The sequence below is a fragment of the Hydrogenophaga pseudoflava NBRC 102511 genome, assembly GCF_001592285.1.
GTDB classification, from domain to species: domain Bacteria; phylum Pseudomonadota; class Gammaproteobacteria; order Burkholderiales; family Burkholderiaceae_C; genus Hydrogenophaga; species Hydrogenophaga pseudoflava.
Genome location: NZ_BCWQ01000001.1, coordinates 218,083 through 328,963, shown reverse-complemented (window position 1 = coordinate 328,963; position 110,881 = coordinate 218,083). Strand labels below are relative to the sequence as shown.

The window sequence follows — 110,881 nt, the reverse complement described above, 5'->3', positions numbered from 1 at the left end:
TGGCGGGTGCGCACGGCGGCGGGTTCCGAACACGCGGCACCGGTGCTCATCAACGCCGCAGGGGCCTGGTGCGATGCGGTGGCGCAGCTGGCGGGCGTGGCGCCCATCGGCCTGGTGCCCAAACGCCGCACCGCCTTCACCTTCCTGCCACCGGCCGGTACCGACACGGCGCGCTGGCCGCTGCTGCTGGCCGCCGACGAAAGTTTCTACATGAAACCCGACGCGGGCGCCCTGCTCGCCTCACCGGTGAACGAAGACCCGACCCACCCGCAGGACGTGCAGCCCGAAGAGCTGGACATCGCGCTGGGCCTGCACGCGCTGGAGACCTGGACCACGCTCACCCCGCGCCCCACCCACACCTGGGCCGGGCTGCGCTCCTTCGTGGCCGACGGCGAGCTGGTGGGCGGGTTTGATGCGGCGGCCGAAGGCTTCTTCTGGTGCGCCGCGCAGGGTGGCTACGGCATCCAGACCAGTGCCGCCATGGGCGAGGCCTGCGCGGCACTGGTGCGCGGGCTGCCGCTGCCGGCGCACATCAGCGCCTGCGGGCTGACGGCGGCCATGCTGTCGCCCGCGCGGGCGACGCTGAAGGGCTGAGAATCAGGTGCTGAACCACCAGAGGACCAGCAGGGCCAGCCCCATGAGCTGGTGCAGACGGACCGCCCAGCGCACCGGGCTCGCCGCGACAGCCGCGCTCCGCGTGAGTGAACGCGCCCACAGGCCGATCAGGCCCGACACGGCGTACACCACCGACCAGGCGAACCAGTAGACCCCCAGGCCCATGCAGCCGAAGCTCTCGCAGTGCATGCGCAGGCCGTAGACCACGCCGACCACCAGCGCGACGAACAAGGCCCCGTACACCGCCGCTGCGGCGAGCGCCAGCGTTCCCGATGGCTTGGCTTCCGCCGCGACCGCGGCACCGGCGGGCGGCCGGGGCACGCCCATCGCGTACAGCTTCTCCTCCACCGCCACCAGCCCCATCTGCTGCGCGGCCTGCAGCGGCGTGGCGGCGTCGAACTCGGACGGCAGGGCCGGGTTGGCCCCATGGTCCAGCAGGTACAGGGCCACCGCCTCCTGCCCCGCCAGAATCGCGGCCACCAGCGGCGTGGACAGGAACTCCGGGTGGGCGTAGTTCACGTCGACGCCCGACTTCACATGGTGTTCCACCAGCGCCAGATCGCCCGCGCAACCGGCGTTGAACATCTCTTTCCAGTCACCTCCAGACATACGTCCCCTCTTGTTCGACGGTGGTCGCCCGCAACTTGCGACCGACGCGCAGTCTGACAGAGAGCCGACCACCCTGGGGTTTCTGCAGAAACCGAAGGGGCAATGCAGGGCGCCTGCGGCACACTGGCGTGCGCCATGGCCGCCACCCACACCGCCACCGCTCCCGACCTCATCGTCGCCCGTCCCGAAGGCCTGTACTGCCCGGCCGGCGACTTCTTCATCGACCCCTGGCGGCCGGTGGAACGGGCCGTGATCACGCACGGCCATTCGGACCACGCGCGCTGGGGCCATGCGCACTACCTGGCGCACACGCACAGCGCCGGCACGCTGCGCCAGCGGCTGGGGGCCGACATCCACCTGCAGACGCTGGAGTACGACGAGGTGATCGAACACAACGGCGTGCGCCTGTCGCTGCACCCGGCCGGCCATGTGCTGGGCTCGGCCCAGGTGCGGCTGGAGCATGGCGGGCGCGTGTGGGTCGCCTCGGGCGACTACAAGACCGAGGCCGACGGCACCTGCGCGCCTTTCGAGCCCGTGCGCTGCGACACCTTCATCACCGAATCGACTTTTGGCCTGCCCATCTACCGCTGGCCCACGCAGGCGGTGCTGTTCGACGAGATCAACGCCTGGTGGCGGCGCAACGCCGACGAGGGCCGCGCCTCGGTGCTGCTCTGTTACGCCTTCGGCAAGGCGCAGCGGCTGCTGCACGGAGTGGACGCCAGCATCGGCCCCATCGTCGTGCACGGCGCGGTGGAGCCATTGAACGCGGTGTACCGCGCGGCCGGCGTCGAACTGCCGCCCACGCACCGTGTGACCGAACTCGACAAGACCGCGCTGCAGCGCGCGCTGGTGGTCGCGCCGCCCTCGGCCCAGGGCACGCCGTGGATGAAGCGCTTCGGCGCCGACGCGGTGGACGCTTTTGCCAGCGGCTGGATGCTGGTGCGCGGCACGCGGCGGCGGCGTGGCGTGGACCGCGGCTTCGTCATGTCCGACCACGCCGACTGGCCGGGCCTGATGAGCGCCATCAAAGCCACCGGTGCCGAGCACATCCGCGTGACGCACGGCAGCGTGCCGGTGCTGGTGCGCTGGCTGACCGAGCAGGGGCTGGACGCGCAGGCCTTCGAGACCGAGTACGGCGACGAGGACGCGGCGGACAAGGCTGCGCCGGAGGCGCCCACGGAGCCAGCGGCATGAAGCGCTTCGCCACCCTCTACCGCGAGCTGGACGCCAGCACCGCCACGCGCGAGAAGCAGGCGGCCCTGCAGCGCTACTTCAGCGAAGCGCCAGCGGCAGACGCGGCCTGGGCGGTGTACTTCCTGGCCGGCGGCAAGCCGCGCCAGACCGTGCCCACGCGCGCGCTGCGCGAGCTGGCGCAGGCGGCTGCAGGCCTGCCCGAATGGCTGTTCGAAGAGAGCTACCAGACCGTGGGCGACCTGGCCGAAACCGTGTCGCTGCTGCTGCCGCCGGCCACAGCGCCGTTGGACCGTGGTCTGGCCGAATGGCTGACCCGGCACCTGCTGCCGCTGCGCGGACTGCCGCCCGAGGTGCTGGCCGAACGCTTGCGCGAACAGTGGAACGCCCTGCCCGACGACCAGCGCTTCGTCTACTTCAAGCTCATCACCGGCGGCTTCCGCGTTGGCGTGTCCAAGCTCCAGGTCACGCAGGCGCTGGCGGCCGTTGCGGGGGTCGACCCCAAACGGGTGGCCCAGCGGCTGATGGGCTACACGCACATCGGCGCCCAGCCGACAGCCGCCGACTACGCGGCGCTGGTGGCGCCCGAGAACGCGACCGAGCAGAACCAGCAGACCAGCGGCCAGCCTTACCCCTTCTTCCTGGCCCATCCGTTCAACGAGCCGCTGGATCGCTTCGACGAGCTGCTCGGCCCGCCGGCCGACTGGCAGGTGGAATGGAAGTGGGACGGCATCCGCGCGCAGCTGGTGCAGCGCGCCGGCCAGGTCTGGCTGTGGTCGCGCGGCGAGGAGCTGGTGACCGAGCGCTTCCCCGAACTCGCCGCGCTGGGCGACGCCCTGCCCGAAGGCACGGTGCTGGACGGCGAGATCGTGGTGTGGCGGAATGGCCAACCGCAGCCCTTCGCCGACCTGCAGAAGCGCATCGGCCGCAAGACCCTGGGCCCCAAGATCCTGCGCGAACTGCCGATGGCGCTGCTGGCCTACGACCTGCTCGAACACGGCGGCCAGGACCTGCGCGAACAGCCGCTCCACGCGCGCCGCGCGGCGCTGGACGCATTGGTGGAGAACCTGAATCACCCGCTGCTGATCGCCAGCCCGGTGCTCAACGGCGACACCTGGGCACAACTCGCCACGCTGCGCGAACAGGCGCGCGAACGCGGCACCGAAGGCTTCATGCTCAAGCAGCGCACCAGCGCCTACGGCGTGGGCCGCACCAAGGCCGCGGGCACCTGGTGGAAGTGGAAGATCGACCCCATGAGCGTGGACGCGGTGCTGATCTACGCCCAGCGCGGCCACGGCCGCCGCGCCAGCGTGTACAGCGACTACACCTTCGCGGTCTGGAACGCGCCAACGGGCACCGAAGGCCGGCAACTCGTGCCGTTCGCCAAGGCGTACTCCGGCCTGTCGGACGCCGAGATGGCACGGGTGGACGCCATCATCCGCGCCACCACCATCGAGAGCTTCGGCCCGGTACGCAGCGTGCGGCCGACGCTGGTGTTCGAGCTGGGCTTCGAGGGCATCGGCCGCAGCCCGCGCCACAAGAGCGGCATCGCGGTACGCTTCCCGCGCATGCTGCGCTGGCGCGAGGACAAACCCGTCGACGAGGCCGACACGCTGCAGACGCTGGCGGCGTTGCTGCCTGGGGGCGCTGCGTGAAGAAGCCCGACGCCGCCGACTGGATGGCCGCGCGCGGCTGGTCACCGTTCCCGTTTCAGCGCGAGGTGTGGGACGCGATGGCCCGCGGCGAGAGCGGCCTGCTGCACGCCACCACCGGCGCCGGCAAGACCTACGCCGTGTGGCTGGGCGCGCTGCAGGCCTTGGCCGATGCCGAGGCGAAGCGCACACCACCGTTGACCGTGGTCTGGCTCACGCCCATGCGCGCGCTGGCCGCCGACACCTTGCGCGCACTGAAAGAACCCCTGCCCGAGCTGGCCCCCGCCTGGACCGCCGGCGCCCGCAGCGGCGACACCAGCAGCAGCGAGCGCGCAAAACAGGCCGAGCGCCTGCCCACCGTGCTGGTGACCACGCCCGAGAGCCTGAGCCTGCTGATCGCACGCGCCGACGCGCCCGAGACCCTGGGACACACCGCGCTGGTGGTGGTGGACGAGTGGCACGAGCTGATGGGCAACAAGCGCGGCGTGCAGGCGCAACTGGCCATCGCGCGGCTGAGGCAATGGAACCCCGCCCTGCGCATCTGGGGCATGTCGGCCACGCTGGGCAACCTCGATGAAGCGATGCACACCCTGCTCGGCCCGCAGGCCGCAGATGCCGGCCGCATGGTGCGCGGCCAGACGCCCAAGCAACTGACGGTGGACACCCTGCTGCCGCCGCGCGTGGACCGCTTTCCCTGGGGCGGCCACCTGGGCCTGGCCATGCTGCCGTCGGTGGTGAACGAGATCGAGGGCAGCGGCAGCACCCTGGTGTTCACCAACACCCGCTCGCAGGCCGAGATCTGGTACCAGGCGCTGCTGGACGCCAAGCCCGAGTGGGCCGGCCTGATCGCGCTGCACCACGGCTCGCTGGACCGCGCGGTGCGCGAGTGGGTGGAGGCCGGGCTGAAGGCCGGCGAGCTGCGCGCCGTGGTCTGCACCAGCAGCCTGGACCTGGGCGTGGACTTTCTGCCGGTGGAGCGGGTGCTGCAGATCGGTTCGCCCAAGGGCATTGCGCGCCTGCTGCAGCGCGCGGGCCGCTCGGGCCATGCGCCGGGCCGGCCCTCGCGCGTGAGCATCGTTCCCACGCACAGCCTGGAACTGGTCGAAGGCGCGGCCGCGCGCGCCGCTGTCAACGCCAGGCAGATCGAAGCGCGCGAGACGCCGCGCCAGCCACTGGACGTGCTGGTGCAGCACCTGGTCACGGTCGCGCTCGGCGGTGGCTTCACGCCCGACGAACTGCTGGCCGAAATCCGCAGCACCGCCGCCTACGCCGACCTGCCCGACGAGCACTGGCGCTGGTGCCTGGACTTCGTGGCGCAGGGCGGCGCGTCGCTCGCCGCCTACCCCGACTACCGCCGCGCCGTGCCCGATCAACACGGCGTCTGGCGCGTGCCCGACGCGCGTCTGGCGCGGCGCCACCGCATGAACATCGGCACCATCGTCAGCGACGCGAGCATGGCGGTGCAGTACCTCGGCGGCAGCAAGATCGGGAACGTGGAAGAGAGCTTTGCCGCGCGCCTGAAACCGGGCGACTGCTTTCTGTTCGCGGGCCGGCTGCTGGAGCTGGTGCGCGTCCACGACATGACGGCCTGGGTCAAACGCGTGAAACCTGGCGACATGGGCCGCCGCCCCGCCGTGCCGCGCTGGAACGGCGGCAAGATGCCGCTCTCGACCACGCTGGCCGACGCGGTGGTGGCGCAGCTGGCGCGGGTGCAGGCCGGCGACTTCGACGACCCCGAACTGCAGGCCGCCCGGCCGCTGCTGGAACTGCAGGCGCAATGGTCCGCCCTGCCCTCGCCCTACACACTGCTGGCCGAGGTGATGCACTCGCGCGAGGGCACGCACCTCTTCCTCTACCCCTTCGCCGGACGGCACGCGCACCTGGGCCTGGCCAACCTGATCGCCTGGCGCGTGGCGCAGCACGCGCCCAACACCTTCTCCATCGCCGTCAACGACTACGGCTTCGAGCTGTTGAGCGCCACCGCCATCGACTGGCCATCGCTGCTGCCCGACCTGTTGAAAGAACAGACCGACGACGGCGCCTTGCTGAACGAGATCCTGCAGAGCCTGAACGCCAGCGAACTCGCGCAGCGGCGCTTTCGCGAGATTGCGCGCGTCTCGGGCCTGATCTTCCAGGGCCACCCGGGCGAGAAGCGCAGCAGCCGGCAGCTGCAGGCGTCCAGCAGCCTGTTCTGGGAGGTGTTCCGCAAGTACGACCCCGGCAACCGCCTGCTGCAGCAGGCCGAAGCCGAGCTGCTGGCGCAGGAGCTGGAGATCGGCCGCCTGCGCGAAGCGCTGCGCCGCATGGCCCGGCAGGCGCTGGTGCTGAAGAACCTGGAGCGGCCCACACCCTTTGCCTTCCCGCTGATGGTCGAGCGCCTGCGCGAGAAGCTGAGCAACGAAAGCGTGGCCGACCGCATCGCGCGCATGCTGGCGCCGCTGGAGAAGGCGGCTGGAGGAGCCGCCGCGAGCGACGCCGATACGGTGCGCGAATCGCTGGCCTTCGGGCGAGAGGGCGCCCCCGAGAAGAAGACCGCAGACGCCCAGCGCGAACGCCGGCCGCACCGGCCCCGGCGCCCGCGCTGAGCGGCGGCGCAAAAGCCCGGGAACTTGATCGCCCGCCGCCCCTCACATCGCCCATGCCCCACACCACCCCCCACCTGATCGAGGCCGACGGCCTCTCCATGCACTACGCCCTCGGCCCACGGCAGGTGACCGTGCTGCGCGACGTGCAGCTGCGCATCGCGGCAGGCACCCGCGTGGCCATCGCCGGGCCTTCCGGCTCGGGCAAGACCTCGCTGCTTTTGCTGCTCAGTGGCCTGGAGCGCCCGGCAGCCGGCCGCATCCGCATCGCCGGCACCGACCTGGCCAGCCTGGACAGCGACGGCCTGGCCGACCTGCGGCGCGAGCGCATCGGCATCGTGTTCCAGAGCTTCCACCTGCTGCCCAGCCTGAGCGCGCTGGACAACGCCGCCCTGCCGCTGCAGATGGCGGGGGCCAGCGGCGCGCGCGAGACCGCGGCCGACATGCTGCGCCGCGTCGGCCTGGGCGACCGCCTGCACCACCGGCCTTCGCAACTCTCCGGCGGCGAGCAACAACGCGTGGCCATTGCCCGGGCGCTGGTGCACCGCCCGCAGCTGCTGCTGGCCGACGAACCCACCGGCAACCTCGACGACCAGACCGCTGAGTCGGTGCGCGAGTTGCTGTTCAGCCTCAACCGCGAGCTGGGCACGACGCTCGTGCTGGTGACGCACGACCTGGACTTCGCCGCCCGCTGCGACCGCGTGCTGCGCCTGCACGACGGGCAGTTGCATGAAACGCCTGTGACCCGCCAGCCGGAGAGTGCCCATGCCCTTCCTGCTTGACCTGGCCTGGCGCGACCTGCGCGCCAGCGGCCGGCGGCTGTGGATCTTCGTCGCCTGCCTGGTGCTGGGCGTGTCGCTGGTGGCCGCGGGCGGTGGCCTCTACCGCCAGGTGGCCGACGCGCTGCGGCACGACGCGCGCCTGCTGTTTGGCGGCGACGTGGAGGTGGAATCGCCCACGCCGCTGCCGGCCGACGCACTGGCCTGGATGCAGGCGCGCGGCACCGTTTCGCGCGTGATCGAGCTGCGCACCATGCTGCGCACCGAGGCCGGCCGCGCCCAGCTCATCGAACTGCTCAGCGCCGACACCGCCTACCCGCTCTATGGCACGGTGGCGCTGCAGCCGGCCGGCGCGCTGGCCGACACCCTGGCGCAACGCGACGGCCGCTGGGGCGCGGCCATCGACGCCTCGCTTGCCACGCGCCTGGGCCTCAAGACCGGCGACCGCATTGACATCGGCGATCTGCCGCTCACCGTGCGCGCGCTGGTGGTGCGCCAGCCCGACCGCAGCCTGCGCGCCGACTGGGGCGCCGCCCCGGTGCTGGTGGCCGAGGGCGCGCTGATGGCCACCGGCCTGGTGCAACCGCTCAGCCGCGTCGAATACCGCTACCGCGTGCGCACGCCCGACGCCGCCCCCACCTGGCGCGACGCCTTCCTCGCCGCCTTCCCGGCGCTGGACGCCGAGGTGCGCAGCTTCGATGAGCGCAGCGACCGCATGGCCGAGGTGCTGGGCCAGATCGGCTCGGGCCTGCTGCTGATCGGCTTCTCGGCCCTGTTCATCGGCGGTCTGGGCGTGTTCAACAGCGTGCAGGCCTACCTGCAGGGCAAGCTCACCGGCCTGGCCACGCTGCGCGCGTTGGGCCTGCGCGACCGGCGGCTGGCGGCCTTCGTGCTGCTGCAGATCGGGCTGCTCGCGCTGCTGGCCAGCGCGGTGGGCGTGGCGCTGGGCCTGGGGCTGGCGCTGGCCGGCGCGCAGCTGGCAGCGGACAAGCTGCCGGTGAGCTTTTTGCTGGCCGGCCTGTGGCAGCCGGCGCTGATGGCCCTGCTGTTCGGCGTGCTGACGGCGCTGGCGTTTTCGCTACCGGCGCTGGGGCGGGCGCTGTCGGTGTCGCCGGCCGTGCTGTTCCGTGGCACCGAGGGCGCCACGCTGACCGTGCCGCGCTGGGCGCGCCGGGCCACCGCGGGCGCTGCCGTGCTGACGCTGGCGCTGCTGGTCGCCACCCTGCCCGACCCGCGCTTCGGCCTGGCCTTCGTGGCCGCCACCGCCGCCGTGCTGGGGGTGCTCGACATGGCCACGCGCGGCCTGCGGCGCCTCGCCGCGCGCCTGCAACACCACCGCGCATTGCCCCTGCCGCTGCAACTGGCCCTGGCCGGCCTGCAGCAGCCGCAGTCGCCGCTGCGCACCGCCCTGCTCTCGCTGGGTTCGGCGCTCACCCTGCTGGTGGCCTGCACCCTGGTGGTCGTCACCCTGCTGCGCACCGTGAACGACACCGTGCCCGCACAGGCGCCGGCCCTGGTGTTCTACGACGTGCAGACCGACCAGATCCCGCTGCTGCGCGAGACGCTGCAGGCCTCGCCCGGCCTGCAGGACATGAAGACCGCGCCGCTGGTGCTGGGCCGCCTGGTGGCCGTCAACGGCGCGGCGCTGCGCGAGAGCGGCGACACCGAACGCGACCGCGAATCGCGCGACGAACACAAGCTCAGCGACCGCAGCGGCAACTTCGACGACGTGGTGATCGACCGCGGCGCCTGGTGGCCGGCCAACCACCGCGGCGAGCCGCTGGTGGCGATGGAAGACCGCGAGGCCGACGAGCTGGGCCTGCAGGTCGGCGACCGCCTGCGCTTCGAGATCCTGGGCCAGCCGGTGGAGGCGCAGCTGGCCGCCATCTACAGCCAGCGCCGCATGCAGTCGCGCCTGTGGCTCGAAGCCATCTTCAGCGACGGCGTGCTCGACCCCTTCATCACCCGCCACGTGGGCGCGGCCTGGATGCCGGCCGAGCAGACCCTGGACGCGCAGGACCGCCTGGCCGCTGCCGCGCCCAACATCGCCACCGCGCGCACCGAGTCCATGCTGCGCGAAACCCGCGCGCTGATGGGCCGCGCCAGCGGCGGCCTGAGCGTGGTGGCCGGCGTGTGCCTGGCGGCCAGCCTGCTGGTGCTGGCCAGCGTGGTCGCCACCAGCCGCAGCCGCCAGCTGTACGACGCCACGGTGATGCACGCGCTGGGCGCGCGCCACTCGCTGCTGCGCGGCGTGCTGGTGTGGGAATACGTGCTGCTGGCCAGCGTCACCGCCGGCTTCGCCCTGCTGGCCGGCAGCGCCCTGGCCACCGGCCTGCTGCTGTGGCGGCTGGACATGAGCCCGGCCGGCCTGTACTGGAGCGGCGGCGTGACCGCGCTGGCCGTCAGCGGCCTGAGCATGGCCCTGGGCGCGCGCTACCTGCTGTCGCAGATGCGCCTGAGCCCGGCCATGCTGCTGCGCAGCGGCGGCTGAGGCGGCAGCAAGGAGGCGAGAGAGCCCGCACAATGCGGGTCCACCCGCCCCTGCACAGGCCCCGTCGCAAAGGACCGTTCTCACCATGAGCCTCATCGTCCACCACCTGAACAACTCACGCTCGCAGCGCCTGCTGTGGATGCTCGAAGAGCTGGAGCTGCCCTACGAGATCCGCTTCTACGAACGCGACAAGGCGACCATGCTGGCGCCGCCCGAGCTGAAAAAGGTGCACCCGCTGGGCAAGTCGCCGGTGCTCGAAGACGGCAAGCTCAAGCTGGTGGAGACCGGCGCCATCTGCGAATACCTGGTGGACAAGACCGGCAAGCTGGGCCCGGCCAACCAGGGCGAAGGCCTGCTGCAGTACCGCCAGTTCATGCACTACGCCGAAGGCTCGCTCATGCCCAATCTGCTGCTGATGCTGGCCATGAGCAAGGTGCCGCTGATCGGCGGCATCGCGGTCAAGAAGGTGCAGCCCATGGTGGACGTGCACCTGGACTATGTGGAGCAGGTGCTGGCCTCGCGCCCCTGGTTCGCCGGCAAAGCCATGACCGCCGCCGACATCATGATGAGCTTCCCGCTCGAAGCCGCCGTCTCGCGCGCCGGCCTCGGCCCCTCGCGCCCCGCCACCATGGCCTGGCTGAAAAAGATCCACGCGCGCCCGGCTTACAAGACCGCGCTGGAAAAAGGTGGCACGTACGACTACGCATGAGCCCGCACGCCACCGTCCACTGGGCCGGTGAGGTGCTGCACCTGCTGCCCGCGCACGCCATCTGGTGGCCGGCGGGGCAGACCCTGTTCATTGCCGACCTGCACCTGGGCAAGGCCGCCAGCTACCGCGCGCTGGGCCAGCCCGTGCCCGGCGGCACCACGCGCGACAACCTGGCGCGGCTGGACGCACTGATTGAGCAACACCGACCGCAGCGCCTGGTGTGCCTGGGCGACTTCCTGCACGCCGCGTCGGGCCGCACGCCGGCGGTGCTGCAAGCGCTGGGCGACTGGCGCGCGCGGCACAGCGGCGTGGCGATGACCCTGGTGCGCGGCAACCACGACGACCGCGCCGGCGACCCGCCGCCCGAGGCCGGCATCGAGGTGGTGGACGAGCCCTGGCTGCTCGGCCCCTTCGCCTGCTGCCACCACCCGCGACCGGACGGCGACCGCCACCCGACCCACTTCATCCTGGCCGGCCACCTGCACCCGGTGATCCACCTGAGCGGCCGCGCGCGCGACGCACTGCGCCTGCCCTGCTTCGTGAGCGAACCGGGTCAGGCGGTGCTGCCGGCGTTTGGTGCGTTCACTGGTGGGCATGCGCTGCCCGCGGCGCCAGATCGGCGCTTTTATGCGGTGGGTGGTGATCGGGTCTGGGAAGTGCCGGGGTGTTGATGACTCGGTCGTCTGGCGAGACACACAGCCCGTTCGGGCGTTTGTGCGCTTCTTCCGTGATCGGCTACAGGTGCTGGACGACCTGGGAGCAATGCACGACCGTTGAAGGCTGGGTGCAGTCCTTGGACTTGAGGAACTCAGGTCTGCGAGCCGTCACAAGCAGTCATTCACTGAGCAGAGGCTCGAATAGCCGATCGACCACCTGAGCCTGCCGCTCAAAATGCGCTCGGACCGTATAGCCCAGCGCTGGTATCGACGGCGCGACCTCTCATTAGGCGAAGTTGCTGCTGATCACACCACGCAGCCAGACATTGCCCGCGTCCTCGTGAAATCGCTTGTGCCAGTGCATGCGGATCACGCTGGCGGGCAAGTCGAACGGAAGCTTCAGCAGCTTGAATTGGCCATGACGTGCAAAAGCGTCTGCCAGTTGCCCAGGGATCACCGCGAGGTGGTCGCCCGCGTCCAGCAGCGGTGGCAGCATCAGGTACGAAGGCATCTCCAGCACCCGCTCACGTGTCAGTCCTTGCTGTGCCAGGGTCTCGTCAATCCGGTCCTGAATGCCCGAGGCCAGCCGCACTACCGCCTGCGGGCAGCGCGCGAAGGCCTGGACGCTCAACCGTTTGCCGGCCAGCGGGTGGCCGATACGGACCATGGCCACATACTTGCGTTCGAACAGGCGGCGTTGGTACAGCGTGTCCGGCAGATCGGGGTAAGCACCCAGCGCCACGTCGATCTCTGCACTCTCCAGCGCGCTGGCAATTAACGGCTGCGTCACCACCCGCATGCGCAGGCGAACCGAAGGCGCTTGCTGCGCGACGGCACTGACAATGCGCGGCCAGAGCACATAGCTGCCCACGTCCGACAGGCCCAGGGTGAAGGTCCGCTCGGAATCAGCCGCCACAAAGCCGCTGGCCGACAGCACCTCGTCGCGCAGCCTGTCGAGGATGGCCGCCACTGGTTCGGCCAGTTGGCTGGCGCGTGGCGTGGGCAACATGCCGCGTCCGGTGCGCACGAACATCTGGTCACCCAGCGTGTCGCGCAGCCGACCCAGCGCGGTGCTCACCGCCGACTGGCTCATGTCCAGCTCGCGCGCAGCCAGCGTCACGCTGCGGTGGCGCAGCAGCGCGTCTAGAACGGGCAGCAGATTGAGATCGACCGACTTGATATCCATGAGGCCGAATTTGATTATTGGTGTTATCCGCTTTTCAGAACATGGGGGTCGCCCTAGTCTTGCACCCAGACCGCCACATCGAGCGGACCCACTGGAGACTGAAATGCCCATGAACCGCCGCCGCCTCGTCCACACGCTGGCTGCCACCACCCTGTCTTTTTCGGCTGTCCTGCCATGGTCGGCTCACGCACAGGCATGGCCCGACAAACCGGTGAGGATAGTCGTGAGCGCGGCGCCCGGCAGCGCGCCGGACATCATTGCCCGCCTGATTGGCGAACAGCTCGGCGCGATGTGGGGCAAGGGTGTGGTCGTCGACAACCGCCCAGGCGCTGGCGGCAACATTGGCGCCCAGACCGCAGCCCGCTCTGCGCCCGACGGCTACACGCTGTGGTTCGCGCATGCCACGCCCGTGGTGATGAACCAGTTCCTGTTCAAGGCACCGGGCTTCGACGCGGACAAGGACTTTGACCCGGTGGTGCGCGTGGGCGTGAACCCGATGATGGTGGCCGTGAATCCTGCCGTGCCGGTCAAGGATCTCAAGGAGTTGGTGACTTACGCAAAAGCCCGTCCCGGCAAGGTGTCGTTCGCCACCTCTGGGGCCAAGAACATTCCCCATCTGGTGGGCGAGACCCTCAATCAGGTGGCGCAAATCGACATGCTGAACATCCCCTACAAGGGTAGCCAGCAGGCCGCGACAGACACCATCGCTGGCCGCACCGAGGTCTACATCGACGCCGTGCCGCCGATGGCGCCATTGATCGGAGCAGCCGATGCACGCCTGCGACCGATCGCAGTCACCACAGCACGGCGCATTCCCGGGCATGAAGAGGTGCCCACGGCCAAGGAGCAGGGGGTCGATCTGGTCATGCAGGGCTGGATGGCGTTCATGGCGCCCGCCGGCATGCCGGCCGCCATCGTCGAGCGTGTGGCCAAGGACACCAACACGGTGCTTGCCCGACCCGAGATCGTGGCGAAGCTTCGCACCCTGGGCACCTTCGAGCTGGGTGGCACGACAGCCGCTCTGGACGGCTTTATCAAGGAAGAACGTGCCAAGTGGGCCAAGGTCGTGCAAGCGGCCAAGATCGAGCGCGAATGACCATGGCCCCGACACGGATCGACACCCACCACCACGTCGTCCCGCCGTTCTACGCTGCCTGGCTGCAGCGCCACGGTATTCAGGCCGCAGGTGGCCGTCTGCTGCCCGAATGGAGCGCCGAAGGCGCGCTGGAACTGATGGCTGCGGCTTCGATTGCCACCGGCATCCTGTCCATCTCCACCCCGGGGGTGCACCTGGGCGACGACGGCGAGGCGCGCGAGAAGGCGCGCGAGGTCAACGAATTCATGTCATCGGTGGTGCGCGGCCACCCGCCGGGTCGCTTCGGCCTCTTCGCTGTGCTGCCGCTGCCCGACGTGGCCGGTGCCATTGCCGAGGCGCGTCACGCTCTGGACGTGCTGGGCGCCGATGGCGTGATGCTGCTGGCCAGCGTGCGCGGCACCTACCTGGGTGACCCGGTGTGGGAACCGTTGATGGATGAGTTGGGCCGACGCGGCACGGTGGTGTTCGTGCATCCCTCTGAACTGCAGGCGCCCGAGGTGCCCGGCATCCCGCCCTTCGCTGCCGATTTCCTGCTCGACACCACGCGCGCCGCCATTCATCTGGCTCAGTCGGGCGTGCTGGAGCGCTACCCGAACATGAAGATCGTGCTCTCACATGCGGGCGGCTTTTTGCCGTATGCGGCGGAGCGCGTGGCGAGGATCTGTTCACCCGACGGATCGAACGAGGCCGGTATCGCGCGGCTGCGCCGCTTTTGGTTCGACACCGCACTCTCCAGCAGCCCATATGCGCTGCCGTCGCTGCTGGCCTTCGCCGACCCCGGCCAGATCACTTTTGGCAGCGACTGGCCTTTTGCGCCCAAAGAGCGCAGCCTGCACTTCGCGGCGTTGCTGGACGGCTACCCCGTGACGGATGCCCAGCGCCACGCCATCCACCGCGGCAATGCCGAGCGATTGTTTCCTCGGCTGCGGCGCAGCGAGTGAAATGAGATTCAAGGCTGCAAAGTACCTCAGGAATAGCTGCGGTACGTTTTGAAGCAGTCTCGATCAACTGTTGATATGAAGAGTGAATGGCAGCGAACCATCGTTGAGAAGTCAGTGGGGTTTGGATGCGAACTACCGCACCCGCTGCAAAGCGCCACCTGTTCGGACCTGCACAGCAGCCTGCAGGCCATTCGGCCCCACCGTTTCATGCACGAATAAACCAAGCTCGACAGGCCGCGCCTCGCGCAGTGGCCATGTGGTTGCCCACCAGGCGACTGATCCCCCGCGACACAGCACCAACCACCGCGCGCCCCACAATGGCCCCTCTGTTTGCCGGAGCCCCGCCATGAACCTGCACACCCCCAACCCCTACGCCAGCACCCGCCTGCCGCTGTTCGCGCGCAACGTCGTCAGCACCTCGCACCCGCTGGCCGCGCAGGCCGGGCTGCGCATGCTGCTGGCCGGCGGCAACGCGGTGGACGCGGCCATTGCCGCGGCGGCGGCGCTGACCATCACCGAGCCGGTGAGCAACGGCCTGGGCTCGGACGCCTTCTGCATCCTCTGGGACGGGCAGCAGCTGCACGGCCTGAACGCCAGCGGCACCGCGCCCCAGGCCTGGACGCCCGGCTACTTCCACGGCAAGTACGGCGCCGATGCGCTGACGCCGCCCAAGCGCGGGCTGGATTCGGTGACCGTGCCTGGCGCAGTGGCGGGCTGGGTGGCGCTGAGCGAGCGCTTCGGCAAGCTGCCCTTTGCCGACCTGATGGCACCCGCCATCGAGCTGGCCGAGCGCGGTTATGCGGTGCCGGTGGTGGTGCAGCAGAAGTGGGCCGCGGCCACGCCCGAGCTGCAGTCGCTGCCGGGCTTCGCGCAGGCCTTCCTGCCCTGGGGCCGCGCGCCGCGGGTGGGCGAGCTGTTCCGTTTTCCGGCCGCGGCCCAGGGCCTGCGCGCGATTGCCGAATCCAAAGGCGAGGCGTTCTACCGCGGCCCCGTCGCGCAGGCGCTGGCGCGCTTTGCCGCCCAACACGGCGGCGCGCTGACCGAGGCCGACCTGGCGGCCTACCGGCCCGAGTGGGTGACGCCCATCGCGCAGGACTACCGCGGGTACACGCTGCACGAGATTCCGCCCAACGGCCAGGGCATTGCGGCGCTGATTGCGCTGGGCATCCTCTCGAACTTCGACGTGGCGGCCCTGAAGGTGGACAGCGTGGCCGCGCAGCACCTGCAGATCGAGGCGATGAAGCTGGCCTTTGCCGACGTCTACCGCTACGTGGCCGAGCCGGGCGCGATGGACCTGAGCCCCGCGCAGATGCTGGACCCCACCTACCTGAAACAGCGCGCCGCGCTGATCGACATGCACCGGGCGCAGGACTTCGGCGCCGGCAACCCGGCCAGGGGCGGCACGGTGTACCTGACCGCGGCGGACGAGCGCGGGATGATGGTCAGCTTCATCCAGAGCAACTACATGGGCTTCGGCTCCGGCGCGGTGGAGCCGACCTTCGGCATCAGCCTGCAGAACCGCGGCCACGGCTTCAACCTGAACACCGGCCCGGGCCGCAACACGGCCAACCTGGTGGCGCCGGGCAAGCGGCCCTTCCACACCATCATCCCGGCCTTCCTCACCAAAGACGGCCAGCCGGTGATGAGCTACGGCGTGATGGGCGCCAACATGCAGCCGCAGGGCCACATGCAGACCCTGGTGCGCCTGCTGGACCACGGCCAGGGCCTGCAGGCCGCGTGCGACGCGCCGCGCTGGCGCTTCGACGCGGGGCTGCACATCAACGTCGAATCGGCCATGGACCGGGCCACCGTGCAGGGCCTGCACGACCTGGGTCACCAGACCCGGCTGATCGACGACCCCTACCAGGACTTCGGCGCGGGCCAGTTCATCTGGCGAATGGGCGACCCGGGCAGCGAAGGCTACGTGGCCGCCAGCGACCCGCGGCGCGACGGTGCGGCCGTGGGGTTCTGAGGCGACAGACGGCTTCGGCGCTTCTCTACAATCGCGCCCTTTTGCCCGAGGGAGCGCGCACCGTGAACATCGTCGTCCTGGAAGAACTCAAGGCCTATATCGAACCCCTGACGCCCGACGAACACGACGCGCTGGAGCGCAGCCTGCTGGCCGAGGGCTGCCGCGATGCGCTGGTGCTGTGGGGCGACATCCTCGTGGATGGCCACAACCGCTACGGCATCTGCACCAAGCACGGCCTGCCGTTCCAGACCGTGCAGAACCCGCGCTTCCAGTCGATGGAAGACGTGCACCTGTGGATGATCGACCAGCACCTGGGGCGGCGCAGCCTGTCGGACTTCCAGCGCGGTGTGCTGGCGCTGCGCAAGCGCGAGATCGTGGCCGAGCGGCGCTCGCGCGCCAAGGCCGAGGCGGACCAGAACGCCGGGCCGGTGCCCGAAGCGCCCACGGGCGACGCCCCCTGGGAAGGCGAGGCGCCCGCCGCCGCGATGGCCGCGGTTCTCGAACCCAAGCCCCTGCAGAGCCGCGAGGACATCGCGCGCGCCGCGCGCCTGAGCGCCTCGCAGGTCGGCATGATCGAAAAGATCCAGAAGCAGGCCGCGCCCGAGGTGGTGGCCGCCGTGCGGGCCGGTGACATTTCGCTCAACGCCGCCGCCGTGGTCGCCACCCTGCCGGAGGAAGAACAGCGCGCCGCCGCGGCCGCCGGCAAGGACGAGCTGAAGCAGGCCGCCAAGCGCGTGCGCGAGTCGCGCCGCAAGCCGCGCGATGAGAGCGCCGAAGCCTCCAGCGACGCGGCCCCCGAAGCGGCCCCCGCCAGCGACGAGGTGAGCGCCCTGCGCCAGCGCGTCGCGCAACTCGAAGCCGAGAACGCCGAACTGCGCCAGCAGGTGCAGATGCTCAGCGCGCAGCTGGTCTGAGGCGGCCGTCGCGCGGGCCGCGTGCGGGACAATCGCCGCACCGCCCGCACGACCGCGCCATGAACACGCTGCCCACGCCCGCCACCCGCCCGCCCCACTGCTCGCACGGCCACGCCTTCGACAGCGGCAACCCCGCCGCCGAGCGCGGCACGCGCCTGGTGATGTGGCTCACGCTGGGCACCATGGTGGTGGAGATCACCGCCGGCTGGTGGTTCAACTCCATGGCGCTGCTGGCCGACGGCTGGCACATGAGTTCGCACGCGGTGGCCATCGGCCTCTCGGCCCTGGCCTACGCCATGGCGCGGCGCCTGGCGGCCGACCCGCGCTTTGCCTTTGGCACCTGGAAGATCGAGGTGCTGGCCGGGTTTTCGAGCGCGCTCTTCCTGCTGGGTGTGGCGGCGCTGATGGTGGTGGGCTCGGTCGAGCGCCTGCTGGACCCGCAGCCGATCCGCTACGCCGAGGCGATGGCGGTGGGCGTGCTGGGGCTGGTGGTGAACCTGGCCAGCGCCTTCATCCTCGGCGATGCGCACCACGGCCATGACCATGGCCACGACCACTCGCACGGACACCACGAGGACCACGACGGCCCCGGCCACCACGAAGACCTGAACCTGCGCGCCGCCTACCTGCACGTGATCGCGGACGCGGCCACCTCGGTGCTGGCCATCCTGGCGCTGGCCGGGGGCTGGTGGCTGGGCTGGAGCTGGCTGGACCCGGTGATGGGCGTGGTGGGCGCGGTGCTGGTGGCGCTGTGGGCCAGGGGTCTGATCGCCGAGACCGGCAAGGTGCTGCTGGACCGCGAGATGGACCACCCGGTGGTGGGCGAGATCCGCGAGGTGATCACCGAACACGCGGCCGCCCACGGCCTGCGCCTGACCGACCTGCACGTCTGGCGCGTGGGCCGCGGCGCCTGGGCCTGCGCCCTGACCCTGGTCACGCACGACCCGGCGCTGACCGCCGATGCCGTGCGCCAGTGGCTGTCGGTGCACGAAGAAATCGTGCACGTCACCGTCGAACTGCAAAGGGCCTGAGGCCCCGGCCCTCAGGCCGTCGGCTGAAGGAACACGCGCGCCTTGCGCGGCGAGACCACCAGGGTCTCGCCTTCCTGGAAGCCCAGCTCGCGGAACTGCTGCGCCGGAATCTGCGCCTCGATCAGCGGGTCGTGGCCGTCGCGCGGCGCGGCGTCCACCGGCATGAGTTCGAGCCGCGCGATGGGGCCGACCACGATGGCGCGGTCGAGCCGGGCCACGATGCCATGCGGGCGCCCCGCGGCATCGACCTCGCCACCGGCCTGGTAGCGGTGCACGTCCAGGTCGTGCGGGCGCACGTAGGCGAAGGCCTGGGCGTTCTGGGCGCCGGCGTGTTCGGGCGTCTGGATGGCCACGCCGTCCAGGTGCAGCAGGCCCTCGTGCGCGCGGCCATGGAACAGGTTCACGTCGCCCAGGAAGCCGTAGACAAACGGGCTGGCCGGGTGGTCCCACACGTCCTGCGGCGAACCGACCTGCTCGACCACGCCCTGGTTCATCAGCACCACGCGGTCGGCCACTTCCAGCGCCTCTTCCTGGTCGTGCGTGACGAAGATGCTGGTGACGTGCAGCTCGTCGTGCAGGCGGCGCAGCCACCTTCTCAACTCTTTGCGCACCTTGGCGTCCAGCGCGCCGAAGGGCTCGTCCAGCAGCAGCACCTTGGGCTCGACCGCGAGCGCGCGGGCGAGCGCGATGCGCTGGCGTTGGCCGCCCGAGAGCTGCGAGGGGTAGCGGTCGGCGATCCAGTCGAGCTGCACCAGCTTGAGCAGGTCGGTCACCTTCTGCTTGATCTGCGCCTCGCTGGGGCGCTCACCGCGCGGCTTGACGCGCAGGCCGAAGGCCACGTTCTCGAACACCGTCATGTGGCGGAACAGCGCGTAGTGCTGGAACACGAAGCCCACGTTGCGCTCGCGCACGTGCACGTCGGTGGTGTCCTCGCCGCTGAAGTGGATGCTGCCGGTATCCGGCGTCTCCAGGCCGGCGATGATGCGCAGCAGCGTGGTCTTGCCGCAGCCCGAGGGGCCCAGCAGGGCCAGCAGCTCGCCGGAGTCGATGTCGAGGTTGACGTTCTTCAGCGCATGGAAGTTGCCGAAGTGCTTGTTGACGTCGCGGATCTGGATGCTCATGGTTTCGTCCTCGTTCGGTTCAGGCGGCGGCCACGGGGGCCGGCGCGGGCCGTGCGTTAGGGTTCTCGGGCGGCAGTTCGGCAGAGGCCTTCAGCTCGCGTTCGTGGCGCCACTCGACCACGCTCTTGATCACCAGCGTGACCAGGGCCAGCAGCGCCAGCAGCGAGGCCACGGCAAACGCCGCGACGGACTGGTACTCGTTGTAGAGCACCTCGATGTGCAGCGGCATGGTGTTGGTCTGGCCGCGGATGTGGCCGGAGACCACCGACACCGCGCCGAACTCGCCCATGGCGCGCGCGTTGCACAGGATCACGCCGTAGATCAGGCCCCACTTGATGTTGGGCAGGGTCACGTACCAGAAGGTCTGCCAGCCGGTGGCGCCCAGCACGATGGCGGCCTGCTCCTCATCGTTGCCCTGGGCCTGCATCAGCGGGATCAGCTCGCGCGCGATGAAGGGGAAGGTGACGAAGATGGTGGCCAGGATGATGCCGGGCACGGCGAACACGATCTTGATGTCGTGCTCCATCAGCCAGGGGCCGAGCCAGCCCTGCGCGCCGAACACCAGCACGTAGATCAGGCCGGCCACCACGGGCGAGACCGAGAACGGCAGGTCGATCAGCGTGGTGAGGAAGGACTTGCCACGGAACTCGTACTTGGCAATCGCCCAGGCGGCCGCGATGCCGAACGCCAGGTTCAGTGGCACGGCCACGGCGGCGGTCAGCAGCGTGAGGCGGATGGCCGCCCAGGCGTCGGGTTCCTTGAGCGCTTCCCAGTAGGCGTCCCAGCCCTTGCGCAAAGCTTCGGTGAACACCGCCGCCAGCGGCAGCACGAGAAAGAGGAACATGAAGACCAGCGCGATGCCGGTGAGCAGGTAGCGAACCCATGGCGCTTCGGTGGTGCCGCGCTGGGCGCTGCGGATGTTGTTCTGGCCACTCATTGCGAATTCCCCGCGGAGCGCTTGCGCTGCCAGCCCTGCAGGCCGTTGATGACCAGCAGCAGGATGAAGGAGATCACCAGCATCACCGTGGCCACCGCGGTGGCACCGGCGTAGTCGTACTGCTCCAGCTTGCCGATGATGATCAGCGGCGTGATCTCGGAGACCATGGGCATGTTGCCGGCAATGAAGATGACCGAGCCGTACTCACCCACGGCGCGCGCGAAGGCCATGGCAAAGCCGGTCAGCAGCGCGGGCGCGATGCTGGGGAAGATCACGCGGCTGAAGGTCTGCCAGCGCGTGGCGCCCAGGCAGGTGGCTGCTTCTTCCAGTTCCTTCTCGGCGTCTTCCAGCACCGGCTGCACCGTGCGCACCACGAAGGGCAGGCCGATGAAGATCAGCGCGATCACCACGCCGTTGGGGTTGAAGGCGAGCTGGATGCCATGCGGCTCGAAGTACTGGCCGATCCAGCCGTTGCCGGCCAGCAGCGCAGTCAGCGAAATGCCGGCCACGGCGGTGGGCAGCGCGAACGGCAGGTCCACCAGCGCATCCACGATCTTCTTGCCCGGGAACGGGTAGCGCACCAGCACCCAGGCCACCAGCAAGCCGAACACCACGTTCACACAGGCCGCGATGAACGAGGCACCGAAAGTCAGGCGGTAGGACGCCAGCACGCGCGGCGAGGTGACCGCCTCCCAGAACTGCGGCCAGGTCAGGGTGAAGGTCTTGAACACCAGCGCCGAGAGCGGGATCAGCACGATCAGGCTCAGGTACAGCACCGTGATGCCCAGCGTGAGGTTGAAGCCCGGCAGCACGCGCGCGCCGCTGCGGCGCGCACCGCCCCCGGCCGCCGGCGCGGTGCCCGGCAGCGAAACAGCGTGTCCGGACATGGCTTACTTGCCCGCGGTGTACAGCTTGTCGAACTGGCCGCCGTCGTTGAAGTGCACTTTCTGCGCCTCACCCAGCGAGCCGAAGTACTGCTCGACGGTGAAGAACTTGATCGGCTTGAACGCGGCGGCGTATTTCTTCAGCACCGCCTCGTTGCGCGGGCGGATGTTGTGCTTGGCGGCGATCTCCTGGCCTTCGGGCGAGTACAGGAAGTCGAGGTAGGCCTTGGCGTCGGCGGCGGTGCCCTTCTTGGCGACCGTGCGTTCGACGATGGCCACCGGGTTCTCGGCCACGATGGACGCGCTGGGGTGGATCGCATCGACCTTGCCCTTGCCGAACTCGTTGTCCACCGACACCACCTCGGATTCAAACGTCACCAGCACGTCGCCGATGTTGCGCTGCAGGAAGATGCCCGTCGCGTCGCGGCCGCCACGCGCCAGCACCGGCACGTTCTTGTAGAGCTTGCTCACGAACTCGGCGGCCTGCGCGTCGGTGCCGCCCTTGGCACGCACCTGGCCCCAGGCGGCCAGGTAGGCCATGCGGCCATTGCCACCGGTCTTGGGATTGACCACCACCACCTGCACGCCAGGCTTGATCAGGTCGTCCCAGTCCTTGATGCCCTTGGGGTTGCCCTGGCGCACCAGGAACAGCATGGTCGAGGTGGTGGGCGCTGCGCCGTTGGGGAATTTCTGGCGCCAGTCCTTGGCGACCACGCCCTTCTCGGCCAGGAAATCGACGTCGGTGGTGGTGTTGAAGGTCACCACGTCGGCCTCCAGACCGTCGGCCACGGCACGGGCCTGGGCGCTGGACCCGGCGTGCGACTGGTCGACCTTGATGTCCTTGCCGGTGGCCTTTTTGTAGTTCGCCACGAAGGCGGTGTTCAGGTCCTTGTAGAACTCGCGCGCCACGTCGTAGGACACGTTGAGCAGCGTGGTCTGGGCGGAAGCGGCGGAGGCGGCGGCGAAAGCGATGGCGCCGAGGGCGAGCTTGAAGGTGTTTTTCATGGGAATCGGGCTCCGATAGAAGGAATGCATGGCATTCTGAAACCATGTCGTTCTAAATCAAACGACTTTGTTTTTGTTTTCTTATTCGAATTGGAAATAAAGATCAGGCTGCCAGCGGGAGCGGTTGCGACGGCGTGATCTCCGCGCCCAGCGCTTGCAGCAGCGCCAGGCCCAGCGGCCACTCCCCATGCCCGGACTCCACATTGATGTGGCCTGCGTCGTTCAGACGCATGAACTCGCTGCCCCAGGCACGGGCATAGGCGCCTGCCAGCCGGACCGGGCAGTACGGGTCGTTGCTGCTGGCCACGACGATGCTGGGGAACGGCAGCCGCTGGTAGGGCACGGGCGCGAAATCGGCCAGCACGCCGCGCCGCTCGGGGTCGGCCGGCGCCACCAGCAGGGCCGCGCGGATGCGCGCCTTGGCGGCGTCGGGCAGGTGGGTGGTGGCGATGCAGCCCAGGCTGTGCGCGGCGATGACCACCTCGCCCGGCGCCTGCTCGATGGTGCGCGCGATCTGCTGCACCCAGGGCCGTTTGAGCGGGCTGAGCCAGTCGTCCTGCTCGACGCGCAGCACCTGGGGCAGGCGTGCGGCCCACAGGCTCTGCCAGTGGCCGGGGCCGGAGTTGCGCCAGCCAGGGACGATGACGACGGTGGGAGAAGACATGCAGTGATTCTGGTCAGCGCGCCTCAAAACCCAAACGACTGAGTCGTAGTTTGTTTATTAGCTTTTCGTCTAAAGCCGTCGCTCACACCCCCTCGTCGCACGCTCGGGCGCGTAGCGGTCGGCTTGGATGTCAGGCGTCACGCCGTGCGTGAACACCTCGTCGGTGATCGGCAGGAACTGCGCGTTCCAGTCTTCCCAGGCCTGGCGCAGGCGGGCGAACACGGCGGGGTGTTGGTCCTTGAGGTTGGCGCGCTCCAGCGTGTCGTTTTCAACGTCGAACAGGAATTCGTTGTCGTTGATGCGCAGGTACTTGAAGCGGCCCTCGCGCGCGGCGCGCTGGCGTTGTGCCTTGTAACGCCAGAACAGGCGGCGTTCGTGCACCGGCGCCTGGCCTTGCAGCACCGGCAGGATGTTCTCGCCGTCGCTGGGGTGGTCGGGGTGCGGCGCCGTGCCCGCGGCCGAGAGCAGCGTGGGCAGCCAGTCCATGGTGATGGTGACCTGCTCGCTCACCTGCGGTTTCAGGCGCGCGGGCCAGGAGAGCAGCGTCGGCACGCGGATGCCGCCTTCGAGCAGCTCGGTCTTCTGCCCGGTGAAGGGCCAGGTCTTGGAGAAGCGCTCGCCGCCGTTGTCGCTGGTGAAGATGACGATGGTGTTCTCGAAGATGCCTTTGGCCTTGAGCGCCTGCACCACCTGCCCCACTGCGGCGTCGAGCGAGCGCACCATCTTCGCGTAGGTGTGCAGATTGCCGCCGTCGTAGTGGAAGAGGTCGGTCAGGTCGCGCGAGACATGTTCGTCTTCCGGACCGACCCAGGGCCAGTGCGGCGCGGTGAAGTGCAGCGAGAGGAAGAACGGCTTGTCCTCACTCTGCTGGCCGATCCAGGACGAGGCCTCGTCGGCCAGCAGCTGCGTGTAGTAACCCACGCGTTCGACCGGCACCTCGCCTTCGTAGAGGTCGCGCGGCACCGCCGCGCCGACCCCGGGCTTGTGGGTGAAGTAGTCGATGGCGCCGCCGTAGTTGCCGAAGAAGCGCTTGTAGCCGCTCTTGAGCGGGCCGTAGTGCGGCAGGTTGCCCAGGTGCCACTTGCCGATCAATGCCGTCTCGTAGCCCGCGTCCCGCAGCAGAGAAGGCAGCGTGGGGTGGTCGGTCGGCAGGCCGTGCAGGTGGGCGGTGCGCACCAGCGGCTCTTCCAGCCCGCCACGCAGGCGGTACTGGTAGCGCCCGGTGATCAGGCCGAAGCGCGTGGCCGAGCACACCGCCGAGTTGGCGTAGGCCTGGGTGAAGCGCACACCGCCGGCCGCCAGCGCGTCCAGGTGGGGCGTCTGGTAATGGGTCTGCCCGTAGACACTCAGGTCCGCCCAGCCGAGGTCGTCGGCAAGGATGAAGACGATGTTGGGCTGCTTGGGGCGTTCGCTCATGCCGTCCCCTTCGCTTTCCCTGCGGCATCGGTCTCGCGCCAGGCCTTCTCCAGCTTCAGATCCTTGACGGCCTGCTGCACGAACTGCGGCTGGAACCAGGCCTTCACATCGAAGCCCTCGCCGCGGATCAGGCCCAGGCGCAGGCCGTCGTTCAGCACGGTCTGGTAGTTGGCGATGAAGCCCTCGTCGAGCAGCGGCGAATAGCGCACCCCCAGCTGGTCGCCCGCCAGTTCCTCCCGGAACGACAGCTCGGGGTTGCCGCTGTTGCTGGCGTAGAGCCTGATCAGCGCATCGCGGTTGGCTTCCTGCGAGGCCCAGGCGGCCGCCCGCACCAGTTGCTTCACCACGCGCTGCGCCGCGGGGGCATTGCCCGCCAGGAAGTCTTCGGTGGCCAGCAGGCCGGAACTGATGGTGAAGGACGCCCCCTTGCCACGGGTGAGCGGCAGGATGTTCACGCCCTTCTCGCGCAGGATGAACAGGTCCGGGCCGCCGAAGGTGGCGTCGATCTGTCCGGCCACCACCGCGGCCTTGGAGCTGGGCCAGTCCATGTTGATGAGCCTGACGTCCTTCTCGCTCAGGCCAGCGGCGGTCAGCAGGTTGTCGAACGGGCGCTGGTAGGCCGTGCCCTTGAGCACGCTGACCTTCTTGCCTTTGAGGTCCGCCACCGACTGGATGGTCGAGCCCGGTGCGGTCGCCAGGTAGCTGTCGGTGCCGCGGCCGGTGGCGGCGATGAAGCGCGTGGGCAGGCCACGGGCCTTGTGGATGACCGAGGCCAGGTCGCCCAGCGAGACGATGTCCAGCTGTTTGGCCGCCAGCGCCTCGGCCACCGCCGGGCCGGCGCCGCGGAAGAAGTGCCACTGCACCTCGATGCCGTCTTTGGCGAACGCTTCTTCCAGCCAGCGGTTGGCCTGCACGATGGCCAGCGAGCCGCCCCCCGGCGAGGGCTTGCCGGCGGTGCCGAGGTCGGGCGAACCGATGCGCACCACTTTGGCAGCCGCGGACTGTGCACGCGCGAGCCAAGGCGCGGCCAGGCCGGCGGCGGCGAGACCGGCCACGAAGTGCCGGCGTTGGAGGGAGGCGGTTGGGGTCTTGTTCATGATGGTCCTTGGGGAAACGGAAAAGGGTCAGACAGCGAACTGCCAGGTGCTGGTTTCGGGGTGTTCGGTTCTCAAAGGGGGTTCGGCCAGGTCGGCGGCGCTGTGCTCGCCGAACTCGCGCAGCACGCTGTCCTTGACGGTGGTGAAGGCGTAGGACGCGCGGTCGCGCGGATGGGCCAGCGGCACCGGCACGGTGCGCCGGATGCGGCCCGGGCGCGGCTCCATCACCACCACCTTGTCGCCCAGGTAGACCGCCTCCTCCACGTCGTGCGTCACCAGGATCATGGTGATGCCCTCGGTCTGCCAGATGCGGTGCAGTTCCTGCTGCAGGTGGGCGCGGGTCATGGCGTCGAGCGCGCCGAAAGGTTCGTCCAGCAGCAGGATGTCGGGCCGGTTCACCAGCGCGCGGGCAATCGCCACACGCTGCGACATGCCGCCCGAGAGCTGGTGCGGGTAAGCCTTCTCGAAGCCGGTGAGCCCCACCAGTTCGATGTGCTCGCGGATGGCGGCGCGCCGCTGGCCTTCGGTCAGTTCCGAGTTGAGCAGGCCCAGCGCGATGTTCTTTTCCACCGTCAGCCAGGGGAACAGGCGGTGCTCCTGGAACACGATGCCGCGGTTGAGGTTCGTGCCTTTGATGCGCGCACCGTCCAGCAGGATCTCGCCCTGGTAACCCTCTTCCAGGCCGATGACCAGGCGCAGCAGCGTGGACTTGCCGCAGCCGCTGGTGCCCACGATGCTGACGAATTCGCCCGGTTCGATGGTGAGGTGAATGTCCTGCAGCACGGGCAGGGGCTGGCCCTTGACCTCGTACTGCTTGTTCAGGCCCCGGATGTCCAGGGTGCCGGCGTGTGCCATGGTGTGTCTCTCCAGAAAAATCAGTAACGGGCGACCGTGCGGTCGCGCCAGGCCAGCAGACGGCGTTCCAGCGCGGACGTGAGTGCATTGAGGGCGTAGCCCACCAGGCCGATCACGGCCACGCCGAACAGCACCAGGTCCATCTGGAAGTGCTCGCGCCCATCGATCAGGGTGTTGCCGATGCCTGCGCCCGAGGCCATCAGGTACTCGCTGCCCAGCGTGGCCAGCCAGCTGTAGATCAGCGCCAGCTGCACTCCGGTGAACACCGAGGGCGCGGCCGAGGGTGCGATCACGTGGGTGAGCTGCTGCCAGAGGCCGAAGCCGTAGACGCGCCCCACCTCGATGAACTCGCGCGGCACGCTGCGCAGGCCCTCGAAGGTGTTGAGCACCATCGGAAAAAAGGCCGCCATGGCGATGAAGGCCACCTTGGCGCCATCGCCCAGGCCGAACCACATCGACAGCATCGGAATCCAGGCGAACAGCGAGATCTGCTTGAGCGTGTGGAAGGACGGCCCCACCAGGCGCTCGGCCCAGCGCGACCAGCCCAGCAGCACGCCCACCGCCAGCCCGGCGCTGGCGCCCAGCAGGAAGCCCCAGGCGTTGCGCCACAGGCTGGCCGAGAGCGCGGTCCACAGCTCGCCGCTGGTGATCTGCTGCACGGCCCGGTCCCACACCGCGGCGGGCGAGACCAGCAGCGGCGAGGTGGACCAGCCCGAGGCCACGGCCCACCACCAGAACAGCAGGATCAGCGCGGGCAACACCCAACCGCGCAAGGCGGGCGGCACGGCGGTCAAAGAACGTGTTCGTGACATGTTGTTCTCCTTGCTCACAAGCCTGGCTTGCGCCAGCGCAGCAGCCAGGCCTCGGCCAGCGACAGCAGCTTGTCGATGGCCAGGCCCACGATGCCCACCGCCAGCACCGAGGCCAGCACCACGTCCAGCTGGAACAGCTGGCGCCCGTAGACGATGAGGAAGCCGATGCCTTCGGACGAGGCCAGCAGCTCCACCACCACCAGCGCCAGCCAGGCGTGGGTCAGGCCGTAGCGCACACCGTTCCAGATGGGCGCGGTGGCGGCCGGGAACACCACCTTGCGCAGCATCTGCCAACGCGTGAAGCCATAGACCTTGGCCACCTCGATGAAGCGGTTGGGCACACCCTGGATGCCCTGGCAGGTGTTGAGCGTGACCGGCACCAGGGTGGCCTTGGCGATGAGCAGGAACTTGAGCGCCTCGTCGATGCCCACCAGCAGCATCAGCAGCGGCAGCCAGCCGATCACCGGCACCTGGGCGAAGGCCTTGAACAGCGGGTACAGGTAGTCGCGCGCCGTGGGCGACAGCCCCATGACCGAGCCCAGCGCCAGCCCGCCCAGCAGACCGATGCCGAAGCCGGTGAAGACGCGCACCAGGCTGATCTGCAGGTTGCTCCAGATCTCGCCGCTGGCCAGCATGTCGGCGAAGGTGCGGAACACCTGGGCCGGTGGCGGCAGCACCTGCTCGGGTGCCCAGCCCAGCACCGACGACAGGTGCCACAGCAGCAGCACGGCCAGCGGGAAGGGCCAGGCCCAGAGCCATTGCAGCGAAGGTCGCCAGTGCCGCACCACGGCGGTCGGCACGGTGGCCGCAGGCGCAGCCGGTGACAGCGGCACGGTCACACCAAGCGATGAAGACATGTCGGTCTCTCCAACCACTCGGTGTTCAGTTGGCCAACTGGCCGTCGGGTCCATAGACCGGCCAGTAGGTTTCGAGCTTGAGTTCCTTGAGCGCCACGTTCAGGTAGCGCCGGTCGAACCAGCTGTCGATCTCGGGCACCGAGCGCGTCAGCTTGAGCGCGTGGGCGTCCTTGGCGGCCTCCTTGTAGCGCGAGACGAGGAAGGGGTCGAGCAGCGGCGAGAGGCGCACGCGCAGTGGCTGGCCGATGAAGTCTTCGCGCCAGATCTTCTCGGGGTACTCGGTCTTGCCCCAGCGCTCGAACAGGTCGGCGCGGTTCGCTTCGTTGGAATAGCGGTGTGCCACCTTGACCAGCGTGGTCACGACGCGCTGCACCGCCTGCGGGTGCTTCGCGGCGAAGTCCTCGGTCACCAGCAGGTGGGTCTGGCGGGTGAACTTGTAGTTGTCGGCCGCGGCGGACCAGACGATCTTGGCCTGACCCTTGTCGCGCAGGTCGAAGGCGCCGACGTAGTCGAAGACGGCGTCCACGTCCTTGTTCAGCAGCGCGGTGCGGCCACCGGCCAGGTCCAGGTTGATGAGCTTGAGGTCGCTTTCCTTCAGGCCGTGGGCCGCCAGCGCGGCGGACGCGGCCAGGTGCAGGTTGGTGCCCTTGAAGAGCGCCACGCGCTTGCCCTTGAGGTCTTCGAGCCGGGTGATGCCCGAATCGGGCTGCGCCGCCAGGTAGAGCCCGGTGCGCACGCCGCTGCCGGCGATCAGCCTGGTCTTGACGCCGTTGGCACGCGCCACGATGGCCGGCAGGTCGCCCTGCCAGGCGAAGTCCAGTTGTTTGTTGACCAGGGCCTCGTTGACGGCCGGGCCGGCGCCCTTGAAGAACACCCACTTGATCTCGACGCCGTCCTTGCGGAACTCGTCTTCAAACGCGCCGTCGGTGTAGGCCAGCGCGGTGGTGGTGCCGCCGTGGCGGATCGGGTTGCTGCCCACGCCGCCGGTGGCCACGCCGATGCGGATGACTTTCAGCGGTTCGGGGGCGGTCTGGGCCTGCGCGAGGCCGGTGGTGGACAGGGTGAAGGCCAGCGCGAGCAGGCCCAGTCGTTGACGTGGATTCATGGTTCCTCCGGTTGAATCGATGGCTGTGGACCGGACGGAATCTACGGACGGCGCCTTGCTCGGGGAACGAATGAAAACGGATATCCAAACGCAGCGCTGTTGTGGTCATGAGCTCATGCCGCGCAGTGCATGAGAACCCCCTGTTGGCCGCGTTTGCATATGCAAAACGCTTCGTTCACGGGGCGTGCGCGCGCACCCAGACTGGAAAAAGGACGGCGCCCTTCGTGCCCTCCACAGCAACCATCCAGTCAAGGAGTTCCCCATGTCCCAGCTCAACGACCTGCCCGGCACCTACTCGCGCTTCAAGGTCGAGCCCTACACCCCGAACATCGGCGCCGTGATCCACGGCCTGGACCTGCGCCAGCCGCTGGACGAAGCCACCCAGGCCGAACTGCGCGACGCACTCGCGCGCCACGAAGTCATCTTCTTCCGCGACCAGACCCTCACACCCGAACAGCACGTCGCGTTCACGCGCACCTTCGGTGGCGTCGCCGAGGTCAAGGCCTTCTTCCCGCGGCTGGAGAGCCACCCTGAAATCGAGATCGTCGAGAGCACGTCCGACAAGCCCAAGGCCGCCAGCAACTGGCACGCCGACATCACCTGGCGCGAACAGCCGCCGCTGGGCACCAGCCTGTACGCGCAGGTGATTCCCGCCACCGGTGGCGACACGCTGTGGGCCAGCCTGACGGCGGCCTACGACAGCCTGCCGCCCGCCTTCCAGGCCTACCTGGAAACGCTGACCGCCGTGCACACCTGGGAGATCAGCGGCTGGACCGAGTACCTGCTGCGCAAGGACGCCAGCGGCGAAGAGCTCAAGGCCGCCCGCGCCAAGTACCCGCCGGTGGAGCACCCGGTGGTGCGCGTGCACCCGGTCACCGGCAAGAAGATCCTGTACGTCAACAGCACCTTCACCAGCCACATCAAGGGCCTGTCGCGCTCGGACAGCGACGCCCTGCTGACGCAGCTGTTCGAACTCGCCCGCGTGCCCGAATTCCAGGCCCGGCTGCGCTGGGCGCAAGGCACCCTGGCGGTGTGGGACAACCGCTCGACCCAGCACTACGCAGTCGGCGATTTCTTCCCGCAGCACCGCAAGCTGCACCGGATCACCATCACGGCCGACCAGACCTTCTGATCAAACCCCCCAGGAGGACACCCACATGACCCAAGAGCAACGGCCACCCCAACGCAAGCTGCGCCTCGGCGCCTTCATCATGGCCACCGGCCACCACGTCGCCGCCTGGCGCCACCCCGGCGCACAGGCCGATGCGGGCGTCAACATCGACCACTACATCGAACTGGCGCAGACGGCCGAGCGCGGCCTGTTCGACCAGGTCTTCGTGGCTGACAGCCCCGGCATCTGGCACCAGGGCGACCGCGAGTCGTTCAGCCGCCAGGGCCGGCTCTCGCACTTCGAGCCGGTCACGCTGTGGGCCGCGCTGTCGGCGGTGACGAAACACATCGGCTTCGTCGCCACCGCGTCCACCACCTACGAAGACCCCTACCTGCTGGCGCGCAAGTTCGCCTCGCTGGACCACATCAGCAAGGGCCGCGCGGCCTGGAACGTGGTGACCACCAGCGCCGAGAACGTGCACGGCAACTTCGGCCTGGACGCGCACCCGGACCCGGCCCTGCGCTACGAGCGCGCCCACGAGTTCGTCGATGTGGTCAAGGGCCTGTGGGACAGCTTCGAGGACGACGCCTTCCTGCGCGACAAGGCCTCGGGCGTGTACTTCGACCCCGACAAGCTGCACGCGCTCAACCACATCGGCAAGCACCTCAAGGTGAAAGGGCCGCTGAACATCGAGCGCCCGCCGCAAGGCCACCCGGTGATCGTGCAGGCCGGCTCGTCCGAGGACGGCAAGGAGCTGGCCGCCGCCACCGCCGAAGCCATCTTCACCGCCTGGACCAGCCTGGCCGAAGCGCAGGCCTTCTACAAAGACGTGAAGGGGCGCCTGGCCAAATATGGTCGCCGGCCCGACCAGCTGCTGGTGCTGCCGGGCATCTCGCCGGTGATCGGCCGCACCGAGGCAGAAGCGCAGGCCAAGTGGGCCGAGCTGCAGGCGCTGATCCACCCCTCGGTGGGCCTGGCCACGCTGGCGCCGTTCTGGCCCGGCGAAGACCTGAGCAAGTGGGACCTGGACGCGCGCCCGCCCTACATCCCCGAGCCGCCCAAAGGCATCCACAGCCGCGCCCATGTGGTGCTCGAACTCGCGCGGCGCGAGCGCTACACCGTGCGCCAGCTCTACGAGTACCTGGCCGGCGCGCGCGGCCACTGGGTGGTGGTTGGCACGCCGGTGCAGATCGCCGACCGCATCCAGGAGTGGTTCGAGAACGGCGCCGCCGACGGTTTCAACATCATGCCGCCGGTGCTGCCGCAAAGCCTGAACGAGTTCGTCGACCTGGTGGTGCCGGAGCTGCAGAAACGCGGCCTGTTCCGCACCGCCTACGAAGGCGCGACGCTGCGCGAGAACCTGGGGCTGGAACGACCCGTGCGCCGCTGGGCCGCGCCGCAGGCCAAAGCGGCCTGATCAGGAAAAGTTCGTGGGGTTGAAGCGGGGTGCTGCCAGGGGGCAGGCCCCGCTTTTTTTCGGAAGCTCAGGCGCTGTCCTGCGCCGCCATCACCGCCTCGCGCGTGAGCGTGGGCACGAAGGTTTCGATGAAGCCGTAGGCGAAGCCGGGCAGCCAGTGGTTGCGGCGCAGGCCCAGGCGGGTCAGGTTGATCTGGAACAGGTGCCCGGCGTCGATGGCGTGCAGGTGTGTGTCGCGCTCTTCGTCGAAGGCGATGGAGGCCACGATGCCGACGCCCATCTCCAGCTCGACGTAGGTCTTGATCACGTCCGCGTCCATGGCGGTGAGCACCACGTCGGGCCGCAGGCCCGCGGCCGCAAACGCGTCGTCGATGTGCGAACGGCCGGTGTAGCCGACCTCATAGGTGATGATGGGAAACGCCACCAGGTCCAGCAGCGTCACCGGTCGTTCCAGCGCGAGCAGTGGGTGCCCGGGCGGCACCACGATGCTGTGGCTCCAGCGGTAGCAGGGCAGCGTCACCAGCTGCCCGTAGCCGGCCAGCGCCTCGGTGGCCACGCCGATGTCCGCGTCGCCCGCCAGCAGCATCTCGGCCACCTGCCGGGGCGAGCCCTGGTGCAGGTGCAGCGTGACGCGCGGGTAGCGCTGGCGGAAGTCGCGCACCACATGCGGCAGCGCGTAACGCGCCTGCGAGTGCGTGGCCGCAATCGACAGGCGCCCCTCGTCACGGCCCTGCAGTTCCTGGCCGGCGCGGCGCAGGCTCTCGGCGTCCAGCAGCACGCGCTGGATGATGGGCAGCAGGGCCTTGCCGGCCGAGGTGAGACCGAGCAGACGCTTGCCCGAACGCACGAACAGCTCGACGCCCAGTTCCTCCTCCAGCTCGCGCACCTGCCGGCTCACGCCGGGTTGCGAGGTGTGCAGCACCGCAGCGACTTCGGTGAGGTTGAAGCCGCAGCGCTCGGCCTCCCGGACCGAGCGCAGCTGTTGAAAGTTCACCCTCAGACCTTGGCGATGGACACCTCGGTGGACTTGACCAGCGCGACCACGTCGGACCCCACGGCCAGCCCCAAGTCGACCACCGAGCGGGTGGTGATGACCGAGGTCACGACGCCCCAGGGTGTCTCGACATCGACCTCGGACACGACGTCGCCCTTGATGATTTCCTTGACCTTGCCGCGGAACTGGTTGCGGACGTTGATGGCTTGAATGGACATGACAGAAGCTCCTTTGAAAAAAGTGGTCAGACGCTGTAGAGCGCCTGTGAAAAAGGCACGGGACGGGGCACGGGCACCGCAGACAGTCGCAGCCCCTCCTGCAGCAGGGTGTGCGTGGCGTCGTCCAGTCGCTGGGCGATCTCGCCGCCGATCTGGTAGTCGCCCGCCTCATCCTTCGGAATCTGCGCGTCGGAGGCGTACACCCCCGGCAGGATGTGGCGCGCGCCGAGCGACTGCAGCACCGGCCGCAACGCGTAGTCCAGCGCCAGCATGTGGTGCGGACTGCCGCCGGTGGCGATGGGCAGCACCGCCTTGCCCTTGAGCGCGGTCTGCGGCAGCAGGTCCAGAAACACCTTGAGCACGCCGCTGTAGGCGGCCTTGTAGACCGGCGTGGCGATCACCAGCGCACGGGCGTTGGCCACCTGCTCGATGGCGCGCACCACGCTGGCGTGGCCCCAATCGGCCAGCAGCAGCGCCTGCGGCGAGAGGTCGCGGATGCGCAGGCGCTCGACGCGCAGGCGCCGGTCGTCGACCGCGGCGTGCAGGCGCTCCGCCACACCGTCCAGCAACGTGGCCGAGCGCGAGTGTTCGGTGGGGCTGCCGGCGATCAGCAGTACGGACATGAAGAACTCCCTGAGGTGTGTGACCGCAGACTGTGCGGCGCCTTATTTGCGGGTGTAGATCTGGTCAAACGACGCGCCATCGGCGAAGTGCTCCTTGGCCGCCTTCTCCCAGCCGCCGAAGGCCTCGTCGATCCTGAACAGGTTGAGCTTGGGGAACTGCTGGCCGTACTTGGCCTGGGCCTTGGCCGAGACCACCGGGCGGTAGAAGTGCTTGCCGATGATGTCCTGGCCTTCTTCGGTGTACAGGTACTCCAGGTAAGCGGTGGCCACGGCGCGGGTGCCCTTCTTGTCCACGTTCCTGTCGACCACGGTTACCGCCGGCTCGGCCAGGATGGACAGCGAGGGGTAGACCACGTCGAACCTGGTGTTGAACTCCTTCTCCAGCAGGTAGGCCTCGTTCTCCCAGGCGATCAGCACGTCGCCCTGGTTGCGCTGCGCGAAGGTGATGGTGGAGCCGCGGGCGCCGGTGTCGAGCACGGGCACGTTGCCGTACAGCTTGGCCACGAATTCCTTGGCCTTGGCCTCACTGCCGAACTTGCGCTTGGCGAATTCCCAGGCCGCCAGGTAGTTCCAGCGGGCGCCGCCCGAGGTCTTGGGGTTGGGCGTGATGACCTTGACGTCGGGGCGGACCAGGTCGTCCCAGTCCTTGATGCCCTTGGGGTTGCCCGCGCGCACGGCCAGGATGATGGTGGAGGCGTAGGGCGTGCTGTTGTGTGGCAGGCGCTTCTGCCAGTCCTTGGGGATCCAGCCGCCGTTGGTGTGCAGCGCGTCGGTGTCGCCGGCCAGGGCCAGGGTGGCGACGTCGGCGTCCAGCCCGTCGATGATGGAACGGGCCTGCTTGCCCGAGCCGCCGTGGCTCTGCTTGATGGTCACGTCCTGGCCGGTCCTGGCCTTCCAGGCCTTGGCGAAAGCGGCGTTGAATTCCACGTACAGCTCGCGGGTCGGGTCGTACGACACGTTGAGCAGGGTCACGGGGGCGGGCTGGGCCCAGGCGGCGCCGGTGGCGGCGGTCAGCGCGGCGGCTGCGATCAGCGAAGTGGTGAAGTGGCGGCGGGTGTTCATGGTGTTGCTCCGGATGGGGTGATCAAGGGAGCGGATCATGAAAGCCGGCCATCAAAACTGGAACGAATACGTTTTCAGTTGTTTATTACCAAATCAACTGAGCAACCTCACCACAGCCGTCTATCGCGTTCATTCGGACAATCAAATGGTCTCAATCGATAGTTTTTGACAAACTACCAGCCATTGCCGATTGCCTCGCTGGAGAACCGCCATGACCGCCCTGATCCGCCAAGTCCGCCCCGTCTGGTTGCAGATGCAGCAGCTGGAACTGCCGGTGCCGCCGCATGCGCTGCGCAACGCCCTGCTGGCCCTGGGCGCGGGCCTGCTGCTGATGGCTGGGCTGGCCGCGGGCAGCACCTTCTGGACCCCCACCCGCCTCTGGTGGGACGCCACCGGCGCCAGCAGCGGCATGACGGCCGGGGTGCAGGCCTCGCTGCTCGCGGCCCTGGCCACCGCGGTGGGCGCCCTGCCCGTCTTTCTGGTGGAGCGCCTGGGCAAGCGGCAGGAAGCGGCCTTCATGGCCTTCGCGGCGGGCGTGATGCTGGCCGCGGCCTTCTTCGCGCTGCTGCTGCCCTCGCTGGACGCGGGCCGCGCGCTCATGGCCGCCACGGGCTCCGGCGCGGCCGGCGCCGCCGGCCTCACCGCGCTGGGCCTGGCCCTGGGCATGGCGCTGATGCTCGCCATCGACCGCTTCACGCCGCACGAACACGCCGTGCTGCCGCCTGCGGCCGCCGGCCACGCCATGCCGCAAACGGACGAACACACCGCCGGCCAGCGCGCCTGGCTGATGGTGCTGGCCATCCTGATCCACAACGTGCCCGAAGGCCTGGCCGTGGGCGCCGCCTATGCGGGCAGCGCCCTGGGGATGGACGGGGGCGTGGCGGTGAACGCGGGTGCCCCGGTGGCGCTGGCCATCGGGCTGCAGAACATGCCCGAGGGCCTGATCGTCGCCATGGCCTTGCGCACCCTCGGCCAGAGCGCCGGCCGCTCGTGGGCTGTGGCCGCGCTCACCGGCCTGGCCGAGCCCTTCGGCGCCATCGTGGGTCTGGCCGTGCTCGGCAGCCTGCCGGCCTTCTACCCGGTGGGCCTGGCGGTCGCGGCCGGCGCCATGCTGTTCGTGGTCAGCCACGAGATCATTCCCGAGACGCACCGCAACGGCTTCGAGGGCATGGCCTCGGTGACCCTCATGGCGGGCTTCATCTTCATGCTGCTGCTCTCCGAGACACTGTCCTGAGCCCCCTGCGGGGTAACATGCCCCGCATGAACGTCCACATCCGCTTCCTCGGTGCCGCGGGCACGGTCACCGGCTCCAAATACCTCGTCGAGTTCAACGGCCAGAGCCTGCTGATCGACTGTGGCCTGTTCCAGGGCTACAAGCAGCTGCGCCTGCGCAACCGCGACCCGCTGCCGGTGCTGCCCAACCACATCGGCGCCGTGCTGCTGACGCACGCGCACCTGGACCACAGCGGCTACCTGCCACTGCTCGCCAAGGAAGGCTTCCACGGCAAGGTCTGGTGCACGACGGCCACGCGCGACCTCGCGCAGATCCTGCTGCCCGACAGCGGCCACATCCAGGAAGAAGACGCGGCCTTCGCCAACCGCAAGGGTTTCAGCAAACACGCGCCCGCCCTGCCGCTCTACACCGAGGCCGACGCGCTCGATTCGCTCAAGCTGCTGCACACCGTGCCGATGGACCGCGCCTTCGAGCCGCTGCACGGCTGGACGGCCCGCTTCATCCGCGCCGGGCACATCCTCGGTGCGGCCAGCCTGCTGCTGGAGGTGGGCGGCAAGAAGATCCTGTTCTCGGGCGACCTGGGCCGACCCGACGACATGCTGATGCTGCCGCCCGATAAGCCACCCGCCGCCGACGCGGTGGTGATCGAGTCCACCTACGGTGACCGCGAGCACCCGGACGAAGACGTGCTGGCCGAACTTGGCCCGGCCCTGCAGCGCGTGGCCGCGCGCGGCGGCACCGCCGTGCTGCCGGTGTTTGCCGTCGGCCGCGCACAGGAGATCCTGCACGCCGTCGCGCTGCTCAAGGCCAACGGCGTGCTGCCACACAGTCTGCCGATCTATCTCGACAGCCCGATGGCCGTGCACACCACCGACCTCTACGACCGCCACCTGGGCGAACACCGCCTGAACGCCGCGCAGTGCCGCGACATGGAGCATGTGGCGAAGATGGTCACCTCGGTCGACCAGTCCAAGGCCATCGCGCAGCAGCACGGCCCCAAGGTCATCCTCTCGGCCAGCGGCATGGCCACCGGCGGCCGCGTGCTGCACCACCTGGCGCTCTACCTGGGCCACCACCGCAACATGGTGGTGCTCACCGGTTACCAGGCACCGGGCACGCGCGGCGACTCGCTGTCCCGCGGCAGCAAGGCCATCCGCATCCACGGGCAGGATGTGCCGGTGCGCGCCGAGGTCGTGCAGCTGCAGTCCGCCTCGGCCCACGCCGACGCCAGCCAGCTCATGGACTGGCTGCGCGCCTCACCGCACGCGCCGCACCGCGTGTTCGTCACGCACGGCGACCCGGGCGCCTCCGACGCGCTGCGCCAGCGCATCGAGCGCGAGCTCGGCTGGCGCGCCCTCGTTCCCGAACACGGTTCCACCTGGGCCGTCTGATTCCTTTTCCGTTTTCATGAACCGCCTCTCCCCGCTTCTGGCGACCGCTGCGCTGGCCATCGCCCTGCCCGCCTTCGCGCAGACCGAACCCATCAGCATCCCGCCCGAGTTCACCCGGTGCCTCGACGGCCTGCGCGACGCCGCGCGCCGCGAGGGCGTGTCGGAAACCACCTTCCGCTTCCTCACACGCGACCTTGCGCCCGACATGAGCGTGATCGACAAGCTGAACTACCAGCCCGAGTTCAGCATGCCGATCTGGGACTACCTCAGCGGCCTGGTCGACGACGAGCGCGTGCAGCAGGGCCAGACCATGTTGCAGCAGCACGCGGCAGTGCTCGAACGGGTGCAGCAGCGTTTTGGCGTCGACCCGGCCACCGTGGTCGCGGTCTGGGGCGTGGAGAGCAACTTCGGCCAGAGCCAGGGCAAGTACCCGCTGGTGCAGGCGCTGGGCACGCTGTCGTGCTACGGCCGGCGCCAGAGCTTCTTCCAGGGCGAGCTGTACTCGGCCATGCGCATCCTGCAGGCCGGCCACATCGCGCCCGAGCGCCTGCTCGGCTCCTGGGCCGGCGCCTTCGGCCACACGCAGTTCATGCCCAGCACGTTCGAGCGCCTGGCCGTGGATGGCGACGGCGACGGCAAGCGCGACCTGATGGACAACACCGCCGATGCGCTGGCCTCCACCGCCAACTTTCTGGCCAAGGCCGGCTGGCAGAGCGGCCAGCCCTGGGGCTTCGAGGTGCAACTGCCGCCCGGTTTCAGCACCGACGGTGAAGGCCGGCGCAGCAAGCGGCCGATCAGCGAATGGGCGGCGCGCGGGCTGCTCAAGGTCGATGGCTCGGCGCTGCCCGCGGGCCTGGGCAGCGCCGGCCTGATGACGCCGGCCGGCCCCACGGGCCCGGCCTTCCTGGTGTTCAAAAACTTCGACGCGATCTACAGCTACAACGCCGCCGAAAGCTACGGCCTGGCCATTGCCCACCTGAGCGACCGCCTGCGCGGCGCCGGCCCGTTCACCACCCCCTGGCCCACCGACGACCCCGGCCTCTCACGCGCCGAACGGCGCGAACTGCAGGTCCTGCTGCTGCTCGCAGGCCACGACGTGGGTCTGGTCGACGGCATGCTCGGCGACAAAAGCCGCAACGCGATCCGCGCCGAGCAGGAGCGGCTGGGGCAGGAGGTCAACGGGCGGGGCGGGATGAAGCTGCTGCAGGCGCTGCGCGCCGAGACGCCGCCTGCAGCGCCTACAGCGCCTGCCGCGGAGATCACCCCAGCTTCACCGCCGTCCCGCTGACCGCGACCATCATCATCCCGTTGGTCTCGCCCATGACCTCGTAGTCGAAGTCGATGCCGATCACGCCGTTGGCGCCCAGTTCTTTCGCAGCCTCGATCAGGCCTTCCAGCGCGGCATCGCGCGCGCCCGACAGCGCCCGCTCATAGCCCCCGGCCCGGCCGCCGACCACGTCGCGCACTGACGAGAACATGTCGCGGAAGATATTGGCGCCGATGATGGCCTCGCCGTTGACCACACCCAGATACTGGCTCTGCCTGATGTCCGGCGGCGTGGTGGTAGACAGGAAAAAACCGTCGGTGCTTTTGGAAAACCAGCCCATCTGTGTGCTCCGTTTGAGTTGAAAACGCACCGCGTGGCGGGTGCCTACCGATTCTGACCGCGCGGCCCTGTGGCGGCGATCAGAGCCAGCCGAACTGGGCGCGCACCTCGCGGGCCGTGACGTTGACCGGCGCGGTGCCGGCCTGGATGTACTGGCGCAGGTTGGTCGCACGCACGCCGCCACCGTCCTGCCCCAGCACGGCCACGCCCTTGATGCGCCAGCCCCGCTCGCGCAGACCGGCCACATAGGTCTGCGCGTCGGGGTAGCCCATGAGGTCGGTGTGCACGGCATTCGGCAACAGGGCGAACAGCACCGCCTGGCAGCGCGAACGGTTCACCTCCTGGACAAAGTCGTCCAGCGTCGTGCGGGTGTTCTGCAGCGCGCCGACGCGGGCATAGAAGCGCACCGGTTTGCCCGATTGCAGCTGGATGTCGCGCACGCTGCGGTTGAAGCAGCCGGTGAGGCTGCGGATGACGGAGGTCTTGCGGGTGTTGGCGTTGCCGATCAGCAGGTATGCGTCCATGCCGCCATTCTCATGCAGCGCGGCGGCCCTGCCGCGCTGCACCTGCTGCGGGCGTCAATGCGCCCCGCCGCCCCCGCCCGCAGAACCGCGCGCAGGCCTGGAAAGCCACACCACGCAGACCAGCAGGAAAAACAGGCCCGACGACAGATAGAACAGGTCGGTCACCGCGAGGGTGTAGGCCTGCTGGCTGAGGATGCGGTCAACGCTGGCCAGCGCCTGCTCACGGCTCATGCCGGCGGCCATGAGCTGGTCCAGGGTGCCAACGGCGGTGACGCTGCCGCTGTGCACGGCTTCAACCAGTTGGGCATGGTGCATGGCGGCACGGTTGTCCCACAGGGTGGTGAACAGCGAGGTGCCGACCGCACCTGCGGTGATGCGCACAAAGTTCGACAACCCGGCGGCCGAGGGCATCTGCTGCGGCGTCAGCCCCGAGAACACGATGGCCTGCAACGGGATGAAAAAGAACGCCATGGCGGCGCCCTGCAACACCGTCGGGATCAGGATGGTCGTGAAGTCGGCCTGGGTGTTGAAGTGCGAGCGCATCCACAGCACCACCCCAAAGCCCACGAAGGCCACGGTGGCGAGCTTGCGGGGGTCGATGCGAGCGACGTTCTTGCCGACCCAGGGCGAGAGCACGATGGCCAGCAGCCCCACCGGCGCCGTGGCCAGGCCGGCCCAGGTGGCGGTGTAGCCCATGAACTGCTGCAGCCACAGCGGCAGTAGCACCACGTTGCCGAAGAACAGACCATAGGCCACCGATAGCGAGAGTGTGCCGGTGAGGAAGTTGCGCCGCGCGAAGAGGCGCAGTTCGACGATGGGGTGCTGGTCGGTCAGTTCCCAGGCCAGGAAGAACAGGAAGCTGACCACCGACACCACGGTCAGGGCGATGATCTCGCCGGACTCGAACCAGTCGAGCTCCTTGCCCTTGTCGATCATGATCTGCATGGTCCCGACGAACAGCACCAGCAGCAGCAGGCCCACCACGTCCAGCGGCACGCGGCGCGGCCCCGGGTCGCGCTTGTGATAGATCGACCAGGTCAGGGCGGCGGCGAAGATGCCCACCGGGATGTTGATGTAGAAGATCCAGGGCCAGGAGATGTTGTCGGTGATCCAGCCCCCCAGCAGCGGGCCGGCCACCGGTGCGACCAGCACCGTCATGCCCCACATGGCCATCGCCATGCCGGCCTTGGCCGGCGGGTAGCTGGCCAGCAGCAGGGTCTGCGACAGCGGGATCATGGGACCGGCCACCAGACCCTGCAGCACGCGGAAGGCGATCAGCAGCTCGATGTTGGGCGCCAGGCCGCAGAGCCAGGACGCCACGACGAACAGCAGCACGCTCATGGTGAACAGGCGCACCTGACCGAAGCGCTGGGTGAGCCAGCCGGTCAGCGGCACGGCAATGGCGTTGGCCACCGCGAACGAGGTGATGACCCAGGTGCCCTGGGCCGGGCTCACGCCCATGTCGCCCGCAATGGCGGGGATGGAGACGTTGGCGATGGAGGTGTCGAGCACGTTCATGAACGTGGCCAGCGACAGCGCCAGCGTGCCCAGCACCAGCTCCCGCCCCTGCAGGGGCGGATAGGCCACTGCCCGCGCGGGTGGTGAAGGCGGTGGTGGTGGCGCAGCGGCGTCCGGCTGCGCGGTGACGGCGGCCGACATGATCAGGCTCCGTTGCCGCCCGCGACGGCGGCGTGGGCACGGGCGCCGCCGCTGTTGGCCGCGATGATCTGGTGCACGCGGGCATCGGCCTCGCGGCTGTCCTGCTCGAACACCTTGGTCTCGGCCGGGGCTGCGGTGCTGGCGTCGGCGGCCAGCACGCCACCATCGGTCTGGCTCACATCCACACGGGCTTCCATCGACAGGCCCACGCGCAAGGGGTGCTGCTGGAGCTCGGCGGCATCGAGCTTGATGCGCACCGGCACGCGCTGCACCACCTTGATCCAGTTGCCGGTCGCGTTCTGCGCCGGCAGCAGGGCGAAGGCTGCGCCGGTGCCGGCGCCGAGGCCATCGATCTGGCCGTGGTAGACCACTTTGGAGCCGTACACGTCGGCGGTGAGCTCGGCCGGCTGGCCCAGGCGCAGCTTCTGCAGCTGGTTTTCCTTGAAGTTGGCCTCGACCCAGACCTGGTCGAGTGCGATCACCGACAGCAGCGGTGCGCCGGCCTGCACGCGCTGGCCGAGCTGCACATTGCGGCGCGCCACATAGCCGTCCACCGGCGCCTGGACCTCCACACGGCGCAGCGCCAGGAAGGCCTCACGCACCCGCGCCGCGGCGCGCTGCACGCTCGGGTGCTGGTCGAAGGCGACCCCCTCGGTGAGCGACTGGCTGGACGCGAGCTGCTCGCGCGCGGCCAGCAGGGCCGAGCGCGCCGCTTCGGCGCTGCTGCGGGCCGCGGCCAGCTGGGCGCTGACGTGGTTGAACTCTTCGCGCCCCACGGCGCCGGTGGCCACCAGCGGCTGGCGGCGGTTCACGTCGTCCTGCAACCGGGCCTGCTCGCTCTGGGCGCGGGCCAGATCGGCCTCGCGCAAGGCGATCTGCGCGGCCAGCGTGCGGTTGTTGGCGTACAGCGTGCGCACCTCGCGCACGGTCTGGGCCAGCTGCGCCTCGGCCTGGTCGAGCGCAACCTGGGCGTCGGCCGGGTCCAGGCGAACCAGCCACTGGCCGGCCTTGACGTGGTCGGTGTCGTTGGCGTTGATGGCCACCACGGTGCCGCCGGCCTGCGGGGTGAGCTGCACCACGTTGCCCTGCACATAGGCGTTGTCGGTGGTTTCGTAGTGATTGAGCACGAGCGCCCAGTAGGCGCCGTAGCCGACGGCGGCCAGCGCCACGGCGGCGGCCACGCCGGTGAGTGCCTTGCGGCGGGCGGTGTTGCTTTGGGGGGCGGGGGTTGTGGTGTCGGGGGTGGTCATGTCGAAATTCCGTGAGCGTTGGGATGTGGCATCAGCCGCGCGATGGCGTGGGGGTGTCGTCCGTGTAGCCACCGCCCAGTGCACGCACCAGACCGATGCGGGCGGACAGGTCGCGGGCCCGCAGGTCCACGCCCAGGCGGCGCTGGGTGAGCAGCGTGGTCTCGGCAGTCAGCACGGTGAGGTGGCCGGTCAGACCAGCGCGGTAGCGCTGCAGCGCGATGTCGTACGCCGATTCGGCGGCGGCCAGAGCCTGGGCCTGCTCGGCCTGCTGGCGCTGCACCGACTGCAGGCTGCTCAGCTGGTCGGCCGCGTCGCGCACCGATTCCAGCAGCGCGCTGTTGTAGCCCTCGATGGCAGCGTCCAGTTCGGCGGTGCGCCCCCGCAGGTTGGCGCGCAGGGCGCCACTGTCGAAGATCGGCAGGCGGATCGCCGGCCCCACGCCGAACTGTCGGCTGTCCGCCTCGATCAACCGGTCCAGCCCGATGCTGGAGAGACCGATGAACGCCGTGAGGTTGACGTTGGGATAGAACTGCGCACGGGCCACGTCCACCCCACGCATGGCAGCTTCCACGCGCCAGCGCGCGGCGGCCAGGTCGGGCCGGCGGCCGAGCAGGTCCGCCGGCACCCCGGTTGGCAGATCACCGGCCTGCAACCGCGACAGGTCCACCCTGAGTGTCTCGAATGCGTTCGGTGGCTGCGCCACCAACGCGGCCAGCGCATGGCGCGCGAGTGCGATCTGTTCATCGAGCGCTTCGATCTGCTGGCGCGCGTCGGGCAAGGCCCCCTCCCCCTGGCGCAGTTCGACACGGGTGTCGAGCCCCGCGTCCACGCGCTGGCGGATCACGGCCAGCATCTGCTCCCGCTGCGTCAGGGTGCGCTGCGCCACCTCGCGCTGCGCCTGCAGCCGTCCCAGCTGCACCCAGGTCTGTGCCACCTGGCTGGCCAGCAGGTTGCGGGCCGCCTGCAGGTCGGCCTGCGCGGCGCGGTTCTGCCCCAGGGCCGCGTCCAGGGCGGCCCGGTGGCGACCGAAGAAGTCGAACTCCCACTGGGCAGCCACCTGCACGTTCGCCAGGGTCCGGATGGAGCCACCCAGCGGAGCCGGGTAGATGCTGGTGGCGCTGAAATGCTCGCGGGTGGTGTCGGCCGACGCATTCACATGAAGGCCGCTGGTGGACTGCTCGCCCTCCACCGCGGCCTGCGCCCGGGCCAGCCTTGCCTGCGCCACCTTCAGGCTGGGCTGCGATCGCAGGGCTTGCTCGATGAGATCCGACAGCGTGTCGTCGCCCCAGGCCCTCCACCAGTCGGTGGCCAGCGGGGCGGGCGCCGCGGTCTGCGCCAAACCCAGGTCGGAGGCGTTCAGCGGCTGTGCAGATGCGGAAATCCCTTCCGTGCTGGCGCAGCCAGCCAGAAGGCCAGCCGCGGCCAGAACCACCGCGGCGGAGCCAAGGCGGAAAACAATTAACTGATCAGGCTTCATTTGCTTAGTCAATTTTTTGAGCCAAAAAAAAGCGGCGAACCAGTGCCGCCTTCACCCGGCATCGCGCAATGCATCCCCGGTCTCGGCCATGCGTGTCAGGTAACCCTTGAGGGCCTCCCATTCCGACTTGGAAAACCCCGCCAGGTGGGCATTGAGCACGTCCGACAGAACCTGCGGCACATGCACCAGAGCCGCCTCGCCCTCGGGTGTGAGGTCGACCAGAACCACCCGCCGGTCTTCGGTCGAACGCACACGCTTGCACAGTCCTTTTTTCTCCAGCCGGTCCAGAAGGCGCGTCATGGCGCCGGCATCGGAGTTCGTCCAGCGGGCCAGTTCGGCCACCGTGCTGCGACCACCGTTGGACTGCAGGTGCTTGAGGGGCCCCCACTGTGCCGTGGTCAGGTCATGCGCCACCAGCCGGTTGTCCACCTGCTGGACGACAGACAGCAAGATCCGCTTCATGAGAAAGCCCAGGCTTTCCTCGGCGTTGTAGGTTTCCGCCTTGTAAAACTGGACGGGTTTCGGAGTTCTGGACATGGCAGCGGCGGGCGACGAAGGGAGTCCCAGTATATACCTGCCTAGTCAATTAATGACCAGGCATCTTATGCCCGGAAGAATGCAAGGGCCTCTACGAACGCTCACCACAGGGGCTGCGGGCGCCCCTCACGCAAGGTCCACGCATGTTGCGCCATGGCCTGGGCCTCCTGCGCGTCGTGCGTCACCAGGATCGCGGCCATGCCGGCCTCGGTGATGCGCTCGCGAAACTCGTCGCGCAATTGCTCGCGCAGGTGGGCATCCAGCGCGCTGAAAGGCTCATCCAGCAGCAGCGCTCTGGGCTGCGTGATCAGCGCACGCGCCAGCGCCACACGCTGCTGCTCGCCGCCCGAAAGGGTCCAGACGCGCGCGTCGCCGTGACCGGCCAGGCCGAAGCGCGCGAGCATGGCCTGCGCGCGATCGCGGGCCTCGGTCTTGCGCACGCGCTGCTCGATCAGGCCGAAGGCCACGTTGTCGCGCACGTTCAGGTGGGGGAACAGCGCGAAGTCCTGAAACATCAGCGCAAAGCGGCGCCGCTCGGGCGGCCAGCCGGTGATGTCCACGCCGTCGAACCAGACGCTGCCCTGCTCCGGCGCTTCGAGCCCGGCCACGATCTTGAGCAGCGTGCTCTTGCCGCTGCCCGAGGCACCGAGCAGCGCCACCGTCTCGCCCGCGTCCACGCGCAGGTTCACGCCGGACAGCAGCGGCCATTCGGGTGCGTCGTGCCAGTGTTTGTGGATGTCGCGCAGTTCAAGCATGGCGGGCATTGTCCCCGGCGCGGCGGTCGCGGCCCTCGATCAGCAGGAAGGCCAGCAGCGCCAGCGCCATCAGCAGCGCCGCGAGCACGAAGGCCGCATCCAGCGGGGCGGCGCCGGGCCGGCCCAGGTGCTGGTGGATCAGGGTGGTGAGCGTGGTCCATTCGGGCCGCGAGAGAAACAGCGTGACAGCGAACTCGCCCAGCGCGGTGGCGGCGGCAAAGGCCATGCCGCGCCGCAGCGCAGGCGCGATCATCGGCAGCGTGACGCGCCGGAACACGCGCCAGGGGGTGGCACCGAGCGTGGCCGCGGCCTGCGCGCAGTGGACCGGCAGGCCGTCAAGCGCGGCGGTTACAGACTTGGTGACGAAAGGCCAGGCCAGCAGCGCGTAGGCCGCCAGCAGCACCGGCAGGCTCGCGCTCCAGTCGGGGTAGAGCAGCAGCAGGCCAAAGGCTACGCTCACCGGCGAGACAACGAAAGGCAGGAAAGCCAGCGCGCGCCAGGTCACCGAAGACTGCAGGGCGAAGGCGTGCGACAGGCCGAGCGCGGTGGCGAACACCACGGCCAGCACCGAGAAACGCAGCGTGTTGCCCAGCGCGGCCAGGGTGTCGGCATCGGTGAGCACGGCCGCGCCCTGGCCGACGAACAGCGCCGACGCGGCGTGCCAGAGGATGGCCGCCAGCGGCGCGACACAGACCAGCACCAGCAGCCCCATCGCGCCCGCCACACCCAGCCACTGCAGGGCCGTGGCCGGCCGCTGCCGCGGCACAGGCGCGACCCGCGCCGGCGCCGCCAGCCGGCGCTCCAGCCAGGCGTAGGCCAGGGCCACGGCGCCGGTCAGCGCCATCATCCAGACCGCGAGCACGCCCGCACGGCCCAGTTCCAGCTCGTGCGCCACCAGGGTGTAGATCTCGACCTCGGCGGTGGCGTAGCGCTGGCCGCCCAGCACCAGCGCGAGGCCGAAGCCCGCGAAGCAGTAGAGGAACACCAGGCACAGTGCCGACGCCAGCCAGGGCGCGATGGCCGGCCACTCGATGCGCCAGAACGCGCGCCAGGGCGTGGCGCCCAGGGTGCGCGCGGCTGCGAGCCGCTGCGCGCCGACCTGCTCCAGCGCGTCGACACCGGCGCGCACCACCAGGCAGAGGTTGAAGAACAGGTTGCCGTAGAGCAGCAGCCAGGGTGTGTCGGTGAGCTCGACGCCGACCTCTGCCAGCGGCCCGCCGATCAGGCCGCGCGGCCCCCACAGCGCCAGCACGCCCATGGCCGCCACCAGGGTCGGCACCACGAAGGGCAGCATCAAGAGGCGCAACACCAGCGCGCGCCCCGGGAACTCGCGCCGCGCCAGCACCCAGGCGCAGGGCAGGCCCAGCAGCAGCGCCAGCGCACAGGTGATGCCCGCCTGCGCGAACGACCACAGCACGCGCCAGCGCAGGTAATCGTCCTGCCAGACGTCCAGCCAGCGCAGCGGCTCGGCGCCGTCGGCCGCGCCAGGCGCCAGCCCCTCGGCCAGCAGCCGCAGCACCGGCGCCACCAGCACCACCGCCAGAAACACCAGCGGCAGCGCAGGCAGCAGCCAGCGGCGAGACATCCTCACTTCAAGACTGTCTTGGTCCAGCGCTGCAGCCAGGCCTTGTTTTTGGCGGTCACATCGGCGGCCGACGGGTTGTCGAACGCCGTCGGCTCCACCGCATGGGTCTTCATCACGTCCACCCGCGCCGCGCCGGCCTCGGCCGGATACATCCACATCGTGGTCTGCAGCGCCTGCTGCGCCGGGGCGGAGCGCAGGAACTCGATGAACTTGCCGGCGGCTTCGCGCGCGGCCGGGTTGCCGCCCTTGACCAGGGCCACGCCCTCGACCTGGCGGAACACGCCGCCCTTGAGGAACAGGTTGGCGGTGGGCGACTCGGTGATCTTCTCCTTGCTGTAGAAGACCTCGGCCGCCGGGCTGCTGGCGTAGCTCACCACGATGGGGCGCGTGCCGCCGTTGCGCGTGAACTCGGTGTAGTAGGCCTCGGTCCAGCCCTTGACCACCTTCACGCCGTTGCCACGCATCCGGCCCCACCACTGGAATGCGCCCTCTTCGCCCAGGCCGGCGATGGTCGCGTAGAGGAAGGCCTGGCCCGGGCTGGAGGTGGCCGGGTTTTGCACCACCAGCAGCTTGGCGTAGGCGGGCTTGGCCAGATCGTCCAGCGAGGCCGGCAGCGCCAGGCCCTTCTTCGCAAACCAGGCCTTGTCGATGTTGAGGTTGACGTAGCCGAAGTCCACCGGCACCACGCCGCCGTCCAGGGTCACCGCCGCCGCGCGCTGGGCCGCGGGGCCGGTGTAGGGCTCGACCACGCCGGCGGCCAGCGCGCGCGGCAGCAGGGTGTTGTCGATGCCAAAGGCCACGTCGGCGATCGGCCTGGCCTTCGTCAGGATGAGCTTGTTGGTCATCTCGCCGGCATCCCCGGCCTTGACGATCTGCAGCCGCACGCCCGCGTCTTTCTCGAACTGCGCCAGCAGCTCCTTCGGCAGGTCGAACGAGCTGTGGGTCAGCACGCGCAGCGGCATGGGTGCCTGCGCCTGGGCCAGGCCCGCGAGGGACAGCGTGGTGAGGGAGAGGAGCGCCGAAAAAAGAAACCGCCGTTGCATGTGAAGCCGCCTTGTCAAAACGCCCGCGAGGGCTTGAGCAGGACGGACCACGGCAAACGGCGGACCGGCTTGTCACGCTCCCTACGCTGGCACAACCCAGATCAGGTGAGAGGGGTATTTCTCAGCCGCCGCCCGCATTGCTGCGGGCCCGGCACCCCCGGTGAAGCCGGCAATTTTAATCGGCGGGCCCAAAAAGCAGAAAAGGCCCTGACGGGCCTTTTCTCGGGGTGGGGACCGGACCCCAGGCGATCAGCCGCCCTTCTTCGAACGCTTGCCGGGGTTCTTCTTGCTGCGCGTGGCGACACCACGCTCCAGGCTCACGCGCTGGCCGCGGCCGGGGGTGGGCAGCACCACGCCGTCGGCGGCGGTGGGACGGGGAGTGGCTTTGCGGTCGGCTTCGGTGACGATTTTGTTGCCCATGTCGGTCTCAAGGGAAAGTTGGTTGGAAACCCCGTATTGGACCACATGACCACGTCCCCCATGGGGAGCCTGGCCGGAGCGCTAAGCTCACACGATGTTTGCGCTGCTCAAGACCTACTCCTGGCAGGAACTGCGCCACCACCCATGGCGCACGGTCGCTGCCGTGGTGGCGGTGATGCTGGGCGTGGCCCTGGCGCTGGCGGTGCAGCTGATCAATGCATCGGCGCTGGCGGAGTTTTCCGGGGCGGTGAGCGCGGTGAACGGTCAGCCCGACCTGTCGCTGCGCGCGCGCCAGGGTGGGCTGGACGACGCGCTGCTGGAGCCGGTGGCGCAGGCACCCGGTGTGGCCGCCGCCAGCCCGGTGCTGGAAGTGTCCACCTCGGTGCTGCTCGCCAATGCCCGGCGCCAGGGCGTGCGGCTGGTCGGCGTGGATGCGCTGTCGGTGGCCGCCGTCTCACCCGCGCTGATGCCGCAGCCCACGCCGCGCGACGATCCGGCCGCCCAGGGACGCTTCGAGCTGTTTGCCCCCGATGCGGTGTTCCTCAACCCGGCGGCGCGGCAGGTGCTGGCGCCCTCGGGCGATCTGCCGGCCACGCTGCAGGTGCAGAGTGGCCTGGAACGCGCGACCCTGCGGGTGGCCGGCAGCGTCAACGCGCCCGGCGCGCCCATGCTGGTGATGGACATCGCGGCGGCGCAGGCGCTGATGGGCCGCATCGGGGAAGTCAGCCGCATCGACCTGCGCCTGGCGCCGGGCACCGACACCCAGGCCTTGCTGCGCGGGCTCGCCCTGCCGCCCCACGTGATCGCCCAGCCGCCGGGCCAGGCGGGTGAGCGCGCCGACAACCTCTCGCGCGCCTACCGGGTCAACCTGACCGTGCTGGCGCTGGTGGCGCTGTTCACCGGCGGCTTCCTGGTGTTCTCGGTGTTGTCGCTGTCGGTCGCGCGGCGCCAGCAGCAGATTGCGCTGCTGGGCGTGTTGGGCCTGTCGGCGCCGGAGCGGCTGCGTCTGGTGCTGGCCGAGTCGGCGGTGCTGGGCCTGATCGGCAGCGCGCTGGGCGTGGCGCTGGGCACCGGCCTGGCTGTGGCCGCGCTGCGACTGCTGGGCGGCGACCTGGGTGGCGGCTACTTTTCGGGCGTCGCACCCTCGCTGCACTGGAGCACGCCCGCCGCCCTGGTCTACGGCGCACTGGGCGTGGTCGCCGCCCTGGTCGGCGGCTGGTGGCCGGCGCGCGCCGCCGCCGCCATGGCGCCGGCCCTGGCGCTGAAGGGGCTGGGGGCATCCGGCCCGGTGTCCCGGCGAAGCCACCGGCTCGCTCTGGGGCTGATGGTCCTGGCCGCGGCCCTGGCCTGGGCTCCGCCGGTCGCGGGCATTCCGCTGGCCGCCTATGTGTCGGTGGGGCTGCTGCTGGTGGGCGGCATCGCGGCGCTGCCGCTGGCGGTGGGCGCTCTGCTGGACCGCGTGGCGCCCCGTGTGGCCAGGCTGGCCCTGCCCCTGCTGGCGGTCGAACGCTCGCGGCGCCTGCGCGAGACCGCCGCCGTGGCCACCAGCGGCGTGGTCGCGAGCCTGGCGCTGTCGGTCGCGCTGACGGTGATGGTGGCGAGCTTCCGCGACTCGGTGGCGCAGTGGCTCGACGGCGTGCTGCCGGCGCAGCTGTATGTGCGCAGTGCGGGCAGTGGCGCGCAAGGGCAGGCCCTGCCGCCGGACTTCGTGGCCGCGGTGCGCGCGGTGCCGGGCGTCAACCGCGTCGACCCGCTGCGCGCCACCGAGGTGCTGGTCGACCCGGCCCGGCCGGCGGTGACCCTGCTGGCGCGGCCACTGGTGCACGACGACACCGGCGTGCCCGGCCAGCGCCTGCCCCTGGTCGGCGACGCGGTGATCCCGCCGGTGGGCGCGGTCGCGGTGTACGTGAGCGAGGCCATGGTGGACCTGCACAGCGCGCGCCCGGGCGGCGCGCTGGACGCACTCGCCCCAGCGTTCCCGGCCCTGCCGGCGGGCACCCGCTTCTTCGTGGCCGGCGTGTGGCGCGACTACGCGCGCCAGCACGGCAGCGTGGTCATCGACCTGGCCGATTACCAGCGGCTCTCGGGCGACCGCCGCGTCAACGACCTCGCCCTGCACCTGTCGCCCGATACCGACGAAGATGCGGTGCGCGAGGCCATCCGTGTGCTGGCGCAGTCCGCAGGCGCACAGGACCTGATCGAATTCGCCTCGGCGGGCCAGATCCGCGCCACCTCGCTGCGCATCTTCGACCGCAGCTTCGCCGTCACCTACTGGCTGCAGGCGGTGGCGATCGGTATCGGCCTGTTCGGCGTGGCGGCCAGCTTCAGCGCCCAGGTGCTGGCGCGGCGCAAGGAGTTCGGGCTGCTGGCCCACCTGGGGCTGACGCGCCGGCAGATCCTCGGCGTGGTGGCGCTCGAAGGCCTGTCGTGGACCGCCCTGGGGGCGCTCGCCGGCTTGGCGCTCGGGCTGGCGGTGAGCGTGGTGCTGGTGCACGTGGTCAACCCGCAGAGCTTTCACTGGACCATGGAGCTGTCGCTGCCCTGGTGGCGCCTGCTGGCGCTGTGCGCCGCCGTGGTCGCCGCCGGCACGATCACGGCCTGGCTGGCCGGGCGCGCCGCCGCCGGCCGCGATGCGGTCCAGGCGGTCAAGGAGGACTGGTGATGGACGGTCTCACGCGCCGCGCGCTGATCGCCGCCGGGCTGGCGGCGCCGCTGCCTGCGCTTTCACGCGATCTGGTGCCGCGCCCGCTGGTGTTCCCGCGCGACCACGGCACCCACAACGACACGCGCACCGAGTGGTGGTACCTGACCGGCCACGCGAAAGACGTCGGCGGGCGCGAGTTCGGCTTCCAGATCACCTTCTTCCGCAGCCGGGTCGACGGCACCGAAGCCCTGCCCGGCCGCCTCGCCGCGCGCCAGCTGCTGTTCGCGCACGCCGCCATCACCGACGTGCACAGCGGCCGGCTGCTGCACGACCAGCGCATCGCGCGCTGGAACGGCGAACCGCCGGCGCGCACCGAGCGCGCGGTGTTCGCCAGCACCGAAGATACCCATGTGGCGATCCGCGACTGGTTCCTGCGCCGCGAGGCCGACGGCCGCTACACCACCCGCGCCCCGGGCGACGAGCTGCAGATCGACCTGGAGGTCACGCCCACACAGGCCTGGCTGCTGCAGGGCGACCAGGGCTTCTCGCGCAAGGGCCCCGAGCCATCCCAGGCCAGCTTCTACGTCAGCCACCCGCAGCTGGCGGTGCGTGGCACGCTGGGCCTCAAAGGACAGCGGTTCGAGGTCCAGGGCACAGCCTGGCTGGACCACGAATGGAGCGAGGCGCTGATGCACCCCGATGCGGTGGGCTGGGACTGGTTCGGCATGAACCTGGAGGGAGGCCACAGCATCACAGCCTTCCAGCTGCGGCGCGCAGACGGCAGCAAGCTCTGGGCGGGTGGGTCCTTCCGCGCCGCGGGCAGCGCCCAGAGCCCCACCGACATCTACCGCTTCCGGCCCGGGGAACTGGACTGGGTGCCGCAGCGGCACTGGACCAGCCCGCGCACCCGTGCGCGCTATCCGGTGGAGTGGATGGTGCGCACACCGGGCGACTTCTACACCGTCAAGGCGGTGATCGACCCGCAGGAACTGGACGCCCGGGGCAGCACCGGCACCGTGTACTGGGAAGGTTTGTCCAACCTGTTCGACAGCAATGGAAAACGCGTCGGCCGCGGCTACCTTGAGATGACCGGCTACGCGAAACGCCTGGTGCTCTGAGCACACAAAGGCGGCGGGCGGTCTCAAAAAGGGAGAAACCCCTAAAACGCGCTCACTCGTTGCAACCCATAACGGTTTTACCCATAATGTTGCGCTGCACCATGGGTACCACCACTGCTCCCCTGCAAGTTGGCCTTGAGGACCTCCTCGGCGACATGCAACACGCCCGCCGCACCGGCGACATGGGCCGCCTGGCCCTGTTGGCCTACTGCGAGGTGCGCCGCTGGGCCCGCCAGGCCGGCGAGCCCGAATTGGCTGACCGCTCGACCGCACTGATCACCCGCCACCCCTATGCCAGCCGCGACCAGTTCATGGCACAGATCGACGACCTGATCGGTGAACTGGAACGCGCCCACTCCCGGGTTCTGGCCCAGGTGCCGCCCCCCCACTGAACGCCCTCAGAAAGAGGGGACGAGCGCCTGCCAGACGTTCTCCAGGATGGCCGGCTGCGCGGCGTCCTTCAGGTGCACCTGGTCCGGGTGGTAGTAGGTGCCGGTGAACGGAATGCCGCCCGATCCTGCGAAGTAGGTGCCCGCGTTGTTGGTCGCCACGCGCTGGTACATCTCCGTCATGCCTTGGCGGTACGCGCTGCCCTTGGGGTAGAACGCAAAGTCCATCACATACACCCTGGCGTGCGCCGCGAGGCTGGCCTGAGCCATCGCGCCCAGGTTGGCCTCCATGGACCACACCCCACGGTTTTGCCAGGCGTCGTTGGTGCCCTGCGCGAGGATGACGTGGGTGGGCGCGTACTGGTTCAACCACCCCTGGATGCGTGCCAGACCGTGGTCGGTGCGCATGCCGCCCACGCTGACATTGACCAGCCGGTTGCAGGCCCGCCCTGTGCGGGTCCTGATCTCCGTGGCGAGCTTCTGGGTCCAGACCTTGCCTGGCGACACGAAGCTGTAGGGGTTGCCGTTGATGCTGGTGCCGTAGCCCTGGGACAGGGAGTCTCCCACCACCAGCACCACCGCATTGGGCGTTGCCGCCGGTGGGTCGGACACCGCCGCAGGGTCCATCACATAGTAGGCGGGGCCCTCATACCGGTACGCGCACAGGCTGGCGATGACGCCATCCCGCTCGGTGTGGTCGGCGGTGTAGAAGTGCAGCCCCCGGTCGGATCGGTAGAAACGGAACAGCGGCTTGAGCCCGGCACCGCCGACCGGGCTGGCATGGTAGGCCACGCCTTCGTAAACATAGCTGGGCAGGTTGGCCTGGATGTAGTTCTTCTCGTCCTCACTGATCGTGTAGAGGTGCACACCGTTGACCGTGTTGTTGAACCGGTGCACCGGCAGCAACCCCGGCTGAGCGGTCGGGCTGACGAGGAATGCCTGGCCCTCGTAGTTGAACTGCGGCATCGTCGCAATGACGAGGTCCCGCTCGGCCGTATCGATGGTGTAGAAGTGCGCACCGGTCTGGCGGTTGAGGAACCGGTAGACAGGAACCAGCCCGGTGAACGCCTTGGGCGCCAGCAAGCCGGACTTCTGCGCGCTGGCAGACTTTCTCTGGTACTCACCCAGCTGCTCCCTGTTGAGCCGTGCGGCTTTTCCAAGATGGGTCTCGGTGGCGTCTTCGCCGTCCACCAGCAGCGGTTGCCCGGAATCCGCGTAGCGCGCCCACTCATCCATCAGACTGGTGGTTCCCGCCGGCGCGTCCGCGCTGGTCGTCGTGTTGGAAGACGGCGCCGCGTCCTGATCGGAGCCACCGCCGCAGGCCGACAGAAGAGCCACCACAAGACCAAGGGCAACGCGTGAGAGAAGGGCAAACCGGGAAGCAGGCATGGGAGACTTGTCCAGACAGCGAAACGGACAGGCCTGTCCGACCGATGGGTCGAGCGCCTGTCGAAGAGCCCCGAATTATCGGGGCACACTGCACATCATGAGCACCCCCTCGCCGGCAGACCGCCCCCGCGCCACCACCCCCACATCCCTGAGCGGCCTGCTGCCGTTCCTGCGGCCCTACCGCTGGCAGATCGCCGGAGCCCTGCTGTTTCTGACACTGGCCGCCGTGGCCACGCTGCTGTTCCCGCTGGCACTGCGCCAGCTGATCGACGGAGGGCTGGTGTCGGCCGACCGCGGCGACCAGACCATGGCGCTGCGCGGCCATTTCCTGCAGCTGTTCGGCGTGGCGGTGCTGCTGGGCCTTTCGTCGGCGGTGCGTTTCTACTTCGTCAGCTGGATCGGCGAGCGCGTCACGGCCGACCTGCGCAATGCCGTCTACAGCCATGTGCTGCGACAGAGCCCGCAGTTCTTCGAGACCACCCAGACCGGCGAGGTGCTCTCGCGCCTGACCACCGACACCACCCTGGTGCAGACCGTGGTCGGCTCGTCGATGTCGATGGGCCTGCGCAACGCGGTCACCGGTATCGGCGCGCTGGGCATGCTGATCTGGACCAACCCTTACGTGATGACGCAGGTGCTGCTGATCCTGCTGCTGGTGGTGGCGCCCAGCATGTGGTTCGGCCGGCGCGTGCGCAAGCTCTCGCGCGCCAGCCAAGACCGCGTGGCCGATTCCAGCGCCATCGCAGCCGAGGTGCTCAACGCGATTCCGGTGGTGCAGAGCTACGCGGCCGAAGACCGCGAGGCGCAGCGCTTCTCGGCCTCGACCGACAGCGCCTTCCTCACCGCCGTGCGGCGCAGCAAAGCCCGCGCCGCGCTGATCGCCTTCATCATCATCAGCACCGCGGCCCTGCTGCTGTGGGGCCTGTACCAGGGCACGCAGGCGGTGATCGCAGGGCAGATCAGCGCCGGCCACCTGGGCCAGACGGTGGTCTACATCATCATCCTGGCGGGCGCGGTGGCGGTGCTGGGTGAGGTCTACGGCGACCTGCTGCGTGCGGCCGGCGCGAGCGAGCGCCTGATGGAGCTGCTGGCGCTGCGCTCGCCGGTCCAGTCGCCGACGCAACCAGTGTCGGTGCCCTGGCCGCAGGGCGGCAGCGCGGTGCGCTTTGACAGCATCACCTTCCACTACCCTTCGCGCCCGGACCAGGCCGCGCTTTCGGACCTGACGCTGGACGTGGCACCGGGCCAGACCGTGGCCCTGGTCGGCCCCAGCGGCGCCGGCAAGACCACGGTGTTTGGCCTGCTGCTGCGCTGGTACGACCCGGCCGCGGGCACGATCTCGCTGGACGGCACGCCGATCCAACACATGGACCTCCAGGCGCTGCGCGAGCGCATCGGCATCGTGCCGCAGGACCCGGTGATCTTCTCCAGCAGCGCGATGGAGAACATCCGCTACGGCAAACCCGGCGCCAGCGACGACGAGGTGCGCGCCGCGTCACGAGCGGCGTTCGCGGATGAGTTCATCGAGCGCCTGCCCGAGGGCTACGACACCTTCCTGGGCGAGCGCGGCGTGCGGCTCTCGGGCGGCCAGCGCCAGCGCATCGCGATCGCGCGCGCGATGCTCAAGAACCCGCCGCTGCTGTTGCTGGACGAGGCGACGAGCGCGCTGGACGCGCAGAGCGAGCGCATGGTGCAGGCGGCGCTGGAGTCGGCGATGAAAGACCGCACGACGCTGGTGATCGCGCACCGTCTGGCCACGGTGCAGCAAGCCGACCGCATCCTGGTACTGGACCACGGCCGGCTGGTCGAACAAGGCACCCACGCCGAGCTGGTGGCGCTCGGCGGGGTGTATGCGCGGCTGGCGGCTCTCCAGTTTTCTTCCTGAGTTCTTGTTGGTTTGATCGCCTGCACCTCGCGCAGGGTGATGGCGGCAGCCCCGTGCTCCGGCCCACGCTCGCCGCCGGAGGAACGGGTTCGCAACCGCAGCTGCGTCAACACCGGTACCGCTCGCACACTCTGTGGCAACGGCGAATGGGGCCTGCGCCCGGGGCTGCCGCCATCACCATGAACCAACGCACGAGCGCACCACGGACAACGCAAGCTCAAACCTCACTCGGGGCAGGTGGTGCGGGTGGACGGGCGCAGTCCCCATTCGCGGTTGCCCGCACGGTAGATCACCACAGAAGCGTTGACGAAGTGAAGCGGACGGACCCGCGCAGACCCCCGCGAGGTGGGACGGAGAACGACCACCCGCACCACCTGCCCTTGCAAGCAAAGCCAGAGCGCCGAAGGAAAAACGTCAGAGCAAGAAGTCAGACGTGGTGACAAGCCACCAGCCGCCCTTCAACTTCGCGCAACAGCGGCAACTCGGAAGAACAACGCGCATCCGCCCGAGGACAGCGCTTGTGAAAAGCACAGCCAGAGGGCGGATTCAGCGGACTCGGCAGCTCGCCCGTGATCGGGATTTTCTTCTGCCGCTGCGCCGGATCGATCGAGGGCGTCGCCGACAGCAACGCCTGCGTGTACGGATGCAGCGCGCGTGAAAACAGCGCCTCCTTCGGCGCCGACTCCACCACCCGCCCCAGGTACATCACCATCACGTGGTCCGCGATGTGTTCCACCACCGCCAGGTTGTGCGAGATGAACACATAGGCCGTCTGCAGCTGTTCCTGCAGGTCCATGAACAGGTTCAGCACCTGCGCCTGGATCGACACGTCCAGCGCCGAGGTCGGCTCGTCCGCCACCAGGATCTTGGGCTGCAGCACCATCGCCCGCGCAATCGCGATGCGCTGGCGCTGGCCGCCCGAGAACATGTGGGCGTAGCGGTCGGCGTGCTCGGGGCGCAGGCCTACGAGCTTCAGGATCGACTGCACCTTCTGCTTTCGCTCGTCCGCCGACATGGTCGTGTTCAGCAGCAGCGGCTCGGCGATCTGGTGACCGATCTTCTGGCGCGGATTCAGCGACGCATAGGGGTTCTGGAACACCATCTGCACCTGGCTGCGCAGCCGCTTGTACTGCGCGCGGTCGCCCGGCACCACCCACTCACCACCCACCTGCAACCGGCCTTCGGTCGGCTCCTCGATCAGCGTGAGCTGGCGCGCCAGCGTGCTCTTGCCGCAGCCCGATTCGCCCACCACCGCCAGCGTCTGGCCGGCGGCGAGCGAGAAGGACACATCGACCAGGGCCTTGACGGTCAGCTTCGGTTTGAACGCGCCCTGCGACACGCCGTAGTGGCGCGTCAGCGACTCGGCCTGCATCACGGGTGCAGCGGACGGACTCATCAGTGATTGGTTTGGATTGTTCATCACACCACCTCCTCGGCCACAAGGGGGAAGAAGCAGCGCACCTGGGTGCCCTCATGGGCGAGCAGTCCGGGGCGTTCGATCTGGCAGCGTTCCTGCACCTTCGGGCAGCGCGGTGACAGCAGGCAGCCGGCCGGCCGGTCGTGCTGCCCGGGCACGATGCCCGGCAGCGTGTGCAGGCGGCGCGCGCCGCGGCTGTGCTCGGGCACGCTCTGCAACAGCGCCGCGGTGTAGGGGTGCGAAGGCGTGGCAAACAGCCGGTCCACCGGGCCTTGCTCGACCACCTGGCCCGCGTACATCACGGCCACGCGCTGCGCCACTTCGGCCACCACCGCCAGGTCGTGCGTGATCAGGATCAGCGCCATGTGGTGCGCCTGCTGCAGCTGCACCAGCAGCTCCATGATCTGCGCCTGGATGGTCACGTCCAGCGCCGTCGTCGGCTCGTCGGCGATCAGCAGCTTGGGGTTGCAGGCGATCGCCATCGCGATCATCACGCGCTGCGCCATGCCGCCGGAGAACTGGTGCGGGTAGCTGTCCAGCCGGCTCTGCGCGCCCGGGATCTCGACCATCTGCAACAGCTCCAGCGCCCGCGCGCGCGCCGCCGCGCCGCGCAGGCCCATGTGCTCGCGCAGCACCTCTTCAAGTTGGTAGCCGACGGTGAAGCACGGGTTCAGCGAGGTCATGGGGTCCTGGAAGATCATGGCCATGTCCTTGCCCAGGATCTTGCGCCGCTGCCGGTCGCTGATGGTGAGCAGGTCCTGGCCGTCGAAGTGCAGGCGCTGCGCGTTCACGCGCCCCTGCCCCGCGAGCAGGCCCATCATCGCCATCATCGAGACCGACTTGCCCGAACCCGACTCGCCGACGATGCCCAGCACCTCGCCCTGGTTCAGCTGCAGGTCGAGGGAATCGACCGCGCGAAAACCGCGGCCCTTGGCGCCGAACTCGACGCTCAGTTGTTGGATGTCCAGAAGGCTCATGTTGGTATTCCTTGCCCGTTCATGAGGCCGACTTGAGTTTGGGGTCGAGCGCGTCGCGCAGACCATCGCCCACCAGGTTGATCGCCAGCACCGACAGCAGGATCGTCAGGCCCGGCAGTGTCACCACCCACCAGGCGCTCTCGATGTAGTCGCGCGCCGAGGCGAGCATGGTGCCCCACTCGGGCAGCGGCGGCTGCACGCCCAGGCCGAGGAAGCCCAGCGCTGCGATTTCGAGGATCGCGGCCGAGAAGCTCATGGTGGCGTGCACGATCAGTGGCGCCGTGCAGTTGGGCAGCACGGTCACGAACATCAGGCGCAGCGTGCGCGCGCCCGACAGCCGTGCGGCCGTGACGTAGTCGCGCTTGAGCTCACTCATCGCCGAGGCGCGCACCAGGCGCACATAGGCCGGCAGCGACACCAGCGCGATCGCAATCATGGCGTTGACCAGACCCGGACCAAGGATGGCCATGATCGCCACCGCCATCAGCAACGAAGGCAGTGCCATGACGATGTCCATCACGCGCATGATGGTCGAGTCGACCCACTTGCCGGCGAAGGCCGCCACCAGACCGAGGATCACCCCCGGCACCAGCGCCATCAGCACCGACACCAGACCCACCAGCAGCGACAGCCGCGCACCGTGGATCAGCCGCGAGAGCAGGTCGCGGCCGAGCTCGTCGGTGCCCAGCAGGAACTGCGAGCTGCCGCCGGCCCAGACGGGGGCCTGCAGGAAGTGGTCGCGGTACTGTTCGATCGGGCTGTGCGGTGCGACCAGCGGCGCGAACAGCGCCAGCAGCACCACCACGGCCATGAACAGCAGACCGGCCACGGCCCCTTTGTTGAGCGAGAAGGCTCGCCAGAATTCTCTGAAATTCATGAGGTCACCCGGATGCGAGGGTTGGCCACACCGTAGAGCAAGTCCACGGTGAAGTTGGTCAGGATCACCAGGGTAGCGACCAGCAGGATGCCGTTCTGCACCACGGGGTAGTCGCGCCGTCCGATCGCTTCGATCAGCCACTTGCCGATGCCCGGCCAGGAGAAGATGGTCTCTGTCAGCACCGCGCCGCCCATCAGCGTGCCGACCTGCAGGCCGACCACGGTGAGCACCGGAATCAGCGCGTTGCGCAGCGTGTGCACGAAAACCACCCGCGAGGGCGACAGACCCTTGGCACGCGCGGTGCGCACATAGTCCTCACGCAGCACCTCCAGCATGGACGAGCGCGTCATGCGCGCGATCACCGCCAGCGGGATGGTGCCCAGCACGACGGCCGGCAGGATCAGGTGACGCACCGCATCCCACCAGGCGCCGGCGTTGAGCTCGGGGTCGGCATGCTCGGCCAGCCAGGCGTCGATGAGCATGAAGCCCGTCTGCGGCGGCACATCGAACATCAGGTCGAGTCGCCCGGACACCGGTGTCCAGCCCAGGCCGACCGAAAAGATCAGGATCAGCAGCAGACCCCACCAGAAGATCGGCATCGAATAGCCGGTGAGCGCACCCGTCATCACTGTGTGGTCCAGCCAGGTGCCGCGCTTGACGGCCGCCAGCACGCCCGCAATCACGCCGAACACCAGCGCGATCAGCAGCGCGCACAGCGCCAGCTCCAGCGTGGCCGGGAACAGCGACTTGAACTCGGCCCAGACGCTGGCCTGCGTCTTGAGCGACTGGCCCAGGTTGCCTTGCGCCAGATCGGCCAGGTAACGGCCGTACTGCACGTACAGCGGCTGGTCCAGCCCGAGCTTCTTGAGCGCGGCGGCGTGCATTTCGGGGTCGAGCGTGCGCTCGCCCATCATGACCTCCACCGGATCACCCGGGATCAGCCGGATGAGCGAGAAGGTCAGCAGCGTGATGCCCAGAAAGGTGGGTATGAGCACCAGCAGTCTTTGGAGAAGGTATCTCAGCATGAGAGAACACTCCTTGTTGTTATGCAAATACAAAAAAAGCAGGCGTCAAACCTGACGCCTGCCATGTGAGCCAAAGCGAAGACTTTACTTCACGCCCACGCCTTCGAAGTTGTAGTCGCCGAAGGGGCTGATGACGAAGCCGGACACGTTCTTGCGCATCGGCTGGTTGACCGTCGAGTGGGCGATGGTCGTCCAGGGCAGGTCTTTCTTGAAGACTTCCTGCGCCTTCATGTACAGCTCGGTGCGTTCCTTCTGGTTGGTGCTGTTGCGGGCCTTGAGGGTGTAGCCATCAAATTCCTTGCTGCAATAGCGCGCGTAGTTGGAACCACCCACGGCCTCGCAGGTCAGCAGCACGCCCAGGAAGTTGTCGGGCGAGGCATAGTCCCCGGTCCAGCCGATCAGGCCGGTGTCGTGCTCGCCGTTCTTCATGCGCTTGAGGTACTCACCCCATTCGTACTGGGTGATCTTGGCCTTGATGCCCACCTTGGCCCAGTCGGCCTGGATCATTTCGGACATCAGCTTGGCGTTGGGGTTGTAAGGGCGCTGCACCGGCATGGCCCAGAGGGTGATCTCGGTGCCTTCGGCCACGCCGGCCTTCTTCAGCAGCTCCTTGGCCTTCTCGGGGTTGTAGGCGGCGTTCTTCAGGTTCTTGTTGTAGGACCACAGCGAAGCCGGGAACGGGTTGGCGGCTTCCTGGCCCTGGCCCTGGTAGACCGCGTCGATGATCGCCTTGCGGTTGATCGCCATGTCCAGCGCCTGGCGCACTTCCAGCTTGTTCATCGGGGCCTTCTCGGTGTTGTACGAGAGGTAGCCGATGTTGAAGCCCGGGGCGGTGTCGACCTTCAGGTTGGGGTCGGTCTTCATCGCGGCAATGTCCTGCGGCTTGGGGAAGGACATGATGTGGCACTCGCCGGCCTTGAGCTTCTGGAAGCGCACCGACGCGTCGGTGGTGATCGCGAAGATCAGGTTGTCCACCAGCACGTTCTTGGCGTTCCAGTAGTCCTTGTGCTTGGCGTAGCGGATCTGCGCGTCTTTCTCGTAGCGGCGCAGCACGAACGGGCCGGTGCCCACGGGCTGCTGGTTGATCATGCTGGCCTTGCCTTCGGCCAGCAGCTTGTCGGCGTACTCCTTGGAGAGCACGGAGGCGAACGGCATGGCCAGTTTGACCAGCAGGTCGGGATCCGGCTTCTTGAGCTTCACGACCACGGTGAGCGGATCGGTCTTGGTGACCGACTCGGTGTTGCTCTCCAGACCCACGTCGGATGCGTAGGGGAACTGCGCCGGGTAGGCCTTGTTGAAGGCGTGCTCCTTGTTGACCATGCGCTCGATGGTGAAGATCACATCGTCGGCGGTCAGGTCACGACCGGGCTTGAAGTAGTCGGTGGTGTGGAACTTGACGCCCTTGCGCAACTTGAAGGTGTAGGTCAGGCCATCGGCGGAAATGGCCCAGGACTCGGCCAGGCTGGGTTCGACGTCGGTGCCGCCCTTCTTGAACTGGGTCAGGCGGTTGAAGAGCGCGTGACCGGCGGCATCGAAGGTGGTGCCGGCCGTGTATTGCGCGGTGTCGAAGCCTTCCGGGCTGCCTTCGGAACAGTAAATCAGCGTACCTGCGGCATGCGACGCAGCGGCAACAGCCGTCAGGCTCAGCGCCAGCGCCAGTTTCTTCACTTCAAACATAGGGTCTTCCTCAAGTTATGCGGGCGCAGCGAAGTGCTCGCCCGTCGGGTGAAAAATGATTATCAAGACAAATGCCTGTGCCGCTGTCACCTGCGTTGGTGCCACTGGTGTTGAACCACAGGTCCACTTGACCCGCATCAAGAACTGCAAAATCGGTGCCATCTCGCGCCGCCTCGCTGAAAGCGCCACAACCACCAAGGACCCCATGATTCGCTGGGAAGCCCACACCTGCCTGCCCCTGCACCCCGACGCCAGCTTTGCACCACTGGAGCACTACCGCACCGCGGGCGTGCACTACGTGAGCATCAATGTGGGCATGGACATGAACCCGCTGTCGCAGATCCTGCCGGTGATCGCGGCGTTTCGCGCCCGGCTGCTTGCAGCACCTGATCGATACCTCCTGCCGGACACGGTAGCCGACATCGAACGCGCGCGTCACGAGGGAAAACTCGCGGTCGGCTTCGACCTCGAAGGCGCACTGCCGCTGCTGGAACGGCCGGAAATGGTGGCGCTGTACCGCGACCTCGGCGTGCGCCAGATCCACTTCGCCTACAACCGCAACAACAGCGTGGCCGGCGGCTGCCACGACGCGCCGCAAGGCCTGACCGCGCTGGGGCGCCGGATGGTCGAAGCGATGAATGCGGCCGGCGTGATCATCGACTGCTCGCACACCGAGCGCCGCACCACGCTGGACATCATGGCCCACTCGACCCGACCGGTCGTGTTCAGCCACGCCAATCCACTGGCCCTGGTCGAACATGGTCGCAACATCACCGACGAACAGATCCGCGCCTGCGCCACCACCGGCGGCGTGGTGTGCATCTCCGGTGTCTCCCGTTTTCTCGGCGTCGAATCGCCCGCCGCGAGCGACATCGTGCGCCACCTGCTGCACGTCGCCGAGCTCGTCGGGACCCGGCACGTCGGCCTGGGACTGGACATCGGCTTCGGAGAACCCGGCCTCGACGACGACCCGCCCCCGCCCTTTGATCCGGAGTACTGGTGGCCCGCTGGCGCGGGCTACGGCCGCGGCATCCGGCAGATGCGGTACGCACCGGTCGACACCTGGAAGCAGCTGCCCGAGGCCCTGCGCGCGGCGGGCATGGACGACAACGACATCGACGGCATCCTCGGTGGAAACATGGCACGGGTGGCCCGGCAGGTCTGGGAACGACCACCCGCCTGACACCCAGGGTTATGCAGCAGGCGCATAACGGAATGGCAACTCGGCCTTGGACAGTGGTGGCACCCGGTCCTTACAGTCCCGGCCATCGGCTCCACCGTGGAACGATGAGACAACCCACAAGGACACCTCGCAAATGTCACAAGCACCGCACCCGGCCGGCGCCGCGGCCAACAGCCCGGCAGCCTTCACCAACGCCCTGCCGTCCTATCTGGACCCCAACAACCTCGGCCCCTGGGGCATCTATCTGCAACAGGTTGACCGCGTCGCGCCCTACCTGGGCAGCCTCGCCCGCTGGGTCGACACCCTCAAGCGCCCCAAGCGCACCCTGATCGTCGACGTGCCAATCCACCTCGACGATGGCACCGTGGCCCACTTCGAGGGCTACCGCGTGCAGCACAACACCAGCCGCGGCCCCGGCAAGGGCGGCGTGCGCTTCCACCAGAACGTGACCCTGTCCGAGGTGATGGCGCTGTCGGCCTGGATGTCCATCAAGAACGCGGCGGTCAACGTGCCCTACGGCGGCGCCAAGGGCGGCATCCGCGTCGACCCACGCCAACTGTCGATCGGTGAACTTGAGCGCGTGACGCGTCGATACACCAGTGAGATCGGCATCATCATCGGCCCGACCAAGGACATCCCCGCCCCCGACGTCAACACCAACGAACAGGTGATGGCCTGGATGATGGACACCTACTCGATGAACGAAGGCGCCACGGCCACCGGCGTCGTCACCGGCAAACCGGTCGACCTCGGCGGTTCGCTGGGCCGCCGCGAAGCCACCGGCCGCGGTGTGTTCACAGTGGGCGTCGAAGCCGCCAAGCACACCGGCATGGACATTTCCAAGGCCCGCGTGGCGGTGCAGGGCTTCGGCAATGTCGGCGGCGTCGCCGGCAAGCTGTTTGCGGAAGCCGGCGCCAAGGTGGTGGCGGTGCAGGACCACGGCGGCACCGTCTACCGCGAGTCCGGCCTGGACGTGCCCGCCCTGCTCGCCCACGTGGCCCGCGTGGGCTCGGTCGCCGGGTTCAGCGGTGGCGAAGTGATCGACAACGACGCCTTCTGGGGCGTGCCTTGCGACATCCTGATCCCGGCTGCGCTGGAACAGCAGATCACCGAAGCCAACGCCGGCCGCATCCAGGCCAAGATGATCATCGAAGGCGCCAACGGTCCGACCACGCCCCAGGCCGACGACATCCTGCACGACCGCGGCATCCTGGTGTTGCCCGACGTGATCGCCAACGCTGGCGGCGTGACGGTGAGCTACTTCGAGTGGGTGCAGGACTTCTCCAGCTTCTTCTGGAGCGAGGACGAGATCAACGAGCGCCTGGTGCGCATCATGAAAGGCGCGTTTGCTGCCGTCTGGCAGGTGGCCGAGGAGAACAAGGTCAGCCTGCGCACTGCGACATTCATCGTGGCCTGCAAGCGCATCCTGCACGCACGCGACCTGCGCGGTTTGTATCCCTGATGGGCCGAGCATGAAGAAGCCCCGCATCGCGGGGCTTTTTTCATTGCAGTGTTTCTTTCAGGGCCGGCAAGGCCGGCAGGGGCATCACGTCGATACCCTCCTCGATCAGCTCCATCGCCACCTCGGGTGTGGTGCGGCCGCGGATGTTGCGCTGTGCCAGCTCGCCGTGGTGCATGGCCCGCGCCTGGTCGGCAAAGCGTTCGCCCACGTCTTCGGTCTGGCTCATCAGCTCGCGCACGGCGCGCAACAGGCGCCCCTGCAGTTCGGACCCCGGCGCAGTCCGGCCCAACTCCACCAGGCCCTCGTCCGTGCCTGCACGCGCCACCGGTTCCTCGCTTGTGCGACCCAGGTTCAACCGCGGCGCCGACAGCATCTTGCGCACCTGCGCGTCGCCACACAGCGGGCAGCTCAGCAGGCCACGCTCCAGTTGCTGATGGAAATCGTCTTCCGACGCGAACCAGCCCTCGAAGTCGTGCTGGTGCGAACACTGCAGGTTGAGAACCTTCATGACTGAATTATCGTGCGACGTCGGCGGGCATGGCGCCGGACCAGTCCAGTGACCACACGCCCGACAGCACGTTCTGCAGCCAGAGGGCACCGACCAGGGTCTTGCAGTCAATGATGCTGCCGTCGCGACACCAGCCATTCACTTCGTCGGGCGTGGCGTTGAACACGTCCAGGAATTCGCCCTCATCCAGCCGGCGTTCGCCCTGCGACAGCCCCCGGGCGAACCAGATGTCGATGATTTCGTCGGAGTAGGCGATGGTCGGTGCCAGCCTGCCCGCAAACGCCCATTCCGTGGCCCTGTATCCCGTCTCTTCTGCCAGCTCGCGCCGGGCGCAGGCCAGGCTGCCCTCACCGGCATCGAGCTTGCCCGCCGGAAACTCCACGATGACGCTGCGCATGGGATGCCGGAACTGGCGCTCCATGACCACACGACCGTCGTCCAGCAGACCGATCACCATCACCGCCCCCGGGTGCAGCACATATTCACGTGTCGCCTCTTGCCCAGAAGGCAGGCGTACGGTGTCCCGCACGACATGAAGGAAGTGACCCTTGAGCAACTCGGTGCGGGCGACGGGCTCTTCAAGCAGGTGGGCATCCTGGCTCATGGCGCGTCCTCAGCCGTGGCGCTTGTACAGGTAGCGGTAGACAAAGCCCGGGAAGGCCAGCGTGAGGAACAGTGCGCCAGTGGTGGCGTAGAACTCCCAGCCCTGGGGGTAGATCTGGCCGTCGGCCTTTTCAAGCGCCAAGCCGAGCGCCCCCACAAGGCCATAGCAGATCACCAGCTCCAGCAGGTGAATGCCCAGGGACTTGGGAGTCGAACGCGGCACCACCCCCAGCCAGCGCTGGTTGATAAACGGCAGGTTGGCGGCCAGTACGGCCGCCAGCAGCACCAGCCAGACAGAAACCGACGCGCTCACGCGAGAAGTGAGGCGATGGCCTGCGCGCACAGGGCCATCAGCCCACCCGGGACCACGCCAAGCACCAAAACCAGCGCACCGTTGACCGACAGCACCGAGCGCACGTCCATGCCGGCGGTGATGCCAGCGGTCTGCGTGGGCGCATCGAAGTACATGACCTTGACCAGGCGCAGGTAGTAGAAGGCGCCGATGAGCGACATCACGACGGCGAACACCGCCAGACCGATGTAGACCGGCTGCGACGAGGCCAGCAGGGCCTGCAGCACCGACAGTTTGGCGTAGAAGCCCACCAGCGGCGGCACACCGGCCAGAGAGAACATGCACACGGCCATCACACCCGCATAGAGCGGGCTGCGCTGGTTCAGGCCGGCCAGATCGGCGATCTCATCGGACTCGAAGCCGTCGCGAGAAAGCAGCAGGATGACGCCGAAGGTGCCCAGGGTGGTCAGCACGTAGGTGATGACATAGAACATCGTGGCGCTGTAGGCATTGACCATGTTGCCCGTGTCCAACCCCTTGTCCCCATGCACCACACCGGCCAGCAGGCCCAGCAGCATGAAGCCCATCTGGGCGATCGTGGAGAACGCCAGCATGCGCTTGAGGTTGGTCTGGGCGATGGCCGCCAGGTTGCCGATAAGCAGAGAAGCCACGGCGAGCACCGCCAGCATCTGCTGCCAGTCCACTGCCAGCGGTGCCAAGCCTTCGACCAGCAGGCGGATCACGATGGCAAAGGCGGCCAGCTTCGGCGCACCACCCACCATCAGCGTGATCGCGGTGGGAGCGCCGTGGTACACGTCCGGCACCCACATGTGGAAGGGCACCACACCCAGCTTGAACGCCAGACCTGCGACCACGAACACCAGGCCCAGCATCAGCACCTGCGGTGAACCTTTGAGGGTTTCAGGGCCACCGGCAATGGCCTTCATCACCTCGGCCACATCCAGCGAGGCGGTGGCGCCGTAGACCAGCGACAAGCCATACAGCAGGAAACCGCTGGCCAGCGCACCCAGCACGAAGTACTTCATGGCCGCCTCGATGGCCTTGCCATCGTCTCGGCGCAGGGCCACCAGGGCATAGCTCGACAGGGTCAACAGCTCCAGGCCCAGATAGATCACCAGGAAGTTGTGGCCGGAGATCATCACGAACATGCCCAGCAGCGCGTACAGCGACAGCGTGAACAGGTCGCCCGCACGCAGCATGTCGCGGCTGGAGGCGTAGTCGCGGCCATAGACCAGCGTCACGAACATGGCGATGGCGGCAAAACACTTGAGCCACAGGCCCATCGGATCGCTCACGATCATGCCGCCGAAACCGCTGATCGAGTGGCCGGCCAAGGCATTCTTGCCCTGCAGGAAGGCCACACAGGCCAGCGTGAGCAGGGTGAGCAGATAGGTGGGGCGACGGGTCGGCGACTTGACGGTCAGGTCGACCAGCGAAATCACGCAGGTCATCACCAGCAAGAAAATCTCGGGGTAGACCGCCACCAAGCTGAGTTGATCAATCATGTGAAGACTCGTTCGTGTGTTTGCTCAGGCAGCGTTCAGGGCAGCTTGGAGATGGCGACATGGCGCAGCAGCTCGGCCACGGACGCATCCATCACGTCGGTGAACGGCTTCGGATGCACGCCCATGTACAGCACAGCGATGGCCAGCAGCGCCATGATCAGGAACTCGCGGCGACCGATGTCGGTGAGTTCCTTGACATGGTGGTTGCCCACCGAACCCAGGTACACGCGCTTGTACATCCAGAGCGAGTAGGCTGCGCCGAAGATCAAGGCCGATGCCGCGGCGGCACCGATCCAGAAGTTGGCCTTCACCGCCGCCAGAATCACCATCCACTCGCCCACGAAGCCCGCAGTGCCCGGAAGACCGCAATTGGCCATGGTGAACAACAGCGCGAACGCGGCGAAGTTGGGCATGGTGTTGACCACACCGCCGTAGTCGGCGATGTTGCGCGAGTGCACGCGGTCGTACAGCACACCGATCGACAAGAACATGGCGGCCGAGACGAAGCCGTGGGCAATCATCTGAACGATGGCGCCGGACACGCCCATGTCGCTGAAGACGAAGAAGCCCAGCGTCACGAAGCCCATGTGGGCCACCGACGAGTAGGCCACCAGCTTCTTCATGTCCTTCTGCACCATGGCCACCAGGCCAACGTAAATCACGGCCACCAGCGACAGGGTGATGATCAGCCAGGCCCACTGGTGGGAGGCATCGGGCAGGATGGGCAGGGAAAAACGCAGGAAGCCATAGGCACCCAGCTTGAGCATGATGGCGGCCAGCACGGCCGAGCCACCGGTGGGCGCCTCGACGTGCACGTCGGGCAGCCAGGTGTGCACCGGCCACATCGGCACCTTTACCGCGAAGGCGGCAAAGAAGGCGAAGAACAGGAGGGTCTGGGCGGTGCTGCCCAGCGGCAGCTTGTGCCAGGCCGCGAGGTCGAAACTGCCACCCGACTGGTTGTACAGGTAGATCAGGGCCACCAGCATCAGCAGCGAACCCATCAGCGTGTACAGGAAGAACTTGAAGGCGGCGTAGATCTTGTTGGGACCGCCCCAGATGCCGATGATCAGGTACATCGGGATGAGTGTGGCCTCGAAGAACACATAGAACAGCATGCCGTCCAGCGCTGAGAACACGCCGATCATCAGACCTGAGAGGATCAGGAACGCGCCCATGTACTGGTTCACGCGCTCGGTGATCACCTCCCAGCCGGCCAACACCACGATCACCGTGATGAACGCGGTCAGCAACACCAGCCAAAGGGAGATGCCGTCCACGCCCAGGTGGTAGTGGATGTTGAAGCGCTCAATCCAGGGCATCTTCTCCACGAACTGCATCGCAGCCGTACCCAGCTCGAAGCCGGTGTAGAGAGGAATCGTCACCGCCAGCGAGACCAGCGCCCCCAGCAGCGCGATCCAGCGGACCACATTGGCCTGGTCATCCCGACCCAGTGCCAGCAACACGACACCAAAAAGGATTGGTGCCCAGATCGCGAGGCTCAGCAAACCCATCTTCTTGTTCTCCTTATTTGGCGAGCCACACAAAATACGTCATGAACAGAAACACGCCCACGATCATCAACAGCGCATAGTGGTAGAGGTAACCGCTCTGAAAACCACGGACCACCGACGAGAAGCCGCCCACAATCTTCCAACTGGCGTTGACCACACCGGTCTCGATCACACCCTGGTCGCCGCCCTTCCAGAGACCCGTGCCCAGTGCACGCGCACCACGGGCCAGCACGTTTTCGTTGAACCAGTCCATGTAGTACTTGTTCTCCAGAATGGAGATGATCGGTTTGAGCGCACGGCCGATGGCGGCAGGAACCGCGGGGTTGACCAGGTACATGTACCAAGCCGTCACGGCTCCTGCGAGCGCCAGCCAGAACGGTGCGGTGGAGAAGGCGTGCAGGGCCATGGCCAGAGGTCCGTGGAACTCTTCGGCGAACTTCGCCACCGCCGGGTGAGCGGCCGAGTTGATCGTGATGGCGTCCTTGAGGAAGTCACCAAACAGCATCGGCTGGATGGTCATGAAACCGATCACCACAGAAGGAATGGCCAGCAGCAACAAAGGCACGGTCACCACCCATGGGGTTTCGTGCGGCTTGCCATCACCGTGGTGACCATGGTCGTCGTGGTGGTCGTCGTGCCCATGGTGGGCGTCCGGATTCTGGTCGTAGCGCTCCTTGCCGTGGAACACCAGGAAGTACAGACGGAACGAGTAGAACGAGGTCACGAACACACCTGCCAGCACGGCAAAGTGTGCGAAACCAGCGGCCGGCAGGTTGCTGAAATGCACCGCCTCGATGATCGCGTCCTTGGAGTAGAAACCGGCGAACAGCGGTGTGCCGATCAGGGCCAGGGTCCCCAGCAGCGAGGTGATCCAGGTGATGGGCATGTACTTGCGCACGCCGCCCATCCAGCGAATGTCCTGGTTGTGGTGCAGCCCCATGATCACCGAACCGGCCGCAAGGAACAGCAGGGCCTTGAAGAAGGCGTGGGTCATCAGGTGGAACACGGCCACCGAGTAAGCCGAGGCACCGAGCGCCACGGTCATGTAACCCAACTGCGAGAGTGTGGAATACGCCACGACACGCTTGATGTCGTTCTGGATGATGCCCAGGAAACCCATGAACAGCGCCGTGATGGCGCCGATCACCATGATGAAGTTCAGCGCGGTGTCCGACAGCTCGAACAGGGGCGACATGCGCGAGACCATGAAGATGCCAGCCGTCACCATGGTGGCGGCGTGGATCAGCGCGGAAATAGGCGTCGGACCCTCCATCGAATCCGGCAGCCAGACGTGCAGCGGGAACTGGGCCGACTTGCCCATGGCACCGATGAACAGGCAGATGCAGATGACGGTGACCAGCATCCAGTCGGTGCCGGGGAAGCCCAGCTTGGCCAGTTCGGGCGCCTTGGCGAACACCTCGCTGTAGTTCAGCGAGCCGCCGTAGGCCACGATCAGGCCGATGCCCAGGATGAAGCCGAAGTCGCCGACGCGGTTGACCAGGAAAGCCTTCATGTTGGCGAAGATGGCCGTCGGCTTGTTGAACCAGAAGCCAATCAGCAGGTACGACACCAGACCCACCGCTTCCCAGCCAAAAAATAGCTGCAGCAGGTTGTTGCTCATCACCAGCATCAGCATGGAGAAGGTGAAGAGCGAGATGTAGGCGAAGAAGCGGTTGTAGCCAGCATCCTCTTCCATGTAGCCGATGGTGTAGAGATGGACCATCAGCGAGACGAAGGTCACCACACACATCATCATGGCGGTCAGGCCGTCGACGAGAAAACCGATCTCCATCTTGAGGCCACCGACCACCATCCATTCGTAGATGGTTGCGTTGAAGCGGGCGCCGTCCAGCGCCACGCTCTTGAGTGTCATGGCCGAAATGATGAATGCCACCAGCACACCCAGAATCGTCAGAGAGTGCGAGGCGCGGCGGCCGATCAGGTTGCCGCCAAACGTGGTGCCCAGAATGCCAGCGAGGGCCGAGCCGACCAGCGGCGCCAGTGGCACGGCCAGTAGGGTCGTTGCGGAAAGGGTGGTGCTCATGTTCTTAACCCTTGAGGGTGTTGAGTTCTTCGGCGCTGACGGTGGACTTGCTGCGGAACAACAGCACCAGAATGGCCAGGCCAATGGCCGACTCGGCGGCGGCCACCGTCAGGATGAAGAACACAAACACCTGCCCGTGGAGATCTCCAAGGTAGTGGGAGAAGGCTACAAAGTTCATGTTGACCGCCAGCAACATCAGCTCAATGGCCATCAACAACACGATGATGTTCTTGCGGTTCAGGAAGATGCCGATGACGGACAACGCGAACAGGATCGCACCCACCGAAAGAAAGTGACCGAGTGACAGACTGGTGAAGCTCATGCTTTGCCCTCCTCCGCGGCAACTGCGCTGGCGGCAGCATGTGTTTTGGTTGCAGCCATGGGCACGACCACCAGACGGTCTGAAGCCCGCACGCGAACCTGCAGTCCCGGATCAATGGCCTTGCTGTCCTTGCGCTTGCGCAGCGTGAGCGCGATGGCCGCGAACATGGCCACCAGCAGTATCACCGCGGCAATCTCGACCGGGTACAGGTACTCGGTGTACATCAGCGTGCCAAGGGCCTTCGTGTTCGACACCTCGGCGGCCTGTACCGCCACCGGTGCCACCATGTTCGGAAAGCCAACCCACAGCACGGCAATCAGCTCGGCGGCCACCAGTGCCCCCAGCGTGGCGGCCAAGGGGAAGTTCTGCCAGAAGCCCCAACGGTCTCCGTCGAGCTTGATGTCCAGCATCATGACGACGAACAGGAACAGCACCATGACCGCGCCCAGGTACACGAGCACCAGTGTCAGCCCGAGGAACTCGGCCTTGAGCAGCAGCCACAGGCCAGAGGCCTGGGAGAACGCCAGCATCAGGAACAGCACGGCGTGCACTGGGTTGCGCGCCGTGATGACACGGTAGGCGGCGAAGAGCATCACCGCCGCGAACAAATAGAAAAAGCCGGTCTGGTAGTCCATGGTCTTGTCTTTCGCCGGCTCAGCGGTACTTGGCGTCCGCGGCCTTGGCTGCGGCGATCTCGGGCTCGTAGCGGTCTCCGACAGCCAGCAGCATTTCTTTGGTGAAGTACAGGTCACCGCGTTTTTCGCCGTGGTACTCAAGAATCTGGGTCTCGACGATGGCATCGACCGGACAGGCCTCTTCGCAGAAACCGCAGAAAATGCACTTGGTCAGATCAATGTCGTACCGGGTGGTGCGGCGGGTCCCGTCTTCGCGTTCACCCGCTTCGATGGTGATGGCCATGGCGGGGCAGACGGCCTCGCACAGCTTGCAGGCGATGCAGCGCTCTTCGCCGTTCTCGTAACGGCGCTGGGCATGGAGACCGCGGAAACGAGGAGACAGCGGAGTTTTCTCTTCGGGGAACTGGACCGTGACCTTGCGACGCAGGGCGTAGCGGCCCGTCAGGGCCATGCCCTTGAAGAGCTCCAGCAACATGAAGCTCTTGAAAAAGTCGCTCAGCGAAAAGGGGGCAACGGCGGAGGTGGACATGATCGATCGCCTTGCTTATTTCCAGAGATTCCACGAGGTCTGCATCAGGCCGCCGACGAGCAGCAGCCAGACCAGCGTGACGGGAATGAAAATCTTCCAGCCCAGACGCATGATCTGGTCGTAGCGGAAACGGGGGAAAGTGGCGCGGATCCAGATGAACAGGGACACCACGAAGAAGGTCTTGGCACCCAGCCAGATCCAGCCTGGAATCCAGTTGAACAGGGCGCTGTCGATCGGGGGCAGCCAGCCGCCGAGGAACATCAGCACCGCCAGGATGGACACCAGCCACATGCTGGCGTACTCGGCCAGGAAGAAGATCGCAAAGCCCATGCCTGAGTACTCGACCATGTGGCCGGCCACGATTTCTGCTTCGCCCTCGACCACGTCAAACGGGTGCCGGTTGGTTTCGGCCACGCCCGAAATCAGGTAGACCATAAAAATGGGCAGCAGCGGGAGCCAGTTCCAAGACAGGAAGTCCAGCCCCATGTTCACACCGTGGCCCTTGGCCTGCGACGCAACGATGTCGCCCAGGCTCAAGCTGCCCGCGGTCATCACGACCACCAGGAAGCAGAAGCCGATGGCGATTTCATAGCTCACCATCTGGGCAGAGGCGCGCAGCGCGCCCAGGAAGGCGTACTTGGAGTTCGAGGCCCAGCCGGCAATGATCACGCCGTACACCTCGATCGAGGTGATGGCCAGGATGACCAGCAGGCCGGCGTTGATGTTGGCGATCACTGCCTCGGGACCGAACGGCACCACCACCCACGCGGCGAGCGCCGGCATGATGGCCATGAGGGGACCCAGGCGAAACAGCCCGTTGCTGGCGGCGGTGGGGCTGATCAACTCCTTGGTGAGCAGCTTGACCGCATCGGCGATCGGCTGAAGCAGCCCGGCAGGGCCGACGCGGTTCGGGCCAAAGCGAACCTGCATGAAACCCAGCAGCTTGCGCTCCCACAGGGTCAGGTAAGCCACGGCCCCCATCAGCGGGGCGACGACAGCAACGATCTTGAGCAGGCTCCAGATGACCGGCCAGGCCGCCGTGGTCCACCAGGAGGCGTTGATGAGGCCAAGGCCTCCGTTGTACATCGCGTCGATCATGCGCGGGCTCCTCGGGCGTCGCTCGTGAGTTGCAGCGAGGTGGCGCGGCGCACCAGCCCGTCGAGCTGGTAGATCGGCGCCACACAGGGAGCGGTATGGGCCGGCGAATGGTCGGCAGCAGCAGGTCCCACACCGGCATCGCTATTGCTGAGACGAGAGGCCGCCATCAGCGATCCACCCGCCACACCTGGCAGGGCAGCGGCCAGCACCGCTTGCGAGGTGTCGGCATCGAACCCGGGCAAACCCATGAGATTGCCCAGCACACGCAGCACCTTCCATGCCGGGCGCGTGTCGCCCAGCGGACGCACCACCGCATGGAAACTCTGCAACCGGCCTTCGGCGTTGACGAAGGACCCGGAGGTCTCCGTGAAAGGCGCAATGGGTAGCAACACGTCGCTGATGTCCATATTGGCTTTGAAAGGGCTGAGCGTGACCACCATGTCGGCGGACTTCAGTCCTTCGGCACCCTTGGCGCTGTCAAAGGCCGGCTCCGTGTTCAGGAGAATGGCGGCCTTCAGCTGGCCACCGAGCATCTGCGTGGCGTTGAGGCCACCCTGCCCTGGCACGGCGCGCACCAGCTGCGCACCGACGGTGTTGGCAGCTTCGGTGAGGTAGCCCACCGAGGCGCCCGTTTGCTGAGCAATCCAGTTGGCGAGTGCCAGCAGGCTGGAGGCCTTTTCGTGGTGGGCAGCGGCGTTGCCCAGAAGGACGGCCTTCTGGTCGCCCCCCAGCAGGGACTTAGCCACCGCGCGGGCCTCGTCGGTGATGCTGCCCGCGACCGGCGGCTGCACGCCGGCTTCCGCAGCAACAGCGGCGGCGACTCCGGCCAGAGCACTGACCCAGACACTGCTGTCGGCGAGCAACACGTTCTTCAGCGACATCGCCCAGTCAGGGGCCTGTGCCGCCAGCACATTGACCTGACATCCCTTGCGGGCCGCCTGGCGGATGCGCTGGGCAAACAGCGGATGGTCCTTGCGCAGGTTGGAGCCCACGACCAGCACGCGCTGCAACTGCGACAACTCAGCAATCGGACGCCCGAGCCAGCGGGCCTGACCGGCCGGCGCAGCGTTGCCGAAATCGGCATGGCGCAGACGGCTGTCGATGTTTTCGCTGCCCAGGCCACGCACCAGGGCACCGGCCAGAGACAGTTCTTCAACCGTGCTGTGCGGACTGGCCAGCAGACCGATCGCTGCAGCGCCATGCTTGTCCTTGACGCACTTGAGACCGTTGGCCACATACTCCAGCGCGGTCTGCCAGTCCACGGTCTGCCATTCGCCACCTTGCTTGAGCATGGGCTGGGTCAGGCGGTCGTCACCATTGAGGGCCTCGTACGAGAAGCGGTCGCGATCGGCGATCCAGCATTCGTTGACGGCGTCGTTCTCCAGCGGGACCACGCGCATCACCTGGTGGTTCTTCACCTGAACGATCAGGTTGGCACCCGTCGAGTCGTGCGGGCTCACGCTCTTGCGCCGCGAGAGTTCCCAGGTGCGTGCGCTGTAGCGGAAGGGCTTGCTGGTGAGCGCACCAACCGGGCAGATGTCGATCATGTTGCCCGAGAGTTCGGAATCCACCGACTGGCCAACAAACGTCTCGATCTCGGCGTGCTCTCCGCGGTTGGACATGCCCAGCTCCATCACGCCGGCGATCTCCTGGCCGAAACGCACGCAGCGGGTGCAGTGGATGCAGCGGCTCATCTCCTCCATGGAGATCAGCGGACCGACATTCTTGTGGAATACCACGCGCTTCTCTTCTTCGTAGCGAGAGGCACCACCACCGTAGCCCACGGCCAGGTCCTGCAACTGGCACTCGCCGCCCTGATCGCAGATCGGGCAATCCAGCGGGTGGTTGATCAGCAGGAACTCCATCACCGACTTCTGGGCCTTGATGGCCTTGTCGGACTTGGTGCGCACGATCATGCCCATGGTCACCGGCGTGGCGCAGGCGGGCATGGGTTTGGGAGCCTTCTCCACTTCTACCAGACACATGCGGCAACTGGCGGCGATGGAGAGCTTCTTGTGGTAGCAGAAGTGCGGGATGTAGGTGCCTGCCTTCTCGGCCGCATGCATGACCATGCTGCCCGGGGGCACTTCGACCTTCTGGCCGTCGAGTTCGATTTCAACCATGTTGTGTTCCGGATCAGGCAGAGGTCGCGGTGTCGGCCTTGATCATGGCCGCGAACTCGTGACGGAAGTGTTTGAGCATGGCGCGCACCGGCATGGCCGCTGCATCACCCAGTGCACAGATCGTGCGGCCCATGATGTTCTCGGCCACGTTGTCCAGCAGGTCCATGTCGGCCGGCTTGGCGTCACCGCGCTGGATCTTGTCGACCAGGCGCCAGAGCCAGCCCGTGCCTTCGCGGCAGGGTGTGCACTGACCGCAGGACTCGTGCATGTAGAAGTAGGACAGGCGCTTGAGCGACTCGACCATGCAGCGGGTGTCGTCCATCACGATCACGGCACCCGACCCCAGCATGGAACCGGCCTTGCTGATGGAGTCGTAGTCCATCGTGCAGTCCATGATGATGTGGGCCGGCAGCACGGGCGAAGACGAACCGCCAGGAATCACCGCCTTGAGCTGGCGGCCAGTGCGCACACCACCGGCCAGCTCCAGCAGCTTCGAGAACGGCGTGCCCATCGGGATTTCGTAGTTACCCGGCAGGTTCACGTCACCGCTGACCGAGAAGATCTTGGTACCGCCGTTGTTCGGCTTGCCGCATTCGAGGTAGGACTGGCCACCATTGCGGATGATCCAGGGCACCGCCGCGAAGGTCTCGGTGTTGTTGATGGTGGTCGGCTTGCCGTAGAGACCAAAGCTGGCCGGGAACGGCGGCTTGAAGCGGGGCTGACCCTTCTTGCCTTCCAGCGATTCGAGCAGCGCGGTTTCTTCACCGCAGATGTAAGCACCGAAACCATGGTGGGCATGGAGCTGGAACGAGTAGTTCGAGCCCATGATGTTGTTGCCCAGGTAACCGGCGGCACGGGCTTCTTCCAGGGCGGCTTCGAAACGCTCATACACCTCGAAGATTTCGCCGTGGATGTAGTTGTAGCCCACGCTGATGCCCATGGCGTACGCCGCGATCGCCATGCCTTCGATGACGATGTGCGGGTTGTACATGAGGATGTCGCGGTCCTTGCAGGTGCCCGGCTCGCCCTCGTCCGAGTTGCACACGAGGTACTTCTGCCCGGGGAACTGGCGGGGCATGAAACTCCACTTCAGGCCCGAGGGGAAACCGGCGCCCCCGCGGCCGCGCAGCGCGGACTCCTTGACGGTCGCGATCACCTGGTCCTGCGTCATGCCCACGGCACCGGTCTCGGGATTCGGCGCGGAACCATCCATGCCCAGCACCTTGCGCAGGGCCTGGTAGCCACCGCGCGCCTCGTAGTCCTTGAGCGACCAGTTGCTGCCGTTCAGGTCCTTGTAGATCTGAGGCTCAATGTGGCGACCATGGAAACAGGTCTGCACGCCCGTGGCAGCGAACTGAGCAAGCACTTGCTGGGCGTTCATTGTTTGCCCTCCGCGGCCCTGAGACCATCGATCAGCTGATCGAGCTTCTCATTGCTCATGAAGCTGCACATGTGGCGGTCGTTCACCAGCATCACCGGCGAATCGGCACAGGCGCCCAAGCATTCACTCTGCTGGAGCGTGAACAGGCCGTCCGCCGTGGTCTCGCCCATGGCGATGCCCAGCTTCTTTTCCAGGTGGTGCAGCGCGGTGTACCCCTCGCGCAGCTGGCACGGCAGGTTGGTGCAAACGTTGAGCTTGTACTTGCCCACCGGCCGCTGGTTGTACATGTTGTAGAAGGTCGTCACCTCGTGGACGGCCATCACCGGCATGCCCAGGTAGTCGGCAATCGCCTGCTCGGCAGCATGGCTGACGTAGCCTTGCTCCTGCTGCACGATCGACAGACACGCCATCACGGCAGATTGGGCCTGCTCCGTGGGGTACTTGGCCACTTCGCGGGCGAAGCGGGCCTTGGTGGCCTCGGACAGTTCCATGGCCGTCACAGGGCCTTGGTTAGCGGGGGTCGAGATCATCGGTCAATCTCTCCAAAAACGATGTCCATCGTGCCGATGATGGCCACCGCATCGGCCAGCATGTGGCCCTTGGCCATTTCGTCCAGCGTGGACAGGTGAGTGAAACCAGGGGCGCGGATCTTCAGCCGGTACGGCTTGTTGGCGCCATCACTCACCAGGTAGATGCCGAACTCACCCTTGGGGTGCTCGACGGCGGCATAGGCCTCACCTTCGGGCACGTGGAAGCCTTCGGTGAAGAGCTTGAAGTGGTGGATCAGCTCTTCCATGCTCGACTTCATCGCTTCGCGCGAGGGAGGCGCCACCTTGTGGTTGTCGGTGATGACCGGGCCCGGATTGGCGCGCAACCAGTCCACGCACTGCTTGATGATGCGGTTGGACTGCTTCATCTCTTCCATTCGGACGAGGTAGCGGTCGTAGGTGTCACCGGTCTTGCCAACCGGGATGTCGAACTCGACCCGGTCGTACACGTCGTACGGTTGCTTCTTGCGCAGATCCCAGGCGATGCCGGAACCGCGGAGCATGGGACCGGTCATGCCCAGGTTGAGAGCACGCTCCGGACTGACAACACCGATGCCAACCGTGCGCTGCTTCCAGATCCGGTTGTCGGTCAGCAGAGTGTGGTACTCCGCCAGGTAGGTCGGAAACCGCTGCGTAAAGTCGTCGATGAAGTCGAGCAACGAGCCTTGGCGGTTCTGGTTCAACTCAGCCATCGCCTTGGCGTTGCGGATCTTGCTGTGCCTGTACTGCGGCATGGTGTCCGGCAGATCGCGATAGACACCACCCGGACGGAAGTAGGCCGCATGCATGCGCGCACCCGACACCGCTTCGTACATGTCGAACAGGTCTTCCCGCTCGCGGAACGCGTAGATCAGGATGGTCGAACTGCCGCAGTCATTGCCGTGCGAACCGAGCCACATCAGGTGGTTCAGCAGACGGGTGATCTCGCTGAACATCACCCGGATGTACTGCGCACGGATCGGCACTTCAATACCCAGCAGCTTCTCGATGGCCAGGCAATAGGCATGTTCGTTGCACATCATGGACACGTAGTCGAGACGGTCCATGTAAGGCAGCGACTGGATGAAGGTCTTGTGCTCGGCCAGTTTCTCAGTGGCGCGGTGCAGCAACCCGATGTGCGGATCGGCACGCTGCACCACCTCACCGTCGAGCTCCAGCACCAGACGCAGCACGCCGTGAGCTGCAGGGTGCTGCGGACCGAAGTTCAGTGTGTAGTTCTTGATTTCAGCCATGATCAGTGCAGCCCGCCGTAGTTGTCTTCACGGATCACGCGGGGTGTGATTTCGCGAGGCTCGATCGTCACCGGCTCGTAGACCACTCGCTGACGTTCGGCGTCGTAGCGCATCTCGACATGACCCGACAGCGGAAAGTCCTTGCGGAAGGGGTGACCGATGAAGCCATAGTCGGTCAGGATGCGGCGCAGGTCGTTGTGGCCTTCGAACACGATGCCGTACAGGTCGAAGGCCTCACGCTCGTACCAGTTGGCCGCCGACCAGAGACCGGACACCGATGCCACCACCGGAAAATCGTCTTCCGAGCAGAACACACGCACGCGCAGCCTCTGGTTGAGACTCACCGACAGGAGATGGACGACCACTGCAAAGCGGGGCCCCTCCCACCGGCCGTCGCCGTAGGTGGAGTAATCGATACCGCACAGATCGATGAGTTGCTCGAAGCGGGCTTGCGGCGCATCGCGCAAGGTCTGCATGACCTGAAGGTACTCGGCAGCCGCCACCACCAGGGTAACTTCGCCGCGGACAACAGTGACCGATCTTGCTCGTTCGCCAAGCAGTTGCTCCACTTGGGCGGCAATGGTCTCAACAGGGGTGGAGTAGGCTGTGTCGCTCATGGGCCGTCTTTCTGACTCAGTCCAGGCACCGGTCAGGCGCGGGCAATCGTGTTGGTGCGACGGATCTTCTGCTGCAGCTGGATGATCCCGTAGATCAGCGCTTCGGCCGTCGGTGGGCAGCCTGGCACATAGACATCCACCGGCACGATGCGGTCACAGCCACGCACCACGGAATAGCTGTAGTGGTAGTAGCCACCACCATTGGCACAAGACCCCATGGACAACACCCAGCGAGGCTCGGCCATCTGGTCGTACACCTTGCGCAGAGCAGGCGCCATCTTGTTGCACAGGGTGCCGGCCACGATCATCAGATCGGACTGACGGGGGCTGGCCCGGAACACCTCTGCACCAAAGCGACCGATGTCATATCGCGCTGCGGCGGCATGCATCATCTCCACGGCGCAGCAGGCCAGACCAAAGGTCATAGGCCAGAGAGATCCAGTCTTGGCCCAGTTCACCACCGAGTCGTAGCTCGTGGTGATGAAGCCTTCTTTCAGGACACCTTCAATCATGTGTGCTCCACAGCGCCCGCAGGCGCATCATTCCCAGTCCAGGGCGCCAATCTTCCAGGCGTAGACAAACCCGACCAGCAGATCGATCAGGAAGATGACGCCCACCCAGAAGCCGGTCGAACCGATGTCCGTCAGCGCCACCGCCCAGGGAATCAGGAACGCGATTTCAAGATCAAAGAGAATGAAGAGGATGGCCACCAGGTAATAGCGGACATCGAACTTCATGCGCGCATCTTCGAAGGCCTCGAAGCCGCATTCGTAGGGGGAATTCTTCTCGGGATCGGGCCGATTCGGCCCCAGGATGTAGCCCAAGGCCTGGGGGATCACGCCGACGGCAAGACCGACCAGGATGAACAAGAGCACGGGGAGATATTGTTCGAGACTCATCGTGGGTCGGTTCCATGCGCAGGGCCTGATGGCCCTGCCTGCCTTTGTCTGGTGCCGACGGCGAGACTCGAACTCGCACAGCTTTCGCCACTACCCCCTCAAGATAGCGTGTCTACCAATTTCACCACGTCGGCTGGGTCTGCATTGTCTGGCTCACGAGGGCTGGTGTGAGCGTTCTCGACAACCCATAGAGTTTACCCTGAAACGATCCGGGTTTTCGATAATTCCCGGGCTTTTTCGGGGCGGCCGCCATGCACTCTCCAGAGCGGCCGCACACACCTGTCAGCAGTTACTTGCCAGGGATCTGCGCTGCGCCGGTGGCCGGTGCAGCCGGGGTCTCTGCCGGCGCGGCGGAAGAACCGGCCGGAGCAGTTGAATCTGCCGGGATCTGCGTCGCGGGAACGACGCTCTCCAACACGCTTCCAGATCGCGCCGTCGTCGGAACAAGGTTGCCGAAGTAGGCCAGGCCCAAGGTGCAGGTCAGGAAGACGCCTGCGAGCACGGCGGTGGTGCGCGAGAGGAAGTTGGCACCTCCGGAGGCCCCAAACAGGCTCGCCGAACCCGCGCCACCGCCGAAGGCGGCACCGGCATCGGCGCCTTTGCCATGCTGCATGAGGATCAGGCCGATCATGCCGATGGCGGCAAGGATCTGGACAGCCTGGAGGATGGTCATCAAAACGTTCATGTCTGCTCCGAAAATGCGTGAGGGGGATGATCGTCAGCCGGCCGCGGCGACGATTTGCAGGAAGTCTGCAGCCTTGAGCGATGCACCACCGATCAGGCCACCATCAATATCGGGCTGAGCCAGCAGGCTGGCCGCGTTGGCCGCATTCATGCTGCCACCGTAGAGAATGTGCACCCGCTTGGGGTTCGTGGTCGCGGCGGCCAGCTGGGCCCGCAAGACGGCGTGCACAGCCTGCGCCATTTCCGGCGTGGCCGTCTTTCCGGTGCCGATGGCCCACACGGGCTCGTAGGCCACCACGATTTCGGTGATGCAATGACCCACGGTGTGGATCACCGCTGCCAGCTGGCGCTTGACCACGGACTCCGTCTCGTTCGCTTCCCGCTCGGCCAAGGTTTCACCGACACACACAATGGGCGTGATGCCAGACGACAGAGCGCGTTGCGCCTTGGCAGCCACGATCTCGTCGGTCTCACCGTGGTATTGGCGGCGCTCGCTGTGGCCGACGATGGCGTAGCGACACCCAAAGTCCTTGAGCATGGCCACGCTGATCTCGCCGGTGTATGCCCCCTGTTCGTGAGCAGACACGTCCTGCGAACCCCAGGCAATCGGGCTGCCCTGCAGCAGCGCCTGCAACTGGGCCAGGTAGGGTGCCGGTGCGCACAGTGCGACCTCGGCCGGCGGCTGACCGATGCCCGCCAGCATGGCCTGAACCAATGCCTCGTTGGCTGCCAGACTGCCGTTCATCTTCCAGTTGCCGGCGATCAGTTTCTTGCTCATCTCAGTCTCCGAAAGGGGATCAGGCCCAGGTCAGCACAATCTTCCCGATGTGCTGGTTGGACTCCATCAATGCGTGGGCCTCAGCGGCGCGAGCCGCTGGGAAGGTGCTGTGGATCACGGGCTGGACCCGGCCCTGCTCCAGCAGCGGCCACACCTTGTCACGCAGCGATGCGGCGATGGCGGCCTTGAACGCCACCGGGCGCGGCCGCAGCGTGGAACCGGTGATCACCAGCCGGCGACGCAGCACCAGACCGGCGTTGAATCCGGCCTTGACGCCGCCCTGCACCGCGATGATGACCAGGCGGCCGTCTTCGGCCAGGCACTCGACTTCACGAGCCACATAGTCGCCTGCGACCATGTCGAGGACCACGTTGACGCCCTGCCCGCCCGTCAGCTCCTTGGCCACGGCCGAGAAGTCCTGCGTGCGGTAGTTGATGGCGTGGTCGGCACCCAGGTTCTGGCAGGCGGCGCACTTCTCGTCGCTGCCGGCCGTGGCGATCACGGTGGCGCCAAAGGCCTTGGCCAGCTGGATCGCGGTCACACCGATGCCGCTGGTCCCACCCTGCACCAGCAGGGTTTCGCCGGCCTGCAGGCGGCCACGGTCGAACACGTTGCTCCAGACGGTGAAGAAGGTCTCGGGCAGCGCCGCGGCCTGCAAGTCGTCGAACCCGGCCGGGACCGGCAAGCACTGGCCGACCGGTGCAACGCAGTACTGGGCATAGCCACCGCCAGCCACCAGCGCGCAGACGCGATCGCCCAGCCTGAATCCCGCTTGCGCCATCGCATCGGCATCACCCGACTCGATGACCCCGGCCACCTCCAGACCTGGCAGGTCGGAAGCGCCCGGCGGCGGCGGATAGGAGCCGCTGCGCTGCAGCACGTCAGGGCGGTTCACGCCCGAGGCGCGCACGCGAATCAGCACCTCGCCCGCGCCCGCAACCGGCGCCGGACGCGCCGTCAGGCGCAGGACCTCGGGCGCACCGAAGCCGCTGATCTCGACCGCTTCCATGCCTTGGCCCCAGCGACTTACTGTTGCTGTTGCTGGGCCTGCTCGCCGCCGCCATTGCGGTCCAGCAGCGCCTTCATGGACAGCTTGACGCGGCCCTTCTCGTCGGTCTCGAGCACCTTGACCTTCACGATCTGGCCTTCCTTGAGGTAGTCCGTGACCTTCTCGACGCGCTCGTGGGCGATCTGGCTGATGTGCAGCAAGCCGTCCTTGCCGGGCAGCAGGTTGACCAGAGCACCGAAGTCCAGGATCTTGGTGATCGGGCCTTCATAGACCTTGCCCACTTCCACTTCGGCCGTGATCTCGGCGATGCGGCGCTTGGCCTCCTCGGCCTTGGCACCGTCGGTGGACGCGATGGTGATCGTGCCGTCTTCGCCGATGTCGATCTGGGTACCGGTCTCTTCGGTCAGCGCACGGATGGTGGCGCCGCCCTTGCCGATCACGTCGCGGATCTTCTCCGGGTTGATCTTCATGGTGTACAGGCGCGGCGCGAAGTTGGAGATTTCCGTCTTCGCTTCGCCCATGGCTTCCTGCATCTTGCCCAGGATGTGCATGCGTGCTTCCTTGGCCTGAGCCAGGGCGACCTGCATGATTTCCTTGGTGATGCCCTGGATCTTGATGTCCATCTGCAGGGCGGTGATGCCGTTGGTCGTGCCGGCCACCTTGAAGTCCATGTCGCCGAGGTGGTCCTCGTCCCCCAGGATGTCGGTCAGCACCGCGAAGCGGTTGCCTTCTTTGATCAGGCCCATGGCGATGCCGGCCACGTGCGCCTTCATCGGCACGCCGGCGTCCATCAGCGCCAAGCAGCCGCCGCAGACGGAGGCCATCGACGAAGAACCGTTGGACTCGGTGATTTCGGACACCACACGGATGGTGTAGGGGAAGTCTTCCTTGGTCGGAAGCGCGGCAATCAGCGCGCGCTTGGCCAGGCGGCCGTGGCCGATTTCGCGGCGCTTGGGGCTGCCCACGCGACCGGTTTCGCCGGTGGCGAACGGAGGCATGTTGTAGTGCAGCATGAAGCGGTCTTCGAAGTCGCCTGACAGTGCGTCGATGCGCTGCGCGTCGCGGTCGGTGCCCAGCGTGGCGATCACCAGAGCCTGGGTTTCACCGCGGGTGAACAGAGCCGAGCCGTGGGTGCGCGGCAGCACGCTGTTGCGGATCTCGATGGCGCGCACGGTGCGCGTGTCGCGGCCGTCGATGCGCGGCTCGCCAGCCAGGATCTGGCCACGCACGATGGCGGCTTCGATGTTGAACAGCAGACCTTCGACGGCCACGCTGTCGAACTCCACGCCCTCGGCCTTCAGGCCGTCCATCACGGCGGCATAGGCCTCGCGGCAGGCCTGGGTGCGGGCCTGCTTGTTGCGGATCTGGTAAGCGGCTTCGAGCTTGGCCTTGCCCAGGGTTTCGACTTTGGCGATCAGCGGCTCGTTCTTGGCCGGCGGCTGCCAGTCCCACTCGGGCTTACCGGCGTCGCGCACCAGCTCGTTGATGGCGGCGATGGCGATGTTGCCCTGCTCGTGGCCGAACACCACGGCGCCCAGCATGATTTCTTCGGACAGTTGCTCGGCTTCGGACTCGACCATCAGCACGGCGGCCTCGGTGCCGGCCACCACCAGATCCATCTGGCTGTTCTGGCGCTCGGTCTGGCCGGGGTTCAGCACGTACTGGCCGTTGATGTAGCCCACGCGCGCAGCACCGATCGGGCCGTTGAACGGGATGCCGGAAATCGACAGGGCCGCCGAGGTGGCGATCATGGCGGCGATGTCGGCGTCCACTTCCGGGTTCAGCGACACGGTGTGGATGACCACCTGGACTTCGTTGAAGAAACCGTCCGGGAACAGCGGGCGGATCGGGCGGTCGATCAGACGGCTGGTCAGGGTTTCAAACTCGGAAGGGCGGCCTTCGCGCTTGAAGAAGCTGCCCGGAATCTTGCCGGCGGCGTAGGACTTTTCGAGGTAGTCGACGGTCAGGGGGAAAAAGTCCTGGCCGGCCTTGGCGTCCTTCTTGGCCACGACGGTGGCCAGCACCACGGTGCCTTCCATGTCGAGCAGCACGGCGCCGCTGGACTGGCGGGCGATTTCGCCGGTTTCCATCCGGACCGTGTGCTGGCCCCACTGGAAGGTCTTGGTGACTTTGTTGAACATGGTCATGTGTCTCTCCTGTTGGATGGGCGTCTGTGGCGCCGCCCGCGGCCCGGAGCCGGAAACCTGCAGAACACGATGCCATTCCAGCGGGCCTGCGCCGTTGCAGGCCCCTTGGAATGACACAGCTTCGCTCTGCTCGTCCCCTTATCCGAAAATTTTCTGAAAAATCAAAGTGAAAAACGCCCGAGCCGGCGAGCCAACTCAGGCGTTTTCGCGTGTCACGGCAAGCTCAAGATTACTTGCGCAGACCCAGCTTGGCGATCAAGGCAATGTAGCGGTCGGCATCCTTGGACTTGAGGTAGTCCAGCAGCTTGCGACGGCGGCTGACCATGCGCAGCAGACCGCGGCGACCGTGGTGGTCCTTGGCGTGCTGCTTGAAGTGGGGGGTCAGTTCGTTGATGCGTGCGGTCAGGATGGCGACCTGCACTTCGGGGCTGCCGGTGTCGTTGGCAGCACGGGCGTTGTCGGCCACCACAGCGGCCTTGACGGTTTTTTCGATCATGGTGATTCCAGTCTGGTTACGTGCGACCCGCCGCAGCCAGCCGACCTTTCCCTGGAGAAACCCGGCCGCCACAACGGGCGTGAAGATGCCACCCGGATCGGGCGACAATCGCGCATTATAGACCAGTGGGTCAGGCTGCAGTGCGCAGCCAGTGGCGCAGGCGCTCGGCGCCCTGGGCCAGGCGCTGCGGGTCGCGGCTGGCAAAACACCAGCGAAGCCAGCCCGCGGCTTCCGGCCCGAAGGCACTGCCCGGGGCCAGCCCCAGCCCCGCCTCCCGCACCAGGCGCTTGGCGGTGGCGAGACAGTCGTCCTGGCCTTCGAGGCGGAAAAAGGCGTACATGCCGCCCTTGGGCTCGGCCAGCTGCACGCCCGGGATCTCGCGCAGCAGGGGCACCAGGGTGTCCCGGCAGCGTTGGAGATGCTTCACCAACCCGGGTGTCACCTCGTCACCGCGCTGCAGCGCCACCGTGGCGGCGCGCTGCACGAACACGGGGGCACAGGAGGTGTTGAATTCGATCAGCTTGCCGACCGGGTGCGTCAGCGCCTTGGGCAGCAGCAGCCAGCCCAGGCGCCAGCCGGTCATCAGGAAGCTCTTGGAAAAGCTGTGGGCGACGATCAGCCGGTCATCGGGCTCGGCCACGTCCAGGAAGCTCGGCGCCGCACCGTTGACCGTGTCGCCGGCGAAGTACAGGCGTTCGTAGACCTCGTCGGCCAGGACCCAGGTGCCGGTGCGGCGGCAATGCGCCAGGATCGCGGCCTGCTCGTCGCGGGTCAGCGTCCAGCCGGTCGGGTTGTTGGGCGCGTTGAGGATCAACAGCTTCGTGGCCGGTGTCACCGACGCCAGGAGGGCGTCCAGATCCATCACCCAGGCGCCATCGGCGGCCACCGTCAGCGGCACGGTGCGCACCCGGGCGCCCATGATCTGCGGCTGCGCCACAAGGTTGGGCCAGGCCGGCGTGACCACCACCACCTCGTCGCCCGCCTCCGCCAGCGCCTGGGACGCGAGCATCAGGCCATTGACGCCGCCCGAGGTGACGGCGATGCGGTCGAACCAGTGGTCGGTGGCCAGTTGCGGGTGCAGGGTGTGGGTGTAACCGGCGATGGCGTGGCGCAGTTCGGGCAGGCCGAGGTTGTGGGCGTAGAAGGTTTCGCCCACGTTCAGCGAGGCAATCGCCGCCTCGCGGATGAAGTCGGGCGTGACCTCGTCGCTCTCGCCAAACCAGAACTTGAGCACGCCATCCAGGCCCATGCCCGCATTGGCCACTTCGCGAATGCGCGACTCTTCCAGACTCTCCACCACCGGCCGCATGAACGCTCCAATCAATCAGGGACGTGCCATGTTACAGCTGTGCGGCATCTCGGCCTGCTGGGGCGTGAGCTGGCGGATGACGCGGAAGCCGTAGCCCGAGCCCTCGACATCGAACTTCACACCCGGCGCGCCTTGGCGGTCCATCACGGCCACGGCCAGCGGCTGCTGGAACTGGTGGTCGGCCGCGCGCATGCGGGCGGTCTGGCCCGCCAGCGTGACCTGGGCCCTCTCCAGCTGGGACGCGATGTCGGCCGCCTTCACCGAGCCGGCCTTCTCGATCGCCTGCGCCAGCGCTTCGATCATCAGCTGCATCCGCATGTGCACGTAGTCGTCGGCCGAGCTGGGAAAGCGCTGGCGGAACGACTGGTAGAACGCTTCGGACTCGCGCGTCGGCACATTGGGGAACCAGTCGGCCACGGCCACCACCTTGCCGATACCGGCGTCGCCCATGGCCGCCGGGGCGCCCAGGGCATTGCCGTAGAAGGTGTAGAAGCTGCCTTCGAAACCGACCTCGCGGGCGGCCTTGACCAGCAGGGTCAGGTCGTTGCCCCAGTTGCCGGTGAGTACGGCCTGCGCGCCGCTGGCCTTGATCTTCGCGGCGTAGGGCGCGAAGTCCTTGATGCGGGCCATGGGGTGCAGCTCGTCGCCGACGATCTTCACGTCCGGCCGCTGGGCCGCCAGTTGCTGGCGCGCCTCGGCGAGCACCGCCTGGCCGAAGGAATAGTCCTGGCCGATCAGGTAGATGCCCTTGAGCGCCTTATCTTCCTTGAGCACGCTCATCAGCGCGCTCATGCGCATGTCGGCGTGGGCGTCGAAGCGGAAGTGCCAGTAGCTGCACTTGGCGTTGGTCAGCAGCGGGTCGACCGCCGAGTAGTTGAGGAACACCACCTGGCGCGCGGGCTCGCGCTCGTTGTGCTTGTTGATGGCGTCGATCAGACCGGCCGCCGCGGCCGACGAATTGCCCTGCGCGACGATGGTGATGCCCTTGTCGACGGCCGAGCGCAGACCCGAGAGCGCCTCTTCGGTCTGGCCCTTGCTGTCGAAGCGAACCACCTCCAGAGGCCGGCTGCCCCCTTGCGAGGCCGGCAGCTTCACGCCGCCGCGCGCGTTGACGCGCTCCGTGGCCCAGACCAGGTTGCGGTACACCGCCTCGCCGGCGTTGCCCACCGGGCCCGAGAGGCCTTCGATCATGCCGATGCGGATGGGCTCGGCCGCAGGCTGCGCCCAGGCGCTGGTGCATGACAGGGACGCCGCGAACAGGGCGGCCAGGGCGCCGCGGCGCGAGAAGTGTTCAGTGAATTGCATATTGGTGGGCTCCGTGGTTCACCGCCGCAAGGAGTCACCTACGCGACAGATTGATCGCAGTCTAATTCATAATTACAGAGGCTACCCCACCCGGGTATGGCGCGGGTTCGGGCGGAAGGATCAGACGGCGGTGTCGGCCGACAACTCGGCCAGTGGCCAGCGTGGGCGCACGTCGAAGTGGTAGCCACCCGGCGCCAGATCCGCCAGACCGGCCTGCACGCGCAGGCCTGCGGCCAGGGCGATCATGGCGCCGTTGTCGGTGCACAGGTGCAGCTCGGGGTAGTGCACGCGGACCTTGCGCCGGGCGCAGGCGGCGTTGAGCTGCTCGCGCAGCCGGCTGTTGGCGCCCACGCCACCAGCGACCACGAGGCGCTGCAGGCCGGTCTGGTCGAGCGCCGCGAGCGACTTCTTCACCAGCACGTCCACGATGGCGGCCTGCGCGCTGGCGGCCACGTCGGCCTTCTGCTGCGCCGTCAGCGGGTCGGCCAGGTGGCTGGTGGCCGGGCCATCCGGGTGCGCCTGGGCCAGGCGCTTGACCTGTGTGAGCACCGCCGTCTTGAGGCCGGCAAAGGAGAAGTCCAGATCGCCGCTGTGCAGCAGCGGCCGTGGCAGCTTGTAGGCCGCCGGGTCGCCCTGCTGGGCCAGCTTCGACAGCGCCGGCCCGCCCGGGTAGCCCAGACCCAGCAGCTTGGCCGACTTGTCAAACGCCTCGCCGGCGGCGTCGTCGATGGTCTCGCCCAGCAGTTCGTAGCGCCCCACCCCGTCCACCCGCATCAGCTGGGTGTGCCCGCCGGAAACCAGCAGCGCGACGAAGGGAAACTGCGGCGGGTCTGCGCTCAGGAAGGGCGACAGCAGGTGGCCTTCAAGGTGGTGCACGCCGATCACCGGTTTGCCCAGCGCCATGCCCAGCGCGCAGGCCACGCCCGAGCCCACCAGCAGCGCTCCAGCCAGGCCGGGGCCGCGGGTGTGGGCGATCGCGTCCACCGCCGACAGCGGCAGGCCGGCCTGGGCCATGACCGCGTCGGTCAGCGGCAGCACGCGGCGGATGTGGTCGCGGCTGGCCAGCTCGGGCACCACGCCGCCGTAGGCCTGGTGCATCTCGATCTGGCTGTGCAGCGCGTGACCCAGCAGGCGCGGCGTGGCGTCGCCACTGGCGTCGACCAGGGCGACACCGGTTTCGTCGCAGGAAGACTCGAATCCGAGAATCAACATAGGGCGGCGAGTGTACGGGCCACCTTCACTGCAAGGGGTAGCGGCTCAAGCGCTGGGTGTCCAGCAACCGGATCTCGCGCTTGTCGACCTCGATCAGGCCCTGGTCTTCCAGTTCGCGCAGAACCTTGGAGAAGTACTCCGGCGTCATCGACAGGCGCGAGGCGATGGAGGCCTTGCTCACCGGCAGCAGCACGCTGGCCGCGGCCTCGCCGCCCTCTTCGGGCAGGTCGCGCATCAGGTAGCCGATCACGCGCTCGACACCGCTGTGCAGCGAATAGGCCTGCACGTCGTTGACCAGGCCGTGCAGGCGGCGCGAGAGGCCTGCGAGCATGCGCATGCAGAACTGCGCGTCGCCCTGGATCTCGTGCATCACCGCCGCGCGCGACACGCTCAGCAGCAGGGTGTCGGTCAGGGCCTGGGCGTTGATGATGTAGGGCCGTTGCATGAACATCAGCGCCTCGGCGAAGCTGTTGCCCGGCCCGACGAGCTCGATGATTTTTTCCTGCCCGGCCGGCGAGATGGCGAACAGCTTGACCTGGCCCGCCACGGTGACGTGGAACTCGTCGCAGGGGTCGCCAATGCGGAAGATGTCGGCGCCACGCGCGAACTCGCGCAACTGGGCGCCCTGGGCCAGGCGCTGCAGCTCGGGCGCCTGCATCTCCTGGAACAGGGGCAGCATCGAGAGGTAGCGCGGCAGGTCGAAGCGGGACAGGTCCATGGAAACAGGCGGTCGGGTCGGTGGAGCCACCGACTGTAGCCGCGAACCGCGACCAGAACCGGACAGCCCTTCAGGCGGCACGGGCCATGAAGCGCTGGTGGACCGCCGAGAGCTTGTTGACCAGTTCCTGCGGACGCCGCACCAGCGCATAGCCCTGGTCGCCGAACAGCGCGGGCAGGTAGTCGTGGGCGGTCTCGTCGATGGTGATGCAGAACGGCAGCAGACCGGCCGTGCGCGCGGCCTGCACCGCGTGGCGCGTGTCCTCCAGACCGTAGCGGCCTTCGTACACGTCCAGGTCGTTGGGCTTGCCGTCGGTCAGCAACAGCAGCAGGCGCTGGCGTTCGGGCCGCTCGGCCAGCCGCGCGGTGGCGTGGCGGATGGCCGCGCCCATGCGGGTGTAGTAGCCGGGCTTGATGGCCCCCACGCGGTCGCGGGGCCGTGACCCCCAGGGCTCGTCGAAGCCCTTGAGCTGGTGGATGCGCACGTTCTGCCGCCGCACCGAGGAAAAGCCCAGCATCTCGAACGGGTCGCCGCTGGCGGAGAGCGCCTCGCCGAACACATAGAGCGCGTCGCGGATCACATCGATCACACGCGCGGTCTGCGTGGCGTAGGCGTCCGTGGACAGGGAGAGGTCGGCCAGCAGCAGCGTGGCCAGGCTGCGCTCGCTGCGCACCCGACGACTGAACACCGCGGGCGACTCGCTGCGCGGTGCGGCCGCCGCTTCCACGGCGTGGCGCACCCAGGCGTCCAGATCGAGCTCGTCGCCTTCGGGCTGGGCGTGCAGACGGCCCATGCCGCCGCGCAGCACCTCCATGCGGCGGCGCACGCGGCGGGCCGTGACCTTCAGGGCCGGCGGTGGCGAAAAAACCGGTGGCTCGGCCGTCACCAGGGTCTGCAGCGCACAGTGGTCTTCGATCAGCTGCCCGCGGCGCCAGTCCCACTCGGGCAGACGGATGCCGGGGCCGAGCGGCCGGTCGTCGGCGGCGGCGCTGGGCAGGTCAAGGTCGAACTTCACGCGCGAGGCCGTGGTCTGTCCGTCGGGCGCGATCGCGAGCACATCCATGTCATTGGCCGCGGCCAGCGCATTGCCGTCGTCGTCATCGTCGCTGGCGCGGTTGACCTTGACGAACTCGCCCCAGGACAGGATGGATTCGGCGCGGAAGAACATCATCAGCGGCGCCTTGTCGCGTTCGTCGGCCACCGTCTGCGCACGGCGGCGGCGCGCGTCCTGGGTGGTGGCTGGGCGCTCGGCGCCCGATGCCTCGGGGTCCTGGTCGCGCGCCACCGGCGCGGCGGCGGCTGCGGCCGTGGTGTCCAGCCAGAGCCAGACCGGCGCCACCTCGTCGGGCCGAACATCGCCGACCGGATGGCCGCCCACGGGTTCATCGTCCTGCCCGGCCAGCGCCTGCTGCACCCGGCGCTCGGCCTCGGCGGCTCGGCCGCGCAGGCGCGAGGGGGCTGGCCGCAGTGCGGTTTCGGCAGCCAGCAGCTGGGTGTGGCGTTCGGCCAGACCGGGGAAGGTGGCCAGCGCACGCTGCGTGGCGCGCCGGTTGTCGGCGATCCAGTCGCCGCTGGGTTCGATGTGGGCGGCCAGCGCGGCCAGCCACAGGTAGAGCGCGCGGTTGAGCGCCGGGTCGGCGTGCACGGCGATCACCGGCGGCAGCGACAGCGCCTCGGGTTCCAGCCGGCCGGTGGCCGCGTGGGTGCCGGTGCCGGCCACGCGCTGCAACCAGTCGCGGGCGCCGCCCACGCGGGTCTCGGCCGCGGGCGCCACCCGCACCGCCGGTGCGCCGCCTGCGGCGCGGAACATCAGGTGCAGCGTGCGCTGCATGTCGCCGAGGGTGACCGCGGCCGCATCGTGCTGGCGGTGGGCCGCGCGGCGGATGAAGCGGTCCCACTGTTTGCCGACCCACTCTTCCATCAGACGTTCCTTTCGAGGACGGCGGCCGCCTCGCGCTCGGCCTTGCGTTGGCGCAATGTTTCGCGCACCGCGTCGGCGCCGACCTTCCATTCCAGCAGCGGCTCGCTCTTTTGAGCGGTCCGCGTTTCTTCACACGAATCCAGGCACTGGCCGCACTGCACGCACGAGAACATCATGCGTTTGATGTTGCGCGGGTGCAGGCGCATGGGACAGCCGTTGTCGCAGGCCGAACCCTGCGGGTAGGTGGCGGTGGTGCAGGTGCGGCAGTCGCGGGCGTTGTCGCGGTCAAACGCCACCACCATGCCCTTGGGGTTGGCCATCCAGACCAGGCTCTGGAACAGGCCCACCGCGCAGCCGAAGCGGCAGAACAGGTGGCGAGCGAAGGCAAATTCCAGCGTGAAGATGAGCGATCCCGCGATGAGAAAGCGCGCCTGGTTGGGCGTGAGCGTGCCGCTGAACAGACCACCCCAGATTTCGGCCGGTGGCAGCAGGTAGGTCAGCAGCGTGATGGCCCAGAGGAAGCCGAACACGGCGCAGAGCGTGAAGAACACCGGCCACCAGCGGGCCGAGGGCTGGACGCCTGCGCGCCGGGTGCGGTGTTTGTCCCAGATGCTGAGCTTGCCGCAGGCGCGGTGCAGCGCGGTGTTGAGCGTTTCCACCAGCGTGAAGTGCGGGCAGAGCCAGCCGCAGTAGAGGCGGCCGTACTTCCAGGCCACGCCCAGGAAGGCGACGATCAGCACGATGGCGGGCAGGAAGGCCCTGACGAAGATCTGGATGGCGGCCTGGTTGGCGCTGATCTCGCCGGCGCGGAAGGCGTCGATGCCCAGACTCCAGCGCTGGCCCAAGACCCAGAGCTGGGCCTCGTGCAGGTCGAAGCGCAGCAGGTTCAGTGCGGGGGCCAGCAGGAACAGGGCGAAGAAGCCGAGCTGGAAGAAGAGGCGGCGGCGCTGCATGTTTGTGTGGCAAACGAGGAGGAAGGCGCAGCGCCGCCGCTGCAAACGGAATTCAGGTGCGGGTTCCGAGGATGGCGACCACCACCTCGTCGAGCGCGGCGGCGGTCTCGAAGTCGTCGGTCAGCGCGTCGACGATGGCCGAACGGCAGGCCACGTGCAGCGGCAGGCCGCTGGCGACCAGGCGCGCCGCCATCACCAGCAGGCGCGTGCTCACGGTTTCTTCGAGGTCGTGGTCGGTCAGGCGGCGCAAGGCCTGCGCCAGCGTCACCAGGCGTTCGGCCAGCGCGGGTTCGACACCCGCCTCGGCCACCACGATGCCGCGCTCCACGTCGGGCGCGGGGTAGCCGAAGGTCAGCGCCACGAAGCGCTGGCGCGTGCTGGGCTTGAGGCTCTTGAGCAGGTTCTGGTAGCCGGGGTTGTAGCTGACCACCAGCATGAAGCCCTGGGGCGCCACCAGCTGTTCGCCGGTGCGTTCGATGGGCAGCACGCGGCGGTCGTCGGCCAGCGGGTGCAGCACCACGGTGGTGTCCTTGCGGGCTTCCACCACCTCGTCGAGGTAGCAGATGGCGCCGCTGCGCACCGCGCGGGCCAGCGGGCCGTCGGCCCAGACCGTGCCCTGCTCGCCGATCAGGTGGCGGCCGACCAGGTCGGCCGCGCTCAGGTCGTCGTGGCAGCTCACGGTGATGAGTGGCCGGCCCAGGCGCGCGGCCATGTGCTCCACGAAGCGGGTCTTGCCGCAGCCGGTGGGGCCCTTGATCAGCACCGGCAGGCGCTGGCGGAAGGCGTGCTCGAAGAGTGCGACCTCGCCGGCCTGTTCGGCGTAGAACGGGGCATTCACCAGATGCTGCTGTTCACTGTGGTCCATGACCGTGTCCTCGTTCCATCAGGCGCGCTGTGCGGGACGGGCACCGAGCACGCCACCACCTGCGCTGGTCTTCACGGTGTCGGCGCGCACCGGCTCGCCACCGATGAAGAAGCTGGCGAAGTACAGCAACTGGCCGAGCAGGAAGATCACGCCACCGGCGACGCGGGTCCAGTAGAAGAAAGCCAGCTGGTCCTGCGTGGCCATGAAGCCCATGGCGCCTTCGGTGGGCATGCGCTGCAGCCAGACCTGGAGGATGCCGGCGCCGGTCAGGGCCAGCACCATCACGGACATGCCGATGGTCATGACCCAGAAGCTCCACATCTCGGCGGACTGGGCCTTCTGGCTGTTGGCGATGCGGCCGCGCAGCGTGGGCATGGCGTAGCTGATCAGCGTGATGACCACCAGCACATAGGCACCGTAGAAGGCCAGGTGACCGTGGGCGGCGGTGATCTGCGAGCCGTGGGTGTAGTAGTTGACCGGGCTGAGCGTGTGGATGAAGCCCCACAGGCCGGCGCCCAGGAAGCCCATGACCGAGGTCCCCACGGCCCACAGCACGGCGGCCTGGTTCGGGTGTTCGCGGCGGCGGCGCTGCACCATGTTGAAGGCGAACACCGTCATCATGAAGAACGGAATGGGTTCCATGGCCGAGAAGATCGAGCCGATCCACTGCCAGTAGCCGGGCAGGCCGATGAAGAAGAAGTGGTGGCCCGTGCCCAGGATGCCGGTCATCAGCGCGAAGGCGATGATCACGTACAGCCACTTGTCGATCACCTCACGGTCCACACCGGTGGTCTTGACCAGCACATAGGCCAGCAGCGCGCCCAGGATCAGCTCCCACACGCCTTCCACCCAGAGGTGGACGACGAACCACCAGTACATCTTGTCGCGCACCAGGTTGTGCGGGTTGACGAAGCTGAACAGGAAGAAGATCGCCAGGCCCCACAGGCCCATCAGCAGCACCACCGTGATGGCGGTCTTGCGGCCCTTGAGCACGGTCATGGTGATGTTGAACAGGAAGGCCAGCGCCACGATCACGATGCCGATCTTGGTCGGCAGCGGCTGTTCCAGGAACTCGCGGCCCATGGTCTCCAGCAACTGGTTGCCGGTGAGTTCGGCCAGCTTGGCGTAGGGCAGCGTGAGGTAGCCGACGATGGTCAGCGCACCGGCCGCCAGGAAGACCCAGAACAGGATCTTCGCCAGCAAGGGCGAATACAGCTCGGTTTCGGACTCCTCCGGCACCATGTAGTAGGCCGCGCCCATGAAGCCGAACAGCAGCCACACGATGAGCAGGTTGGTGTGGACCATGCGGGCCACGTTGAAGGGGATGTAGGGGAAGAACAGATCCCCGATCACGTACTGCAGGCCGAGGGTGATGCCGAAGATCACCTGTCCGGCGAACAGCACCATGGCGGCGATGAAGTAGTTCCTGGAGACCGACTGGCTCTGGTACTTGAGTGTTGCGATGGTCATGGTGCTTCTCCGGTCAGCCTTCGATGTTGGGCGGCCACTTCTCGGTGTTGATCTCGCCGGTCCACTTGAGGAACTCGACCAGATCGTTGAGCTGCTGCTCGTTCAGGTCGAACTGCGGCATCTGGCGGCGGTGCGGCGCCCCCGTGGGCATGGCCTTCATCCAGCCCTTGATGAAGTCGCCACCACGGCGCTTGTAGACGTTGCCCAGCTCGGGGGCGAAGTAGGCGCCCTCGCCCAGCAGCGTGTGGCAGCCGATGCAGTTGCGCGTCTCCCAGATCTTCTTGCCCGCCACGACGGCGGGTGTGATCGCCTGCGCGTTGGAGCGCTCGGGGATGCGTTTCTCGGTGTCGAACACGATCACCGCGAAAAGCAGCGCGAAAAACACGCTGCCACCGTAGAACATGTTGCGGGCGGTCTGTTTGGTAAACCCGCTTTGCGTCTGGCTCATGGAAGCCCTCCATCACTGGTTGATGGCGCGTATCCTCCTGTTTTGCTCGGGTATCGTCCTTGAACTGGTTCAAGGATGGGGTCACAAGGCCCGTTCACAGTGAGGTTCCATGGACACAAAGACCGATACGAACGCACCGGGCGCCGACCTGCACAGCGCCGTCATGGCCGCCCTGGCCACCGTGGACGACCCCGAAATGGGCGAGAACCTGGTGGACCTGGGTGTGGTCGGCGAGGTGCGCATCGACGGCGCCTCGGTCGCCGTCACGCTCATTCCCACCAGCGCCACCTGCCCCATGGCCGATGTGATGGTGGACGACGCCCTGACCGCCGTGCAGCGTGTCTGCCCGCCCGGCACCACGGTGGACGTGCAGATGGACTGGGACACCGAGTGGTCGCCCGAGCGGCTGGCGCCGGCGCTGCGGGCGCGCTTCGGATGGTGAATCCGCCCCCCAGGCCACCCCGCCCTGTGCGCCCGGCCGAGCCTCCGCCCCTGCCCCGCTGGGCCGTCGGTCTGGCCGTGCTCATGGCCATCACCAACCTGCTGGGCGCCGTGGGTGGCGGCCTGGTGCGCCTGGGCAGCCTGCCCGCGCAGGGCTTCGGCCCCACCGGCGCCCACGCCATCACGGCCCACGGCGCGGTGATGATGGCCGGCTTCTTCGGCGCCCTGATCGCGCTCGAACGCGTGGTCGCGCTGCGGCGCGGCCTGTGGGTGCCGGTGCTGGCGGCCCTGGGCGGCTGGCTGGCCTGGGGCGTGGGCCAATGGACCGCTGCGGGCGTGCTGTGGGTGGCCTCGGCCGCCGGGCTGGTGTGGCTCTACGCCTGGGCCGGATCGAACCGCGCCATGTCGCTGCCGCTGGCGGTGGAGGCCTCGGGTGCGCTGGCCCTGCTGGTGGCCAACGCCGCCTTCGCGATGGGCCAGATGGACGCCGCCCGCATCGGCTGGAGCGCCTTCCTGGTGCTGACCATCGCCGGCGAACGGCGCGAACTGACGCGGCTGGTGAAGCTGCCCGGGTGGGCCTCGAAAGCCTTCCTGCTGGTCTGGGCCGGTGCAGTGGCCGCGGTGCTGCTGGCGCTGTGGCAACCCGGTGTGGCCGCGGTGCTGTGGTGGACCACCATGGCCCTGCTGGCCGCCTGGCTGCTGCGCTGGGACGTGGCCACGCGCCAGTGGCGCGCCAAAGGCTGGGCCGGCCACACCGCCATCTGCCTTGTGGTCGGCTACGTCTGGCTGGCGACGGGGTCGGTGCTGGGGCTGATGGGCCAGACCGTCGCCTGGCACGCGCTCTGGCTGGGTTTCGTCATGGCCATGGTCTTCGGCCACGCTCCCATCATGCTGCCGGCCCTGGCCGGCTGGCGGCCCGAGCCCACGCGCTGGGCGCTGCTGCCGCTGGCGGTGCTGGGGGTGAGCCTGGCGCTGCGGGTGGTGGCATCGGTCACGGGCTGGGCGGATGGACTGGCGGCGGCAGGCGCGGGCCACGCGCTGGCGTTTGTGCTGTTTGGCGCGGTGATGGTGCAGGCGGTGCGGCGGGGGCGCTGATCAGACGCGCAGGCCCATGCTGACCACGGCGATCAGCCCCAGCACCACCACCAGCCAGCCCATCACCGCGCGGCGCCACAGCGCGGGGGCCTGGCGCAGTTCCATGTAGTCCAGCGCGATCAGCGCGCCCTTGAGCGCCGAGAGCGCGAGCACGGCGAGTGTCGCCACCGTGCCCAGGTGCTGGCCGCTGACGGCCGCGCCCTCCCCCAGCCACCAGCTGGCCAGGGTGGCGAGCGCGAGCAGCGCGAAGATGGTGTCGGCCTTGTTCAATCGCATGTTCTTCACAGCCTTCAGCGGATGACGTAGACCAGCGGGAACAGCACCATCCACAGCAGGTCGACCATGTGCCAGAACACCGCGCCCGAGGCCGGGCCCATGTGGTTGGCCCGCCCGTAGGCGCCGGCGCGGGCCTTGAACCAGAGCACGGCGAACACGATGGCGCCCACCAGCACGTGCAGGTAGTGAAAGCCGGTGAGCAGGGTGTAGAGCAGCGTGAACGAATCGGTGGCCCAGTCGAAACCTGCCTGCACCTTGCCCGCGAACTCGTGGGTCTTGACGACCAGGAAACCGATCGCGCCGGACAGCGCGGCCAGCAGCCAGTGCGCGCCCGCCCGGCCCTGGTCCGCTTCAAAGCAGCGCACCGCGCGCACGGCGGCCCAGCTGGCCGCCACCAGCAGCAGGGTGTTGAGGGCCCCGGTGTGCAGGCTCAATGCGGCCTGGCCGGGGCCGAACACCTCGGGTTGCAGGTGGCGGGTGACCGCGAACGAGACGAAGAGCAGACCAAAGGTCAGCAGCTCGGCCAGCACCAGCAACCAGACCACACCGTCGCCGGCCAGGCGCGGCTCATGATGAACCGCCGACGTCAATGCGAGGTGCCCTCGGAGCGCGTGATCTTGTTCCATACGTTGTACTTGCCCACCGGCTTGCTCATGGGCAGGCGCTTGACTTCCTTGAAGGTGGCGGCGTCGTAGACGATCAGCGCGCCGTCCATTTCCCAGACGCTGGCCAGTGCGTACTTGCCGTCCTTGGTGAACTCGATGTGGGCCAGGGTCTTGCCGGGTTCCTTCACCGTGGCCACGGGCTGCAGCGTGGTCTTGTCGATGAGGGTCATGGTGTCCTTGGCGGTCGGGCTCATCATCGAGTCGGTCCAGGCATAGCGGCTGTTCTCGTGGCTGCGCATGAAAAAACCCGGACCGGGCGTGGGGATGGTAGCGACCGGCTTCCAGGTCTTCATGTCGATCACGTCGATGGCGCCGCCTTTCAAGTTCGGAGAGGCCAGCACGGTGCTGCCGTTCCAGGCGAAGGTGATGCCCGAGCCCAGGTGCGGCATGCCGGCGATGGGCAGGTCGGCGATCTTGCGGCGCACGTCGAGGTTGACCACCTGCGCGGTGGCCGCGCCGTCGCCGGTTTTCGGCCCGGATGTGGAGACGTCCTTCGGCCGTGTGGCCCCCAGCACATGGCGGTAGCTCTGGTCGAAGAAGAAGTCGTCCAGCGGCTCCTCCAGCGGCGTGCGGCGCACGCCCAGGAAGCCGGGTTTGGCGATCGCCTCGCCCATCTTGTAGTCGTGCACCAGGCCGTCGTAGATCGGCGCGGCCTTCGGGTCGTAGGAGATCTCCCAGAGCTCGGGGATGTCCTTGAGCGCGACAACGAAGCTGTTGCGCGGCGTGGCGTCGTACACGGCCGACACGCGCGAAGTGGCCTTGCCGTCCAGCGTGGCGGCGGCGTAGGTCTGCCGGAGGTTCAGGTCGGCGTCGAACAGCACCACGCTGTGCGGCAGGTAGTTGGCGGCCATGACCCATTGGCCGTCGCCGCTCACCGCCACGTTGCGCATGTTCAGGCCAGCGCGCACCTCGGCCACCACGCGCAGGCGCCAGAGGTCGTACTTGGTGATCCAGCCGTCGCGCGAGCCGAAGAACACGTAGCGCCCATCGGGCGTGAACTTGGGGCCGCCGTGCAGCGCGAAGCGGCTGGCAAAGCGGGTGATGACTTCGAACTTGTCGCCGTCGAGCAGGCTGATGTGGTGATCACCCCCTTCGACGACCACGAACAGGTTCATCGGGTCGGCGGACCACAGCGGCTTCGCCGGCTCGCCCTTGGGCGCTTCATTGAAGGTGCGGGAGGCACGGATGTCGGCCTCGGTCCAGCGCGGGGCGGGCAGCACCGGGGTGCGGATGTGGGTCGCCAGCGCGTTGATCTCTTCGGCGCTGAGCTGCTGGGCAAAGCCCGGCATCTGCGTCGCGGGGCGTCCCTGCTGGATGACCTTCAGCGCCTCGGCCGGGCGCAGGCGCTCCAGACTTTCGGGCAGCAGGGCCGGGCCCATGGCGCCGGTGCGCTGCTCGCCATGGCAGGCGGCGCAGTTCTGCTGGTACAGGGCCTTGGCGTCGATGGTCTGCGCGCCGGCCATGTCCACGCCCATCCAGCACAGGCCCAGCACCAGCGCGGCGCGTGCGGTATTGGCCAGACGTTCGGTCCAGCGGTTCGCGGGTTCAGACATGGTCCACCTCCTTCAGCAGGATGGTCGTGCGGCGGGTGGACGCCGTGGCGTCACCGGCCGGCAGACCGATCTCTTCGTCGCTCAGGTAGCAGCCCGGGTCCTCGGCCCAGGCGTTGCCGGTCAGCTGCTGCGCCCGCGTGCGGGTGTTGCCGCCGCAGATGGCGAAGTGTTGGCATTTCGCGCAGCGCCCTTCCACCGGGCGCGGGCTGGCCTTGAGCCCGGCCATCAGCGGGTCGGACGTGTCCATCCAGATCTGCGAGAACGGCCGCTGGCGCACATTGCCCAGGGCGTGGTGCCACCACATGGTGTCGGGGTGGACCTCGCCGAGGTTGTCGATGTTGGCGACGTTCACGCCGCTGGCGTTGCCGCCCCAGGCCACCAGGCGTTCGCGCAGGGCCTCGGTCCAGCGCGGGAAGCGCTGCGCCACCCACTGCAGCAGGTAGGGGCCGTCGGCGTCGTTGTTGCCGGTCACGTACTCCTCGTCCAGCCCGTCGCGCGCGGCCTGCCAGGCGCGGTCGTACAGCCGGTCCAGCGCGTCGCGGGTGGACTGGAACTGCGCGTCCTTGCCGCGGTGGATGTTGCCGCGGCCGGCGTAGTTCAGGTGCGAGAAATAGAACTTGTTGACCCGCTCGGCGCGCATCAGGTCGAGCAGTGGCGCGAAGTCGTGCGCGTTCATCGCGGTCATGGTGTAGCGCAGGCCGACCTTGACGCCGCGCTCGCGCAGCAGGCGCACCGCCGCCAGGCTGCGGTCGAAGGCCCCTTCGAGCCGGCGGAACTTGTCGTGTGTTTCGCGCAGGCCGTCCAGGCTGATGCCCACGTAGTCGAAACCCTGCGCGGCGATGCGGTCGGCCATGGGCGCGTCGATCAGCGTGCCGTTGGTGGACAGGCCGGTGTAGAAGCCCATGCGTTTGGCGCGCTCGGCGATCTCGAAGAGGTCCGGCCGCATCAGCGGCTCGCCGCCCGAGAGGATGAGCACCGGCACACGGAAGGCCTTGAGGTCGTCCATCACCGTGGCCACCTCGTCGCCACTCAGCTCACCCGTGTAGTCGTGGTCGGCCGAGAGTGCGTAGCAGTGTTTGCAGGTGAGGTTGCAGCGTCTGATGAGGTTCCAGATCACGACGGGTCCGGGCGGCGTGCCCGACCCGCGGCGGCTGGCGGCGGGCCACTGCCCGGTCTGTTCGGCTTGCGCGAGTTCGCGCATGTACTGGCTGATGCGGAACATGGTTCTCAGCTTTCGGAAATCCGCAATCCTGTCTTCTTGAGGATGGCGGTGGAATAGAGGATGTCGTGCGCGCGGCAGGCGTCGCCGAGCAGGGCCGCGACCTGCTGCGCCTGGGCCTCGACCTCGTCGCGCGAGCGGCCGTGCAGCATGGCGAACAGGTTGTACGGCCAGACCGGCGGCTTTCTCGGGCGGCGGTAGCAGTGGCTCACGAAGGGCAGCTGGCCGATGCGTTCGCCGAGTTCGTCGACGCGTTCGTCGGCCACGTCCCACACGCTCATGCCGTTGGCGGTGAAGCCCAGGCGGTAGTGGTTGGGCACGGCGCCAATGCGGCGGACCAGGCCTTCTTCCAGCATGGCCTGCAGGCGCTCGCGCACCTGTTCGCCGCTGATGCCCAGCGCCGCGCCCACGGCCTCGTAGGGGCGGGGCACCAGCGGCAGGCCCGACTGGGTGGCGCGGATGATGCGGCGGTCCAGTTCATCCAGGGACATGGTGGCCTCCGGGCAGCAGGGGCAGGCGCAGTTCGACAAAGAACTCGCGCTCCTTGGGAAAGGCGTAGACCGGCAGGCCGGTCATGGCCTCGATGTCCTGGGTCACGCGGTCCACCTGGTCGGCGTGTTCGACCGCGATCACGAACCACATGTTCAGCGGCGTGGCGCCGGGCTGGTCGGGGTGGGCCGACTCGCGGCGGTAGTTGTGGGCGATCTCGGGCATCGCCCCCAGCTGCGCGGCCACCGCATCGAAGCGCTCCTCAGGCACGGCCATGGCGGCCAGCACGAAGCGGCCACCGGCGCGTTCGATCTGGAACAGCGGGCCGAAGCGCGTGAGGTCGCCATGCGCCAGCAGGCGCTGCAGACGGTCGATCAGCATGTCCTCGGTGCAGCCCAGTGTGGCGGCGACCTCGGCAAAGGGCCGGTCGCAGAGCGGAAAGCCTCCGTGCAGGCGGTCGATCAGGCGCAGGTCATCGGGCGAAGCCATGGGGCACCTCCGGCAAAGGGGCTGCGGCGGGCGCGACGCTCCAGCCGCGGAAGCGGCGTGCGCCGGTCTGCTTGAAGCGGCGGGTGGAGAACAGCACCTCGCGCGGATGGCTCGCCAGACCGGCGGCGTGGGTCACACGCTCGATCACGGCCATGACCGCCTCGCGGTTCGTGCCGTGCACCATCGCGTAGAGGTTGTAGGGCCAGCCCTCGGCGCGCGTGCGGCGGTAGGCCAGGGTCACGCCCGCCTGTTCGGCCAGCGCCTGGCCGCAGGCGTCCACGCGCTCGTCGGGCACGTCGAACACCGTCATGGCGTTGGCTGAAAAGCCCAGTTCGTGGTGGCGTACCACGACACCGAAGCGCTTGAGCCGGCCCTCGGCCAGCCACTGCCCGATGCGCTCGGTCACACCGTCCTCGTCGCCACCGAGTTCGTCGGCCCACTGGGCATAGGGGCGCTCCACCAGCGGCAGGCCGGCCTCGACGCGGCGCGCGAGCGGCCACTGGCTGGAGGGCAACGGCGCGAGTGAGGCCACGGCGGCGGTGGCGCGCATGGGCTGGTGCGCGGTGTCGCCGCCCAGATCGAAGCCCAGGTCGATGCGGTAGGGCCGGACCATGCGCAGCCGCATGGCGGGCAGCCCGGTGGCGTGTTCCAGCCCGCTCACGCCCATCTCGACGGCGTGCCGGTCGGCGCCGGTCATCACGAACCAGAGGTTGTGGTGGTGCTCGCGCAGGTAGTTGTGGTTCACGCCCGGGTGGGCCGAGACGGCGGCGGCCACGGCCTCGATGCGGTGCGGGGGAACGGCCATGGCGGCCAGCACCGCGTCGCCACCGCTGCCGTGGGCGAACACGCCGCCGATGCGGCTGATGCGGCCATCGTCCTGCGCGGCCTGCAACTGCGCCAGCACCTCTTCCCGGTCCAGTCCGGTCTGCGCTGCGAGCACACCGAAGGGATCGCGGCACAGCGGGAAGCCGTGCTGCCAGTCGTTGAGCAGGCGCAGGTCGGCGTTCATCGCGGCGTCCACGGCTTAGAACCCCATGCGCGCGGCGCGCGAGGTAAAGAAGATGCCACTGGGCGCGGGCACGTCAAGCCGCGCGCGGGTGGCGAAGGTCTGCGTGTCGATCACGCTCACGCGGTTCTCGTCGCGGCTGCTGATCCACACGGTGTCGCCACGCGGCGTGAACTCCATGTGCAGCACGGCCTTGCCCGGCTCCAGGGTCTGCACGATCTGCTGGCGCTGGGTGTCGATGACCTGCACGCGGTGGTAGTCGGGCACCGAGAAGTTGACCCAGACCTGGCGGCCGTCGGGCCGCGCCATCACGAACACCGGCTGGCCGGCGACCGGGATGCGGCCGACTTCCTGCCAGCTGTCGGTGTCGACCACCAGCACCTCGTGCCGGCCGATGGCGGGCAGGTAGGCGCGGCGCCCGGCCACGGCCCAGCCGCGCAGGTGCGGCATCTTGTAGACCGGCAGCGGCTCCTGGCCCTTGCCGTAACCGCCGAGGATGCGGCGCACCTGGGGCTGGTCGGCCCAGAGGTCGACCATGGCCAGACCGTCTTCGCCGAACAGGCCGGCGATGTAGTGACGGCCATCGGGCGTGACCAGCGCGTCGTAGGGCTGGCGGCCGATGCCGTCGAATTTCTGTGTGGTGACCTTCTTCGGGTCCGAACAGTCGGTGACCCAGATCGCGTCGGCGTCGAACAGGCTGTAGGCGAAACGCCGGCCCGGCAGGTCGACGAGGCCGACCACGCGGGACAGCTTGCCGGGCGCGTATTCGGCCGGAATGTCGGCGACGAGTTCCAGCGTGCGCGCGTCGAACACCTTCACGCCACCGGGCGTGTAGTTCTGCGCCGCCACCAGGGTGCCGTCGGCGCTGATGGCGCCACCGATGGAGTTGCCGGCCTGCATCACGCGCTTGGCAATCCGCTGAGTGAGCAGATCGACCATGGTGAGCGCGCCGTCGCGCCCGAACACATAGGCAAAGCGCCCGTCGCGCGAGAACACGACCGAGGCGTGCGAGAGGTCGCCCAGGCCGGGCACCTCGCCAATCAGCGCGCGGGTGGAGGTGTCCACCAGGTAGAGCGTGCCGTTGGCGCGGCCGATGACCACGCCCAGGTCGCCGGTGCCGCGCAGCACGGGCGCAGCGCAACCGGTGAGGCCGCCCACGGCGGCGATGGACGAGAGGGTGGCCGCAGCGGACAGCCATTCACGGCGCTTCATGGCGTTTTCACCACTTCTTCAGGAAAGCCCTGCTGCAGGCGCAGCGCGATCCAGCGCGCCTCGGGCTCGCTGAGCATCGCCTTCCAGGGCGGCATGGGGGTGCCCGGCCGGCCGTGGAAGATCACGGCGGCCAGGCTGTCGAGGGGAAACTCGGCCAGGGCCTCACGCGTCAGCGCCGGGCCGAGGCCGCCGGTCAGGCGCATGCCGTGGCACGAACCGCAGTCCTGCCGCACCATGCGCACCAGCTCCCGCGAACGCGAGGCCTCGGGCGAAGGCTCCGACTGCGCGAAGGCCAGCACAGGCCCCAGCAACAGCGCGGACAGGATGAAAGCGGTACGCAGCACGGCAGGCCTCCCGGATCAGGACTTGAGGATCACCGCGATGGCGTCCTTGAGATCGGCATCACCGATCTTGTCGGGACCGTTGGGCGACATGGGGATGGGACCGAACACGCCGGACCCGCCCTTGCGCACCTTGTCGAACAGCTTGGCCGTGACATCCTGGCCCTTGTACTTGGCCGCAATGTCCTTGAACGAAGGCCCGACCAGCTTCTTGTCCTTGGCATGGCAGGCCATGCACCCGGCCTTGTTCATGGCCGCCTCGCCGTCGGCGAAGGCAGCGCCGGAACCCAGCGCAAGCACAGCAGCCGCTACAGCAGAAACAAACACTCTCATGAAGTTCTCCAGAAGAAAAACAACGAAGACGAAATGACTTCACCCAGGGGCCCCGCGGAACCGGCTTTGCCGGGTCGCAGGGGCCGTCCCCCCTCGAAGCGCCGCAGGCGCGCCACGGAGGGGGGAAGCCGCGTCAGCGGCGCAGGGGGGTGCCCTCAATACACATCGTGTTGGGTGTTGTGCACGTTGAAGTGCCCGGTCGGCGTGATCAGGCGCGGGTCCTTGATCACGGCCTTGAGCTTGAGCGTCTTGTCGTCCACGATCACCAGCGCGCTCTCCTTGTTCTTGGCGCTCCACACCGAGAACCAGACCTCGTCGCCGGCCCTGTTGAACTCGGGCTGCACGACGCGCTTGGCGCCGTCGTCCTTGATGCCCGCCCACTCGGCGATCGGCAGCACGGTGTAGCCCTTCTCCAGGTTGTCGATGTCGTACACCGCGACCGATTGCGAGATCTTCGGATCGGGGTTGAGCGGTGTGTCCGAGTACAGGTGCCTGCTCTTCGGGTGGCTCTTGATAAAGAGCGCGCCGCCGCCCTGGCCCTTGAGGGTCTGCACCACCTTCCAGGCATTCTTGGGGTGCTTGACCGGGTCGGTGCCGATCAGGGAGATGGTCTCGTCGCCCAGGTGGCCGGTGGACCACACGGGCCCGTAGGTCGGGTGCACGAAGTTGGCGCCACGGCCCGGGTGCGGGATCTTGCCCACGTCGATCAGCTTGGTCAGCTTGCCCTCTTTCAGGTCCACCGCCGCGATCTTGTTGCTGTTGTTGGCCGCCACCATGAAGTAGCGCTTGGTCGAGTCCAGGCCGCCATCGTGCAGGAAGCGCGCGGTGCCGATGGTGGTGACCTTGAGCGCATCGATGTTGGAGTAATCCACCAGCAGGGTCTGCCCGGTTTCCTTCACGTTCACCACGAACTCGGGCTTGTAGTGGCTGCCCACGATGGAGGCCACGCGCGGCTCGGGGTGGTACTCCTGCGTGTCGACCGTGTTGCCTCGGGTGGCCACGATCTTCAGCGGCTCCAGCGTGTCGCCGTTCATGATCACGAACTGGGGCGGCCAGTACGAACCGGCGATCGCGTACTTATCTTCAAAGCCCTTGAACTTGCTGGTCTCGACCGAGCGCGCTTCCAGGCCGGTGCGGATCTCGGCCACGTTGTCGGGCTTTTCCATCCACAGGTCGATCATGTTGATCTTGGCGTCGCGGCCGATCACGAACAGGTAGCGACCCGAGGCCGACAGGCGCGAGATGTGCACCGCGTAGCCGGTCTTGACGATGTTGATGATCTGCTTGGTGTCGCCATCGATCAGCGCCACCTCACCCGTGTCCCGCAGCGTGGTGCTGAAGATGTTGGTGATGTTGTAGTTGTTCATCTTCTTCGTCGGCCGCTTCTCGGGCGGGACGATCACCTTCCAGGTGGCCTTCATGTCGGCCAGGCTGTATTCGGGCGGCGTGGGCGCGTCGTGCTGGATGTAGCGCGCCATCAGGTCCACTTCCTTCTCGCTCATCTCGCCGCTGGTCTGCCAGTTGGGCATGCCGGCCGGGGAGCCGTAGGCGATGAACACCTTGAGGTAGTCCGTGCCCTTGCCGATGGTGATGTCGGGTGTCAGCGGCTTGCCGGTGGCGCCCTTGCGCAGCACGCCGTGGCAGCCGGCGCAGCGCTCGAAATAGATCTTGCGTGCGGTGTCGAACTCGGCCTGCGTCATCGGCGGCGCCTTGGGATTGGTCGCCTGGTACATCGGCTCGTTGACCAACGGCGATCCGCCGGCCTGGTAGTTGGCTTCCGCCGGGCTGAGCTTCTTGTCTGCAGCCGCCTGCGCGAACGCGCCGGTGCCGATCAGTGCCGCCATCGCCAGCATCGTCAGGCGAATCGTGGTGCGGGATCTCATGATGTTCTCTCTCCGTCGTGGAGCAGCGTTTGAAGTGGCCGTCCCTGGTGGGGCGCTGTGCCCGCTCGCCCGGCTGCTGTCCATGGCCGATGCGAGCAGGCACATGCTCTGCCCGGTCACAGGCGTTGTCCTTGAACTGGTTCAAGGACGGTCCTCCGTCGCGTCCGAACAATGGGCCTCACAACAACGGACGTCCCGGCGATGCAGCCGGGCCGACATCCCACGACGGAGCGAGTCATGAACCTGGTCAACCTGATCACCCCCGCGCGGACCGCCGATGCCGATGGCTGCGCAGCGCCTCCGGGCACGGTGACGCTGGTGGGCGCGGGCCCGGGCGACCCGGATCTGCTGACGGTGAAGGCGGTGAAGGCCCTGCAGGCGGCGCGGCTGGTGCTGTACGACCACCTGGTCAGCCCGGCGGTGCTGGAACACCTGAGCCCCGACGCCGAGCGCATCTATGTCGGCAAGGAAAGCTCGCGCCACACCCTGCCCCAGGCCTCGATCATCGAACTCATGGTGCAACTGGCGCGCAGCGGTCGCTCACTGTTGCGGCTCAAGGGCGGCGACGGCTACATCTTCGGCCGCGGCGGCGAAGAGGCCCAGGCCCTGGCCGCCGAGGGCATTCCGTTCACCGTGGTCCCCGGCCTCACGGCCGCTCAGGGTGCCGCGGCCTCGGTCGGCATTCCGCTGACCCACCGCGACCACGCCTGTTCCCTCGTGCTGGCCACCGGCCACCTGCGCGACGGCCAGGGCCTGGACATGGACTGGGCCATGCTCGCGCGCCCGCGCCAGACCGTGGTGCTCTACATGGGCGTGAACAACCTGCCCGAGATCTGCCGCCAGCTGATCGCCCACGGCCTGTCGCCTCAGACGCCAGCCGCACTGGTCGAGAAGGCCACCCTGCCCGACGAACGCTGCATCACCGGCACGCTGGCCGAGCTGCCCGCGCTGGCGCTGCGCCACCAGGTGCGCCCGCCAGCGCTGATCATGGTCGGCGGGGTGGTGTCGGTGCGCGCGCAGCTGGTGCCCTCAGCGCCTCCGGTCGCAGCGGCGGCCGCGCCGGTCCATGCCGTGGCCTGATAACAGAAAGAACGCGCGGACACGGGTCAGACGAGAGTGGCTTTGATACGCTGGCGGGCTCCGCCCACGAGCCCTTTGCCGCCATGCCGACCACTTCCCTGACCCTGATCTCTTCCATGGCCACCAAGGCCCTGCTGGCCGACCTGGTGGCCGCGTATTCGGCGCAACAGCCGGACACCATGGTCGCCGTCACTTCGGTCGGCGGCGTCGACGCGGCCAAACGCGTCGTGGCCGGCGAGGCCTTCGACATCGTGGCCCTGGCCTCGGACGCGATCGAGAAGCTGGCCGCCAGCGGCCACGTGGCGGCCGATAGCCGCACCGACATGGTCCGCTCGGCCGTGGCCGTGGCCGTGCCGGCCGGCACCCCGCACCCGGACATCGCCACCGAAGCCGCGCTCAAGGCCGCGGTGCTGGCCGCGCCCACGCTCGGCTACTCCACCGGTCCCAGCGGTGTGCAACTGGCGAAGCTGTTCGAGCGCTGGGGCATTGCGCAGCAGATCGCACCGCGCATCGTCACGCCGCCGCCAGGCACCTCGGTGGCCTCGCTGATCGCCAAAGGCGAGGTTGCGCTGGGCTTCCAGCAGCTCAGCGAAATGACGGGGGTTCCGGGCATCGACGTGATCGGCGGTCTGCCCGAGGCCGTGCAGATCGTCACCACCTTCTCGGCGGCCCGCGCCACCGTGAGCACCCAGGCCGGGGCCGTGCAAGGCTTCCTTGACTTCCTGGCCAGCCCGCATACCGCCGACCTCAAGCGCCGGCACGGCATGACGCCGGCCTGACAAGGGCTTCGGCCGCCCCCCGGGCGCGGCGCGGTCAGGGGGTGGCGGCGGCGCGCTGCTGGAGCGCCCAGTAGGCCAGCCCCATCGACGTGTCGGCGGCAACACCGCCGCCCAGGGTTTCCGGCAGCTTGGGATACACGCCGTCGTAGTTCACGATGGCAATCGCGTCCTCTTGCCGCCACAGGCCTTCGGCCGCAATCGCGTTGTAGGTCGCCTGAAAGGCGGCCAGCCAGCCCGGGCTGGTGCTGAACGCATTGCTCGCAAACCAGATGAAGGGCCGGCCGCGCACGTGGGTCTCACGGATCGCCCGGCGGAACGCCTCGCCGAGCTTCCCGCTGGTGCAGGCACCCAGCGGACACTCGATGAAGGTGCCTTTGCTGCTGCGGAAAGCCAGCACCGCGTTGGCATTCGCGTAGATGTACCTGGGGTTGGTGGGGTCGAAGTTCTGCGGCTGCCAGCCGGTGTAGACGGCTCCGTAGCGGCGGCTCGCCGGCGCGGTGGGGTCGGTGTAGATCGCTTCGGCCTGGGCCACGGTGCGACCATTCCAGCGGCTGGTGTCGCTGGTGTAGAAGGCAATGGCCTCCGGGTTGAGGCTCTGGTCCATGTCCGGGTAGAGCACCTGGAGGTTGTTGAACGCGAGAAGCGGCAGCCACGCAGACGTGCCCGGGGGCACCGGGTATTCGGTGATCAGGTTCCGCGTGGTCATCTTGCGGATGAGGTTCGCGCTCTGTTCGTCCGTGATCTTGGCGTTGTTGCCCCAGATGCCATGCGCGTTCTGGCGCACGTAGGTCCACTGTGCGTCCAGCGCGGCGTTGTCGGCCAGCTGGTTGTTGCCATGCAGGGCGATGAAGACCCGGGGCCGGTTGGGGCCGGTCGGGCCGCAAGGCGGGCTGGCGCAGGCCGAGGCCATCACGTGGTAACCCACGCCTTCATACCGGTGCGTCGCGGTCATGGTGGCCTGCAGGCGCAGGCTTTCTTCCTCGCTGGCGGTGTAGAAGTGCACGCCCTGGCGCACCACGAGGAAGCGGTAGAGCGGCGTGAACCCGGCCGCTGGCGTCTGGCTGGCGTAGTAGGCGATGCCCTCGTAAGTGAACTGCGGGAGGTTGGCCTCGACATTGGCCCGCTCGGCCTCGCTGATGGTGTAGAAGTGGACACCGGTCTGCGTGTTGTAGAAGCGGTGCACCGGGCTCAGCCCGGCTCCGGCGGCGCCGGCCGCGTAGAAGGCCTCGCCCTCCGGGCTCATGTGGGCCGCGGTCCGGTACACCGCCTCGCGCTCTTCGATGCTGGTGGTGTAGAAGTGCGCGCCCGTGCCCGTGTTGTAGAAGCGGAACACCGCCACCCGGCCCGAAGCGGCCTTGCGCACATTCGCCACCCCGAGCGAGACAGGCACCGCGTCTGCGCCGCCGGTCGAAGACGCAGCCCTGGCGACCACGCCGGCGTCGGCCGCTTGCTGCCGGGCGCTGGCCTCCTGGTCTGTCTGGCCACCACCACAGGCGGTCAGAAGACCCGCGGACAACACCGCCCACGCCACACCTCGCTTCAACCACACCATGGGCACCCTCTGCTTCCGGAAAACGCGCGAACCCGGAATTGGACCCGAATCCCCCGCCGTCATTCGGCTGCGGCCCGCCGGGCTGACAGGCGGCGCCGTTTCACCCACCAGTCGGTGCGCCTCGCACGCCGCGCGGCGGCACGAATGTTGCTGCCACCCCGGGGCATGAAATCGGCCTTCTGTTTCCTCATTGCCGCCAAGCGCTGTGAAATCGCCGGCCTGCAACAGCTGGCGCTGACCAGCGCCCTGGTCAACGCCACCGGCCGCTTCATCCATGCGCTGCAGCGCGAGCGCGGCCTGTCCAACCTGTACCTCGCCTCGCAAGGCCAGCACTGGGCCGATGAGCGCCTGGCCCAGGTGGCGTGCTGCGACGAGCTGCAGGCCGAGGTGCGCGCCGCCTTCGACACCCTGGACACCGAGACCCCGCGCGCCGGCAACGGCGCCCGCCTGTTCAGCCGCATCGCCTATGTGCTGCAAGGCCTGGACGCCCTGCCCCTGCTGCGCCTGCGTGTGCAGACACAGGTCTGGAGCGCCGCACGCGCCACCGCCGGCTATATCCGCCTGATCAACGGCCTGCTGGCGGTGGTGTTCGAGGCCGCCGACAGCGCCTCCGACCCCGACATCTCGCGCCGCCTGGTGGCCCTGTTCAACTTCATCCAGGGCAAGGAATTCGCCGGCCAGGAGCGCGCCACCGGCTCGGCCCTGTTCGCGGCGGGCTGCGCGCAGGCCGACGGCCAGCAGCGCCTGCTGCACCTGATCGACTCGCAGGAACGCTGTCTGCAGGTGTTCGCCGACTTCGCCAGCGAGCCGCTGCGCGAGGCCTGGGCCGCCGTGCAGCGGCACGACACGCAGGCCTCGCTGGAGCGGCTGCGCCGCATCCTGGCCACCTCGCTGCCCGGCGGCCCGCTGGACACCGGCCTGAGCCAGATCTGGTTCGACGCCTGCACCGCCCGCATGGACACCATGAAAACGGTGGAGGACGCGCTGGCCGCCGAGCTGGAGGCCCTGTGCCACCAGCGCCTGGCGGCCGCCACCCGCGACCTGGCCGACTTCCAGAAGTGGCAGCGCGCCGAGTCGCTGGGCGAGGACCTGCCCGAGCACGGCGACTTCTTCGACGAAGGCCAGGCCGCCCCCGCGCCGCCGGTGAACCTGGGGCACC

Annotated in this window: 105 protein-coding genes, 1 tRNA gene and 1 riboswitch (2 of these 107 running past the window's edge); of the genes, 29 read left to right on the top strand and 77 right to left on the bottom strand. The window is 67.9% G+C overall.

Annotated features, from left to right (window positions below; translation table 11 throughout):
- Positions 1-594, top strand: the 3' portion of a protein-coding gene (locus tag HPS01S_RS01635; protein ID WP_066150907.1) for an NAD(P)/FAD-dependent oxidoreductase. The gene continues 546 nt to the left of window position 1, outside the view; the window shows 594 of its 1,140 coding nt (coding positions 547-1,140); the start codon falls outside the window, past its left edge; its stop codon occupies positions 592-594.
- A 3-nt stretch (positions 595-597) separates the two neighbouring features.
- Here the strand turns inward: HPS01S_RS01635 and HPS01S_RS01630 are convergent, their stop codons facing one another.
- On the bottom strand, positions 598-1,200 hold the full coding sequence (locus HPS01S_RS01630) for an ankyrin repeat domain-containing protein (protein ID WP_066150245.1): 603 nt from the start codon (positions 1,198-1,200) through the stop codon (positions 598-600).
- A 159-nt stretch (positions 1,201-1,359) separates the two neighbouring features.
- Here HPS01S_RS01630 and HPS01S_RS01625 point away from each other — a divergent pair, with 159 nt between their 5' ends.
- From HPS01S_RS01625 to pdeM, 7 genes are all read left to right on the top strand, one after another.
- A complete protein-coding gene (locus tag HPS01S_RS01625; RefSeq protein ID WP_066150904.1) occupies positions 1,360-2,418 on the top strand; it encodes a ligase-associated DNA damage response exonuclease in 1,059 nt (352 codons plus the stop codon).
- The gene (locus HPS01S_RS01620) at positions 2,415-4,070 is read left to right on the top strand and encodes an ATP-dependent DNA ligase (RefSeq protein WP_066150242.1); all 1,656 of its coding nucleotides are present in this window, start codon (positions 2,415-2,417) and stop codon (positions 4,068-4,070) included. Before HPS01S_RS01625 ends, HPS01S_RS01620 begins: the two co-directional genes overlap by 4 nt.
- A gap of 23 nt (positions 4,071-4,093) precedes the next feature.
- Positions 4,094-6,652 (top strand): ligase-associated DNA damage response DEXH box helicase, encoded by a 2,559-nt coding sequence (locus HPS01S_RS01615; protein ID WP_066150902.1) that lies wholly within the window; start codon positions 4,094-4,096, stop codon positions 6,650-6,652.
- A 53-nt stretch (positions 6,653-6,705) separates the two neighbouring features.
- Positions 6,706-7,431 (top strand): ABC transporter ATP-binding protein, encoded by a 726-nt coding sequence (locus HPS01S_RS01610; RefSeq protein WP_066150240.1) that lies wholly within the window; start codon positions 6,706-6,708, stop codon positions 7,429-7,431.
- Positions 7,415-9,919, top strand: coding sequence for an ABC transporter permease (locus HPS01S_RS01605; protein ID WP_066150237.1), 2,505 nt, complete (start codon positions 7,415-7,417; stop codon positions 9,917-9,919). The genes HPS01S_RS01610 and HPS01S_RS01605 overlap by 17 nt, the downstream gene beginning before the upstream one ends.
- Before the next feature lie 85 nt (positions 9,920-10,004).
- Positions 10,005-10,628: a glutathione S-transferase family protein gene (locus tag HPS01S_RS01600; protein WP_066150235.1), complete on the top strand. Its 624-nt coding sequence runs from the start codon at positions 10,005-10,007 to the stop codon at positions 10,626-10,628.
- Positions 10,625-11,299 carry a ligase-associated DNA damage response endonuclease PdeM gene (gene pdeM, locus HPS01S_RS01595; RefSeq protein WP_066150232.1) on the top strand — a complete coding sequence of 225 codons (675 nt, stop codon included), beginning with the start codon at positions 10,625-10,627 and terminating at the stop codon, positions 11,297-11,299. Before HPS01S_RS01600 ends, pdeM begins: the two co-directional genes overlap by 4 nt.
- Before the next feature lie 271 nt (positions 11,300-11,570).
- Here the strand turns inward: pdeM and HPS01S_RS01590 are convergent, their stop codons facing one another.
- Positions 11,571-12,470, bottom strand: coding sequence for a LysR family transcriptional regulator (locus tag HPS01S_RS01590; protein ID WP_066150229.1), 900 nt, complete (start codon positions 12,468-12,470; stop codon positions 11,571-11,573).
- Between the two features lie 223 nt (positions 12,471-12,693).
- Between HPS01S_RS01590 and HPS01S_RS01585 the strand changes: the two genes are divergently transcribed.
- From HPS01S_RS01585 to dmeF, 5 genes are all read left to right on the top strand, one after another.
- Positions 12,694-13,566, top strand: coding sequence for a Bug family tripartite tricarboxylate transporter substrate binding protein (locus HPS01S_RS01585; protein WP_169803924.1), 873 nt, complete (start codon positions 12,694-12,696; stop codon positions 13,564-13,566).
- Between the two features lie 2 nt (positions 13,567-13,568).
- The gene (locus HPS01S_RS01580) at positions 13,569-14,507 is read left to right on the top strand and encodes an amidohydrolase family protein (protein WP_255284127.1); all 939 of its coding nucleotides are present in this window, start codon (positions 13,569-13,571) and stop codon (positions 14,505-14,507) included.
- A 346-nt stretch (positions 14,508-14,853) separates the two neighbouring features.
- Positions 14,854-16,479 carry a gamma-glutamyltransferase family protein gene (locus HPS01S_RS01575; protein ID WP_066150220.1) on the top strand — a complete coding sequence of 542 codons (1,626 nt, stop codon included), beginning with the start codon at positions 14,854-14,856 and terminating at the stop codon, positions 16,477-16,479.
- Between the two features lie 62 nt (positions 16,480-16,541).
- Positions 16,542-17,393: a plasmid replication/partition related protein gene (locus HPS01S_RS01570; protein WP_066150899.1), complete on the top strand. Its 852-nt coding sequence runs from the start codon at positions 16,542-16,544 to the stop codon at positions 17,391-17,393.
- Positions 17,394-17,452: 59 nt separating this feature from the next.
- Positions 17,453-18,424 (top strand): CDF family Co(II)/Ni(II) efflux transporter DmeF, encoded by a 972-nt coding sequence (dmeF, locus tag HPS01S_RS01565; protein WP_066150218.1) that lies wholly within the window; start codon positions 17,453-17,455, stop codon positions 18,422-18,424.
- An 11-nt stretch (positions 18,425-18,435) separates the two neighbouring features.
- On the opposite strand, the gene HPS01S_RS01560 is transcribed toward dmeF, so the two are convergent.
- The 11 genes from HPS01S_RS01560 to HPS01S_RS01510 all read right to left on the bottom strand — a co-directional run bounded on the left by HPS01S_RS01560 (position 18,436) and on the right by HPS01S_RS01510 (position 29,177).
- The gene (locus tag HPS01S_RS01560) at positions 18,436-19,545 is read right to left on the bottom strand and encodes a sulfate/molybdate ABC transporter ATP-binding protein (protein WP_066150215.1); all 1,110 of its coding nucleotides are present in this window, start codon (positions 19,543-19,545) and stop codon (positions 18,436-18,438) included.
- Positions 19,546-19,564: 19 nt separating this feature from the next.
- Complete coding sequence (cysW, locus tag HPS01S_RS01555; protein ID WP_066150212.1) at positions 19,565-20,482, bottom strand: sulfate ABC transporter permease subunit CysW; 918 nt, start codon at positions 20,480-20,482, stop codon at positions 19,565-19,567.
- Complete coding sequence (gene cysT, locus HPS01S_RS01550) at positions 20,479-21,369, bottom strand: sulfate ABC transporter permease subunit CysT (protein ID WP_066150209.1); 891 nt, start codon at positions 21,367-21,369, stop codon at positions 20,479-20,481. Before cysT ends, cysW begins: the two co-directional genes overlap by 4 nt.
- Positions 21,370-21,372: 3 nt before the next feature.
- Positions 21,373-22,371, bottom strand: coding sequence for a sulfate ABC transporter substrate-binding protein (locus HPS01S_RS01545; RefSeq protein WP_066150207.1), 999 nt, complete (start codon positions 22,369-22,371; stop codon positions 21,373-21,375).
- 103 nt (positions 22,372-22,474) lie between these two features.
- Positions 22,475-23,035, bottom strand: a complete 561-nt coding sequence (locus HPS01S_RS01540; protein WP_066150204.1) for an RBBP9/YdeN family alpha/beta hydrolase — start codon at positions 23,033-23,035, stop codon at positions 22,475-22,477.
- A 69-nt stretch (positions 23,036-23,104) separates the two neighbouring features.
- On the bottom strand, positions 23,105-24,451 hold the full coding sequence (locus tag HPS01S_RS01535; protein ID WP_066150201.1) for a sulfatase family protein: 1,347 nt from the start codon (positions 24,449-24,451) through the stop codon (positions 23,105-23,107).
- Positions 24,448-25,548 (bottom strand): ABC transporter substrate-binding protein, encoded by a 1,101-nt coding sequence (locus HPS01S_RS01530; RefSeq protein WP_066150197.1) that lies wholly within the window; start codon positions 25,546-25,548, stop codon positions 24,448-24,450. Before HPS01S_RS01530 ends, HPS01S_RS01535 begins: the two co-directional genes overlap by 4 nt.
- 27 nt (positions 25,549-25,575) lie before the next feature.
- The gene (locus HPS01S_RS01525) at positions 25,576-26,403 is read right to left on the bottom strand and encodes an ABC transporter ATP-binding protein (RefSeq protein ID WP_066150194.1); all 828 of its coding nucleotides are present in this window, start codon (positions 26,401-26,403) and stop codon (positions 25,576-25,578) included.
- Positions 26,404-26,423: 20 nt separating this feature from the next.
- Positions 26,424-27,215, bottom strand: a complete 792-nt coding sequence (locus HPS01S_RS01520) for an ABC transporter permease (RefSeq protein ID WP_066150192.1) — start codon at positions 27,213-27,215, stop codon at positions 26,424-26,426.
- Between the two features lie 14 nt (positions 27,216-27,229).
- Complete coding sequence (locus tag HPS01S_RS01515; protein WP_066150189.1) at positions 27,230-28,072, bottom strand: ABC transporter permease; 843 nt, start codon at positions 28,070-28,072, stop codon at positions 27,230-27,232.
- A gap of 25 nt (positions 28,073-28,097) precedes the next feature.
- Positions 28,098-29,177, bottom strand: a complete 1,080-nt coding sequence (locus HPS01S_RS01510) for an ABC transporter substrate-binding protein (RefSeq protein WP_066150186.1) — start codon at positions 29,175-29,177, stop codon at positions 28,098-28,100.
- A gap of 262 nt (positions 29,178-29,439) precedes the next feature.
- On the opposite strand from HPS01S_RS01510, the gene HPS01S_RS01505 reads away from it, so the two are divergent.
- The gene (locus tag HPS01S_RS01505; RefSeq protein ID WP_066150183.1) at positions 29,440-30,309 is read left to right on the top strand and encodes a TauD/TfdA dioxygenase family protein; all 870 of its coding nucleotides are present in this window, start codon (positions 29,440-29,442) and stop codon (positions 30,307-30,309) included.
- Positions 30,310-30,334: 25 nt separating this feature from the next.
- Positions 30,335-31,705 (top strand): LLM class flavin-dependent oxidoreductase, encoded by a 1,371-nt coding sequence (locus HPS01S_RS01500; RefSeq protein WP_066150180.1) that lies wholly within the window; start codon positions 30,335-30,337, stop codon positions 31,703-31,705.
- Between the two features lie 67 nt (positions 31,706-31,772).
- On the opposite strand, the gene HPS01S_RS01495 is transcribed toward HPS01S_RS01500, so the two are convergent.
- From HPS01S_RS01495 to HPS01S_RS01480, 4 genes are read right to left on the bottom strand one after another with little or no spacing between them, the layout of a single operon-like run.
- Positions 31,773-32,699: a CysB family HTH-type transcriptional regulator gene (locus tag HPS01S_RS01495; protein ID WP_066150177.1), complete on the bottom strand. Its 927-nt coding sequence runs from the start codon at positions 32,697-32,699 to the stop codon at positions 31,773-31,775.
- Between the two features lie 2 nt (positions 32,700-32,701).
- Positions 32,702-32,917 carry a TOBE domain-containing protein gene (locus HPS01S_RS01490; protein ID WP_066150175.1) on the bottom strand — a complete coding sequence of 72 codons (216 nt, stop codon included), beginning with the start codon at positions 32,915-32,917 and terminating at the stop codon, positions 32,702-32,704.
- A gap of 26 nt (positions 32,918-32,943) precedes the next feature.
- A complete protein-coding gene (gene ssuE / locus HPS01S_RS01485) occupies positions 32,944-33,540 on the bottom strand; it encodes an NADPH-dependent FMN reductase (RefSeq protein WP_066150172.1) in 597 nt (198 codons plus the stop codon).
- 42 nt (positions 33,541-33,582) lie between these two features.
- The gene (locus HPS01S_RS01480; protein ID WP_066150169.1) at positions 33,583-34,602 is read right to left on the bottom strand and encodes a sulfate ABC transporter substrate-binding protein; all 1,020 of its coding nucleotides are present in this window, start codon (positions 34,600-34,602) and stop codon (positions 33,583-33,585) included.
- Between the two features lie 211 nt (positions 34,603-34,813).
- Here HPS01S_RS01480 and HPS01S_RS01475 point away from each other — a divergent pair, with 211 nt between their 5' ends.
- Genes HPS01S_RS01475 through HPS01S_RS01465 form a run of 3 tightly spaced genes read left to right on the top strand, consistent with a single transcriptional unit; the run spans position 34,814 to position 38,515 of the window.
- The gene (locus HPS01S_RS01475; protein ID WP_066150167.1) at positions 34,814-35,836 is read left to right on the top strand and encodes a ZIP family metal transporter; all 1,023 of its coding nucleotides are present in this window, start codon (positions 34,814-34,816) and stop codon (positions 35,834-35,836) included.
- Between the two features lie 26 nt (positions 35,837-35,862).
- Complete coding sequence (locus HPS01S_RS01470; RefSeq protein ID WP_066150163.1) at positions 35,863-37,227, top strand: MBL fold metallo-hydrolase RNA specificity domain-containing protein; 1,365 nt, start codon at positions 35,863-35,865, stop codon at positions 37,225-37,227.
- Between the two features lie 16 nt (positions 37,228-37,243).
- Positions 37,244-38,515, top strand: coding sequence for a lytic murein transglycosylase (locus tag HPS01S_RS01465; protein ID WP_084396938.1), 1,272 nt, complete (start codon positions 37,244-37,246; stop codon positions 38,513-38,515).
- On the opposite strand, the gene HPS01S_RS01460 is transcribed toward HPS01S_RS01465, so the two are convergent.
- From HPS01S_RS01460 to HPS01S_RS21930, 10 genes are all read right to left on the bottom strand, one after another.
- The gene (locus HPS01S_RS01460; RefSeq protein ID WP_079366915.1) at positions 38,487-38,834 is read right to left on the bottom strand and encodes a heavy metal-binding domain-containing protein; all 348 of its coding nucleotides are present in this window, start codon (positions 38,832-38,834) and stop codon (positions 38,487-38,489) included. The two genes, HPS01S_RS01465 and HPS01S_RS01460, sit on opposite strands and share 29 nt — an antisense overlap.
- 79 nt (positions 38,835-38,913) lie before the next feature.
- On the bottom strand, positions 38,914-39,357 hold the full coding sequence (locus tag HPS01S_RS01455; RefSeq protein ID WP_066150160.1) for a hypothetical protein: 444 nt from the start codon (positions 39,355-39,357) through the stop codon (positions 38,914-38,916).
- Positions 39,358-39,411: 54 nt separating this feature from the next.
- Positions 39,412-41,016, bottom strand: coding sequence for a DHA2 family efflux MFS transporter permease subunit (locus HPS01S_RS01450; RefSeq protein ID WP_066150893.1), 1,605 nt, complete (start codon positions 41,014-41,016; stop codon positions 39,412-39,414).
- A gap of 2 nt (positions 41,017-41,018) precedes the next feature.
- On the bottom strand, positions 41,019-42,266 hold the full coding sequence (locus HPS01S_RS01445) for an HlyD family secretion protein (protein WP_084396935.1): 1,248 nt from the start codon (positions 42,264-42,266) through the stop codon (positions 41,019-41,021).
- A gap of 31 nt (positions 42,267-42,297) precedes the next feature.
- A complete protein-coding gene (locus HPS01S_RS01440) occupies positions 42,298-43,743 on the bottom strand; it encodes an efflux transporter outer membrane subunit (protein WP_066150157.1) in 1,446 nt (481 codons plus the stop codon).
- A 51-nt stretch (positions 43,744-43,794) separates the two neighbouring features.
- Positions 43,795-44,205 carry a MarR family winged helix-turn-helix transcriptional regulator gene (locus HPS01S_RS01435; RefSeq protein WP_255284126.1) on the bottom strand — a complete coding sequence of 137 codons (411 nt, stop codon included), beginning with the start codon at positions 44,203-44,205 and terminating at the stop codon, positions 43,795-43,797.
- A 176-nt stretch (positions 44,206-44,381) separates the two neighbouring features.
- Positions 44,382-45,035 (bottom strand): ABC transporter ATP-binding protein, encoded by a 654-nt coding sequence (locus HPS01S_RS01430; protein WP_066150890.1) that lies wholly within the window; start codon positions 45,033-45,035, stop codon positions 44,382-44,384.
- Positions 45,028-46,620 (bottom strand): ABC transporter permease, encoded by a 1,593-nt coding sequence (locus HPS01S_RS01425; RefSeq protein WP_066150150.1) that lies wholly within the window; start codon positions 46,618-46,620, stop codon positions 45,028-45,030. Before HPS01S_RS01425 ends, HPS01S_RS01430 begins: the two co-directional genes overlap by 8 nt.
- 2 nt (positions 46,621-46,622) lie before the next feature.
- On the bottom strand, positions 46,623-47,663 hold the full coding sequence (locus HPS01S_RS01420) for a thiamine ABC transporter substrate-binding protein (RefSeq protein ID WP_066150147.1): 1,041 nt from the start codon (positions 47,661-47,663) through the stop codon (positions 46,623-46,625).
- 60 nt (positions 47,664-47,723) lie between these two features.
- Positions 47,724-47,832, bottom strand: a riboswitch (TPP riboswitch).
- Positions 47,833-47,912: 80 nt separating this feature from the next.
- Positions 47,913-48,083 carry a hypothetical protein gene (locus HPS01S_RS21930; protein WP_165961666.1) on the bottom strand — a complete coding sequence of 57 codons (171 nt, stop codon included), beginning with the start codon at positions 48,081-48,083 and terminating at the stop codon, positions 47,913-47,915.
- 94 nt (positions 48,084-48,177) lie between these two features.
- Between HPS01S_RS21930 and HPS01S_RS01415 the strand changes: the two genes are divergently transcribed.
- From HPS01S_RS01415 to HPS01S_RS01405, 3 genes are all read left to right on the top strand, one after another.
- Complete coding sequence (locus tag HPS01S_RS01415) at positions 48,178-50,745, top strand: FtsX-like permease family protein (RefSeq protein ID WP_066150145.1); 2,568 nt, start codon at positions 48,178-48,180, stop codon at positions 50,743-50,745.
- Entirely contained in the window at positions 50,745-51,845 is a 1,101-nt protein-coding gene (locus HPS01S_RS01410; RefSeq protein ID WP_066150142.1) for a lipocalin-like domain-containing protein, read from the top strand. The genes HPS01S_RS01415 and HPS01S_RS01410 overlap by 1 nt, the downstream gene beginning before the upstream one ends.
- Before the next feature lie 155 nt (positions 51,846-52,000).
- Complete coding sequence (locus HPS01S_RS01405) at positions 52,001-52,237, top strand: hypothetical protein (RefSeq protein WP_066150139.1); 237 nt, start codon at positions 52,001-52,003, stop codon at positions 52,235-52,237.
- Between the two features lie 6 nt (positions 52,238-52,243).
- Here the strand turns inward: HPS01S_RS01405 and HPS01S_RS01400 are convergent, their stop codons facing one another.
- Positions 52,244-53,572, bottom strand: a complete 1,329-nt coding sequence (locus tag HPS01S_RS01400; protein WP_157576028.1) for a GDSL-type esterase/lipase family protein — start codon at positions 53,570-53,572, stop codon at positions 52,244-52,246.
- A 148-nt stretch (positions 53,573-53,720) separates the two neighbouring features.
- Here HPS01S_RS01400 and HPS01S_RS01395 point away from each other — a divergent pair, with 148 nt between their 5' ends.
- Entirely contained in the window at positions 53,721-55,508 is a 1,788-nt protein-coding gene (locus tag HPS01S_RS01395; RefSeq protein WP_066150132.1) for an ABC transporter transmembrane domain-containing protein, read from the top strand.
- 427 nt (positions 55,509-55,935) lie between these two features.
- Here the strand turns inward: HPS01S_RS01395 and HPS01S_RS01390 are convergent, their stop codons facing one another.
- The 5 genes from HPS01S_RS01390 to HPS01S_RS01370 form a co-directional block, all read right to left on the bottom strand.
- Positions 55,936-56,904: a dipeptide ABC transporter ATP-binding protein gene (locus HPS01S_RS01390; RefSeq protein ID WP_066150129.1), complete on the bottom strand. Its 969-nt coding sequence runs from the start codon at positions 56,902-56,904 to the stop codon at positions 55,936-55,938.
- A 23-nt stretch (positions 56,905-56,927) separates the two neighbouring features.
- The gene (locus HPS01S_RS01385) at positions 56,928-57,902 is read right to left on the bottom strand and encodes an ABC transporter ATP-binding protein (protein WP_066150127.1); all 975 of its coding nucleotides are present in this window, start codon (positions 57,900-57,902) and stop codon (positions 56,928-56,930) included.
- 19 nt (positions 57,903-57,921) lie between these two features.
- Positions 57,922-58,779 (bottom strand): ABC transporter permease subunit, encoded by an 858-nt coding sequence (locus tag HPS01S_RS01380; protein WP_066150124.1) that lies wholly within the window; start codon positions 58,777-58,779, stop codon positions 57,922-57,924.
- Complete coding sequence (locus HPS01S_RS01375; RefSeq protein ID WP_066150121.1) at positions 58,776-59,804, bottom strand: ABC transporter permease subunit; 1,029 nt, start codon at positions 59,802-59,804, stop codon at positions 58,776-58,778. The genes HPS01S_RS01380 and HPS01S_RS01375 overlap by 4 nt, the downstream gene beginning before the upstream one ends.
- An 84-nt stretch (positions 59,805-59,888) precedes the next feature.
- The gene (locus tag HPS01S_RS01370) at positions 59,889-61,481 is read right to left on the bottom strand and encodes an ABC transporter substrate-binding protein (protein ID WP_066150119.1); all 1,593 of its coding nucleotides are present in this window, start codon (positions 61,479-61,481) and stop codon (positions 59,889-59,891) included.
- A gap of 205 nt (positions 61,482-61,686) precedes the next feature.
- Here HPS01S_RS01370 and HPS01S_RS01365 point away from each other — a divergent pair, with 205 nt between their 5' ends.
- Both HPS01S_RS01365 and HPS01S_RS01360 read left to right on the top strand, forming a co-directional pair.
- Positions 61,687-62,664 (top strand): dipeptidase, encoded by a 978-nt coding sequence (locus HPS01S_RS01365; protein ID WP_066150887.1) that lies wholly within the window; start codon positions 61,687-61,689, stop codon positions 62,662-62,664.
- A 133-nt stretch (positions 62,665-62,797) separates the two neighbouring features.
- Positions 62,798-64,126 (top strand): Glu/Leu/Phe/Val family dehydrogenase, encoded by a 1,329-nt coding sequence (locus tag HPS01S_RS01360; RefSeq protein ID WP_066150115.1) that lies wholly within the window; start codon positions 62,798-62,800, stop codon positions 64,124-64,126.
- A 40-nt stretch (positions 64,127-64,166) separates the two neighbouring features.
- On the opposite strand, the gene HPS01S_RS01355 is transcribed toward HPS01S_RS01360, so the two are convergent.
- The 32 genes from HPS01S_RS01355 to HPS01S_RS01200 form a co-directional block, all read right to left on the bottom strand.
- On the bottom strand, positions 64,167-64,634 hold the full coding sequence (locus HPS01S_RS01355) for a DUF1178 family protein (protein WP_066150112.1): 468 nt from the start codon (positions 64,632-64,634) through the stop codon (positions 64,167-64,169).
- A 7-nt stretch (positions 64,635-64,641) separates the two neighbouring features.
- On the bottom strand, positions 64,642-65,238 hold the full coding sequence (locus tag HPS01S_RS01350; RefSeq protein ID WP_066150108.1) for an NUDIX domain-containing protein: 597 nt from the start codon (positions 65,236-65,238) through the stop codon (positions 64,642-64,644).
- Between the two features lie 9 nt (positions 65,239-65,247).
- The gene (locus tag HPS01S_RS01345) at positions 65,248-65,550 is read right to left on the bottom strand and encodes a DUF2818 family protein (protein WP_066150105.1); all 303 of its coding nucleotides are present in this window, start codon (positions 65,548-65,550) and stop codon (positions 65,248-65,250) included.
- Positions 65,547-67,055, bottom strand: a complete 1,509-nt coding sequence (gene nuoN / locus HPS01S_RS01340) for an NADH-quinone oxidoreductase subunit NuoN (protein ID WP_066150102.1) — start codon at positions 67,053-67,055, stop codon at positions 65,547-65,549. Before nuoN ends, HPS01S_RS01345 begins: the two co-directional genes overlap by 4 nt.
- A 35-nt stretch (positions 67,056-67,090) precedes the next feature.
- Entirely contained in the window at positions 67,091-68,566 is a 1,476-nt protein-coding gene (locus tag HPS01S_RS01335) for an NADH-quinone oxidoreductase subunit M (protein WP_066150098.1), read from the bottom strand.
- A 13-nt stretch (positions 68,567-68,579) separates the two neighbouring features.
- Positions 68,580-70,610: an NADH-quinone oxidoreductase subunit L gene (gene nuoL / locus HPS01S_RS01330; protein ID WP_066150095.1), complete on the bottom strand. Its 2,031-nt coding sequence runs from the start codon at positions 70,608-70,610 to the stop codon at positions 68,580-68,582.
- Between the two features lie 4 nt (positions 70,611-70,614).
- Entirely contained in the window at positions 70,615-70,932 is a 318-nt protein-coding gene (nuoK, locus tag HPS01S_RS01325; protein ID WP_066150092.1) for an NADH-quinone oxidoreductase subunit NuoK, read from the bottom strand.
- Entirely contained in the window at positions 70,929-71,567 is a 639-nt protein-coding gene (locus HPS01S_RS01320) for an NADH-quinone oxidoreductase subunit J (protein ID WP_066150089.1), read from the bottom strand. Before HPS01S_RS01320 ends, nuoK begins: the two co-directional genes overlap by 4 nt.
- A 19-nt stretch (positions 71,568-71,586) precedes the next feature.
- Positions 71,587-72,096: an NADH-quinone oxidoreductase subunit NuoI gene (gene nuoI, locus HPS01S_RS01315; RefSeq protein ID WP_066150086.1), complete on the bottom strand. Its 510-nt coding sequence runs from the start codon at positions 72,094-72,096 to the stop codon at positions 71,587-71,589.
- Positions 72,097-72,111: 15 nt separating this feature from the next.
- Positions 72,112-73,194 (bottom strand): NADH-quinone oxidoreductase subunit NuoH, encoded by a 1,083-nt coding sequence (gene nuoH / locus HPS01S_RS01310; protein WP_066150083.1) that lies wholly within the window; start codon positions 73,192-73,194, stop codon positions 72,112-72,114.
- Positions 73,191-75,317: an NADH-quinone oxidoreductase subunit NuoG gene (nuoG, locus tag HPS01S_RS01305; protein ID WP_066150080.1), complete on the bottom strand. Its 2,127-nt coding sequence runs from the start codon at positions 75,315-75,317 to the stop codon at positions 73,191-73,193. The genes nuoH and nuoG overlap by 4 nt, the downstream gene beginning before the upstream one ends.
- Positions 75,318-75,330: 13 nt before the next feature.
- Positions 75,331-76,698, bottom strand: a complete 1,368-nt coding sequence (nuoF, locus tag HPS01S_RS01300; RefSeq protein WP_066150077.1) for an NADH-quinone oxidoreductase subunit NuoF — start codon at positions 76,696-76,698, stop codon at positions 75,331-75,333.
- Positions 76,695-77,189 (bottom strand): NADH-quinone oxidoreductase subunit NuoE, encoded by a 495-nt coding sequence (nuoE, locus tag HPS01S_RS01295; protein ID WP_066150074.1) that lies wholly within the window; start codon positions 77,187-77,189, stop codon positions 76,695-76,697. The genes nuoF and nuoE overlap by 4 nt, the downstream gene beginning before the upstream one ends.
- A gap of 35 nt (positions 77,190-77,224) precedes the next feature.
- Positions 77,225-78,478, bottom strand: coding sequence for an NADH-quinone oxidoreductase subunit D (locus HPS01S_RS01290; protein ID WP_066150070.1), 1,254 nt, complete (start codon positions 78,476-78,478; stop codon positions 77,225-77,227).
- A 2-nt stretch (positions 78,479-78,480) separates the two neighbouring features.
- On the bottom strand, positions 78,481-79,095 hold the full coding sequence (locus HPS01S_RS01285; RefSeq protein ID WP_066150067.1) for an NADH-quinone oxidoreductase subunit C: 615 nt from the start codon (positions 79,093-79,095) through the stop codon (positions 78,481-78,483).
- Between the two features lie 32 nt (positions 79,096-79,127).
- Complete coding sequence (locus tag HPS01S_RS01280; protein ID WP_066150065.1) at positions 79,128-79,607, bottom strand: NuoB/complex I 20 kDa subunit family protein; 480 nt, start codon at positions 79,605-79,607, stop codon at positions 79,128-79,130.
- Between the two features lie 27 nt (positions 79,608-79,634).
- A complete protein-coding gene (locus HPS01S_RS01275; RefSeq protein ID WP_066150062.1) occupies positions 79,635-79,994 on the bottom strand; it encodes an NADH-quinone oxidoreductase subunit A in 360 nt (119 codons plus the stop codon).
- A 49-nt stretch (positions 79,995-80,043) separates the two neighbouring features.
- Positions 80,044-80,128, bottom strand: a tRNA-Leu gene (locus HPS01S_RS01270).
- A gap of 155 nt (positions 80,129-80,283) precedes the next feature.
- The gene (gene secG, locus HPS01S_RS01265) at positions 80,284-80,679 is read right to left on the bottom strand and encodes a preprotein translocase subunit SecG (protein ID WP_066150060.1); all 396 of its coding nucleotides are present in this window, start codon (positions 80,677-80,679) and stop codon (positions 80,284-80,286) included.
- Positions 80,680-80,712: 33 nt separating this feature from the next.
- Positions 80,713-81,456, bottom strand: a complete 744-nt coding sequence (tpiA, locus tag HPS01S_RS01260; protein ID WP_066150057.1) for a triose-phosphate isomerase — start codon at positions 81,454-81,456, stop codon at positions 80,713-80,715.
- Positions 81,457-81,475: 19 nt separating this feature from the next.
- Positions 81,476-82,465 carry an NAD(P)H-quinone oxidoreductase gene (locus HPS01S_RS01255; protein ID WP_066150054.1) on the bottom strand — a complete coding sequence of 330 codons (990 nt, stop codon included), beginning with the start codon at positions 82,463-82,465 and terminating at the stop codon, positions 81,476-81,478.
- 17 nt (positions 82,466-82,482) lie between these two features.
- Positions 82,483-84,612 carry a polyribonucleotide nucleotidyltransferase gene (gene pnp, locus HPS01S_RS01250; RefSeq protein WP_066150051.1) on the bottom strand — a complete coding sequence of 710 codons (2,130 nt, stop codon included), beginning with the start codon at positions 84,610-84,612 and terminating at the stop codon, positions 82,483-82,485.
- Positions 84,613-84,841: 229 nt separating this feature from the next.
- On the bottom strand, positions 84,842-85,108 hold the full coding sequence (gene rpsO / locus HPS01S_RS01245) for a 30S ribosomal protein S15 (protein ID WP_066150048.1): 267 nt from the start codon (positions 85,106-85,108) through the stop codon (positions 84,842-84,844).
- A 130-nt stretch (positions 85,109-85,238) separates the two neighbouring features.
- Complete coding sequence (locus tag HPS01S_RS01240; protein ID WP_066150045.1) at positions 85,239-86,417, bottom strand: pyridoxal phosphate-dependent aminotransferase; 1,179 nt, start codon at positions 86,415-86,417, stop codon at positions 85,239-85,241.
- A gap of 15 nt (positions 86,418-86,432) precedes the next feature.
- Complete coding sequence (locus HPS01S_RS01235) at positions 86,433-87,722, bottom strand: branched-chain amino acid ABC transporter substrate-binding protein (protein WP_066150043.1); 1,290 nt, start codon at positions 87,720-87,722, stop codon at positions 86,433-86,435.
- 120 nt (positions 87,723-87,842) lie between these two features.
- Complete coding sequence (gene tsaD, locus HPS01S_RS01230; protein WP_066150040.1) at positions 87,843-88,934, bottom strand: tRNA (adenosine(37)-N6)-threonylcarbamoyltransferase complex transferase subunit TsaD; 1,092 nt, start codon at positions 88,932-88,934, stop codon at positions 87,843-87,845.
- Positions 88,935-88,959: 25 nt separating this feature from the next.
- Positions 88,960-89,652, bottom strand: a complete 693-nt coding sequence (locus HPS01S_RS01225) for a Crp/Fnr family transcriptional regulator (protein ID WP_066150037.1) — start codon at positions 89,650-89,652, stop codon at positions 88,960-88,962.
- Between the two features lie 70 nt (positions 89,653-89,722).
- Positions 89,723-91,573: a nitric oxide reductase activation protein NorD gene (locus HPS01S_RS01220; RefSeq protein ID WP_066150033.1), complete on the bottom strand. Its 1,851-nt coding sequence runs from the start codon at positions 91,571-91,573 to the stop codon at positions 89,723-89,725.
- Entirely contained in the window at positions 91,573-92,526 is a 954-nt protein-coding gene (locus HPS01S_RS01215; protein ID WP_066150030.1) for a 4Fe-4S binding protein, read from the bottom strand. Before HPS01S_RS01215 ends, HPS01S_RS01220 begins: the two co-directional genes overlap by 1 nt.
- A gap of 52 nt (positions 92,527-92,578) precedes the next feature.
- Entirely contained in the window at positions 92,579-93,391 is an 813-nt protein-coding gene (locus HPS01S_RS01210; RefSeq protein ID WP_066150027.1) for a CbbQ/NirQ/NorQ/GpvN family protein, read from the bottom strand.
- 18 nt (positions 93,392-93,409) lie between these two features.
- Positions 93,410-94,861, bottom strand: coding sequence for a cbb3-type cytochrome c oxidase subunit I (locus HPS01S_RS01205; protein WP_066150024.1), 1,452 nt, complete (start codon positions 94,859-94,861; stop codon positions 93,410-93,412).
- 13 nt (positions 94,862-94,874) lie between these two features.
- The gene (locus HPS01S_RS01200; protein ID WP_066150021.1) at positions 94,875-95,309 is read right to left on the bottom strand and encodes a c-type cytochrome; all 435 of its coding nucleotides are present in this window, start codon (positions 95,307-95,309) and stop codon (positions 94,875-94,877) included.
- Positions 95,310-95,418: 109 nt separating this feature from the next.
- Between HPS01S_RS01200 and HPS01S_RS01195 the strand changes: the two genes are divergently transcribed.
- Positions 95,419-95,751 carry a metal-sulfur cluster assembly factor gene (locus tag HPS01S_RS01195; protein ID WP_066150018.1) on the top strand — a complete coding sequence of 111 codons (333 nt, stop codon included), beginning with the start codon at positions 95,419-95,421 and terminating at the stop codon, positions 95,749-95,751.
- An 83-nt stretch (positions 95,752-95,834) separates the two neighbouring features.
- Positions 95,835-96,845 carry a DUF8744 domain-containing protein gene (locus tag HPS01S_RS01190; RefSeq protein WP_084396982.1) on the top strand — a complete coding sequence of 337 codons (1,011 nt, stop codon included), beginning with the start codon at positions 95,835-95,837 and terminating at the stop codon, positions 96,843-96,845.
- On the opposite strand, the gene HPS01S_RS01185 is transcribed toward HPS01S_RS01190, so the two are convergent.
- The 11 genes from HPS01S_RS01185 to HPS01S_RS01135 all read right to left on the bottom strand — a co-directional run bounded on the left by HPS01S_RS01185 (position 96,846) and on the right by HPS01S_RS01135 (position 106,281).
- Positions 96,846-97,121 (bottom strand): cytochrome C oxidase subunit IV family protein, encoded by a 276-nt coding sequence (locus HPS01S_RS01185; RefSeq protein ID WP_084396979.1) that lies wholly within the window; start codon positions 97,119-97,121, stop codon positions 96,846-96,848.
- A gap of 14 nt (positions 97,122-97,135) precedes the next feature.
- Positions 97,136-97,711 (bottom strand): cytochrome c oxidase subunit 3, encoded by a 576-nt coding sequence (locus HPS01S_RS01180; RefSeq protein WP_255284125.1) that lies wholly within the window; start codon positions 97,709-97,711, stop codon positions 97,136-97,138.
- Positions 97,708-99,261: a nitrite reductase gene (locus HPS01S_RS01175; protein ID WP_243721759.1), complete on the bottom strand. Its 1,554-nt coding sequence runs from the start codon at positions 99,259-99,261 to the stop codon at positions 97,708-97,710. Before HPS01S_RS01175 ends, HPS01S_RS01180 begins: the two co-directional genes overlap by 4 nt.
- Positions 99,262-99,331: 70 nt before the next feature.
- Positions 99,332-100,561, bottom strand: coding sequence for a heme d1 biosynthesis radical SAM protein NirJ (gene nirJ, locus HPS01S_RS01170; protein WP_066150000.1), 1,230 nt, complete (start codon positions 100,559-100,561; stop codon positions 99,332-99,334).
- 5 nt (positions 100,562-100,566) lie between these two features.
- Positions 100,567-101,049 (bottom strand): siroheme decarboxylase subunit beta, encoded by a 483-nt coding sequence (gene ahbB / locus HPS01S_RS01165; RefSeq protein WP_066149997.1) that lies wholly within the window; start codon positions 101,047-101,049, stop codon positions 100,567-100,569.
- On the bottom strand, positions 101,036-101,536 hold the full coding sequence (locus tag HPS01S_RS01160) for an Lrp/AsnC family transcriptional regulator (protein WP_066149994.1): 501 nt from the start codon (positions 101,534-101,536) through the stop codon (positions 101,036-101,038). Before HPS01S_RS01160 ends, ahbB (HPS01S_RS01165) begins: the two co-directional genes overlap by 14 nt.
- On the bottom strand, positions 101,520-102,545 hold the full coding sequence (ahbB, locus tag HPS01S_RS01155) for a siroheme decarboxylase subunit beta (protein ID WP_066149991.1): 1,026 nt from the start codon (positions 102,543-102,545) through the stop codon (positions 101,520-101,522). Before ahbB (HPS01S_RS01155) ends, HPS01S_RS01160 begins: the two co-directional genes overlap by 17 nt.
- Before the next feature lie 15 nt (positions 102,546-102,560).
- On the bottom strand, positions 102,561-103,754 hold the full coding sequence (locus HPS01S_RS01150) for a cytochrome D1 domain-containing protein (RefSeq protein ID WP_066149988.1): 1,194 nt from the start codon (positions 103,752-103,754) through the stop codon (positions 102,561-102,563).
- Positions 103,751-104,098 carry a c-type cytochrome gene (locus tag HPS01S_RS01145; RefSeq protein ID WP_066149985.1) on the bottom strand — a complete coding sequence of 116 codons (348 nt, stop codon included), beginning with the start codon at positions 104,096-104,098 and terminating at the stop codon, positions 103,751-103,753. The genes HPS01S_RS01150 and HPS01S_RS01145 overlap by 4 nt, the downstream gene beginning before the upstream one ends.
- A 15-nt stretch (positions 104,099-104,113) precedes the next feature.
- Entirely contained in the window at positions 104,114-104,428 is a 315-nt protein-coding gene (locus HPS01S_RS01140) for a c-type cytochrome (RefSeq protein ID WP_066149983.1), read from the bottom strand.
- A gap of 155 nt (positions 104,429-104,583) precedes the next feature.
- Entirely contained in the window at positions 104,584-106,281 is a 1,698-nt protein-coding gene (locus HPS01S_RS01135; protein WP_476405181.1) for a cytochrome D1 domain-containing protein, read from the bottom strand.
- 267 nt (positions 106,282-106,548) lie between these two features.
- On the opposite strand from HPS01S_RS01135, the gene cobA reads away from it, so the two are divergent.
- Both cobA and HPS01S_RS01125 read left to right on the top strand, forming a co-directional pair.
- A complete protein-coding gene (gene cobA / locus HPS01S_RS01130) occupies positions 106,549-107,391 on the top strand; it encodes a uroporphyrinogen-III C-methyltransferase (protein WP_066149978.1) in 843 nt (280 codons plus the stop codon).
- An 83-nt stretch (positions 107,392-107,474) separates the two neighbouring features.
- On the top strand, positions 107,475-108,170 hold the full coding sequence (locus HPS01S_RS01125; protein ID WP_066149975.1) for a substrate-binding domain-containing protein: 696 nt from the start codon (positions 107,475-107,477) through the stop codon (positions 108,168-108,170).
- 34 nt (positions 108,171-108,204) lie between these two features.
- Here the strand turns inward: HPS01S_RS01125 and HPS01S_RS01120 are convergent, their stop codons facing one another.
- Positions 108,205-109,722, bottom strand: coding sequence for a hypothetical protein (locus HPS01S_RS01120; RefSeq protein ID WP_066149973.1), 1,518 nt, complete (start codon positions 109,720-109,722; stop codon positions 108,205-108,207).
- Positions 109,723-109,887: 165 nt separating this feature from the next.
- Between HPS01S_RS01120 and HPS01S_RS01115 the strand changes: the two genes are divergently transcribed.
- On the top strand, positions 109,888-110,881 hold the 5' portion of the coding sequence (locus tag HPS01S_RS01115; RefSeq protein ID WP_066149972.1) for a nitrate regulatory protein. It continues 290 nt past the right edge of the window; 994 of the gene's 1,284 nt are visible here — the first part of the coding sequence; the start codon lies at positions 109,888-109,890; its stop codon lies beyond the right edge, outside the window.

Excerpts from the sequence above, each read along its gene's own strand:
- HPS01S_RS01630 (WP_066150245.1), bottom strand. The coding sequence starts at position 1,200 with ATGTTCAACGCCGGTTGCGCGGGCGATCTGGCGCTGGTGGAACACCAT.
- HPS01S_RS01625 (WP_066150904.1), top strand. The coding sequence starts at position 1,360 with ATGGCCGCCACCCACACCGCCACCGCTCCCGACCTCATCGTCGCCCGT.
- HPS01S_RS01620 (WP_066150242.1), top strand. The coding sequence starts at position 2,415 with ATGAAGCGCTTCGCCACCCTCTACCGCGAGCTGGACGCCAGCACCGCC.
- HPS01S_RS01615 (WP_066150902.1), top strand. The coding sequence starts at position 4,094 with ATGGCCGCGCGCGGCTGGTCACCGTTCCCGTTTCAGCGCGAGGTGTGG.
- HPS01S_RS01610 (WP_066150240.1), top strand. The coding sequence starts at position 6,706 with ATGCCCCACACCACCCCCCACCTGATCGAGGCCGACGGCCTCTCCATG.
- HPS01S_RS01605 (WP_066150237.1), top strand. The coding sequence starts at position 7,415 with ATGCCCTTCCTGCTTGACCTGGCCTGGCGCGACCTGCGCGCCAGCGGC.
- HPS01S_RS01600 (WP_066150235.1), top strand. The coding sequence starts at position 10,005 with ATGAGCCTCATCGTCCACCACCTGAACAACTCACGCTCGCAGCGCCTG.
- pdeM (WP_066150232.1), top strand. The coding sequence starts at position 10,625 with ATGAGCCCGCACGCCACCGTCCACTGGGCCGGTGAGGTGCTGCACCTG.
- HPS01S_RS01590 (WP_066150229.1), bottom strand. The coding sequence starts at position 12,470 with ATGGATATCAAGTCGGTCGATCTCAATCTGCTGCCCGTTCTAGACGCG.
- HPS01S_RS01580 (WP_255284127.1), top strand. The coding sequence starts at position 13,569 with ATGGCCCCGACACGGATCGACACCCACCACCACGTCGTCCCGCCGTTC.
- HPS01S_RS01575 (WP_066150220.1), top strand. The coding sequence starts at position 14,854 with ATGAACCTGCACACCCCCAACCCCTACGCCAGCACCCGCCTGCCGCTG.
- dmeF (WP_066150218.1), top strand. The coding sequence starts at position 17,453 with ATGAACACGCTGCCCACGCCCGCCACCCGCCCGCCCCACTGCTCGCAC.
- HPS01S_RS01560 (WP_066150215.1), bottom strand. The coding sequence starts at position 19,545 with ATGAGCATCCAGATCCGCGACGTCAACAAGCACTTCGGCAACTTCCAT.
- cysW (WP_066150212.1), bottom strand. The coding sequence starts at position 20,482 with ATGAGTGGCCAGAACAACATCCGCAGCGCCCAGCGCGGCACCACCGAA.
- cysT (WP_066150209.1), bottom strand. The coding sequence starts at position 21,369 with ATGTCCGGACACGCTGTTTCGCTGCCGGGCACCGCGCCGGCGGCCGGG.
- HPS01S_RS01545 (WP_066150207.1), bottom strand. The coding sequence starts at position 22,371 with ATGAAAAACACCTTCAAGCTCGCCCTCGGCGCCATCGCTTTCGCCGCC.
- HPS01S_RS01540 (WP_066150204.1), bottom strand. The coding sequence starts at position 23,035 with ATGTCTTCTCCCACCGTCGTCATCGTCCCTGGCTGGCGCAACTCCGGC.
- HPS01S_RS01535 (WP_066150201.1), bottom strand. The coding sequence starts at position 24,451 with ATGAGCGAACGCCCCAAGCAGCCCAACATCGTCTTCATCCTTGCCGAC.
- HPS01S_RS01530 (WP_066150197.1), bottom strand. The coding sequence starts at position 25,548 with ATGAACAAGACCCCAACCGCCTCCCTCCAACGCCGGCACTTCGTGGCC.
- HPS01S_RS01525 (WP_066150194.1), bottom strand. The coding sequence starts at position 26,403 with ATGGCACACGCCGGCACCCTGGACATCCGGGGCCTGAACAAGCAGTAC.
- HPS01S_RS01520 (WP_066150192.1), bottom strand. The coding sequence starts at position 27,215 with ATGTCACGAACACGTTCTTTGACCGCCGTGCCGCCCGCCTTGCGCGGT.
- HPS01S_RS01515 (WP_066150189.1), bottom strand. The coding sequence starts at position 28,072 with ATGTCTTCATCGCTTGGTGTGACCGTGCCGCTGTCACCGGCTGCGCCT.
- HPS01S_RS01510 (WP_066150186.1), bottom strand. The coding sequence starts at position 29,177 with ATGAATCCACGTCAACGACTGGGCCTGCTCGCGCTGGCCTTCACCCTG.
- HPS01S_RS01505 (WP_066150183.1), top strand. The coding sequence starts at position 29,440 with ATGTCCCAGCTCAACGACCTGCCCGGCACCTACTCGCGCTTCAAGGTC.
- HPS01S_RS01500 (WP_066150180.1), top strand. The coding sequence starts at position 30,335 with ATGACCCAAGAGCAACGGCCACCCCAACGCAAGCTGCGCCTCGGCGCC.
- HPS01S_RS01490 (WP_066150175.1), bottom strand. The coding sequence starts at position 32,917 with ATGTCCATTCAAGCCATCAACGTCCGCAACCAGTTCCGCGGCAAGGTC.
- ssuE (WP_066150172.1), bottom strand. The coding sequence starts at position 33,540 with ATGTCCGTACTGCTGATCGCCGGCAGCCCCACCGAACACTCGCGCTCG.
- HPS01S_RS01480 (WP_066150169.1), bottom strand. The coding sequence starts at position 34,602 with ATGAACACCCGCCGCCACTTCACCACTTCGCTGATCGCAGCCGCCGCG.
- HPS01S_RS01475 (WP_066150167.1), top strand. The coding sequence starts at position 34,814 with ATGACCGCCCTGATCCGCCAAGTCCGCCCCGTCTGGTTGCAGATGCAG.
- HPS01S_RS01470 (WP_066150163.1), top strand. The coding sequence starts at position 35,863 with ATGAACGTCCACATCCGCTTCCTCGGTGCCGCGGGCACGGTCACCGGC.
- HPS01S_RS01465 (WP_084396938.1), top strand. The coding sequence starts at position 37,244 with ATGAACCGCCTCTCCCCGCTTCTGGCGACCGCTGCGCTGGCCATCGCC.
- HPS01S_RS01460 (WP_079366915.1), bottom strand. The coding sequence starts at position 38,834 with ATGGGCTGGTTTTCCAAAAGCACCGACGGTTTTTTCCTGTCTACCACC.
- HPS01S_RS01455 (WP_066150160.1), bottom strand. The coding sequence starts at position 39,357 with ATGGACGCATACCTGCTGATCGGCAACGCCAACACCCGCAAGACCTCC.
- HPS01S_RS01450 (WP_066150893.1), bottom strand. The coding sequence starts at position 41,016 with ATGTCGGCCGCCGTCACCGCGCAGCCGGACGCCGCTGCGCCACCACCA.
- HPS01S_RS01445 (WP_084396935.1), bottom strand. The coding sequence starts at position 42,266 with ATGACCACCCCCGACACCACAACCCCCGCCCCCCAAAGCAACACCGCC.
- HPS01S_RS01440 (WP_066150157.1), bottom strand. The coding sequence starts at position 43,743 with ATGAAGCCTGATCAGTTAATTGTTTTCCGCCTTGGCTCCGCCGCGGTG.
- HPS01S_RS01435 (WP_255284126.1), bottom strand. The coding sequence starts at position 44,205 with ATGAAGCGGATCTTGCTGTCTGTCGTCCAGCAGGTGGACAACCGGCTG.
- HPS01S_RS01430 (WP_066150890.1), bottom strand. The coding sequence starts at position 45,035 with ATGCTTGAACTGCGCGACATCCACAAACACTGGCACGACGCACCCGAA.
- HPS01S_RS01425 (WP_066150150.1), bottom strand. The coding sequence starts at position 46,620 with ATGTCTCGCCGCTGGCTGCTGCCTGCGCTGCCGCTGGTGTTTCTGGCG.
- HPS01S_RS01420 (WP_066150147.1), bottom strand. The coding sequence starts at position 47,663 with ATGCAACGGCGGTTTCTTTTTTCGGCGCTCCTCTCCCTCACCACGCTG.
- HPS01S_RS21930 (WP_165961666.1), bottom strand. The coding sequence starts at position 48,083 with ATGGGCAACAAAATCGTCACCGAAGCCGACCGCAAAGCCACTCCCCGT.
- HPS01S_RS01415 (WP_066150145.1), top strand. The coding sequence starts at position 48,178 with ATGTTTGCGCTGCTCAAGACCTACTCCTGGCAGGAACTGCGCCACCAC.
- HPS01S_RS01410 (WP_066150142.1), top strand. The coding sequence starts at position 50,745 with ATGGACGGTCTCACGCGCCGCGCGCTGATCGCCGCCGGGCTGGCGGCG.
- HPS01S_RS01405 (WP_066150139.1), top strand. The coding sequence starts at position 52,001 with ATGCAACACGCCCGCCGCACCGGCGACATGGGCCGCCTGGCCCTGTTG.
- HPS01S_RS01395 (WP_066150132.1), top strand. The coding sequence starts at position 53,721 with ATGAGCACCCCCTCGCCGGCAGACCGCCCCCGCGCCACCACCCCCACA.
- HPS01S_RS01390 (WP_066150129.1), bottom strand. The coding sequence starts at position 56,904 with ATGAGTCCGTCCGCTGCACCCGTGATGCAGGCCGAGTCGCTGACGCGC.
- HPS01S_RS01385 (WP_066150127.1), bottom strand. The coding sequence starts at position 57,902 with ATGAGCCTTCTGGACATCCAACAACTGAGCGTCGAGTTCGGCGCCAAG.
- HPS01S_RS01380 (WP_066150124.1), bottom strand. The coding sequence starts at position 58,779 with ATGAATTTCAGAGAATTCTGGCGAGCCTTCTCGCTCAACAAAGGGGCC.
- HPS01S_RS01375 (WP_066150121.1), bottom strand. The coding sequence starts at position 59,804 with ATGCTGAGATACCTTCTCCAAAGACTGCTGGTGCTCATACCCACCTTT.
- HPS01S_RS01370 (WP_066150119.1), bottom strand. The coding sequence starts at position 61,481 with ATGTTTGAAGTGAAGAAACTGGCGCTGGCGCTGAGCCTGACGGCTGTT.
- HPS01S_RS01365 (WP_066150887.1), top strand. The coding sequence starts at position 61,687 with ATGATTCGCTGGGAAGCCCACACCTGCCTGCCCCTGCACCCCGACGCC.
- HPS01S_RS01360 (WP_066150115.1), top strand. The coding sequence starts at position 62,798 with ATGTCACAAGCACCGCACCCGGCCGGCGCCGCGGCCAACAGCCCGGCA.
- HPS01S_RS01355 (WP_066150112.1), bottom strand. The coding sequence starts at position 64,634 with ATGAAGGTTCTCAACCTGCAGTGTTCGCACCAGCACGACTTCGAGGGC.
- HPS01S_RS01350 (WP_066150108.1), bottom strand. The coding sequence starts at position 65,238 with ATGAGCCAGGATGCCCACCTGCTTGAAGAGCCCGTCGCCCGCACCGAG.
- nuoN (WP_066150102.1), bottom strand. The coding sequence starts at position 67,055 with ATGATTGATCAACTCAGCTTGGTGGCGGTCTACCCCGAGATTTTCTTG.
- HPS01S_RS01335 (WP_066150098.1), bottom strand. The coding sequence starts at position 68,566 with ATGGGTTTGCTGAGCCTCGCGATCTGGGCACCAATCCTTTTTGGTGTC.
- nuoL (WP_066150095.1), bottom strand. The coding sequence starts at position 70,610 with ATGAGCACCACCCTTTCCGCAACGACCCTACTGGCCGTGCCACTGGCG.
- nuoK (WP_066150092.1), bottom strand. The coding sequence starts at position 70,932 with ATGAGCTTCACCAGTCTGTCACTCGGTCACTTTCTTTCGGTGGGTGCG.
- HPS01S_RS01320 (WP_066150089.1), bottom strand. The coding sequence starts at position 71,567 with ATGGACTACCAGACCGGCTTTTTCTATTTGTTCGCGGCGGTGATGCTC.
- nuoI (WP_066150086.1), bottom strand. The coding sequence starts at position 72,096 with ATGTCCACCTCCGCCGTTGCCCCCTTTTCGCTGAGCGACTTTTTCAAG.
- nuoH (WP_066150083.1), bottom strand. The coding sequence starts at position 73,194 with ATGATCGACGCGATGTACAACGGAGGCCTTGGCCTCATCAACGCCTCC.
- nuoG (WP_066150080.1), bottom strand. The coding sequence starts at position 75,317 with ATGGTTGAAATCGAACTCGACGGCCAGAAGGTCGAAGTGCCCCCGGGC.
- nuoF (WP_066150077.1), bottom strand. The coding sequence starts at position 76,698 with ATGAACGCCCAGCAAGTGCTTGCTCAGTTCGCTGCCACGGGCGTGCAG.
- nuoE (WP_066150074.1), bottom strand. The coding sequence starts at position 77,189 with ATGGAACTGTCCGAGGCCACCAAGGCCCGCTTCGCCCGCGAAGTGGCC.
- HPS01S_RS01290 (WP_066150070.1), bottom strand. The coding sequence starts at position 78,478 with ATGGCTGAAATCAAGAACTACACACTGAACTTCGGTCCGCAGCACCCT.
- HPS01S_RS01285 (WP_066150067.1), bottom strand. The coding sequence starts at position 79,095 with ATGAGCGACACAGCCTACTCCACCCCTGTTGAGACCATTGCCGCCCAA.
- HPS01S_RS01280 (WP_066150065.1), bottom strand. The coding sequence starts at position 79,607 with ATGATTGAAGGTGTCCTGAAAGAAGGCTTCATCACCACGAGCTACGAC.
- HPS01S_RS01275 (WP_066150062.1), bottom strand. The coding sequence starts at position 79,994 with ATGAGTCTCGAACAATATCTCCCCGTGCTCTTGTTCATCCTGGTCGGT.
- secG (WP_066150060.1), bottom strand. The coding sequence starts at position 80,679 with ATGAACGTTTTGATGACCATCCTCCAGGCTGTCCAGATCCTTGCCGCC.
- tpiA (WP_066150057.1), bottom strand. The coding sequence starts at position 81,456 with ATGAGCAAGAAACTGATCGCCGGCAACTGGAAGATGAACGGCAGTCTG.
- HPS01S_RS01255 (WP_066150054.1), bottom strand. The coding sequence starts at position 82,465 with ATGGAAGCGGTCGAGATCAGCGGCTTCGGTGCGCCCGAGGTCCTGCGC.
- pnp (WP_066150051.1), bottom strand. The coding sequence starts at position 84,612 with ATGACCATGTTCAACAAAGTCACCAAGACCTTCCAGTGGGGCCAGCAC.
- rpsO (WP_066150048.1), bottom strand. The coding sequence starts at position 85,108 with ATGATCGAAAAAACCGTCAAGGCCGCTGTGGTGGCCGACAACGCCCGT.
- HPS01S_RS01240 (WP_066150045.1), bottom strand. The coding sequence starts at position 86,417 with ATGCGGCCGGTGGTGGAGAGTCTGGAAGAGTCGCGCATTCGCGAAGTG.
- HPS01S_RS01235 (WP_066150043.1), bottom strand. The coding sequence starts at position 87,722 with ATGCAATTCACTGAACACTTCTCGCGCCGCGGCGCCCTGGCCGCCCTG.
- tsaD (WP_066150040.1), bottom strand. The coding sequence starts at position 88,934 with ATGTTGATTCTCGGATTCGAGTCTTCCTGCGACGAAACCGGTGTCGCC.
- HPS01S_RS01225 (WP_066150037.1), bottom strand. The coding sequence starts at position 89,652 with ATGGACCTGTCCCGCTTCGACCTGCCGCGCTACCTCTCGATGCTGCCC.
- HPS01S_RS01220 (WP_066150033.1), bottom strand. The coding sequence starts at position 91,573 with ATGGAAGAGTGGGTCGGCAAACAGTGGGACCGCTTCATCCGCCGCGCG.
- HPS01S_RS01215 (WP_066150030.1), bottom strand. The coding sequence starts at position 92,526 with ATGCAGCGCCGCCGCCTCTTCTTCCAGCTCGGCTTCTTCGCCCTGTTC.
- HPS01S_RS01210 (WP_066150027.1), bottom strand. The coding sequence starts at position 93,391 with ATGGACCACAGTGAACAGCAGCATCTGGTGAATGCCCCGTTCTACGCC.
- HPS01S_RS01205 (WP_066150024.1), bottom strand. The coding sequence starts at position 94,861 with ATGACCATCGCAACACTCAAGTACCAGAGCCAGTCGGTCTCCAGGAAC.
- HPS01S_RS01200 (WP_066150021.1), bottom strand. The coding sequence starts at position 95,309 with ATGAGCCAGACGCAAAGCGGGTTTACCAAACAGACCGCCCGCAACATG.
- HPS01S_RS01195 (WP_066150018.1), top strand. The coding sequence starts at position 95,419 with ATGGACACAAAGACCGATACGAACGCACCGGGCGCCGACCTGCACAGC.
- HPS01S_RS01190 (WP_084396982.1), top strand. The coding sequence starts at position 95,835 with ATGGCCATCACCAACCTGCTGGGCGCCGTGGGTGGCGGCCTGGTGCGC.
- HPS01S_RS01185 (WP_084396979.1), bottom strand. The coding sequence starts at position 97,121 with ATGCGATTGAACAAGGCCGACACCATCTTCGCGCTGCTCGCGCTCGCC.
- HPS01S_RS01175 (WP_243721759.1), bottom strand. The coding sequence starts at position 99,261 with ATGGGCGTGGACATGGCCGGCGCGCAGACCATCGACGCCAAGGCCCTG.
- nirJ (WP_066150000.1), bottom strand. The coding sequence starts at position 100,561 with ATGTTCCGCATCAGCCAGTACATGCGCGAACTCGCGCAAGCCGAACAG.
- ahbB (WP_066149997.1), bottom strand. The coding sequence starts at position 101,049 with ATGTCCCTGGATGAACTGGACCGCCGCATCATCCGCGCCACCCAGTCG.
- HPS01S_RS01160 (WP_066149994.1), bottom strand. The coding sequence starts at position 101,536 with ATGGCTTCGCCCGATGACCTGCGCCTGATCGACCGCCTGCACGGAGGC.
- ahbB (WP_066149991.1), bottom strand. The coding sequence starts at position 102,545 with ATGAACGCCGACCTGCGCCTGCTCAACGACTGGCAGCACGGCTTCCCG.
- HPS01S_RS01150 (WP_066149988.1), bottom strand. The coding sequence starts at position 103,754 with ATGAAGCGCCGTGAATGGCTGTCCGCTGCGGCCACCCTCTCGTCCATC.
- HPS01S_RS01140 (WP_066149983.1), bottom strand. The coding sequence starts at position 104,428 with ATGAGAGTGTTTGTTTCTGCTGTAGCGGCTGCTGTGCTTGCGCTGGGT.
- HPS01S_RS01135 (WP_476405181.1), bottom strand. The coding sequence starts at position 106,281 with ATGCTGGCGATGGCGGCACTGATCGGCACCGGCGCGTTCGCGCAGGCG.
- cobA (WP_066149978.1), top strand. The coding sequence starts at position 106,549 with ATGAACCTGGTCAACCTGATCACCCCCGCGCGGACCGCCGATGCCGAT.
- HPS01S_RS01125 (WP_066149975.1), top strand. The coding sequence starts at position 107,475 with ATGCCGACCACTTCCCTGACCCTGATCTCTTCCATGGCCACCAAGGCC.
- HPS01S_RS01120 (WP_066149973.1), bottom strand. The coding sequence starts at position 109,722 with ATGGTGTGGTTGAAGCGAGGTGTGGCGTGGGCGGTGTTGTCCGCGGGT.